The following is a 115,343-nucleotide window of genomic DNA, read 5'->3' on the forward strand; positions in this document are numbered from 1 at the left end:
AATAGCATCGCCCAGCAGCGCCGCCAGTTCCGGCAGCGCGCCGACCGTGCTCCACTTGTCCAGCCTCGGGTTCCAGGCCATGTTCCAGGCGCGCGTCGCGCCGTCGATCTCGCCGCGCGCCGCCTGGCGCGCGATCTCGTCGATGGTAAAGGGGCCGCGCTGGGCGCTCTGCACGAACAGCTTGTAGCGCGGCCCGTCCGCCAGCGTGCCGCCATGCACCGCCGGCGCGGCCTTGGCCAGCGCCACCGGCGCCGCGGCGCGCCCCTGCAGCACCGCGCTGGCATGCGCGTCGCTGTGCAGGTACTGCGGCAGGATCACGCGCTTGTCCACCGGCCGCTCGACTTCCCAGCTGTAGGCGTCGCTGGCGGAATCCGGCACCGCCTCGGTCCACCCCTGGATGCCGGCGAGCGCGGTCTCGATCTGGCTGGGCGACAGCGTCGGGTCGAGCGCGGCGGCGCGCCGGATCCACCCGTCGTACAGGCGCCGCGCCGTGATGTTCGGCAGCGAGGGCGACGGCAGCTGGGCGCCGGTCTCGTCCACCTCCAGGCGCGGCTCGTAGACGCGCAGCTGGTAGTAGCGCATCAGGGCCGCCAGCAGCACCAGTTGATGCGGCCCCACGTTGGCCAGGCGCTGGCGCACGGCGCCAATCACCCCGTCGCGGTAGTACGGCGGCAGCCCATTGGAACGGACCGCGAACTCGTTGCCGATCTGGAGCCACTCGCCTGAACCCGGTTCGACCTCGAACAGGTACTGGCCGCGCGGCTGGAAGCTGGCCTCGCGGTCGCCCAGGTCGGCCTTGCGGCGGATGACGCCGAGCGCGATCGCCTGCAGGAACCACTCGTAGTCGTCGGCCAGGCGGTTCAGTTCATCCATCGAAGGCGAGAGCGGATGGCGAAAGCGCGTGGCGTCGAAGTGCAGGTGGGTCGGGATCTTGGGGTTCTCGATCTGGTACGAGGCGCGCCAGGTCGGCAGGCCGCGCAGCACGGTCATCGGGTAGCCCGACAGCTCGATGTAGCACACCGCCTTGCCGGAAATCCCCGTGTTGACGACCGACAGCAGGTCGCCGTGGAAGTAGCCGGTGGGTACGGCGGCGCGCAGCTCGCCCTCCATCTTGCGCCAGGCGCTCACGTCGCCGACGCCGATGAAGCACTTGAACTGGTCGGCATTCGGCGTGAATTCGGCCGAGAAGCGCGCGTTCACCCAGGGCATGGCGCTGCGGATCCACTCGGCGAATACGCGCTGGCGTTCCTGCGGGCTCATGCTGGACAAGCGCTCCAGCAGCGGATCGACCGGCTCCGGCTGCTCCAGCTCCTGGGTCGACAGCTGCAGCTGGGCGCGGCGGAACAGCTTGAGCAGCAGGTCGGCGCGCAGGCGTTCGTCGCCCAGTTGCGGGAACAGGCGCGCCGAGCCGCCGAATTCCAGCAGCACTTCCTCGCTCCAGCTGCTGACGTCGCTGCTGAGCCTTACCGGCGGCGGCAGCGTATCGCTGGCCAGCTTGATGTAGGTGGCGTGCTCCTGGCGCGCATCGGCGCGCAGTTGGCTGATGCGCTGGTCGGCGGCCGCCAGCATGGCCCCGACCATCCGCCGGCCTTCCTGGAATTCGCCGGCGATGCCGGTCCACTGGGCATTGCCGTGCTCGTCGGGCGCCTGCGGCTCGCCCAGCCAGGCCGACATGTTGCGCATCACCTCGATCGACTGGTTGGCGGCGACCGCCAGCAGGTGGAAGCGCAGATAGTCGGCGATGTCGCGCTTGAGGTGGTTCATGACTTCGCGCGCCTGCGGCTCCTTGCCGAACAGGCGGCCGGCGGCCTGCGACAGGTTGTTCAGCGATTCCTCCACCTGGCGCGTGCGCAGCGCGTCGCGGATGTCGCGGTAGCGGCGGCCATTGCGCTCGGCATTGGCGATGTCGCGCTGCGACAGGCGCGCCTTGACCTGCTCCAGCAGCGACAGCACGAATTCCAGGCCGCCCTGCTTGCGGTCGTCCAGCAGGGCATACAGGCGCTCGCGCACGCGGGTCTTCTGGCGCGCCGTGACCTCGCCCGTGTGGCGCTTGATGCGGTCTTCGCTGGTCTCGGCGGTGGCGCCGGCCTCGCGGATGGCGTCGCGCTCCAGCTGCGGCAGGAGTTCGGCCACCTTCTCGCGCCACTGGCGGATGTCGTAGGAGGCCATGATGCGGTCGACTTCCAGCTGCACCTTGCTCTCGACGCGCTCGAGCAGCAGGCGCCCGTCCTTGTCCAGCAGGAGGGTGCCGGTGAGCGCATATTCCGGGAAGGGCGTGACGTCCACGGTGCCCTTGCGGAAATCCGGGAAGATGTCGAAGGGGCGCTCGGCCATGTCCATCTGCTCGCGCATGAAGCTGTCGCGCTCCTGGTCGCCGGCGCGCCGCGCATTGCCGTCGCTCCCGGCGAGACCAAAGAAGGCCTTCACCATCAGCCCGGCTAGCTCGTAGGCGCGGATGTCGTCGCGCAGGCTCTGCTGGGTGTCGAGCACGGCCTGGCCGAAGGCCGAGTACACCTTCGAGTAGGACAGGCGCATGTCGCCGAAGCGCTGCTCGGGCACGCGCGGGTTGTAGGGGCCCAGCTTGTGCTGCTGCTGGTTGACCGCCACCGAGCGCTTGCGGTTGGCGAAATCGGCCGACGCGAAATCTTCGAACAGGGTGTCGGCCACCATCTGGTACACGTCCTTCACGTCCAGCGTGGCCTTGTTGGCGAGGTTGGCGGTGTCGACGAAGTACACGTCGTCGTAGGGCGCGCCGCGGCCCGTGATGCTGTCCGGGTCCATCCAGTGGACCTGCGCGTTCATGTCGCGCATCGCGGTCTCCAGCTCCATCAGGGTGGCGTAGGCATTGGCCTCGGTGCGCTCCTTGTTGGCCTTGGCGAAGCCGCCCGGCATCAGGAGCACCAGGTCGACCTGGCTGTCCGATACTTCCTGACGCGCGATGGCTTTCGACAGCCAGCCCAGGTCCAGCACGCTGCCGGCGCCGGTGCCGCCGGCGCAGGAGGCAATGACGACGATGCGGAACTTCGAGGTGTCGACCTGCAGGCCGAGGCGCTGGTAGTTCTCCTTGCGCTCGATGCCGGCATTGCTGCCCAGGGAATTCAGTGCGCCCTTGATGCGTCCCCTCAGCTTGGGGTACTTGTCGAACAGGTAGAGCCGCGCCAGGGCGCGGATCTGGCCCGCCCCTTTCGAGGGGTCGATGCCGAGCGAACGCAGCTTTTTCGGGCGCAGCGGCATCCAGCTTTCGATCAAGGGGAAGCGCGCCAGGCTGTCGTCGGACTCGTGGTACTGCGGCAGGTCGAGCGGTTCGACCAGACGCTCTTCGTCGGTCAGCTTGACCAGTTCGTACCAGGGATCGGTGCGCTGCGACTTGCCTTCGTCGATGATCGCGTTATTGTCCAGGTCGAAGTGCAGGAAGCGCGCCACCGGGAAGTCGGCGATCGACTCCACGCGCGTGGGGTTGTGCCGGTTCCAGACCGCCGACAGGATGCGGCGGCGGATGCGCATCATGACTTCCATGCCGGTGCCGCCGGCGCCGATGAACAGCGTCGGGCGCAGGTCGACTTTTAACTCTGCCTTGGCGTTCAGGGCTGCTGGGTTGGGAAAATCTGCCATGTCGTTCTCTTTGCTCAGTGTGATGCTGTTACCTGCGGCCGATGAACAGGGCCGCGACCAGCGCCACCAGGCCCACCGCCACCAGGGGGCCGGTGACGGCGAAGGTCAGGAATTTGCTGGCATTGATGATGGCCAGGACCGCCGCGGCCGACAGGAAACCCAGGCCGACGAACAGCAGCCAGCCGGCGCTGCCCGCCGAGGAAGGCGCGACGCGCCGCACCACCAGGTGGTGCACGTAGGCGTTGCGCACGAAGAAGTACACCACCAGCAGGATCACGAACACCACCGCGCCGATCGCCAGGTCGCGCGTCGAGGTGTCGGTGGCTGCTACCGGCGCGCTGGTGGTCCCGGGCACCACCTCGATCGGACGGTTGGCAGTGTCCGGCTGGGTCTGGGGCAGCGTGTCCTGGGGCGCAGCCGAATCCTCGGGCAGCTTGAAGCCGGGATCAGCGGGCGTCGGGGCGCTGGGTGCGTGGGTGCCTTGCATGGTGAATCCTTTCTTCTTGTTTATTGTTAAAAACTAGATCAACGTCCGAGCCGGACCTGCGCTCCCTCACGCAGGTCGAGCAACTGGTGGCCGAACAAGGTCGTCTTGAGCATCGCCACCTGGGCGCCGGCCTTGTCGTAGATCGGTTGCGTGGTGCCGGGGCGGGCGCGCATGGTGCGCAGCTCGTCCTCGACCGTGACCTGGGCCACGCGCGGCCGGCCGTAGGCCCAGGCGGCGGCGCCGGCCGCGGCCAGCAAGGCTGCGGCCAGGCCGCCGAGGGCCGCCAGCGGCCCCATGCCGTAGTGGACCCGCACTTCGAGCGGCAGCACCGCGGTCGATGCCCGCACGGTCGCGGGCGGCGTGAAGATGTCGGGCAGCGGGTCGCCCGGGAACAGCGCCGCCATGCGCTCGCGGAAGTCCTGCGACAAGGCGAGGCGCTGGTTCGCCAGGTGCAGCTCGATGCGGCCCGGCAGCACGTAGGCCGATCCGGCCGACTTGAGCGCCGCCATCGACCATTTGTCGGGCAGCTGCGCCACCGGCAGCTGCATCGTCGAGCCGAGCGGCAGCGGCTTGCCCGGCGCCAGGTTCTCCACCCGGCTGCTGGCCAGCCGGATGGGGCGGTCCTCGCCGCCGAGCATCGAGCGCGCGCCCAGCGTGGCCGAGACGATGGTGTACGGGTACATCGCATTCTCGAGATTCCAACGCACGCTGGCCCTGGGGGTGCGCGCATCCGGGTCGACGTCGGCGCGCAGGGCGCCGCCCGGCGCCTGCGAGAACGATACGCCCGGCGCATCTTCCACCTGGGCCGGGCTGAGTCGCACGGTGTCGCGGTCGAGGGGTTTCAGGCGCGCCGGCTGCTCGGTGATCACGCGGGCGATGCGGCCGGAGACCAGCAGGCCGTCGAGCGCGCGGCTGCCCTCCTTGCCGACCGCGAAGGCATACACCATCAGGCCGTTGGCCTGGTAGTGCTTGCCCTGGACCGGCATGCGCAGCGGGAAAGCCACCACCTTGTCGATCGCCTCTCCCTTGTGGATCAGCGCATAGAATTCGCGGTTGCGCGCGGCCGTGGCCTGGTCGTTGTTCGGGCTGTTGCGGTTATTGGTCACCAGCCAGACGATGCCCGGCTTGCCGTTCAATGCCATCGTGATGGCCGCCCGCACGGCTTCGCCGAGGTCGGTGTCGGCCAACGCGTTGCTGTTCGGCTTGCGCGCGGTATCCAGGTCCGCCAGCGCGCCGTTCACCCGGCTGCGTACCGGCTTGTCGTCGGCCTTGAGCGACAGCAGCGCTTTCGGTGAGGGCGCGCCGGGCCGCGACTGGTTGAAAGCGGCCAGCACCAGCGCGTCGCCGGGCTGCACGACGGCGCCCGCCAGCGCGCCGACGAGCGGCTTGAACTGGCTCTTCGGATCGCTGTAGAAGGGCTCCATCCAGCCCGAGTTCTGCACCAGGAGAATGTGCGACGTCGCATGCGGCGTCGCCCATGCGCCCGCCATGACGAACAGCGCCGCCAGCGCGGCAAGACCATGCTTGATCAGCGCCCTCATGCCGGCTCTTCCAGGCGCCAGCCGCGCATCGCATTCCAGTCCGGATGGTGCAGCCACAGGCAGCCGTCGTAGACAAACGGCACGCACTCGAGTGGACGCGACAGGCGCACCACTTCGTCGAGGATCACGTTGCGGCGGCCGATCCATTCGACCGTGGTGCGGGCGATCGTGCGCGCTTCCAGCGCATCCTCGGCGCGGCCGGTGTATTTGTGCATGCGCAGCACCAGGCCGCTCGGCTGGCTGCGGTTGTTGTTGAAGGCACGCAGCAGCGGCAGCACCAGGGTCTCGTCCTGGTTCAGGTCTTCCACGTGTTCGCCCGACCAGGGTTCGTCGAGCACCGGGTGGCCGCGCCGGAACAGGAAGTTGGCGAAGCCCAGGCGCGCACCGTCGATCGGCGCCGTCTCGGGCCGCTCGCTGCCGAGTTCGAGGAAGGAATAGCCATGGCCGTCATGGCCGATGTGCCACAGGCGGCCGTCGCGGCTCTGGGTCGGCCCGCCGAAGGCCAGGCGCGGCTGCCAGCCCGGCGGCCAGGGCGTGAACAGCGGCGGCTCGCCCGGACGCCAGGCCAGTTGTCCCTGCTCGTGCAGCCAGAACAGGCGGCCGTCATAGCCGATCGGGCGCGACCAGCCGCTGGCGGGAACGTCGGGACAGGCGAACTCCTCGACCGCATCAAGATCGATGCGCGCGCTCCAAAGACGTACCAGTCGGCCGAACTGCGCCTCCGGCGCCACCAGGCAGGCGACGTGGCGGCGCATGGCGCCGGGGGCCGCGACGACCGGCGCCTGCAGCACCGGTTCGAGCCGGTAGCTTTCGCTGACGGGATTGATCCACAGGCGTTGCAGGCCCGCATTGGTCGGCACGATGGCGACCTCGCCGCGGCGCGGCTCCAGCACCGGCAGCCATGCGTAGCTGGACGCCGTGAAGGCCAGGCTGGCCGCGCCGTCGTCCGGCGCCATCACGTGCCACAGGCCGGCCACCGGATCCCAGTACTGCAGCACGCCGCGGGTGTGCGCCAGCGCCAGCAGGCGCTGCTCGGGAAAGCCGTAATGGGCGGCGGCGAACACGCAGTAGGCGTTGGGCGGCGCCGGCATGCTCAGGTCGCAGCGGCCCGAATGCGGCGCGGCCGGACGCTCTTCCAGGCTGTCGCCGAGCGGCAGCGACGTGACCGGCAGGCCATGCGGCACGTGGCGCGGCAGCATGGCGTCGGCGCCCGGGCCCCACCAGCCGGGCTGGCGCGAGGGCGTGCCGGGCAGGCGCTGCAAGGGCTTGCCGCAGTTGGGGCAGAACACGAAACCTTCGGGATAGATGGGCGCGCAGCCGCAGCTGGCCGGCAGCGAGGCGCCGAGCAGGCGGGCAACGTCGGGCATGCGGCCGGGCGCATGGGCCTGCCAGTCGATGCGGCCCAGCCCTTCGCTGGCCAGCAAGGCAAACTGCCCGCGCTCGTCCTCCTGCCAGACACTGGCAGGCGTTTCCCATCGGTATGTCATTCTCGCCTTTTCGCCAAAATAATTGATCAACATCTAGCTTGGAGAAGCTGTTGTTGTTGCTCAAATCATAGCGCCGGCCACTGCCGCGCGGCGCGCCGTACACGGGGTAGCACGCCCTGCTACCGGAAGGATCAATAGGCGGGCCTAAAACGGGCTGAAGTACGGAACTTTTGGCCAACGTACGTATAATGGCGCCGATTTCGCATTCATTTCCCTCGAACATGCATACCACAGCCCCGTCCGACGTCCTCCTGCAGGACGCACTCCCCGCACACGCCGTCGACACCGCCAGCGCGCACCTGCGCGACATCCTCGCGGTCGCGCTCGAACACGGCCCCGGGCAGCGTGCGCTGGTCGTGCATGACGGGCGCACGCCCCTGTCGCGCGCCCTGACCGAGGGCTACCGCCGCAACCTGCCCGAGGCGCGCTTCATCGACTTCGACGGCGCCACGCCCGAGGCCGTGCTGGCCGCCTTCCGCGCGATGGCGCCGAAGGACCTGGTGGTGCTGGTGCAGTCGACCAACTTCCGCCTGGACGGCTTCCGCATCCGGGTCGAGCTGTTCAAGCTGGGGCTGAAAGTGATCGAGCATGTGCACCTGTCGCGCATGCCGGGCCCGCAGTCGGAGCACTACATCGAAGCGCTGGCCTACGATCCGGCCTACTTCCGCGGCACCGGGCGCGCCTTGAAAGCGCGGATCGACGCAGCGCCGCACGGGCGGGTCGAGGGCGGCGGCGAGACCCTGCATTTTAGTTCGGCTTTCGAGCCGGCCAAGCTGAACGTGGGCGACTACAGCGAGATGCATAACGTCGGCGGCCAGTTCCCGATCGGCGAGGTGTTCACCGAGGCGCTCGACCTGGAGGCGGTGCACGGCCGGGTGCAGGTGCACGTCTTCGGCGACACCAGTTACCGCTCCAACCGTCCGGAGTTGCCGGTGACCCTGATCGTCGAGCGCGGGCGCGTGGTCGGCACGGAAAACGCGACCCCCGCCTTCCAGGAAGTGCTGGATAAAATCACCGCCGACGAAGGCGAAGTCTGGGTGCGCGAGCTGGGCTTCGGGCTGAACCGCGCTTTCACGCGCACGCGCCGCGTGGACGACATCGGCACCTACGAGCGCATGTGCGGCATCCACCTGTCGCTCGGCGCCAAGCATGGCGTGTATCCGAAGCCCGGTTTCAAGCGCAAGGATGCGCGCTACCACATCGACGTCTTCGCGGTGACGGATGCGGTCTACCTGGGCGAGGAACGTGTTTACGCAGAAGAGCAGTGGATTTGTAACAACTAGTTTTTCTTCGTACCACAAGTGCTACCATGGCTCGTTTGCAACCGTTTCGTAGGGCGTTCCATGGCAGCACATGCACCAAGCTGCGTCGACGAGATCCAGGCCATCGGCGCGGTGCCGAAGATCCTGGAAACCGTCGCCGCGATGACCGGCCTGCGCTTCGTGTGCATCGCCCACGTCACCCCGGATTCCTGGACCGCCTGCGCGGTGCTCGACAAGCTCGAATTCGGCCTCAAGCCGGGCGACCCGCTCGACGTCACCACCACCCTGTGCGAGGAAGTGCGCGATAGCGGCGCCGCCGTGATCATCGACCACGTCCGCGAGAGCGACCAGTACCGCGACCACCACACCCCGCGTATCTACGGCTTCCAGAGCTACTTCTCGATTCCCGTCTTCCGTCCCGACGGCCAGTATTTCGGCACCCTGTGCGGACTCGACCCGGAACCGGCGCGCCTGACCGATGCCGTCACCGTCTCGACCCTGCACCTGTTCACCGAACTGATCGCCAAGCAGCTGGAAAGCGAGCGCTCGCTGGGCGAAGCGCGCGCCGCCCTGCTGGACGAGCGCGAGACGGCCGAGCTGCGCGAACAGTTCATCGCCGTGCTCGGACACGACCTGCGCACGCCGCTCGGGTCCGTGCTGTCGGCCAGCGAGATCCTGCTATTGAAGCACCAGGACCCGTCGACCCGCCAGGTGGTCGAACGCATCCGCCGCAGCACCCGCCGCATGGCGGCCCTGGTCGAGGACGTGGTCGACTTCACGCGCGGGCGCATGGGCAGCGGCATCGCGCTCGACCTGCGTCCCGTGAAAGGCGCCGACCTGCGCCTGTACGACGTGGTGGACGAACTGTCCGGCCTCTACCCGGAGCGCACCATCGACACCGCGATCCAGCCCGGCATGTCGCTGCACTGCGACCCGGAGCGCCTGGCGCAACTGCTGTCCAACCTGCTCAAGAACGCCCTGGTGCACGGCAGCGAACGCCATCCCGTATTCGTGGTCGCGCACGTGCGCGAAGGCCGGTTCACGCTGCGCGTCACCAACGGCGGGCCGGACCTGAGCCCGGCCGTCATCGCCCAGCTCCTGAAACCCTACTGGCGCGCGGCCTCGCGCGCCGGCAGCGAAGGCCTGGGGCTCGGCCTGTACATCGTCGACCAGATCGCGCGCGGCCATGGCGGCACGGTCGAAGTCAGCTCGAGCGCCGGATCGACCTCGTTCACCTTCACGATGGCGGCGGAAGCGCCGGCTTGAGGCGGGCGGGCGCCGGCCTGGCATCTGCTCAGGCATAGGATTGTCTGCTGAACTCGTGGCGATTCAACGACGTTGGCCGCTACCGACAGGACACACCGTGGTGCTACCAGCCTTGGACCTATTTCGACAGGAAATTGTCTGATAGGAGAAGCCAGATTATTCAGTCAAAGTCCTGACGCGTAACAGTCCCCAAGTAGAGCCTAGAAAAGGCTGTTTAAGGCAGAGTTGGCACTTTCCCTTGTCAGGCCTGAAAAGAGCGCTCCTACGATATTTTTTTGGACAGGTTTGGCCCCGTTGAGGCCCTATCCCTCAACCGCTAAGCCAAACTCTTGCCCTTGATACTTTTCTGCCTCGACCGGCCAGTTAAAGTGAAGGGCCATCTCCCCAAATTCTTGGCGGAAATTTTCAGCCTTGAAACACTGCCGGTTGATCTACGTCCCTCCCGTTCCTGACTGTTGCCAACGTTGCTTTTGTTCAGTCGGGCAAGATCGCGCTTCAACCTACAAGGGAGGAAAGAATGGCAATCGATGCGTACCTGCAGATCGACGGCATCAAGGGCGAAAGCACCGACGACAAACACAAAAACTGGATCGAAGTTTCGAAGGTACTCGGTAGCGTCCACCAGCCGAGGGCTTCCACCGTGTCCACAGCAGGGGGGATGACGGCAGGCAAAGCGACGCTTTCGGACATCATGCTTGAAAAGCTGGCTGACTTGTCATCCCCGCTGCTCTGGCAGCACTGTGCGATGGGGAAGACAATTCCAAAGGCGGTGTTCGAATTTATGCGCTCGGACGGGGATGGGAAGCCGATCTGTTACGAAAGAATCACTTTAGCAAACGTGATGATTTCCAACGTGACATACGACAGCGGTGGGGGCGGCATTATGAAGGAAGTCGTGCAACTATCTTACTCACGAATCAACTGGGAACACGTAAAGCAATCCATCCGGGGAGGGACTGACGGAAGCACCCTGGGGGGCTGGGACTGCGCGAAGAACACTGTTTGCTAATAGGAGGCGCTTATGTCCAGCCCTTACATTGGCGAAGTAATGAATCACTGCCCCATAAAACCATTTGATTTTAAGATGACCCGCGCTGTAATTGTGTCGGGTGTTCCTGGTAATTTCTGCGGCCATACACTGCTCGCCACTGGCGGTGGCTGGTATTTCCATGTGGACGGCTTGAAAAACCGTCCTTGGTTCATGCGCGAGGAAGGCTACATGAGGTACTTACGCGAGAACGGCAAGAGAGAGATTCGGCGCTGGATCGTCCAGATTCCTGATCCTATTGGTGCGCATGCCAAACTCGTGGAATTACTAGCGAAGCCTTGGCATTGGCGCGTTTTGCCGAACAACTGCGTGTCCTTCGTAGAAGAAGTGGTCAAGGCTGGCGGTAGTGACGCCGGAATGTATTTCAACTGTCCCGCAGCTGAGCCCTTCGCATGAGTGCGCTTATATCGCTTGGGATAGCATTCTTTGTGATCGTGCTTCTCTGGCTAACGGGAGTCGTGTTCACACCTGACATGAGTTCCGATAGGGCGAGCGGCATAATCTTTATGTCATTCGTTGGAACGGGCTGCATCGCATGGGTCGTTCTAAAATACCTGCGAGGCCCAAGGGCAATATTTCGACGAATCCTATTCCCACTAGGGGCTGGGATTGTCAATTTCGCGTTTGTGTACGGCGTTTGCTTTCTTCCCGCCCCCCAGACGTTCGTAAGGGATGCTGCCATAATCGTTGGCGTTTCCGCATTTCTCTCATCGCTAGTGACATTCGTTATTCTCTCTTTGCCGACCCCACTCCCAGACAAATGGCGAAGGGGGCTCATTTCGCTTAGCGTCGGCTTCTTCGTGGCTGTATTTATGACTGTGCAAATAACCAGCTTCCTTCAAGATGTGAACAATCTCACGTCGATCTTTGGTGGATTGTTCATCGGTACGGCGCTCCTCGCAGCACTCGTGTTGAGGCTACGGAGCCGTTCTCGCTAGTACGAGTTACACGAAGAGCACCGACTAGTAGGGAGACCAAGGGACACGCAGCGCTACAATGGCGTTTTGTCCGGATCTCCCATCATGCTGACACCAGAACAGGGCGCCCAGTACGAACGCGACGGCTTCCTCGTCATCCCCGAGTTTAAGAGCATCGAAGAAATCGCCGCCCTGCGCCGCCGCGCCGAAGAAATCGTCGACGCCTTCGACCCCACCGAATCGCGCGCCATCTTCACGACGAAAGACCAGGCCCGCGCCAGCGATGACTGGTTCCTGGGCTCGGACAACACGGTGCGCTGCTTCTTCGAGGAAGAGGCCTTCGGCCCCGACGGTCAGCTGCGCCAGGCCAAGGCGCTCTCGATCAACAAGATCGGCCACGCCATGCACGACCTCGACCCGGTCTTCCACGCCTTCACGCGCGACCCGAAGCTGGCCGCCGTGGCGCGCGGCCTGGGCCTGGAGCAAGCGCAGGTGTGGCAGTCGATGTACATCTTCAAGCAGCCCGGCATCGGCGGCGAGGTGCGCTGGCACCAGGACGCCACCTTCTTCGACAGCGACCCGATCACCGTGACCACCTTCTGGTTCGCGCTGGAAGACGCGACCGTGGACAACGGCTGCCTGTGGGCCGAGCCGGGCGGCCACCGCGGTCCGCTGCGCGAGCGCTTCCTGCGCGTTGGCGACACGATCACGATGGAAAAGCTGGACAGCACGCCCTGGCCGGACAACAGCACCGCCGTCCCGCTGGAAGCCAGGGCCGGCACCCTGGTCTGCTTCCACGGCCTGCTGCCGCACTACAGCGCCCCGAACAGATCAAAGGTGTCGCGCCACGCATTCACCCTGCATGCCACCGATGCCCGCTCCATCTATTCGCCGCGCAACTGGATCCAGCGCGGGGACGATTTCCCCGTGCGTGGCTTCGAGCCGGGCGAATAAGACACAATTCCGGCCGGGGCGGGGACACATATGCATCATGTATCAGCTTTTTTACAAATCCTCTGAGCAATTGATAATTGGTAAAGCTAGAATAGTTTTTCCTATACCAATGATAATTCCAGGGGAAATATGATACGTCTGCCCATCGGACTAGCCGCGCTGTGCCTCAGTGCCACGGTTTTCGCAGCGCCGCCTTTCGACGACAAATTCCGCCAGCTTGACGAACTGCTGCCGACGCCGGGCGCCGTGCGCACCGCCTCGGGCGCGCCGGGCCATGCTTACTGGCAGCAGCGCGCCGACTACACGATGCGCGCCACGCTCGACGAGAACAAGCGTTCGCTCACCGGTTCGGGCACCATCACGTACCACAACAATTCCCCTGACACGCTGAAGTACCTCTGGCTGCAGCTGGACGAGAACATCTACAAGCCGGATTCGGCGGCCCGCAGCACCGCCACCCTGCCCTCGCGCGATGCCTGGCAGGCGCGCGGCAACGACGGCGTGAAGTTCGACGCCCTGCGCACCCTGTTCACGGCGCGCGATTTCGACGGCGGCTTCAAGGTCGCCAACGTGCGCGACAGCGGCGGCCGTCCGCTGAAGTACACCATCAACGGCACCATGATGCGCATCGACCTGCCGCAGGCCCTGAAACCGGGTTCGCGCGTGTCGTTCAGCCTCGACTGGAACTACAACATCAACGAGCAGAAGGTGCTCGGCGGCCGTTCCGGCTACGAGAAGTTCGACGACGGCAACGACCTGTACGAGATCGCCCTGTGGTTCCCGCGCATGGCGGCCTACTATGACGTCTACGGCTGGCAGCACAAGCAGTTCCTGGGTTCGGGCGAGTTCACGCTGGAATTCGGCGACTACGACGTGCGCATCACCGTCCCGGCCGACCACATCGTGGCGTCCACCGGCGAACTGCAGAACCCGAACGAGGTGCTCACCGCCACCCAGCGCCAGCGCCTGCAGCAGGCCAAGACCGCCAAGAAGCCGGTCATCATCGTGACCCAGGCCGAAGCGGAAGCCGCCGAAAAAGGCCGCGCCACTAACACGAAAACCTGGCACTTCAAGGCCAAGAACGTGCGCGACTTCGCCTTTGCGTCGAGCCGCAAGTTCATCTGGGATGCGCAGGGCATCAAGTCGGGCAACACCGACGTGATGGCGATGTCCTACTATCCGAAGGAAGGCAACCCGCTGTGGGAGCGCTACTCGACCCACGCGATCATCCACACCATCGAGCAGTACAACAAGTACTCGTTCGACTATCCCTACCCGGTGTCGATTTCCGTGAACGGCCCGGTGGGCGGCATGGAATACCCGATGATCACCTTCAACGGCCCGCGTCCGGTCAAGGACAAGAAGACCGGCGAGCTGACCTACTCGAAGCGCACCAAGTACGGCCTGATCGGCGTGATCATCCACGAGGTGGGCCACAACTACTTCCCGATGATCGTCAACTCGGACGAGCGCCAGTGGACCTGGATGGACGAGGGCATCAACTCCTTCGTGCAGTCGCTGGCCCAGGAAGCCTGGGAAGAGGACTGGGATGAAATGCGCGGCCATCCGCGCACGATCGTGCCCTACATGCGCTCCCAGAACCAGGTGCCGATCATGACCAACTCGGAGTCCCTGCTCCAGTTCGGCAACAACGCGTACGCCAAGCCGGCCGCCGCGCTGAACATCCTGCGCGAGACCATCCTCGGCCGCGAACTGTTCGACTTCGCCTTCAAGGAATACGCCGAGCGCTGGAAGTTCAAGCGTCCGACTCCGGCCGACTTCTTCCGCACCATGGAAGATGCCTCCGGCACCGACCTCGACTGGTTCTGGCGCGGCTGGTTCTACACCACCGACGCGGTCGACATCAGCGTGGACGGCGTGACCGAGTACACCATCAGCAGCAAGGATCCGGAAATCGAGAAGGCCTGGGCACGCGCCCGCAAGCAGGCCGAGCCGATCTCGATCACCGACCAGCGCAACAAGGGCATGGAGCGCCGCGTCGACCGCTTCCCGGAGCTGAAGGACTTCTACAACGAGAACGACGACTTCACGGTCACCAACAAGGACCGCAACAAGTTCAAGGAGACCATGGCTGGCCTGGAGGACTGGGAAAAGGCCCTGCTCAAGGAAGGCAAGCACCTGTACCTGGTGGACTTCTCGAACAAGGGTGGCCTGGTGATGCCGCTGATCGTGGAGATCACGACCCAGAGCGGAAAAAAATACATCGAACGCATCCCGGCCGAAGTATGGCGCTACTCGCCGAAGAAGATCACCAAGCTGTTCGTCACCGACGAGCCGATCGTGAGCCTGGTGCAGGACCCGTACTGGGAGACCGCCGACATCGACGTGAGCAACAACGCCTGGCCGGCCAAGGCGGTGCCGTCGCGCCTGGAACTGTTCAAGTCCGAGCGTGAGCCGGCGAACAACCTGATGCGCGACTTCAACACCAAGCTGGCCCCGCCGAAGGCGGCAGGCCAGGAGGCGCCGAAGGCCGAGTAATACGCTGTCGACCCGTCATCACCGGCAGGGCTGCGCGCCCTGCCGTTTCTTTATTGAGCAAGCAAATAGCATGAAAATCAAGCAACTGCAGGCAAGCATCGCCGCCCTGTTCCTGGCCAGCGCCGCCCACGCCGCCCCGGCCTTCGACGACAAGTTCCGCCAGCTCGACGAGTTGCTGCCGACCGCCACCGACACCCGCACCGCCTCGGGCGCCCCGGGCCACCGCTACTGGCAGCAGCGCGCCGACTACCGCCTGCGCGCCACCCTCGACGAGGACAAGCGCGCCGTCACCGGTTCCGGCACCGTCACCTATTACAACAATTCGCCGGATACGCTGTCCTACCTGTGGGTGCAGCTGGACCAGAACATGTTCCGCGCCGATTCGGACAACCGCCGCATCTCCACCCTGCCCTCGCGCGACGCCTGGCAAGCACGCGGCAACGATGGCGTCAAGTTCGACACCCTGAAGGCCACGCTCGCACAGCGCAGCTTCGAAGGCGGCATCCAGGTCACCAGCCTGACAGGCGTTGACGGCCGCGCCCTGCGCCACACGGTCAACAAGACCATGATGCGCATCGACCTGCCGCAGCCGCTCAAGCCGGGCGCGCGCGTGTCCTTCAACATGGCCTGGACCTTCAACATCCCCGAAGCGAACGTCGTCGGCCGCCGCACCGGCTTCGAGAAGTTCGACGACGGCAACGACATCTACCTGACCGCCCAGTGGTTCCCGCGCATGGCGGCTTATTACGACGTCAAGGGCTGGCAGAACAAGCAGTACATGGGCGACGGCGAATTCACGCTGGAATTCGGCGACTACGACGTGCAGCTGACCGTCCCGGCCGACCACATCGTCGCGTCCACCGGCGAGCTGCAGAACGCGAACGCAGTGCTCACCGCCGCCCAGCGCGAGCGCCTGAACCAGGCACGCAAGGCGAGCAAGCCGGTCGTCATCGTCACCCAGCTTGAGGCCGAAGCCGCCGAAAAAGGCCGCTCGAAGGCGACCAAAACCTGGCACTTCAAGGCGAAGGACGTGCGCGACTTCGCCTTTGCCTCGAGCCGCAAGTTCATCTGGGATGCCCAGGGCATCAAGAGCGGCAAGCAGGACGTGCTGGCCATGTCCTATTACCCGAAGGAAGGCAACCCGCTGTGGGAGCGCTACTCGACGGCCGCCGTGATCCACACCATCGAGCAGTACAACAAGTACTCCTTCGACTATCCCTACCCGACCGCGATCTCGGTGAACGGCTCGATCGGCGGCATGGAATACCCGATGATCTCGTTCAACGGCGGCCGCCCGGTGAAGGACAAGAAGACCGGTGAACTCACCTATGCGAAGAGCACCAAGTACGGCCTGATCAGCGTGATCATCCACGAGGTGGGCCACAACTACTTCCCGATGATCGTCAACTCGGACGAGCGCCAGTGGACCTGGATGGACGAGGGCATGAACAGCTTCCTGCAGTTCCTGGCCGAGGAAGCCTGGGAAGACAATTACCCGTCGCGCCGCGGCGAAGCGCGCAACATCGTCGATTACATGCGCAGCACCAACCAGGTGCCGATCATGACCAACGCCGAATCGACTATCCAGCGCGGCAACAACGCCTATGCCAAGCCGGCCGCCGCGCTGAACATCCTGCGCGAGACCATCCTCGGCCGCGAACTGTTCGACTTCGCCTTCAAGGAGTTCTCCGAGCGCTGGAAGTTCAAGCGCCCGACCCCGGCCGACTTCTTCCGCACGATGGAAGATGCCTCCGGCACGGACTTGGACTGGTTCTGGCGCGGCTGGTTCTACACCACCGACGCGGTCGACATCAGCGTGGACGGCGTGACCGAGTACACCATCAGCAGCAAGGATCCGGAAATCGAGAAGGCCTGGGCACGCGCCCGCAAGCAGGCCGAGCCGATCTCGATCACCGACCAGCGCAACAAGGGCATGGAGCGCCGCGTCGACCGCTTCCCGGAGCTGAAGGACTTCTACAACGAGAACGACGACTTCACGGTCACCAACAAGGACCGCAACAAGTTCAAGGAGACCATGGCTGGCCTGGAGGACTGGGAAAAGGCCCTGCTCAAGGAAGGCAAGCACCTGTACCTGGTGGACTTCTCGAACAAGGGTGGCCTGGTGATGCCGCTGATCGTGGAGATCACGACCCAGAGCGGAAAAAAATACATCGAACGCATCCCGGCCGAAGTATGGCGCTACTCGCCGAAGAAGATCACCAAGCTGTTCGTCACCGACGAGCCGATCGTGAGCCTGGTGCAGGACCCGTACTGGGAGACCGCCGACATCGACGTGAGCAACAACGCCTGGCCGGCCAAGGCGGTGCCGTCGCGCCTGGAACTGTTCAAGTCCGAGCGTGAGCCGGCAAACAACCTGATGCGCGATGCGAACACCAGGCTGGCGCCGGCCAGGACGCCTGACGCGGCGAAGAAAGCCCAGTAATGATGTTTCGCCTGAAGCACGCCTATAAGGCGCTGTTCGCCGCCGCCCTGCTGTCTCTCAGCGCGGCGGCGGGCGCGCACCGCTTCCACATGGGAATCACCGAGGTCGCGTTCAATCCGCGCACCGGCAGCACGGAGATCGTCCATACCTACATGGCGCACGACGTCGAGGCGCTCCTGATGAACCTGTACGGCCGCCAGTTCGACCTGGGCGACCCGGAAGACCAGGTGGTGCTGCGCAAGTACGTCGAGGAGCGCTTTTTCCTGAAGGGCGAGGACAAGGCGCGCCTGCCGGTGCGCTGGATCGGCATGACCGCCGATTCGCAGAGCGTGGTCATCTACCAGGAACTGGAACATGCCCCGCTGTCGAAGACCGCCGCGATCCACCAGGGCGTCCTGATGGACTTCCTGCCGGACCAGGTCAATACCGTCAACCTCAACAACGCGGGCGCGATCCGCTCGCTGACTTTCACCCAGGCCGCCGTCGAGCAGCCAACGCAAGAGAAACAACCCTGATGCTTCGTTTCAACCGTACTGCGCTTGCCGGCGCCATCGCCGCACTGTTCCTCCACGTCCCGGCGCTGGCCGACGACTTCGTCCTGCAGCGTGTCCTCGTCGAAGGTTCGCGCACCAGCCAGATCGGCATGACCGACTCGGCCAGCTCCGGCACCGTCGGCGCCAAGGACCTGGCCAACCGCACCGTCTACCGCCCCGGCGAGCTGCTGGAAGCAACCCCGGGCCTGATCGCCAGCCAGCACAGCGGCGAAGGCAAGGCCAACCAGTTCTACCTGCGCGGCTTCAACCTGGACCACGGCACCGACCTCGCCACCTGGGTGGACGGCATGCCGGTCAACCAGCGCAGCCATGCGCACGGCCAGGGCTGGACCGACCTGAACTTCCTGATCCCGGAAATCGTCACCCGCCTCGACTACCGCAAGGGTCCCTACTCGGCCACGGACGGCGACTTCGCCTCGGCCGGCAAGGCCTCGATCGCCTACGCCAACCGGCTGGTCTCGCCGCTGGCCGCCGTCACGGTCGGCCAGGACGCGTATGCGCGCACGGTGCTGGCCGCCTCGCCCGAGCTGGCCGGCGGCAACCTGCTGTACGCGCTGGAACTGATGAAGAACGACGGTCCCTGGGCGCGGCCGGACGGCTACCGCAAGATCAACGCGGTGCTGCGCTACAGCCGCGGCTATGCCAACAACGGCTGGACCGTCACCGCGATGCACTACCGCGGCCACTGGAACGCCTCCGACCAGATCCCGCTGCGCGCGGTGGCCAGCGGCCAGCTGAAACGTTTCGACACCATCGACCTGAGCGACGGCGGCAAGGCCGAGCGCAGCAGCCTGTCCGGAAGCTGGCGCCGCACCACCCAGGACACCGCCAGCAGCCTGAGCGCCTATGCGATCCGCAACAAGGGCGAGCTGTATTCGAACTTCACTTATTTCCTGAACGACCCGGTGAACGGCGACCAGTTCGCCCAGCCGGACCGCCGCGTGACCACCGGCCTGGACGGCAGCCATACCTGGCACGCCTACAAGGGAGGTGACGTCGCCTCGGACATGACCGTCGGCTTCCAGCTCCAGAACGACAACATCTTCAACGGCCTGCACGACACCCGCGCGCGCCAGCACATCGCGACCACGCGCGAAGACCACATCGTCGAAGGCAGCGCCGCCGTCTACCTGGAAAACGCGACGATGTGGAGCCAGGCGCTGCGCACCGTGATGGGTCTGCGCGCCAATGCCTACGCTTTTCGCGTCGACGGCGACCGTCCCGAGAATGCCGGCCGCGCCCGCGACAAGCTGGTCACGCCGACACTGAGCGTCGCTTACGGCCCGTGGCAGCATACCGAGCTGTATTTCAACTATGGCCACGGCTTCCACAGCAACGACGCGCGTGGCACCGTTGCCACGGTCGATCCGAAGAGCCTCGATCCGGTCGACCGTACCCCGGGCCTGGTGCGCTCGCGCGGCGTGGAGCTGGGCCTGCGCACGGTGGCGATCCCGAAGACGGAAACCACGGTGTCGGTGTACCGCCTGGACTTCGATTCCGAGCTGACCTACATCGGCGACGCCGGCAATACCGAGGCGGGCGACCCGAGCCGCCGCTACGGCGTCGAGCTGTCGAACAGCGTGCGCGCCAACAAGTGGCTGACGCTGAACTTCGACGCGGCCTATGCGCGGGCACGCTCGCGCGGCGGCAACCCGGACGGCGACCGGGACGCCAGCCGTCGTATTCCTGGCGCCGTCGAAGGCGTGGCCCAGGCGGGCCTGACCGTCGACCGTCTCGGTCCGTGGTCGGGCGCCCTGCGCCTGCGCTACTTCGGCCCGCGTCCGCTGATCGAGGACGACAGCGTCCGCTCGCGCCCCAGCCTGACGCTCAACGGCCGCGTGGGCTACCGACTCGGCAAGGACATGCGCATCGAGCTGGAAGGCTTCAATCTTACCAACCGGCGCGATTCGGCAATCGACTACTACTATGCGTCGCGCCTGTCGAACGAAGCGGATGCCGTGGACGACATCCATTTCCACCCGATCGAACCGCGCTCCTTCCGACTGAGCTTCACGAAGAACTGGTAATTGCTGGCGAGTTGTCCGGTAGCATGCCGGGAGCGGGGAAACCTGCTACGCTATCCGGATGACCACATCTGAACTACCCTACAACGCTCCGTCGCAGCTGGCGGAAGCCATTCGCAGCGAGGGCTATGCCCTGCTGCGTCCGCAAGACGTCGCGCGCCTGGCCGGCTGCTCGCTCGAGGAGCTGCAGTCGCTGGTGCCGAGCTGGGACCGGCTCGAGCTCGACAACTACCTCAAGGACGGCGGCCGCTACCGGCGCCGCCGCCATTCCTGCTTCATCGACGAGAGCGACGACAGCGGCCACGCCCTGGTGCAGGTGCCGCACCGGCCGCATTGGCAGCCGGTCGAGTACAACGCCCTGCACGGCGGCATGCACCGTCTGTTCGCGCCGATCGAGACCGCCACCATCGCGAACCCGGCCTGGAGCCGCCTGCTGCGGGCGCTGGGCGACGTCTGCTCCAGCGTGCGCGGGCACCAGACCTGGTATGTGGAGGCGCACCAGTTCCGCATCGACACCGCCGACGGCATCGGCCGTCCGACACCGGAAGGCGCGCACCGCGACGGCGTCGATTTCGTCGCCGTCATCCTGATCAGCCGTACCGGCATCAAGGGCGGGGAAACCCGGGTATTCGAGGCGGACGGCCCGGCGGGCAAGCGTTTCACGATGCTGGAACCATGGACCCTGCTGCTGCTCGACGATGCCGCCGTCATCCATGAGTCGACGCCGATCCAGCCGCTGGGCGAGCATGGGCACCGCGATACCCTGGTGCTGACCTGGCGCGCGGGCGCTTTCCAGGGCGCTGATGTCGCCCAAACGGATTGAATGCACCAAGAGCGTCCAACAAAACCCTCAGGGCAAGGCGCATCGTCGAAGACAGTACTCTAGTACGGCGAGACGATGCAACGCCGCCATGAGGGGAATTGTTGGACGCTCTAAAAAAAAAGCGCCCGCGAACCTTGCGGCTGGCGGGCGATAATCCAATTTTCGGAGAAAACTGGAGGAGACAGTTCCAATATACTCCGCTTTATTGTGCAGTGCAATACCGTAGAACTACGTAATCAAAATTCGACGGGAAGCGTTTCCAGAAACAGACACGTTCACGGCGTTTTGTTGCACTGCGCAATAATCGCTTCCTGGCATCAATACCGTAGAAAATCGCGGCTCTGCAGCAGTTCCCGCAAACCCTGGGCGTGCGCCGGGTGGCTGCGCGCCGCCGCCATCGCGGCAGCGGAAGGCGTCGGCGCCGCCATCAGCACCGGCCCCGGCTGGGCTAGCGTTCCCAGCGGCGCCTCGCCTGCGGCGCCGGCACGCAGCGGCGGCGCCGACGAGGCGTATTCGTACGGCTCCACGGACGCCGTCAGCGCCAGCCTTCCGGCGGCCAGGCGCTCCACGAATTCGGCGCGCTGCGCATCCGGCAGCGGACCGTCAGCAAAGGCCACCAGCGGCGCAAGCTTGTCCACCGCCAGGCCGGATGCCCGGACTGCCGAGACCACGAAGCGGAACCCATCTTTTTCCTTGCTGCGCCACTGCGAGGGCGCCAGGAATTCCGGGCTGGTCAAGAGCTGGCGCAGCACGGCGCGCTGCTCGCCTCCCGTGGCCTCCCACACCCGCCACACCGACGCTTGCAGACTGGCGGAGGGCGCGGAGACGAAATGCCGCACCAGCGCCCCCATCGCGGAGCGTTCGCCATGCCGGCCGCGCGCATGCTGGTCGAGCGCCGCGCGCAGATCGGCATAGCGGCCCAGCACGTGCGGACGGAGCAGCGCCTCTGCGGCCTCTTCTTTCTTGAAGTAGTCGAGCCAGAAACGCACCAGCACTTGTTCCAGCTGGCGCGGGCTGGCGATGGCGCGCAGCAAGGCCGCTTCCGGCCCCGGCAGCGTGCGCAGGCGCGCTTCCAGGCGCGGCGGCATCGGCGGCGGCGCCAGCTGGCTGTCCACCCAGCCCTGCGCACCGAGTGCGCGCACCCGCGCCACCTCGCCCGGCGCCGGGCCGTAGCCCAGGCGGTTCAGCAGGTGCTGCGCGAGCCCGGCCTCGATCGGGGCGAGCGGCTGCGCATGGGCCGGTCCACCCACGGACAAGAGCAGACAACACAGGATGGCGAGGAAGCGCATTCCGACTTTATATACCAACAGGGGGCTCCTTGCTGCGCCGTTTGGTAAATGTTTGTAAGCTTGGCGGCATACGAATCAGCCCGCACCGCATTGCAATTTTGCTACACTTAACAGCTTGAACCAAAGCCGATTGAAGAAGATGCCAACCCTCCGCCGCCTGCCCCAGACCATCCCCGTTCCACTGCTGGCCATCGCCGCCGCAACGCTCTGTTTTGCCCTCGCGCTGGCCGTGCCGAAGCGCGCCACCGCCAAGGACGACAAGCCGGCCGCGCCGACGCCGGCGCTCACGGTGACCACTGGCCAGCCGTCCACCACCACCCTGCCGGTGGGATTGACCGCCAACGGCAGCGTCGCCGCCTGGCAGGAAGCCGTGATCGGCAGCGAATCGAATGGCCTGCGCCTGAGTGAAGTGCGGGTGAACGTCGGCGACGTCGTCAAGAAGGGCGAGACCCTGGCGGTATTCGCCAGCGAGACCGTGCGCGCCGACGTCGACCAGGCGCGCGCCGCGCTGCAGGAAGCCCAGGCCAACGCCAGCGCCGCCAAGGCGGACGCGGACCGGGCGCGCGCCCTGCGCAGCTCGGGCGCGCTGAGCGAACAGCAAGTCACCCAGCTCCTGACCGCCGAGCGCACCGCCGCCGCGCGCGTGAGCGCCGCCCGGGCCACGCTGGCCCAGCAGGAGCTGCGCCTGCGCCAGGCCACCGTGGTCGCGCCGGACAGCGGCATCATCTCGGCGCGCAGCGCCACCGTCGGCGCCGTCACGGGCCCGGGCACGGAGCTGTTCCGCATGATCCGCCAAGGCCGCCTCGAATGGCGCGCCGAAGTCACCTCGAACGACCTGGGCCGCATCAAGCCGGGCATGCGCGCCGCGGTGCGCGCCGCCAGCGGCAGCGAGATCGTCGGCAAGGTGCGCACCGTGGCGCCGACCGTCGACCCGCAGACCCGGCTGGCGCTGGTCTACGTCGACCTGCCGCCTTCGCTCTCCGCCAATGCGCCGCTCAAGGCCGGCATGTTCGCCAGCGGCCGCTTCGAACTGGGCGCCACCAGCGCCCTCACCGTGCCGCAGCAGGCCCTCGCAGTGCGCGACGGATTCAGCTACGTGTTCCGCCTCAACCAGGACAGCCGCGTGAGCCAGCTGAAGGTCAGCACCGGCCGCCGCCTGGGCGACCGCATCGAGATCGTGGGCGGGCTGGCGGCCGGGACCCCGATCGTCATCAGCGGCGCCGGTTTCCTGAATGACGGCGATCTGGTGCGCAATGTGCCGCCACCGGCCGCGCCGGCCAAGGCTGCGCCGGCCCCGGCGCCGCGCCAGACCGCGGCACGCTGAACGGAGCATCCTCATGAACTTTTCCGCTCTATCGATCCGCAATCCGATCCCGGCGATCATGCTGTTCGTCCTGCTCACGGTGGCAGGGCTGCTGGCCTTCAAGGCCAGCAAGATCCAGGACTTCCCGGACATCGAACTGCCGATCGTGACCGTCGCCGCCACGCTGGACGGCGCGGCGCCGGCCCAGCTCGAGACCGAGGTGGCGCGCAAGATCGAGGATTCGGTCGCCACCCTGCAGGGCGTCAAGAACATCTATACCAAGGTGCTGGACGGCGTGGCCACCGTCACCATCGAGTTCATTCTCGAAAAGGACCTGTCCGACGCGGTCAATGACGTGCGCGATGCGGTGGCGCGGGTGCGCGCCGACCTGCCGGCCGAGATGCGCGAGCCGAGCGTGACCAAGGCGGCCACCGCCGGGCGCGTGGTCGCCACCTACAGCGTCGAGCGCAGCAAGAGCGCCGGCAGCGCCATGGACGACCAGGAACTGAGCTGGTTCGTCGACAACGACGTGGCCAAGCGCCTGCTGAGCGTGCCGGGCCTGGGCGCGGTCAAGCGGGTGGGCGGCGTTACCCGCGAAGTGCGCGTCGAACTCGACGACCAGCGCATGGCGGCGCTGCGGGTGTCGGCCTTGGACGTGTCGCGCCAGCTGCGCAACGTCCAGAGGGAAAGCCCGGGCGGCCGCGGCGACGTCAACGGCGCCGAACAGTCGGTGCGCACCATCGCCACCGTGCACTCGGCCCAGGAACTGGCGCAGATGGACATCCCGCTGCCGGACGGCCGCCACGTGAAGCTCGCGCAGGTCGCCACCGTCACCGACACGGTGGCCGAGCCGCGTGCGATCGCCCTGCAGGACGGCCGCAAGGTGGTCGGCTTCGAGGTGTTCCGCACCCGCGGCGCGGGCGAAGTGGACGTGGCCGAAGGCGCGCGCGCCGCGGTGGCCCAGCTGCAGAAGGAAAACCCGAGCGTGGTGCTGCGCGAGGTGATCGACAACTCGGGACCGGTGCAGGAAAACTTCGACGCCTCGATGGAGATGCTGTACGAGGGCGCGGTGCTGGCGGTGCTGGTGGTGTGGTGGTTCCTGCGCGACTGGCGCGCCACCCTGGTGGCCGCGGCTGCGCTGCCGCTGTCGGTCATCCCGGCCTTCCTCGGCCAGTACCTGTTCGGCTACACCCTCAACATGGTGACCCTGCTGTCGCTGGCGCTCGTGATCGGCGTGCTGGTGGACGATGCGATCGTCGAGATCGAGAACATCTCGCGCCACCTGCGCATGGGGAAGACCCCGATGCAGGCGGCGCTGGAAGCGGCCGACGAGATCGGGATGGCGGTGATCGCCACCACCTTCGCCCTGGTCGCGGTGTTCCTGCCGACCGCCTTCATGGGCGGCATTCCCGGTAAATTCTTCAAGCAGTTCGGCTGGACCGCGGTGATCGCGATCCTGGCCTCGCTGGTCGTGGCGCGCCTGCTCACGCCGATGATGGCCGCCTATATCCTCAAGCCGTCCAAGCAGCACGGCGAAGAAAAGGACGGCCCGCTGATGCGGCGCTACATGGCCGCCATGCAGTGGTGCCTGCGCCACCGCATGACGACCGCGATTGCCGCCGCCGTGTTCTTCCTGTGCTCGATCGCGCTGGTGCCGCTGCTGCCGACCGGCTTCGTGCCGCCGGCCGACCGCTCGCAGACCATGGTGACGGTCGAACTGCCGCCCGGCTCGACCCTGGCCGAAACCTATGCCGTGGCCGAACAGGCGCGCCTGGCGGCGATGCAGGTCGAGGGCGTCAAGGGCGTCTTCAGCTCGATCGGCGGCGGCTCCAGCGGCGACGCCTTCGCCCCGGGCGCGGCGGCGGAAGCGCGGCGCGCGGTATTGACGGTGACCACCGTCGACCGCCACGACCGCGACGTCGGACTGTCCGAGCTCGAGCGCGCACTGCGCGTCAGGATGGCGCAGATCCCGGGCGCGCGTTTCAACGTCGGCGCCCCCGACACCGGCACCAAGCTGCAGCTGGTGCTGCGCAGCGAAGACCCGGAGCTCCTGACCACGGCCGCGCGCCAGGCCGAGCGCGAACTGCGCACCCTGAAGGGCATCGGCAACGTCAGTTCCAGCGCCTCGCTGGTGCGGCCCGAGATCATCGTGCGCCCGGACTTCGCGCGCGCCGCCGACCTGGGCGTGACCGCCGCCGCCATCGGCGAGACGGTGCGTGTGGCCACCGCCGGCGACTACGACATCTCGCTGTCCAAGATGAACCTGGACGAGCGCCAGGTGCCGATCCGCGTCAAGCTGCCCGACGCGGTACGCGCCGACCTCGACGCGCTGGGCCGCCTGACCGTGCCCGGCGCGCGCGGACCGGTGCTGCTGGCCAACGTGGCCACCATCACGGTGGAAAGCGGCCCGGCCGAGATCAACCGCCTGAACCGCACCCGCAACGTCACGCTCGACGTCGAGCTGCAGGGCCGCTCGCTGGGCGAGGTCAATGCCGAGGCGCGTGCTCTGCCGGTGTTCCAGAAGCTGCCGCCGGGCGTGCAGATCGCGGAACTGGGCGACGCCCAGGAAATGCAGGCGCTGTTCGCCAGCTTTGGCGTGGCGATGCTGATCGGGGTGCTGTGCATCTATGGCGTGCTGGTGCTGCTGTTTAACGACTTCATGCAGCCGGTGACGATCCTGGCGGCGCTGCCGCTGTCGATCGGCGGCGCCTTCGTGGCCCTGCTGCTCACCCAGAACGCGCTGTCGATGCCGACCATGATCGGCCTGATCATGCTGATGGGGATCGTGACCAAGAACTCGATCCTGCTGGTGGACTATGCGATCCTGGCGCGCGAAGCGGGCATGAACCGCTTCGATGCCCTGGTCGACGCCTGCCACAAGCGTTCGCGCCCGATCGTGATGACCACCATCGCCATGGGCGCCGGCATGATGCCGCTGGCCCTGGGCCTGTCGGGCGACCCGAGCTTCCGCTCGCCGATGGCGATCGCGGTGATCGGCGGCCTGATCACCTCGACCCTGCTGAGCCTGCTGGTGGTGCCGGCGGTGTTCACCTATGTGGACGACTTCGAGCACTTCATGAAGCGCCAGGCGGGACGGATGCGGCGCAAGCAGGTGGCGCCGCCCGTGAAAGCGCCGGCATCGGATCCGGTGAAGTAGGCGTTATCTATACCGCAGGGTGGGCGTCATAACCGCTCACCCTGTGAAGCCCAAACAAAAACCCCGGCCGGGATCGCGCCCGCCGGGGTTTTTCATTGACGGCTTGCGCCGATCAATCGCGATAGTAGCGGTATTCGCGACGCTCGGTGGTGTCGCTGCTGCTCAGCAGCTTGGCCAGCAGGAAGCCGACGCCAGCCGCGACCAGCAGGGCGGTGCCCGGGTTGGTCTTGACGTACTCGGTGCTCTTGGTCGAGTAGTTCTGGTAGGTCTCGCCCAGCTGGCCCTTGCGCTGGCCCAGGCTTTCCGAAGCGCCGCTCAGCATGCCGCTCAGGCGATCGACGCCGGCGTGTGCGGTGCTGACCAGGCGGTCGACCAGGGGCTGCGCGCCTTGTGCGAGCTGGTCGATTTTCTCGTGCGCCTTGTCCGGGGTGATGTTGGACATTGCAGCCTTGATGCCGCCCTGCGACTGGTCGCCGCCCGAGGTCGAACCCGACGATTGTGCGCTGGCGCCGCCCATGCTGCCGCTGCTGCCAGCGGTGGTGCCGGCGCTGCTGCCGGTGGTGCTGCCGCTCGAGCCCAGGGCGCTGTTGCCGCCGGTCGAGCTGCCCAGGCTGCCGCTGCTGCCGGCTGCGCTCGAACCCTGCGAGCCGCTCTGCTGGCTGTTGGAGCTGGAGCTGGAGCTGGAGCTGGAGCTGCCCAGGTTGCCCGAGCTCTGCGAGCCGCTCTGCATGCTGCTCGCGTTGCTGGTGCCGCCGATGGCGCCGCTGCTGCTGCCGGTGGCCGGCTTGGCGCTGCTTGGCGAGGCGTTGGTGCTGCCGAGGCTGCCCGACGAACCGTTCTGGCTGCTGCCCGAAGCGCTGCTACCCTGGTTCAGGCCGGAAGTCTGGCTTTTACCAATGCTCGAACCTGCACCCTCGCGGCTTGCGTCGCTGCCTTTTCCCTCGGTAGGTTTCTGATTATCCATGATGTATCCCTCGTAAAAATGTAGACCAACGCGATTAGACCGATACCCGACTATCACCACATTCTTCCTCGATTCCGCCTCCAACGGCGCGAGGGACGACGATTGACTGCGCTATCTCAAGACAGAACTTTGTTTCTTGCTCCAGCCCCATTCTCACGAATCGAGACCCGAAGCCAACGCAAAAGTTCCGCTGTCAGTGCAGACGTCCTCGTCGCTGCGTGAGCGGTCGCCTGTGGCGGTCCGAAAACGCGCGCAGTATCGGACACTGCGTCGCGATACAAAAAATACAACAGCCGTGCTTCCCGGACCGTGCGCTGACTAACAGAGCCGTGCCATCCACCCGGACGATGCCCTGCCTTAGCAGATGCTTTCTATCCACCTCACCTACCACACAATGTAATACGCGTAATAATTTTCATTTGTTCGAGAGCACGTATGCGAAATAAATACATGTTTGCTGTTGTCGGAAAAACCATGGACGGAAGGCCATGAATGGCTGACAGCGCTGACAGACTTGGACGGAAACCGAGCGCTGCGGGTAAGGTCGCAGTGCATTGGCACCCGATCTGCTGAGCCCTACTGCCGCACCAGCGACCTCGCGAAAATTGTATTTACCTTTTTACAATTGATCTGATTCAATCAAAACTGTTAAGTTATCGATTCGGCAGAAATGTAATCGTGCACAGAAATTTATGGCAACGCAGAAAATTGTTTTTGAGCGTATCGCACTGTTGCGGTACCTTATGATCGTAGGCATCGTAGTTTTACATACTCCTCCATACGTTCCCGTCTCCGAGATCGGTTCCGGTGCCTTCGACTTCGTCAAGGCCTTGTTCCAGAACGCTGCGTTCCGCGCTACCGTGCCGGTACTGACCCTCATTTCCGGCTACCTGCTGTTTCGGTCCGGACTCGATCGGCACTGGGGGCAGTTGATGAAGAAAAAGACACGAACCATTCTCGTGCCTTTTCTTGCTTTTAATCTGATTGTGCTCGCTGGCGCCTTCGGAGCTCAACACTACTTCGGGTTGAGCATGGCTTATCAGTTAGTGCCCTTCGATTTATCGACCTGGATGAATGCTGCTTTCAGCATCGAGCGATCGCCAATCAACTATCCGCTTCATTTTCTTCGCGACCTGTTCGTTCTCATGGCGCTGTCACCCTTGTTTGGATTCGTTTTGCGCAGCACCCGGCCATGGATTGGACTCGTTGCTATTACCATTATTTCTATGAACAACCTGGATGGCATCCTGGTCTTGCGCACTACGATGCCAATCATGTTTTACCTCGGCGGCATGGCAGCGACGCGTCAATGGAATCTGTTGGCGCTGGACCGGTATGCCCTCCCTTGTCTTGGCCTCTTCCTCGCATTATGCGTGTGCCTGGTTTATTTCCAAATAGCCAACACCTTGTATTTCCGTTATCTGGCGCCTTTCCTCATCTGGCCTGCGGCTTCGCTGCTCCAGCATACGGAGATGGGCCGCTGGCTACAGTCTCAAAGCAAAACCAGCTTCTTCATTTTTCTGGCCCATGCGCCCCTCCTGCTAATGGTGTCGATGGCATTCGACAAGCTCGGCAGCAACATCCCTTATCCGCTCAAGTGGATTACGATACCGGTTGTCACCGTCACCATACTGGCCCTGCTTTACCACGCGCTTATGCGTCTGTGCCCGCGCTTGTTCTCACCCCTGATCGGAGGCAAGCCACCAGAGCGTGAGACGCCTCCGGTGAGCGTTCCTGCGCGCATTTCGTACTAGTCTGCAATGGGTACCATTGCGCTTTCGCCTCCATTCAGCCGCATGCTTGGCTTGGAGTGATGAGACAAGGGCAGCAAAAAGCAAAAGGGCCACCCTGACGGGTGGCCCTTTTGCTTTTTTGGTGCCGCTGACCGGAATCGAACTGGTGACCTTCGCATTACGAATGCGCTGCTCTACCGACTGAGCTACAGCGGCGAAACCTGGCTCTCACCTGATGCCATCCGGCGGAAAGCCGGACTGGTGAAAGAACCATATTTTAGCAAACAATGCGGCAAACTTGCTAGTGTGTATCGAAAGCCGCCGCATTTTTTACCGGATGGTCAAACTCTGCGCCTTACTCCGCGTGATAGCGGGTGACCAGTTCGACCTCGCTCTTCGAACCCAGGAACACCGGCACGCGCTGGTGCAGCTTGGTCGGCTGGATCTCCATGATGCGTCCCTTGCCGTCGGTGGCCATGCCGCCGGCCTGTTCGACGATCATGGCCATCGGGTTGGCTTCGTACATCAGGCGCAGCTTGCCCGGCGAAGACGGATCGCGCATGTCGGCCGGGTACATGAAGATGCCGCCGCGGTTCAGGATGCGGTGCACGTCGGCCACCATCGAGGCGATCCAGCGCATGTTGAAGTCCTTGCCGCGCGGGCCGGTGGAGCCGGCCAGCATCTCGTCCACGTAGCGCTGCACCGGCGGGTGCCAGTGGCGCTTGTTGGACATGTTGATCGCGAATTCCTTGGTGGTTTCCGGAATCTGCATGTCGCTCTGGGTCAGCACCCAGGAGCCCATTTCGCGGTCGAGGGTGAAGCACTGCACGCCGTTGCCGGTGGTGAGCACCAGCATGGTTTGCGGACCGTAGACGGCATAGCCGGCCGCGACCTGCTGGGTGCCCGGCTGCAGGAAGTCCTGCTCGGTCGGATCCTTCATGCCTTCCGGGGCCTTGAGCACCGAGAAGATGGTGCCGATCGAGACGTTGACGTCGATGTTGGACGAGCCGTCGAGCGGGTCGTACATCAGCAGGAACTCGCCCTTCGGGTAGCGGCTCGGAATCTGGCGGATGGTTTCCATCTCTTCCGACGCCATTGCCGCCAGGTGGCCACCCCACTCGTTCGCCTCGAGCAGGATCTCGTTCGAGATCACGTCGAGCTTCTTCTGCACCTCGCCCTGGATGTTCTCGGTTTCGGCGCTGCCCAGCACTTCGCCGAGCGCACCCTTGCTGACCGAATAGCTGATGCGCTTGCAGGCACGCGCCACGACCTCGATCAGGAGGCGCAGTTCGGCATTGATGGTCTGGTGGAGGCGCTGTTCCTCGACCAGGTACTGCGTCAGACTTACGCGTTTCATGGACTTCCTTTGGTTTGGTTTGGATTTCGTTGTTGTAGGGTGGACGGGGGAGAAGAGTCCAGTGGACTGTTCTCCCGTCCGCGCGTTCAGCTCACGCTTGCACTGCGGCTGCGCATGGACCGGTTGAACGCGCGGTCGGCGGAGCCGACCACCCTACGTTTAATTGGCGAGCGCCTTGGTGACGATCTCGCGCACGTCGTTCGACAGCCGCTGCTGCCCCGCCACCTGCTGCAGCGCCGTCTTCATGTGCTGCTGCAGTGCCGGGGTGTAGCGGCGCCAGCGGTCCATGGCGCGCGCCAGGCGCGCCGCGACCTGCGGGTTGAGCGCGTCGAGCAGGGTCACGTGCTCGGCCCAGAACAGGTAGCCGCTGCCGTTCGGCGCGTGGAACTCGACCGGGTTGCTCATGCAATAAGTCGCGACCAGGCTGCGCGCGCGGTTCGGGTTGCGCAGGTTGAAGGCCGGGTGGCGCATCAGCTCGCGTATCTTGGCGATGTCGGTGGTCGGCGCTGCGGCCTGCATGGCGAACCACTTGTCGACCACCAGCGCTTCGCCCTGGAACTCCTCGTAGAAGCGTTCCAGCTCGGCTTGCGCCTGGGGCGCCCGGGCATGGATCAGGGCGCTGAGGCTCGCCGCGCGGTCGGTCATGTTGTCGGCGTTCTGGCACTGGCGCAGCGCCAGCGCGATGGTCTCTTCGTCGGGCGCCGCGTTCAGGTAGGACAGCGCCAGGTTCTTGAGGGCGCGCTTGCCGGCGGACTGCGCATCCGGGCTGTAGGGACCGGGGGTCTGGTTGGCCTCGTACTGGGCCAGCAGTTCGCTGCGCAAGCGTGCGCCGATGTTGGCGCGCATGAACTGGCGCGCCATGTGCACGGCCAGCGGATCGACGGTGTCGAGCTGCTCGGCGATCATGGTTTCGGTCGGCAGCAGCAGCGCCTGCTCGCGGAAGGCCGGGTCGAGCGACTCGTCGGTCAGCATCCTGCGCATCGCCTCGATGAAGGTATCGTCCAGGCTCAGGCGGCTGGATACCGGCGCCTCGCCGGTGAGCTTGAGCAGGCGGCCCATCGCCAGGCGCTGCCCCGCCTCCCAGCGGTTGACCGGGTCGGCATCAAAGCTGAACAGGTGCAGCAGGTCGCTGTCGCTGTAGCCGTGCTGCAGGATCACCGGCGCCGAGAAGTCGCGCAGGACCGAGGGCACCGGCTGCTCCTTCACGTTCGAGAAGACGAAGGTCTGCTCGGCTTGCGTCAACTCGAGCACGGCGGTGGTGCCGCATTCCTCGCCATCGATCACCAGCGGCATGTCATTGCCCTCGCGGTCCAGCAGGCCGATCGCCACCGGGATGTGGAAAGGCTTTTTCTCCGGCTGGCCCGGGGTCGGCGGGCAGGACTGGTAGAAGGTGATGCCATAGGTTTGCGCCCCTTCGTCGTAGCACGCCTCGAAGCGCAGCTGCGGCGTGCCGGCCTGGTCGTACCAGCGCTCGAACTGGGTCAGGTCGCGGCCGTTGGCGTCGGCCATCGCCTGGCGGAAGTCGTCGCAGGTAACGGCCTGGCCGTCGTGGCGCTCGAAATACAGGTCCATGCCCTTGCGGAAGCCTTCCACGCCCAGCAGGGTCTGGTACATGCGCACCACTTCCGCCCCCTTCTCGTACACGGTGACGGTATAGAAATTGTTAATCTCTACAAACGAGTCGGGACGTACCGGGTGGGCCATCGGTCCGGCGTCCTCGGGGAACTGGGCCTGGCGCAGGGTATGCACCTGGTCGATGCGGGTGACCGCGCGGCCGGTGCTGGTTCCGATCATGTCGGCGGTGAATTCCTGGTCGCGGAATACCGTCAGGCCTTCCTTGAGCGAGAGCTGGAACCAGTCGCGGCAGGTGACGCGGTTGCCGGTCCAGTTGTGGAAGTACTCGTGCGCCACCACCGCCTCGATGCCCTGGAAATCGATGTCGGTGGCCACGCGCGGATTGGCCAGCACGAACTTGATGTTGAAGATGTTCAGGCCCTTGTTTTCCATCGCGCCCATGTTGAAGTCGCTGGTAGCGACGATCATGAAGCGGTCCAGGTCGAGTTCCAGCCCGTAGCGCTCCTCGTCCCAGCGGATGCTGTTCTTGAGCGACTGCATCGCGTAGTCGGTCTTGTCGAGGTTGCCCTCTTCGACCCACACCTGCAGCAGGGCGTCGCGGCCGTCGGCCAGGCGGAAGGTCTCTTCCTGGCAGACCAGGCGGGCGGCGACCAGCGCGAACAGGTAGGACGGCTTCTTGAATGGGTCTTCCCACTTGGCATAGTGGCGGCCGTCGCCCAGTTCGCCTTCTTCGAGCAGATTGCCGTTGGAGAGCAGCACCGGATAGCGTTCCTTGTCGGCGCGCAGCATGACCGTGTACTTGGCCATCACGTCCGGACGGTCCGGGAAATAGGTGATGCGGCGGAAGCCTTCCGCCTCGCACTGGGTGAAGAAGTTGCCGTTCGAGGTGTACAGGCCGCTCAGCGTGGTGTTCTGCTCCGGCACGCACACGGTCTCGATCTCGAGGGTGGCTTCTTCCGGCGCGTTCGGGATCGTGAGCAGGTTGCCGTTGATCGCGTAGTCGCGCTCTTCCAGCAGGCGGCCGTTCAGGCGCAGCGCCACCAGTTCGATGTCTTCTCCGTAGAGTTCGATCTCGCGCTGGGCGCTGTCGGGATTGCGGCGCACCGTCATCCGGTTGGCGACGACAGTACGGGCAGGGTCGAGGTCGAAGCCAAGCTCAACAGTTTCCACGAGGTAGCTCGGCGGGGTATAGTCACTCCGGTAAATCGTCAGGGGCGTATCGGTGCGCATAGGAAGTCCGCAAAAGGCAAGGGTTGTGGATCGTACTGAAGTGCTTATTCTACCAACAAGATTTCGGGGCACCCGCACCATACCCCGTGTATCGGAATGTGCACGCGGTAACTGCGTGTAAATAAATTGTCCGAGCTGCTGAACAGAAGATAATCTACAGGATAGGAAAAGTCCGAATTGATGAGGGAGATAGCAATGAAACGCCTGATGATCGCCGCCGGAGCCGCGCTCGCGCTGCTGCTGACCGGGTGCGCCACCACGATCCGCAGCGACGTCACCACCTTTCACCAGTGGCCGGCGCAGATCGAGGACAAGAGTTACGTGTTCGAGGCGCCGCCGGCCGCCGACGACACGCTGGAATACCGCGCCTACCAGGATCTGGTGCGCGGCCAGCTGGCGCGCCTGGGGTTCCGCGACGCTGTCGACAGCAAACCGGCGCTGACGGTGTCGATGCGCTTCTCCACCACCGAAGTGCCGGTGCGCGTGGTCGAGCCGATCACGCCTTTCGCCCACCCGTTCGCTTCGCCGTTCTACCGCCCCTACTACCACCCGGCGCGGCGTTTCGGCTACCGCGGCCTGCACCGGCCCTACTGGGGCGGCTTCTACACCAGCCCGTTCTACGATCCGTTCTGGAGCCCGGCCTACCAGGTCTCGATCGAGCACCGCTACCGCCGCGAACTGCAGGTCGGGATCAAGTCGGCCAGCGACGGCAAGCGCCTGTTCGACGTCACCGTGCACAACACCAGCCGCGAGCTGTCGACCCCGGCGCTGATGCCGGCGCTGGTGCAGAGCGCCTTCGAAGGCTTCCCGGGGCCGTCGGGCGTGGCGCGCAGGGTGGAGCTGAAGCAGCAGAACGGCTAGCAGACTGTGGACGGCTTCGCCGTCCACCCTACGAGAAGTAGGCCTCCGAGCCGACCGTGATCGCCACGATCAGCACCAGCGCGAACGCCAGCACGACCAGCAGCCGCCCAAATTTCGGCGACCCATTGTCTTCCTTGCCGGTGTCGCTCATGGCAGCAGCACCGTCGAGCCGGTCGTGCGGCGCCCCTCCAGCGCCCGGTGCGCCTCGGCCGCCTCGCGCAGCGGGAAACGCTGCTTGACCTCGATTCTCACCTTGCCACTTTCCACCATCTCGAACAGGTCCGCCGCCATCGCCTCCAGTTCCGGACGGGTGCCGGCATAGGCGAACAGGGTCGGGCGCGTGATGTACAGCGAGCCGCGCGAGGCCAGTTCGCTCAAGGCGAAGGGCGGCACCGCGCCCGACGCATTGCCGAAGCTGACCATCAGGCCGCGCGGCTGCAGGCAGTCGAGCGAACGGATGAAGGTGTCCTTGCCGACCGAGTCGTAAACCACCGGCACCCTGGCGCCATCGGTAATCTCCAGCACACGCTGCACTACGTCTTCGGTGTTGTAGTTGATGACGTGGGCCGCTCCGTGGGCGCGCGCCAGTTCCGCCTTTTCCTCGGAGCCGACGGTGCCGATCAGGTTCACGCCGAGCGCCTTGGCCCACTGGCAGGCGATCAGCCCGACGCCGCCCGCCGCCGCGTGGAACAGGATGGTCTGGCCCGGCTCCAGGCGGTAGGTCTGGCGGAACAGGTACTGCACCGTCAGACCCTGCAGCATCATGGCCGCCCCCTGCTCGAAGGAAATCGCATCCGGCAGGCGCACCAGCATATTGGCCGGCATGACGCGCGCCTCGCTGTAGGCGCCCGCCGGGCCGCCGGCATAGGCGACGCGGTCGCCCGGCGCCACGTGGGTGACGCCCTCGCCCACCGCCTCGACCACGCCGGCGCCTTCCTGGCCCAGGCCGGACGGCAGCGCCATCTTGTACAGGCCGGTGCGGTAATAGGTGTCGATGTAGTTCAGGCCGATCGCGTGGTGGCGCACGCGCGCTTCGCCCGGGCCCGGTTCGCCGACCTCGACGTCCACGTACTCGAGCACTTCGGGGCCGCCGGTGGCGGCGATGCGGATGGCTTTGACCAGCATGGGGTTCTCCACATGCGTCTCCTCAGGCGCGCGCGCGCATCAGTTGCGACAGCACCAGGCGCGCGGTCGAGACGTTGGTGGCGCAGGCGATGTCGTGCACGTCGCAGGCGCGTACCAGGGCGTTGATGTCGGGTTCGTGCGGCTGCGGCGTCATCGGGTCGCGCAGGAAGATCACGCAGTCGATCTCGCCCTGCACCAGCTGGGCGCCGATCTGCAGGTCGCCGCCGACCGGGCCGGAATGCTTGCGCTCGACCGTGAGCCCGAGCTCGTTGGCCAGGCGGCCGCCGGTGGTGCCGGTGGCCGAGAGCGTGCAGCCCTTGAGGAAGTCGAGGTACTCGCCTGCGAGGGTGATCATGTCGTCCTTCTTCCTGTCGTGCGCGATCAGTGCAATCCGGGGCTTCAACTGCGGTGGCTTGGTCATTGTCGTCATTTTTTTAGCGAGAGAGAATAGATCCCCACAAGCACGAGACCGGTGCCGGCCAGCTGGACGCCCGTTACCGGCTCGCCGAGGATCAGCGCGCCGAGGAACAGCGTCGATACCGGTCCGATCATCCCGGCCTGCGAGGCGGTCGCGGCGCCGATGCGCTGGACCGCGGCCATGGTCATGAACACGGGGAAGATCGTACAGAATACCCCATTCACCAGCGACAGCCAGTATACCTCCGCCGGCTGCACCAGCATGCTCGCCGGGCGCAGCAGGAAGAACTGGGCGATGCAGGCCGCGCTCGACACGCACATCGCGTAGGCCACCAGGCGCAGCGAGCCGATGCGGCTGACCATCTCGCCGGTGCCGAGCAGGTAGACGGCATACGAGATGGCCGAGCCCAGCACCAGCAGCGAGCCCAGGATGGCACTGCCCGAACCGCCCGCCAGGTCGTGCACGAACACCAGCAGGATGCCGCAATAGGCCAGACCCAGGGCCGCCCACTGCGCCCCGCTGACGCGCCGCTTGAAGATCATCACGTTCGCCAGCAACACGAAGGTCGGGGTCAGGAACAGGATCAGCCGCTCGAGCCCCACCGAGATGTGCTGCAGGCCGAGAAAGTCGAGGTAGCTCGACAGGTAGTAGCCGAGCAGGCCCAGCACGACGATGCGCCAGCGGTCCTGCTTCGACAGCGGCGGCTGGGTCCGCATCTTCCAGAGCGCGACAGCGGCGAACACCGGAAGCGAGAACAGCATTCTGAACGCGATCAAAGTGACTGCATCGATGTGGTAGCGATACAGCAGTTTCGCGACGATGGCCTTAGTGGAAAACAGGACGGCGCCTGCGACGGCGATCGACAGGCCGGCGACGAGGGCGGCACGTGGTAAAGGAGCAGCAGGATTGACGGGGACGCTTTCGTTCATCCGACGATTGTACGGGGCTTCGCCCGGGCTCGCTGGAGGCGGACCGGACGGCGACTAGGAACGCCGCCGGCGCGGCGCTGTCGAACAGCGCACATCAACCATATCGAGGAGAGACCGAATGACGAACTCGTCAAATCATCGCAGGGTCCGCCACCGGGCGGACGCAAGCTTCGTGCACGCAGCCGCCCTGCCTGCCCGGCGCGGGAGCCGCCAATGAGCCTGTCCGGCATCGATGAACGTCTCGGGAGTCCGGTCGCGCTCGGCCTGGCCTGGATGGCCCTGCTCGCCTGCGCCTGCTTTGCCCCCTTCGTTTTCCAGGGTGGGGGGATGCCCCTGCCCCTGTCCGGGGTGTCCTCCCTGCCTCCGCCGGCGCCGCTGCGCGCCACCGAATTGATGCTGCTGTTCGCGATGTGGACCGGCCTGTGCGTGGCCGTGATGCTGCCCGCCGCGGCCGGCGCCCTGTTCGTCTACCTGCGGGTCGCGCGCCGCCGTGCGGGCGTGCGCTGGCCGCGCCTGTCGACCGCCCTGTTCGCGCTCGGCTGCCTGCTGGCCTGGACCGGATTCGCGGCGCTGCTCACCCTGCTGCACTGGGCCCTGCACGACGCCGGCTGGCTCGACGCCAGCCTGGGGGCGAACCAGCCGGCCCTGGGCCTGGCGCTGGTGGCTGCCGGGGCCTGGCAATGGACGCCGGCCAAGCACGCCTGCCTGCAGCACTGCCGGGTGCCGCTGGCCGGCGTACTGGTCGACTGGCGCGGCGGCGCGCTGGGCGCGCTGTGGCAGGGGGCGGAACACGGGCGCACCTGCCTCGGCTGCTGCTGGCTGCTGGTCCTGCTTCTGCTGGGCGGGGGGCCGGGCAGCCCGGCCCTGGTCGCGCTGGCGGGACTGCTGGTGCTGGCCGAACTGCGGCTCGACGAGGGCCCGCTGGCCGGCTGCGTGGCCGGGGCGGCGATGGTGGCCGGCGGCACCTGGCTGTTGTTTCCATGACGATTTGCTCACCATTCCGGGCGATTTTGCAAGGGGGGCCTATGCTAGAATGTCGGCCACTCTTGCATACAGGAACCCCGCAGGTTCCATACCGTCTAAGGAACTTTAGAAATGGCTGGACACAGCAAATGGGCCAACATCAAGCATAAGAAAGCCGCCACCGATGCCAAGCGCGGCAAGATCTGGACGCGCCTCATCAAGGAAATCACCGTGGCTGCGCGCATGGGCGGCAGCGACGTCAACTCGAACCCGCGCCTGCGCCTGGCGGTCGAGAAGGCGGCCGACGCCAACATGCCGAAGGATAACGTCACCCGCGCGATCCAGCGCGGCGCTGGCGAACTCGAAGGCGTCAACTACGAAGAGATCCGCTACGAAGGCTACGGCATCGGCGGCGCGGCGATCATCGTCGACTGCCTGACCGACAACCGCGTGCGTACCGTGGCCGAAGTGCGCCACGCCTTCAACAAATACGGCGGCAACATGGGCACCGAGGGTTCGGTGGCCTTCATGTTCAAGCACGTCGGCCAGTTCCAGTTCGCGCCCGGCGTGGACGAGGACAAGCTCATGGAAGCCGCGCTGGAATCCGGCGCCGACGACGTGGTGCAGGACGAGGAAGGCGGCTTCGAAGTGCTGTGCGACCCATTCGCCTATGCAGGCGTGAAGGAAGCGCTGGAAAAGGCCGGTTTCAAGGCCGAAGTCTCGGAAGTCATCATGAAGCCGGACAACGAAACCGTGCTGACCGGCGAAGACGCCGTCAAGATGCAGAAGATCCTCGACGCGCTGGAAAACCTGGACGACGTCCAGGATGTCTACACCAACGCTGTCATCGACGAGTAAGCCGCAGCGATCAAGCTGTTGAAAACCGGCTGGCATGCCAGCCGCCCCCCGTAGCAACCAAGTAGGAACGCGCCCGTATGAAAATCCTCGTAGTCGGCTCTGGCGGCCGTGAACACGCCCTGTCCTGGAAACTGGCCCAATCGGAGCGTGTCCAGACTGTCTTCGTCGCCCCGGGCAACGGCGGCACCGCCCTCGACGCACGCCTGGTGACCGTCGAGATCACCGATCCCGCGCTTCTCGCCGACTTCGTCGTGGCCGAAGGCGTCGCCCTGACCCTGGTCGGCCCGGAAGCGCCGCTGGCCGCCGGCATCGTCAACCTGTTCCGCTCGCGCGGCCTGAAGATCTTCGGGCCGACCAGGGAAGCGGCGCAACTGGAAAGCTCGAAGGACTTCGCCAAGGCCTTCATGCAGCGCCACGGCATCCCCACCGCGAAGTACCAGAGCTTCTCGGATGCGGCCCTGGCGCACGCCTACATCGACGCCAACGGCGCCCCGATCGTCATCAAGGCCGACGGCCTGGCGGCCGGCAAGGGCGTGGTGGTGGCGATGACACTTGCTGAAGCTCATTCTGCGGTCGACCACATGCTGTCCGATAACGCCTTCGGCGACGCCGGCGCCCGCATCGTGATCGAGGAATTCCTGACCGGCGAGGAAGCCAGCTTCATCGTCATGTGCGACGGCAAGAACGTGCTGCCGCTGGCGACCAGCCAGGACCACAAGCGCCTGAAGGACGCCGACGAAGGCCCGAACACCGGCGGCATGGGCGCCTATTCCCCTGCCCCGATCGTGACCCCGTCGATGCACGCGCGCGTGATGCGCGAGATCATCAACCCGACCATCCAGGGCATGGCCAAGGACGGCATCGTCTTCACCGGCTTCCTGTACGCCGGCCTGATGATCGACAGCGAAGGCAACCCGCGCACGCTGGAATTCAACTGCCGCATGGGCGACCCGGAAACGCAGCCGATCATGGCGCGCCTGAAAAGCGATTTCGCCACCGTGCTGGACCACGCCTGCAACGGCACCCTGGATGCGGTCGAGCTGGAATGGGACCGCCGCACCGCGGTGGGCGTCGTGATGGCCGCTGCCGGCTATCCGGACAGCCCGCGCAAGGGCGACGTCATCAACGGCATCCCGGCCGAGACCCCGGAATGCGTCACCTTCCACGCCGGCACGCAACTGGTGGGCGGCAGCCTGCAGACCAGCGGTGGGCGCGTGCTGTGCGTGGTCGGCCTGGGCGACAGCGTCAAGATGGCGCAGAAGCAGGCCTACGAGACGGTCGAGAAGATCCATTTCAACGGCGCGCAGTACCGCCGCGACATCGGCTGGCGCGGCCTGAAATAAGACCACCGCCGGCGGCGGGTGTACAATCTGCGCATTTTTCGCCGCCGGCCCTGAACGCATGACCATTCCCGATCCATCCGCCATCAAGACCTGGCTGCTCGACCTCCAGTCCCGCATCGTCGGGGCACTCGAAGCGGTCGACGGCAAACCCTTCCTGGTCGACACCTGGGAGCGCCCGGAAGGCGGCGGCGGCATCTCGCGCCTGATCGAAGAAGGCAATGTGTTCGAGCGCGGCGGCTGCAACTTCTCGCACGTCACCGGCGCCAGCCTGCCGCCATCGGCCATGGCCGCGCGTCCGGAACTGGCGGGGCGGGCCTGGGAAGCCATGGGCGTGTCGTTGGTGCTGCATCCGCGCAACCCCTATGCACCGACCGTGCACATGAACGTGCGCTTTTTCGAAGCCACGGCCGAAGGCAAAGACCCGGTCTGGTGGTTCGGCGGCGGCATGGACCTGACGCCCTATTACGGCAACCAGGACGATGCGCGCCACTTCCACCAGGTCTGCCACGACGCATTGGCGCCCTACGGCGACGACCTGCACCCGCGCTTCAAGAAGTGGTGCGACGAGTACTTCTACCTGAAGCACCGCAAGGAACCGCGCGGCGTGGGCGGCATCTTCTTCGACGACTTCAACGAGACCGGTTTCGACGATGCCTTCGCGATGGTGCGCAAGGTCGGCGACGGCTTCCTCGATGCCTACCTGCCGATCCTGCGGGCGCGCAAGGACACGCCCTACGGCGAGCGCGAACGCGACTTCCAGGCCTACCGCCGCGGACGCTACGTCGAGTTCAACCTGGTGTGGGACCGCGGCACCCTGTTCGGCCTGCAGTCGGGCGGCCGCACCGAGGCGATCCTGATGTCGATGCCGCCGATCGTGAAGTGGCGCTACGACTGGCACCCGGAACCGGGCAGCCCGGAAGCGGCGCTGTATACCGACTTCCTCGTTCACCGGAACTGGCTGGAAGCGAGAAGCGATTCGTGAGCCGGTGCATTGCCCTGCTGGGTGGCAGTTTCGACCCGGTGCACCACGGCCACGTCGCGCTGGCCGCGCTGTTTGCCGAACTCCTGCAGCCCGACCAGCTGCGCATCCTGCCTGCGCGGCCGTGGCAGAAGAGCGCCCTGCAGGCCAGCGATTCCCAGCGCGTGAAAATGCTCGAGCTGGCTTTCGGCGATCAGCCGTTCGCGGTGACGATCGACCTGCAGGAAATCGAACGCGGCAGCGCCACCTACACGGTCGAGACCCTGCGCGGCTTGCGCGCCGAACTCGGCGAGGGCGCTTCGATCGTCTTCGTCATGGGCGCCGACCAGTTGCAGAAGCTCGATACCTGGCGCGACTGGAAAGCCTTGTTCACGCTCGCCAACCTGGGCGTGGCGGCGCGTCCGGGCTACGAACTGGACCAGGACAAGCTGCCGCCGGCGGTGGCCGATGAACTCGCAGGACGGCTGGCGACGCCTGCGGAAGTGCGTGCCACGCCCTACGGCAAGGTATGCCTTGCCCACACTTTGGCGGTAGATATTTCCGCCACACAAGTCCGACATCTGCTGCGCGCGGACGCGAACCATGACGCCGACCTAGGCGCGCTCGTTCCGCCGCAAGTGCTAGACTATATTCAACAACACAACTTATATAAAACCTAATGGATATCAAGAAACTGCAAACGCTCGTCGTCGACGCCCTCGAGGACGTCAAGGGCCAGGAGATCGTCCTGTTCGACACGACGCACCTGACCAGCCTGTTCGACCGCATCGCGGTCGTGTCGGGCACCTCGAACCGCCAGACCAAGGCACTGGCTGCCTCGGTACGCGACAAGGTCAAGGAAGCAGGCGGCGACGTGATCGGCATGGAAGGCGAGGACACCGGTGAATGGGTGCTGGTCGACCTGGGCGACATGATCGTCCACATCATGCAGCCGGCCATCCGCCAGTACTACCGCCTGGAAGAAATCTGGGGCGAAAAGCCGGTCAAGCTGGGCGCCGCCAAGCGCAAGTCGACGCCGGAAGCGGCGGAAGCAGCCGAATCCAAAACCAAGTCGAAGCACCTGGCCGCCAACAAGGACGAGCCGGAAGCCAAGCCGGTCAACGAGCGCAAGCCGGCCGCCAAACGCGCCACCAAGACCGCCACCGCCACCACCGCCGCCAAGAAGCCGGCCGCCAAGAAGGTCCCGACCGGCAAGACCGTGAAGGTCGCGCCGAGCAAGACCGAGGTCGCCGCCGTCGAAGCCACCAAGGCCAAGCCGCCGAAGCGTACCCCAAAGGCCGCTGCTGCCGACGCCGAACCGGTGAAAAAAGTGATCCGCCGCGTGAAGAAGGCCGCCGAGTAAGCTTTCCATGCAGCTGATCATTGCCGCGGTCGGGCACAAGATGCCGGCCTGGATCGAATCCGGGTTCGGCGAATACACCAAGCGCATGCCGCCCGAACTGCGCATCGTGCTCAAGGAAATCAAGCCGGTCGAGCGCTCGGGCAGCAAGACCGCCGCCACCGCGATGGCGCTCGAGCGCGAACGCATCGAGGCCGTGCTGCCGAAAGGCGTGCGCATCATCGCGCTGGACGAGCGCGGCAAGGACCTGACCAGCGTCGGCCTGTCGCAGATGCTGGAATCCTGGCAGCAGGACGGCCGCGACACCGCCTTCCTGATCGGTGGCGCCGACGGACTCGACCCCGGATTGAAGGCGCGCGCCGAAGGCATGATCCGCATCTCCAGCATGACGCTCCCGCACGGAATCGTGCGTGTCATGCTGGCGGAACAGTTGTACCGTGCCTGGTCGATCACCCAGAACCACCCGTACCATCGCGTGTGATTGCCCGCCACCCATGAAACCCACTGACAAGAAAATCTACCTCGCCTCGAAGAGCCCGCGCAGGCGCGAACTGCTGCGCCAGGTCGGCGTGGAATTCGAACTGCTGATGCTGCGCAGCGACCCGGCCCGCGGCGTGGACGTCAGCGAAGACGTGCTGCCGGGCGAAGACCCGCACGCCTACGTGGCGCGGGTGGCCAGGGAGAAAGGCGCGTTCGCCTGGAACATCCTGCAGCAGCGCCGCCAGCCGCTGCGTCCCGTCCTCACCGCCGACACCACGGTCACCATTGACGGCGAGATCCTCGGCAAGCCGGCCGACAACAAGGAAGCCATCGCCATGCTCGAGCGCCTGTCCGGCCGCACCCACCAGGTGCTGACCGCGGTGGCTGTGCATTCCGAGCGGGTGGCGGAACAGCTCACCCAGGTGTCGAACGTGCGCTTCGCTACGCTCAGCCCGGCGCAGATCCGCGCCTACTGCGCCACGACCGAACCCTACGACAAGGCGGGCGGCTATGGCATCCAGGGCCTGGCCGCGCTGTTCGTCGAGCATATCGAGGGCAGCCATTCGGGAATCATGGGCCTGCCGATCTTCGAGACGGCCAATCTGCTGCGCAAAGCCAGCTACCCCATCTGAACGTTCCGGTTTCCGTGGGGCCGGCGGCGCACCGCCCGCCTGCGAACGACGCCGCCCGTGTATGATGTCGCTCTGAACAATACTGCACGGCCGGCCATGAACGAAGACATCCTCATCAACATCACCCCGCAGGAAACGCGCGTGGCGCTGATCCTGCAGGGCGCTGTGCAGGAACTGCACATCGAGCGCACCCTCACGCGCGGGTTGGCGGGGAACGTCTATCTCGGCAAGGTCGTGCGCGTGCTGCCGGGCATGCAGTCGGCCTTCATCGACATCGGCCTGGAGCGCGCCGCTTTTCTCCACGTCGCCGATATCTGGGAAGCGCGTAATCACGAAGGCCCCAACGGCGCCCTGGCCGCGCCCACCCCTATCGAAAAGCTGCTGTTCGACGGCCAGGTGCTGACCGTGCAGGTCATCAAGGACCCGATCGGCACCAAGGGCGCGCGCCTGTCGACCCAGATTTCGATCGCCGGCCGCATGCTGGTCTACCTGCCGCAAGACCACCACATCGGCATCTCGCAAAAGATCGAGAAGGAAGCCGACCGCGAACACCTGCGCACCCGTCTGACGAGCCTGCTGCCGAAGGAAGAAAAGGGCGGCTACATCGTGCGCACCCAGGCCGAGGAAGCCTCGGATGCCGACCTGGCGGCCGACGTCGACTACCTGCGCAAGACCTGGGCCGCCATCGTACAGGGTGCGCGCACCCGGCCGCCGACTTCCCTGCTCTACCAGGACCTGAACCTGGCCCAGCGCGTGCTGCGCGACTTCGTGCACGACGAGACCGCGACCATCCAGGTGGACTCGCGCGAGAACCACGCCATGCTGGTCGAGTTCGCGCAGGTCTACACCCCGAGCGTGCTGTCGCGCCTGACCCACTACACCGGCGAGCGCCCGCTGTTCGACCTGTATGGCGTCGAGGAGGAAATCCTGCGTGCGCTGGGCCGCCGCGTCGACCTCAAGAGCGGCGGCTACCTGATCGTCGACCAGACCGAGGCGATGACCACCATCGACGTCAACACCGGCGGCTACGTCGGCGGGCGCAACTTTGCCGACACCATCTTCAAGACCAACCTGGAAGCGGCGCACGCCATCGCGCGCCAGCTGCGCCTGCGCAACCTGGGCGGCATCATCATCCTCGACTTCATCGACATGGAGAACAACGAGCACCGCAACGCCGTGCTCGCGGAACTCAAGAAGACCCTGGCGCGCGACCGCACCAAGGTCTCGGTGAGCGGCTTCTCCGCACTCGGCCTGGTCGAGATGACGAGGAAGCGCACGCGCGAGTCGCTGGCCCACATCCTGTGCGAACCCTGCCCGGCCTGCGCCGGCAAGGGACAGGTGAAAACCTCGCGCACCATCTGCTACGAGATCCTGCGCGAACTGCTGCGCGAAGCCAAGCAGTTCAACCCGCGCGAGTTCCGCATCGTCGCCTCGCAGGAAGTCATCGACCTGTTCCTGGAAGAGGAATCGCAGCACCTGGCCATGCTGGGAGACTTCATCGGCAAACGTATTTCCTTGCAGGTGGAGAAGGGTTACCACCAGGAACAGTACGACGTGATCCTGATGTAGCAATCGGGCGGCTGCCAGGCGCGAGGCGGGTATGATGTGCTCCACATGAGCACATCAGGGACAGTCCGATGGAAGCCGAACCGACAGTGAAGCTGAGCAAGGCCGATGCACCGGCGCCGGTCAAGGCCGCACGGGTGCGCCTGAAGCGCAAGATGCGCATGGAAGACGCGCTGCAGCGCATCGGGCTGAACTGCATGGCGCAGATCGAATCCAATGTGCCCGGCGTGCTGGTGCAAAACGTCGAGAGCCTGCACCAGATGCGCGTCGGCCTGCGCCGCCTGCGCGCCCTGCTCGCCATGTTCCGCGACCTGGCGCCGCTGCCGCCCGGGCTCCAGGAAGAACTCGACTGGCTGGCGGCCGAACTGGGCGCCACGCGCGACTGGGACGTGCTGGCCGGCACCATCCTGCCCAGCATCACCGGCATCCAGACCGGGGCCCTGCAGGCGGCGGCACAGGAACAGGCCCGCGCCCTGCACAAGAACCTGCTGCCCGCCCTGCGCTCGCCGCGCTATGGCCAGCTGGTGCAGCAGATGAACGGCTGGCTGCACGGCCGCCAGTGGCGTCCCGCGGCCGGCCTGGGGCCGGACGACCCGCTGGCTAAGTGCGCCCTGGATGGCCTGGTGCCGCTCGTGCGCAAGGCGCAACGACGCCTGCGCAAGCGCGTCGCGGCGCTCGACGAGAACGATGCGCCGTCCCGGCACCGGGTGCGCATCGCGGCCAAGAAGGCGCGCTATGCGGCCGAATTCTTCCGCGATCTGCTGCCCAAAAAAGAGGTCAAGGCCTATATCAAGTGCCTGTCCGGCGTGCAGGACCGGCTCGGCCACCTGAACGACCTGGCGGTGGCGGACAGGCTGCTGCCGGAGCTCGCACACCACGGCCACGCGCACGACGGCGCGTATGCGCGCGGCTGGGTTGGCGGGAGCGCGTGCGCCGCCGCCCACGGCCTGCGCGACGCGCTCGGGAAGGTGGCGCGCATGAAACTGGCGTAAGCCTGCCGCGCGCGGCGCCGCCCGGCCAGGGTGTAGCATGGCGCCATGAACCCGCCTGTCCCCATCCGCATCGACGTCTGGAGCGACTACGTCTGCCCCTTCTGCTACCTCGAGCTGCCGCCGATCCGGCGCCTGCAGGAGCAGTACGCCGGGCAAGTCGACGTGGTCTGGCGCGCCTTCGAACTGCGTCCCGCACCGAAGCCGACGCTCGACCCTGACGGCGAGTACCTGCACACGACCTGGAACCGTTCCGTGTATCCGATGGCGGCCGAGCGCGGCATGCGCCTGAAGCTGCCGCCGGTGCAGCCGCGTAGCCGCCTGGCCTTCGAAGCCGTCGCCCACGCCCGCGAGCAGGGCCATTTCGACGCCATGCACGAGGCGCTGTTTCGCGCCTTCTTTGAAGATGGCCGCGACATCGGCAACCCCGGCGTGCTGGCCGACATCGCGCAAGAAACCGGCCTCGACCGCCAGGGCGTGAGCGAGGCGCTGGAAAGTGGCCGCCATACCGCCGCGGTACACGCGGACCAGCAGCTGGCGCAGTCGCTCGGCGTGGCCGGCGTGCCGATCATGGTGTTCCGGCCCGCGGGCGCCGGCTGGGAACAGGCTGTCGGGGTACGCGGCGCCGTGCCCTACGAGACCATGGAAGCGGCGCTCAGGCAGGTGCGGGACGAAGCGGCCGGCTAGCTGCCGCGCGCGGACCAGGGGCCCGTGTCAGCGGTATTCGAGGCGCCCGTCGCGCAGCTTCAGGCGCTGGATGCCCGGCAGCCCGATCAGGTCGCGGTCGTGGCAGGCCATCACCACGCTGCTGCCCTGCTCGAGCAAGGTGGGAATCAGGTCGATCACCTGCTCGCGCGCCGGACCGTCGAGGTTGGCCGTGGGTTCGTCGAGCAGCAGCAGGCGCGGCTGCAACACGCGGGCCCGGGCCAGGGCCACGCGCTGCTTCTCGCCGCCGGACAGGCGGCTCGGGTCGGTGTCGCGCAGGTGGGCCACGCCGGCCCAGGCCATCGCTTCCTCCACCAAGGGGGCCGCACTACGCCGGTTTTCGCCGCGCGCCAGCAGGCCGTAGGCGATGTTGTGGGCGACGCTGGTCGAGAACATGATCGGATGCTGGTGCACGAACACGATGGCGCGCCGCAGCGCTGGCGGATACGGGTGCAGCGGCATGCTGCGGCCGTCGAACTCCACCGTGCAGGCGTCAACGCGTTCCAGGCCGGCGAGCGTGCGTAGCAGCGTCGACTTGCCGGCCCCGTTCACGCCGGTCAGGACATAGGCCGTCCCTGTCTCGATGGCCAGCCGCTCGATCTCGAACAGCGTACGTTCGCCGTGGCGCTTGCGCAGGCCGTGCACGGTGAGGAGCGGATTCACCAGCGTCCTCCCGCCGTGTGGGCTTCGCCCTGCAGCAGCACCAGCGCGCCATTCATCAGGAGCGCCAGCGAGACCAGCACGATGCCCAGCGCAATCCCCTGCGCGAACTCGCCCTTGCTGGTTTCCAGCGCGATGGCGGTGGTGATGGTGCGGGTCTGCCCTTCGATGTTCCCGCCCACCATCAGGGCGCAGCCGACTTCCGAGATCACGCGGCCGAAGCCGCTGATGACGGCGGCCATCACGCCGTAGCGCGCCTCGTGCAGCACGGTGAGCATCACGCGCCAGCGCGAGGCACCATGGGCGATCGCGGTTTCGGCGTAGCGCGGGTCGGCCGCCTGCACCGCCGCCAGCGTGAAGGCCAGCAGCACCGGCATCCCGATCACCATCTGGCCGAGGATCACGCCTTCCTGGGTGAACAGCCATGCCAGGCCGCCCATCGGGCCGCGCCGCGACAGCAGCAGGTAGAGCAGCAGGCCGATCAGGACGGTGGGCAGCGACAGCGCGGCCTGGGCCAGCCAGACGGCGATGCGCCGCCCCGGGAAGCGGTGCATCGCAATCACGTAGCCGAGGAAGACCGCCGGCGGGGCCGCCAGCAGCAGCCCGAGGATGCTGGTCTTGAGCGAGACCCAGACGATGCGCCATAGCGCCTCGTCGCCGCTGAACAGCAGCGCAAACGCGTGCATCGTTGCGTCCAGCAGGGACATCAGGCCGGCCGCGCGCTATGGTAGGGAGCGTTCAGGGGTTCCAGCAGCTCGGGCTCGAACACCAGGCGCTCGTGCCCGGCCAGCAGCAGGAAGTGCTTGCCCGAGCAGCGCGCCAGCAGCGACATGCCGACCCGCTGCGCCACCATGTGCCCCATCTGGGTGGTGCCGGAACGCGAGAGCAGGAAGGGAATGCCCATCTGGGCGCCCTTGATGACCATCTCGGAGGTCAGGCGCCCGGTGGTGTAGAACACCTTGTCCCCGCCCTCCATGCCGTCGAGCCACATCAGGCCGGCGATGGCGTCCACCGCATTGTGGCGGCCGACGTCCTCCACAAAATACAGCAGCTCGCCCTCGCGCGAGAACAGCGCGCAGCCGTGCACCGAGCCGGCCTGCTTGTAGACCGACTGCTGGGTGCGAATCAGCTCGACGATGCGGTAGACGACCGACTGCGGCAAGCGCGCATCCTGGGGCAGCGTGATTCTTTCGACCTCGTCCATCAGCCCGCCGAACACCGAGCCCTGCCCGCAGCCGGTGGTCACCACTTTCTTCGCGGTGCGCTCCTCGACATCCGCAATGCCGTTGCGGGTGACGACCGCCACCGCATCGACCGACCAGTCGACCTGGATCGAGACGATGTCCTCGAGCGTGCGCACCAGGCGCTGGTTGCGCAGGTAGCCGAGCGTGAGCGCCTCGGGTGCGCCGCCCAAGGTCATCAGGGTGACGATCTCGCGCTTGTCCACGTACACGGTCAGCGGGCGCTCGGCGGGAATGTGGATGCTTGAAACACGGCCGCGCTCGTCCATGGCCGTGACTTCCTGCGTCAGGCTGGCGCGCGCGTCGGACAGCTGGGGTCGGTAGCGCGCGGTGGCCTGAAATGGTTCGGGGCAGTTCATGTTGCCAATTGTGCCATGCCTTCGAGGATTTGGCCGCCACCGTAGCTTCCCTGCGGCGCGACCTCACCGCCGGGCGTCACCTTGATGGCGCAATACTTGAACTCCGGAATCTTTCCAAAAGGATCGAGCGCGGCGTTGGTCAGGCGGTTAATCGCCGCCTCGTAATAACAGAAGGGCACGAAGATCGCCCCCACCGGCGAACTGTCGTCGGCCCGTGCGTACAGCACCACTTCGCCGCGGCGCGAGGCGATCGTGACGGGCTGGCCCGGCTTGAGCCCCAAGCGTTCCAGGTCGAGCGGATGCACCAGCGCCACCGGATCGGGCTCGATCGCGTCTAACACCGTGGCGCGCCGCGTCATGCTGCCGGTATGCCAGTGCTCGAGCTGGCGGCCGGTGATCAGGACCATCGGGTAGTCGGCGTCGGGCCGCTCGTCGGCCGGGATGATGTCGGCCGGGACGAAACGCGCCCTGCCGCCCTCGCGCGGGAACAGCTCGGTGAACACCACCGGCTGGCCCATGTCGCCCTCGTTCATGCACGGATACACCACCGCGCCGTTGCGCTCCAGGCGTTCCCAGGTGATGCCGCCGATGCTGGCCATGGTGTGGCGCATCTCATCGAACACTTCCGATACGTGGCCATAGTTCCAGCGCAAGCCGAGGCGCTTCGCCATCTGCTGGATGATCCACAGGTCCTGCTTCGCCTCGCCCGGCGGGTCGATCGCCTGGCGGCCCAGCTGAACCAGGCGGTCGGTATTGGTGAAGGTGCCGGTCTTTTCCGGGAAGGCGGACGCCGGCAGGATCACGTCGGCTAGGTAGGCCGTCTCGGTCAGGAAGATGTCCTGCACCACCAGGTGCTCCAGGGCCGCCAGCGCGGCGCGCGCATGGTTGGCGTCGGGATCGGACATGGCCGGGTTCTCGCCCATGATGTACATGCCGCGGATCTGGCCGCTTTGAATAGCGTCCATGATCTCGACCACGGTCAGGCCCGGCCTGGGGTCGAGGGTGGCGCCCCAGGCCTGCTCGAAACGGGCGCGCGCGGCCGGGTTGTCCACGCGCTGGTAGTCCGGCAGCATCATCGGAATCAGGCCGGCGTCGGAGGCGCCCTGCACGTTGTTCTGGCCGCGCAGCGGATGCAGGCCGGTGCCCGGGCGGCCGATCTGGCCCGTCATCAGGCTGAGCGCGATCAGGCAGCGCGCGTTATCCGTGCCGTGCACGTGCTGGGACACGCCCATGCCCCACAGGATCATCGAGCCCTTCGAGGTGGCGTACAGGCGCGCCACGTAGCGGATGGTGTCGGCATCGATGCCGCAGATCGACGCCATCGCTTCCGGGCTGTACTCGGCCACGTTCTTTTCCAGGTCTTCATAACCGACCGTGCGGCTGGCGATGAAGTCGGCATCGACCAGGCGCTCGCTGACGATCACGTGCATCATCGCATTGAGCAGCGCGACGTCGGTGTCGGGCTTGAACTGCAGGTAACGGTGCGCGTGGCGCGCCAGCTCGGAACGGCGCGGGTCCATCACGACGAGCTTGGCGCCGTCCCTGACCGCATTCTTGATCCAGGTCGCGGCGACCGGGTGGTTGACGGTCGGGTTGGCGCCGATCACGACGATCACCTCGGCGCGCGTCACGTCCATCACCGGGTTCGACACCGCGCCCGAGCCGATCCCTTCCAGCAGTGCCGAGACCGAGGAGGCGTGGCACAGGCGGGTGCAGTGGTCGACGTTGTTGGTCCCGAAGCCGGTACGCACCAGCTTCTGGAACAGGTAGGCTTCCTCGTTGCTGCCCTTGGCCGAACCGAAACCGGCCAGGGCCGCACCGCCGTGGGCGTCGCGGATGGCGGCCAGCTTGCCGCCGGCAAGCGCCAGGGCCTCGTCCCAGCTCGCTTCGCGGAACACGTCCAGCACGCGCTCCGGGTCCATCGTGAAGTCGCCGCTCTTGGGCACGCCGGCGCGGCGGATCAGCGGTTTGGTCAGGCGGTGCGGGTGATGGGCGTAGTCGAAGCCGTAGCGGCCCTTGACGCACAGGCGGCCCAGGTTGGCCGGACCGTTGCGTCCCTCCACGTACAGGATCTTGTTGTCCTTCACGTTATAGGTCAGCTGGCAGCCGACGCCGCAGTAGGGGCAGACCGAATCGACCTGCTTGTCGGGAATGTTGAGGGCTACCTCGCGCGCCGGCATCAGGGCGCCGGTCGGGCAGGCCTGCACGCACTCGCCGCAGGCCACACAGGTGGAGGCACCCATCGGGTCGTCCTGGTCGAACACGATCTTGGTGTCTTGCCCGCGGAAGGCCAGGCCGATCACGTCGTTGACCTGCTCGTCGCGGCAGGCGCGCACGCAGCGCGTGCACTGGATGCAGGCATCCAGGTTGACGCTGATGGCGGCGTGGCTCCGGTCGGCCTGTGGCTGGCGGCGGGTCGGCGCGAAGCGCGGCTTGCCGACGCCGAGCTTTTCGGCCCAGATGTCGACTTCGTTCTTGCGGGTGTACTCGGCCTCGGGCATGTCGGCCTGCAACAGCTCGAGCACCATCTTCTGGGCGGCCAGCGCGCGCGGGCTGTCGGTCGTGACCTTCATGCCCGGCGCCGGGTTGCGGCAGCACGAGGGTGCGAGCACGCGCTCGCCGGCGATCTCCACCATGCAGGAGCGGCAGTTGCCGACGGACGCCAAGCCCTCCTTGTAGCACAGGCGCGGCACTTCGATGCCCTCGCGCGCGGCGACCTCGATCAGGGTCTCGTGCGGCAGCGCGTCCACGGCGCGGCCATTGAGTTCGAAGGAAACGGTAGGGATGGGAGCGTTCATGGCGGTGTACCTTTTTACTTGGCCAGCTCGTGAGGAAAATACTTGATGACGCAGTCGACCGGGTTCGGCGCCGCCTGGCCCAGGCCGCAGATCGAGGCGTCGCGCATCACCTGCGACAGCTCGCCCAGCAGCGCGGTATCCCATTGCGGCTGCCTGATCAGGTCGAGTGCCTTGGCGGTGCCGTTGCGGCAGGGCGTGCACTGGCCGCAGGACTCGTCCTTGAAGAAGGCCAGCGTGTTGCGGGCGGCGGCGACCGCGCTTTCCTGGTTCGACAGCACCACCACCGCGGCCGAACCGATGAAGCAGCCGTAGGGCTGCAGGGTATCGAAGTCGAGCGGAATGTCGCCCATCGATGCCGGCAGGATGCCGCCCGAGGCGCCGCCCGGCAGGTAGGCATAGAAGCTGTGGCCCTCCTGCATGCCGCCGCAGTACTCATCGATGAGTTCCGTGATCGTGATGCCGCTAGGTGCCAGCTTGACGCCAGGTAGACGCACCCGGCCCGAGACCGAGAACGAGCGCAGGCCGCGCCGTCCGTGGCGTCCGTGGCTGGCGAACCAGTCGGCGCCGCGCTCGAGGATGTCGCGCACCCAGTGCAGCGACTCGAAATTGTGTTCCAGCGTCGGACGCCCGAACAGGCCGATCTGGGCCACGTAGGGCGGACGCAGGCGCGGCATGCCGCGCTTGCCTTCGATCGATTCGATCATCGCCGACTCTTCGCCGCAGATATAGGCGCCGGCGCCGCGCCGCAGGTAAATCGGCGGCATGTCCGGCACCGGCGGATCAAGACGCAGCTTGTCCAGTTCGGCTTCCAGCATAGCGCGGCAGCCGTGGTATTCGTCGCGCAGGTAGATGTAGATGGCCTCGATGCCGACCGCCCAGGCGGCGATCAGCGCGCCTTCCAGGAAACGGTGCGGATCGCGTTCGAGGTAGACGCGGTCCTTGAAGGTGCCGGGCTCGCCTTCGTCGATGTTGATGGCCATCAGGCGCGGGCCGGGCTCGGCACGCACGATGCGCCACTTGCGGCCCAGCGGGAAGCCGGCGCCCCCCAGACCGCGCAGGCCCGAGTTTTCCAGCGTCTGGATGACCTGTTCCACATCGTGTCGGCCGGCGACGCAACTGCGCAGCAGCGCGTAACCGCCGGCTTCGCGGTAGGCTGCGTCATCGATGTAGTTGCCCACCGCGTCGGCCGTTTCACCGGCACCGACCTTGGCCAGCACGGCTTCAAGGCTGGCATGCGGCACCGCGCGCTGCCCCACCACCGCCACCGGCGCCTGCTCGCAGCGGCCGACGCAGGGCGCCTCCAGCACCCGCACTTCCCGCCCCAGCAGCGCCGGCAGCCTGTCCAGCAGTTCGCGCGCTCCCGCCATCTCGCAGGACAGGCCGGCGCAGACGCGTACCGTCAGCGCGGCGGGCGCCTGTTCTCCCTCTTTCACCACGTCGAAATGGTGATAGAAGCTGGCGACCTCGTAGACCTCGGCCTGGGCCAGGCGCATCTCCTGCGCCAGTGCGGCCAGGTGGTGGCTGCCCAGGCAGCCGAAACGGTCCTGGATCTTGTGCAGGTGCTCGATGAGCAGGTCGCGCCGGCGCGATTCGCTGCCCAGCAGTGCCTGGACCTCGCTGAGTGCCTGCGGGTCGACGCGGCGTCCCTTGGGCGCTTCGCGCTTGCGCTGGCGGCTGGCGCCGCTCATGTCGTCAATGCGGGCGATCGGGATGACAGGATGGTTCATGATGGGTCCCGGTGATTCGTTGGGGGATTAGTCAATGGTACTGCAAGGCGTGGACGGCATGGCCGCCCACGCCTTGCCGGCTTACTGGAACAGCACCACCGCCTTTTGCAGCGTGATCCACACGCCGACCAGGAGCGGAATGCCGACCGCCGCCCAGGCGAAGGTGGCCAGCGCCGGGTTGGCCGCGCCGACGGCGACCGCGCCGCCGCGCACGCCGTTTGATGCGCTCAGGTCGCGCTCCTGCGCCAGCTTCTTCTCCGCCGCCAGCTCGGCATCGGTCATGAAGTGCTTGTCGGCCAGCGGGCGGATCATCGCGTTCAGCACGATGCCGACGACCACCAGGCCGGCCAGCACATACATGGTCACGTCGTAGGCCTGGGCCTTGGGCACGCCATGGGCGATCTGGTACTCGCGGATGTAGTTGATCAGGATCGGGCCGAGCACGCCCGCAGCAGCCCAGGCCGTGAGCAGGCGGCCGTGGATGGCGCCGACCATCTGGGTGCCGAACAGGTCGGCCAGGTAGGCCGGCACGGTTGCGAACCCGCCGCCGTACATCGACAGGATGATGCAGATGAAGCCGACGAACAAGGCCAGCTGGCCGTTGTGCGCCATCGAAGGAATCGAGGCGTACAGGACGAAGCCGAGGATCAGGAACACGAAATAGGTCGCCTTGCGCCCGATGTAGTCGGAGCACGAGGCCCAGGCGAAGCGGCCGCCGATGTTAAACAGGGACAGCAGGCCGGTGAAACCGGCGGCGATGGCCGCGATCTGGCCTTTCTGCGTCACGTCGAGCTCGTTGAAGCCGGCGTCGATGCCGATCAGGCGCCCACCGAACACTTCCTGCAGCAGTGGCGAGGCCATGCCCAGGATCCCGATGCCCGCCGAGACGTTCAGGAACAGCACGCCCCAGATCAGCCAGAACTGCGGGATGCCCCAGACGCGGCTGGCGTGCACGTGGCGCGCCGTGATCATCGTGGTGGCGGCCTTCGCCGGCGCGGTCCAGCCCTCAGGCTTCCAGCCGTTGGCGGGCACGCGGTAGGTCAGCGCGCCGGCGACCATGAACACGAAATAGATCGCGGCCAGGGCCAGGAAGGTCTCCCACACGCCGACCGAGGTCGGGGTGGCGAAGTACTTCATCAGCTTGTCGGCCAGCGGCGCGCCGATCATGGCGCCGCCGCCGAAGCCCATGATCGCCATGCCGGTCGCCATGCCGCGCCGGTCCGGGAACCACTTGATGAGGGTCGAGACCGGCGAGATGTAGCCCAGCCCCAGCCCGATGCCGCCGATGACGCCGGAGCCGATCCACATCAGCCAGATCTGGTGCGTGTAGACGCCGATGCTCGATATCACCAGGCCGCCGCACCAGCACAGCGCCGACACCAGGCCCGCCTTGCGTGGCCCCGCATGCTCGAGCCAGCCGCCGAACAGCCAGGCCGACAGGCCGAGGAATACGAAGAACAGCGTGTACATCCAGCCCAGCATCGAAATCGGCCAGTCGCAGGTCGTGGCGAAGATCTGCTGCATGAAGCTCATCTCGGCCGGGCAGCTCACCGATTCGGTGATGCCGATCGCTTTCGACAGCGGTAGCCAGAACACCGAGAAACCGTAGGCCATGCCGATGCACAGGTGAATCGCGAGCGCCGCCGGCGGTACCAGCCAGCGATTGAAACCGGGTCCTGCGATGGTGTGTTCCTTGTCAAGAAAACCGAATCCAGCCATGTCCCCTCCAATTTTTTGAGTGTTGGAATATGCTTTTAGAAGCATATTTATTTGTCATTTTTTATTGTTTTGCGGAGCGTATCATGATGTTTTTAGGCAAGAAATAGGCTATTTTTAGCATATGCTTACCGTTCACATCCGCCCGCACTGGGAGATCAGCGTCAAGGGCGAACCGCCGCTGGACACCGCCGCCCTGCTCGGCCTGCTGCTCTCGATCCAGGACACCGGTTCGATCGCCCAGGCCGCCAAATCGGTGAAGCTGTCCTACCGCTACGCCTGGGGTCTGCTGCGCACGGCCGAGGCCCTGTTCGGCCAGCAGCTGCTGCAGACCGGGCGCGGGCGCGGCACCCAGCTCACGCCGCTGGCGCAGAAGCTGGTGTGGGCCGACCGCCGCATCGCCGCGCGCCTGTCGCCCACGCTGCAAAGCCTCGCTTCCGAACTGGAGGCGGAACTGGTGCGCATCACCGCCAGCCGCGCCCGCGCGCTGCGCATGGACGCGAGCCACGGCTTCGCGGTGGCGGCGCTGCTGGGCTGCATCGACCGCGATGTCCTGCCGCTCGACTCGCGCTACCGCACCAGCACCGACGCGGTGGTGGCACTGGCGCGGCGCGAGTGCGACCTGGCCGGCTTCCACGTGCCGCTCGGGCGCTTCCAGGCGCCGACGGCAAGCTGGTACCTGCGCTGGCTCGACCCGGAACAGCATTGCCTGGTGCGGGTCGCGGGCCGCGAGCAGGGCCTGATCACGGCCCGCGGCAATCCGCTCGCACTGCGTGGACTGGCCGACCTGGCGCGCCCCGGCGTGCGCTTCGTGAACCGCCAGGCCGGCTCCGGCACCCGCATGCTGCTCGAGATGATGCTGGACGCCGACGGTCCGTCCCCCGATGCCATCCAGGGTTTCAACAACGCCGAGTTCACCCATTCCGCGGTGGCGGCCTATATCGCCAGCGGCATGGCCGACGCCGGGATCGGCATGCGCGCGGCCAGCGCCCAGTTCAAGCTCGACTTCATGCCGCTGGTGAAGGAGGTGTATTACTTCGCCGTGCGCCGCGACGCGCTCGAGGAACCCGCCATGCGCCAGCTGCTGGACCTGATGCGTGGGCCGGCCTACCACAGGCTGGTGGCCGCCCTGCCCGGCTACGATGCGCGCGGCGCCGGGGAACTGGTGGAGATCACCGAGGCTTTTTCGGCAACGTGAGGTGTTGTAGGGCGGACGGCATAGCCGTCTACCCTACGGCTTGCCTCAATCTGAGCCAGCGGGTATAAAGCAGGCCCCATGATCGATCCGTCTTCCCTCCCCGCCCGCATCAGCGACATCCTGCTGCGTCATCCCGCCGACGCACCGGCCCTGGTCGAGGACGGCCGTGCCTGGACCTACGGCGAGCTGCGCCGTGACATCGAAGGCCACGCCCGCGGGCTGCGCCAACTGGGCGTGCGCGGCGGCGACCGCGTCATGCTGGTCAGCGAGAACTGCGTGGCGCAGGTGGCGCTGCTCCTGGCGATCGCCAGCATCGACGCCTGGAGCGTGACGGTCAATGCCCGCCTCAGCGAAGGCGAACTGGCGGCGATCCGGGCGCATTGCCGCCCACGCTGCGTGCTGACCGCCACCAGTGCAGGCGTGACGACGGGCGAGCCGGATGCGGCGGCCGTGCCCGAGCCGGTCAAGCCCGACGGCACGCAGGTGGCGGCGCTGGTGTACACCACCGGCACCACCGGCCAGCCCAAGGGCGTCATGCTGACCCATGCCAACCTGCTGTTCGTCGCCGCCACCTCCAGCGCCCTGCGTGGCCTGGTTCCGAGCGACCACGCCAGCGGCGTGCTGCCGATTTCGCACGTGTATGGTCTCACCTCGGTCATGCTGGGCACCCTGTACGCGGGCGCCTGCCTGCACCTGATGCCGCGTTTTTCAGCCGCGGCGCTGCTGGCGCAGATCCGCGAAGGAGAGCTCAGCATCGTGCAGGGCGTCCCGGCCATGTACGCACGCCTGCTGGCGCTCACGCGCGGCGAACCGGCCGCATTTCCTCTGCATTCGCGCCTGCGCTTCTGCTACGCCGGCGGCTCGCCGCTCGACCCGGCCCTCAAGCGCGAGGTCGAACGCGTGTTCGGGCTGCCGCTGCACAACGGCTACGGCCTCACCGAGAGCGGCCCGACCGTGTCCCAGACCCGCCTGGACGCCCCGCGCGGCGACACCTCGGTGGGCCATCCGATCCCCGGGGTCGAGGTGCGCATCGATGCGGCGACCGGCGAGCTGTGGGTGCGCGGCCCGAACGTGATGGCGGGCTACTACCGCGATCCGGCGCTAACCAGCGCCACCCTGCGCCCCGGCGGCTGGCTGGCCACCGGCGACGTCGCCACCCAGGACGGGGATGGCGCCCTGTTCATTGCCGGGCGCCTGAAGGAACTGATCATCCGCTCAGGTTTCAATGTCTATCCGCTGGAAGTGGAAACGGCGCTCAACAGCCATCCGGCCGTGCTGCAGTCGGCGGTGGTGGGCCGGCCGGTTGCCGGCGGCGAGGAAGAGGTGGTGGCGTTTGTCGAAGCCTCCGGCGTGGTCGACGCGGCCGCGCTGCAGGAGTGGCTGCAAAGCCGCCTGGCGCCTTACAAGCGGCCCTCGCGCATCGTGTTCATGGATGCGCTGCCGGCAGCGCCGAGCGGCAAGATACTCAAGAGCAGGCTGCCGTAGGAAGGTCAGCGGCGCCGCTTCTTCCAGTTGTAGTCCGGCCCCGTCACGTCCACGCCCGGATGGCCGACCAGATCGGGATGCTCGGACGACATCGTGATGAAGCGCACCCCTTCTCCCTCGCGCTGGCGCTTGCGCAGGGTTTCCATGTGCTGCATCGCTTCGACCATGTCGGTGGTCTCGAACAGCTTCTGGTGCGGCGTGCATTTCTCTGCTTCGACGATTGTCCAGTACACCATGTACATCATGCCCTCCTTGTATGACGGTATTGTCGCCGGTCCCGAGGCCGCACGGCGCACCCGTCACGACGGTTCGATATTTATGGAAATTTCCAGTTAGCAGAAGTTAGAGGCTAAAACGATGATTATGCGCACAAATGTAGGACTGGTCCGAAATGTCCTTTATATGTGGGTTATTTCACACAACTCGTCGCAGGTGGCCTTTAGGCTTTAAGCTGTCTTCACAAACAGCGGGTCAGAACATGAACACACCGATGGTTTCCCAGCCGGTCCATACCCCCGAGCTCGAGCTCTGGGGTGGACTCGAATGCACGGTCAACCGTGTGCGCGACAACTACTTCAGCCAGATGGAGCGTAACGGCCACGCGGAACGCCTGCAGGACATCGACCGCTTCGCCTCCCTCGGCATCAAGGCCGTCCGCTACCCGGTGCTGTGGGAACGCACCGCGCCGGATGGCATCGAGTCCGCCGACTGGTCATGGTCTGACGAACGCCTGCCGGCCCTGCAACAGCTGGGCATCACGCCCATCGTCGGTCTCCTTCACCACGGCAGCGGACCACGCGACACCAGCCTGGTCGATCCCGCCTTCCCCGAAAAGCTCGCCGAGTACGCCGGCGCGGTAGCCCGTCGCTACCCCTGGGCCGAGTACTACACCCCGGTCAACGAACCCTTGACCACGGCGCGCTTTTCCGGTCTGGCAGGTGTCTGGTACCCCCACGGCAGCGACGAATCCACCTTCATCCGCGCCCTGATCAACGAGTGCCGCGCCACCGTGCTGGCGATGCACGCGATCCGCGCGGTCAACCCGGGCGCCAAGCTGGTCGCCACCGACGACCTGTCCAAGACCTACGGCACGCCCGAGATGCAGGAAGTGGTCAGCTTCTTCAACGAACGCCGCTGGCTCGGCTGGGACCTGCTGTGCGGGAAGGTCGACCACAACCACACGCTGTGGAACTACCTGCTCGCGTCGAACGCCAGCGAAGAAGAGCTGCTCTGGTTCCGCGACAACCTCTGCCCGCCCGACATCATCGGCGTCAACTACTACGCCACCAGCGAACGCTGGCTCGACCATCGTCCGGAGCGCTACCCGGAAAACCGGCGCCACGTCTACCGCGGCATCCCGCACGCCGACATCGAGACCCCGCGCGCGCTGGCCACGCCGACGCCCGGCATCGGACCGCTGCTCATGGAAACCTGGGAGCGCTACGGCCTGCCGATCGCCATCACCGAAGCGCACATCGACGCCAACCGCGAAGACCAGATGCGCTGGCTGCTCGAGATCTGGAACGCCGCGCGCAGCGCACGCCAGCAGGGCGCGGACGTGCGCGCGGTGACGGTCTGGGCCCTGCTCGGGTCGTACGACTGGAACTGCCTGGTCACCGAGTGCCGCGGCTACTACGAGCCGGGCCCGTTCGACGTGCGCGGCGGCGAGCCGCGCCCCACGGCGCTGGCCACCCTGATGCGCGAGCTGTCCAGCGGACGTCCGCTCTCCAACCCGGTGCTGCAGGGCGAAGGCTGGTGGCGCCGCCCGGGCCGCTTCTTCTGCAAGCCGGTGGCAACCCGCACCGCGGTGGCCGACATCGCCATCCGCAGCCAGTTCAAGTCGAGCGTGGTGCAGCCGATCCTGATCACCGGCGCCACCGGCACCCTGGGCTCGGCCTATGCGCGCATCTGCAAGAACCGCAACCTGGCCTTCCACGTGCTGACGCGCCAGGAGATGGACATCACCGATCCGGCCTCGGTGGAAGCGGCGATCCGGCGCTACAAGCCGTGGGCGATCATCAATGCGGGCGGCTACGTGCGGGTGGACGAGGCCGAGGGCGATCTTGAACGCTGCATGCGCGAGAACACGCTGGGCCCGACGATCCTGGCGCTGGCCTGCATTCGCCACCAGCTGCGCTTCATAACCTTCTCCACCGACCTGGTGTTCGACGGCACCAAGGGCGCGCCCTACGTCGAGTCCGACGCCCTCAATCCGCTCGGCGTGTACGGCCGCAGCAAGATGGAGGCCGAGCAGCGCGTGCTGGACGCCGACCCGCAGGCCCTGGTGATCCGCACCAGCGCCTTCTTCGGCCCCTGGGACCGGCACAACTTCGTCACCCAGGCCCTGAACGCGCTCGAAGCCGGCCAGACCTTCCAGGCCGCGGGCGACATGGTGGTCTCGCCGACCTACGTGCCGGACCTGGTCAACGTGTCGCTCGACCTCTTGATCGACCGCGAGCGCGGCGTCTGGCACCTGACCAATGCCGAAGCGCTCACCTGGGCCGAGCTGGCCAAGCGCGCCTGCGAGGCGGTGGGGGTCGATCACGGCAGGCTGGAAGTGGTGTCGAGCGAGCGCTGCGGCCACTTGGCGCGCCGGCCCGAATACAGCGCGCTGTCGAGCGAGCGGGCCCTGATGCTGCCGTCGCTGGACGATGCGCTGCGCCGCTATGTGGAAGCGGTGCAGGACCGGGCCCATGGCCGCGATGCGGAAGTGCCGGGGGAAGCGGCGCATTACGCGAGCTGAACGCGGGTGGCGGGCACGGCCTGCCTGCCCCCGACCTCGAAGCGCACCGTATTCGGTGCGCTTTTTTTCGCGGCTGAGATTGCATGTGTGAGATATCCCAATATCAACATCCTCGCGCCGGTAGTTAATTGACGAGAGCGGCAACAGGGCATGCAGCGCGCCGTGCCGCGTCCAGCAACCAGCCAGCGCAAGGTAAGCCATGCACCCCTATTACATCGATCTCGGTTTCAAGGACGTCCGCATCGGCATGTATGAGCGCCTGGATTTCGACCAGGACGGCATTCCCCGCTACCGCTATCCGGCCGGCCTCTACTACAACATCACCTTCATCCGCCATGTCGCGCTCTACCACCATTCGCGCTACCTGAAGTTCGGGCGGCCCGAAGACCTGCGGCTGTTCCTGCGGATGAGCGAGTGGATCGTCCTGCATGGCCAGGAAAGCGAGGACAGCTTCCTTTTCCCCTGTGCCTTCCCTTATGCCTGCCCGCATGCGCAGTTCACGCCGCCATGGATTTCGGCGCTGGGACAGGAGCGGATGCTGTCGGTGCTGTCGCGGGCCTGGGCGGCCACGGGAAAGGAGGAATTCCTGCGCATGGCCTGCAAGGCGATGCAGCCCTTCGAACTGCCGGCCAGCGAGGGCGGCGTGCAGGCGCGCTTTCCCGACGGCGGGATCGGCTTCGAGGAGTATCCCCGCCAGGAACCGAACCTGGTCCTGAACGGCCTGATCACGGCGCTGATCGGCCTCTACGACCTGGGCGAAACGGGTCAGGCGCCGCGGGCGCGCGAACTGTGCCGCCAGGGTATCTCGAGCCTGGAGGCCAACCTGCACCGCTACGACCTGGCCTACTGGAGCGCCTACGACCTGACGGGCTACGTGGCGAGCGCCAACTATCACTTCTACCACATCATGCAGCTCTGGGCCCTGTACGAGATGACCGGCCGCGAGGCGTTCAAGCGCACCACCCTGAAGTGGCAGGGCTACCGCAAGGGACCGCGCTTCCATGCCACTTACCTGGTGTCACGCGGGCGCACCTGGCTACGCCAGCAGCTGCAGTGAACCCGACGCCTACCTGATCACTCCTGGTCGGCGGCGACGAACTGCAGGCGGTAGAGGTTGGCGTACATCCCGTTCGCATCGAGCAGCTCCGCATGCGTGCCCTGCTCCACGATGCGCCCGTGCTCCATCACCACGATCCGGTCGGCGCGCTCGATGGTCGACAGCCGGTGCGCGATCACGATGGTGGTGCGTCCCGCCATCAGGGTCTCCAGCGCCGCCTGCACCGCGCGCTCGGACTCGTTGTCGAGCGCCGAAGTGGCTTCGTCCAGGATCAGGATCGGCGCATCCTTGTAGATGGCGCGGGCGATCGCCACGCGCTGGCGCTGGCCGCCCGACAGGCGCATGCCGTTCTCGCCGATGCGCGTCTCCACGCCGTCTTCGAGCTTGGCCACCACGTCCGTGAGGTGGGCGGCCTTGACCGCCGCCGCCAGGCGCTCGTAGTCGATTTTCTCCGCGCCGTAGGCGATGTTGGCGGCCAGCGTGTCGTCGAACAGCACCACGTTCTGGCTCACCATCGCCAGCTGCGCGCGCAGGCTGGCCAGCTTGAGGTCCGGGTAAGGCACGCCGTCGAGCAGCAGGCGGCCGCCTTCCGGATCGTAGAAGCGCGTCACCAGGTTGACGAAGGTCGACTTGCCGCCGCCCGACACGCCCACCAGCGCCACCGTCTGGCCCGGCTGCACGTCCAGCGTGACCTCGGACAGCGCCGGGCTGGCCGCGTTCGGATAGCGGAACGAGACGTTCTCGAAACGCAGGTGGCCTCTAGCCCGGCCCAGCTCCTGCGTGCCGGTATCGCGCTCGGCCGGGGAGTCGATCAGGCCGAACACCGTCTCGGCCGCCGCGATCCCGCGCTGCATCGGGCCGTTCACCTCGGCCAGCGACTTCAGCGGTGTCAAGAGCATCAGCATCATGGTCACGAACTGGGTGAACTCGCCGACCGTCATGTCGGCCTGGATCGCCAGCACCACCACCAGCGACAAGGCCATCGCGGTGGCGATCTGGGTTACCGGCGTGGTGGCGGCAAACGCCACCGTCATGCGCTGCGAGAAGCCGCGCAACGCTTCGCTGCGGGCGTGAAAGCGCGTACGCTCGTAGCGCTCGCCCGAGAACACGCGGATCACCTGGTGGCCGCGCGTGGCTTCTTCCACCACCTGGGTCAGCTCGGCCGTCACGCGCAGGTTCTCGCGGTTCAGGCGGCGCAGGCGGCCGGTGGTGGTGCGCACGATCACGGCGGTCAGCGGGATCACGACGATGGCCACCAGGGTCAGCTTCCAGTTCAGGTAGAGCAGCGTGCCGAGCAGGCCGATCACGACCAGGGTGTCGCGCACGCAGGCCACGAATACCGACTGCAGCATGTCCACCACCTGGCGCACCTCGTTCACCACGACGTTGATGATCTTGCCGGTCGACTCTTCATGGAAACGCGCCACCGGCAGCCTGAGCACGCGCTCGAACACCATCGCGCGCAAGTCGTTCAGCACCCTGCTGGTGACCCAGTTGTTGAGATACGCGGTCGAGAAGGTGCCGATGCCGCGCAGGATGAAGATCGAGACCAGCACGCCGGGAATCCACCACAGGCTGAACGGCACCTTCTCCTTGAAGCCGAGATCGAGCAGCAGCTGCAGGGCCTTGCCCAGCAGCGGCTGGGTGGCGGCGGTGAGCGCCATCGACAGCAGCGCCAGCCAGGCGCGTGTCTGGTAGGGCTTGACTACCGCCAGCAGGCGTTTGACGACAAGCTTATTTTCCACAATTATTGTCCACTTTTCGTTTCGATACGGGGCTCCGCGTCCGCTTTCGCGGTCAGGCAGAAGCCCATCAGGAGGGCCACCATGAGCACGTAGAACATGGCGCCCTTCAAGGACCAGAAGATGACTTCGGTAAGGCCGAAGCCGAAATAGCCGAGCACCACCAGCATGCCGGCCAGGGCCGGGGCGAACTGGGGCATGCCGCGGCGCCGTCCTTCGCCCGCCTCGCGTCCGACCACGCGCGCGAAGAAGGCGAAGGGCGCCGCCAGGATGCCGATGTAGGCGAGCAGCCCGAACACCCCGCCGGCCGCCTGCGCCTGCAGGAGATCGTTGTGCAGGTGGTGGCCGAACTCGAGGATCACGTCCTGGACCTTGCCCTGCTGCGCCAGCTCGCGCAGCCCGGCGCGCACCCCTTCGGCGCCGCGCCCGAACCAGGGTTCCTCCGCGATCAGGTAGCGGGCTCCCTTCCACAGCTCCAGGCGGATGCCGACATTCGAAAAGGCGCTGCCGCCATCCAGCCAGGTCTGCACGTCGTGCATGCCCTGCCCCACCCGCTCCTGCACGCCGAAGGCGGGAATGAAGAAGGTCGAGGCGAACAGCGCGAAGCTGCCGACCAGCAGCAGGCGCACCCGGCGGCTCTGCAGCAGGCGCGCGTAGGTCAGGAACAGGATGGCCGCCAGCACCAGCGCGATCCAGCCGCCGCGCGTGCCGCTGATGACCGTCGCGCCCAGGCCCGCCAGCGCGCCGAGCGCCGGGAAGATTGCCTTGCGGGTGCTGTGACGGTAGTCGACGGCCGCCGCCAGGGCCACCAGCGCCAGGCACAGCGCGATGTCGCCGAAGGTGATCGAATTGAGCCAGCCGCCGGGACGGTAGATATCGAGCGCGAAGCGCTGCCAGGCGATGAAGGGCAGCGCGCCCAGGGCACCGAGGATCACGCCCCACCACAGCGTGCTGCGCGGGGGACGCGCCAGCACCACCAGCACCAGGGCGCTGAATCCGAGCAGCATGCGCGAGGGCTTGTCCAGGTCGCTCCAGTCGGCTCCGGGACGCGCCAGCACGAAGGCCAGCGCCAGCAGGAAGTAATAGCCGAAGGCCGCCAGCACCCAGCGGATCTCGTGCCAGTGCGGCGCCATCGCCGTCCACGCCTTGCGCGGCACGCACAGCAGCACGAGCACGAAGATGAGGCTGGAAAAGCCGATGCCGGACGGCGTGATGAGGCTGAGGAAAGGGAACAGGAAAACCAGGAAGCCGACCCCGTGCTGCATCGGCGCCCCGATTTTCGTCGGATTATTGTTCATTCATGTTCTTGTGGGATACTCTTGCCAAGCTTGAACGCGTGTTAATTGGACTTTATGCAGCACACCCCAACCATCTCTGTCGTGATCACCACATACAACCGCCCGGATGCGCTCGCAGCGGTCGTGGAAGCCTGTTTCATGCAGGATGACAAGAATTTTGAAATCATTATCGCTGATGACGGCTCGACTGCCAACACGCGGGACACCGTCGCGGCCCTGGCGGCGCGCTCGCCCGTGCCCTTGAAACACGTGTGGCAGCCGGATGAAGGCTTCCGCGCCGCGATGGCGCGCAACCGCGGCACGCTGGCGGCAGCCGGCAACTATATCATTTTCCTGGACGGCGACTGCGTGCCGCAGCGCGACTTCATCCGGCGCCACCGGCAGCTGGCACGGCCGGGCTTCCTGGTCGCCGGCAGCCGTATCCTCCTGAGCCAGGCGCTGACCGAGCGCGTCCTGCGCGACCACATCGACGTCGCCGGCATGACGCCGGCCGAGCGCCTGCGCTGCCGCCTGCGCGGCGACATGAACAAGCTGCTGCAGACGATGCTGCGCTGGCCCGACCTCGGCCGCGTGCGGCGCAAGTTCAGCTGGCGCCGCATCAAGAGCTGCAACCTGGCCGTCTGGCGCGCGGACCTGGAGAAGGTGAACGGCTTCGACGAGAGTTTCGTGGGCTGGGGCCACGAGGACGCCGACCTGGTGCTGCGCCTGTTCCATGCCGGCGTGCTGCGCAAGGACGGCGCCCTGGCCACCGAGGTGCTGCACCTGTGGCACCGGGAAGCGAAGCGCGACGAGGAATCGAGCAACCGCAAGGTGGTGCTGGAGCGGGCCGCCAGCAAGACCGTCCAGGCGACCCGCGGGCTGCGCGAGCACCGGGGCGAGGCGCCCTTCCCCGCCCCCGGCTGAAGCGCCGGACCTTCCCTTCATGCAGGGCGGTTTGACCCTGCCGGCCTGGCGTGCAAGTATCGATTCTTGTGCCAACAGCCCGGAAAGGAAACCAAGGTGCGTCAACTATATGCATTTCTCGCCGCATGCCTGTGCTCGGGCGCAGCCGCCGCGCAGGCTTACCAGCCCGATTTCGATCCCAGCCGCCTGAAAGGCCCGGCCGCGGGACCGGCCAACGAGGTGATGGTGCTTGGTACCTCCCACCTGGGGCAGCTGCCGAAGCACTTCGATCCCGTCAAGCTGCGTCCCGTCGAAGACAGGCTGGCGGACTGGCGTCCGGACGGTATCGCGGTCGAGGCCTTGTCGGGCATGCAGTGCGACCATATGCGCCGCTACCCGGCGCGTTATGCGGAATCGATCGAGACCTATTGCTGGGACCCGGCGCCTGCGCAGGCCACGACCGGCCTGGACGTGCCGGCGGCCACCGCGCAGGCCGAACAGATGCTGGGTGCATGGCCCGCGAACCCGTCAGCCAGCCAGCGGCGGCGCCTGGCCGCCCTGTTCCTCGCGGGCGGTGAACGGACCTCGGCGCTGGTGCAGTGGCTGCGCCTGCCGCAGGCGGAACGCCGTGCCGGCGATGGTCTCGACGCCACGCTGGCCGCATTCCTGGACAAGCTGAGGGTCCAGCAGAACGAACGCTACCTGCTCGCCGCGCGCCTGGCCGCGCGCCTCGGACATGAACAGGTGTTTCCGATGGACGACCACACGGCAGACCGCCCGAGCACGGACAGGAAAGCTGCCGGCGACGCCATGGCGAAAGCCTGGGACACCCCGGCGCTCAAGCGGCGCCTGGATGCGATCAAGGCATTGGAAGAACAAGTCGGCAGCGCGGAAGGCGTACTGGCCCTGTACCGTGCCGACAATGCGCCGGGCGTGACCAAACTCGCCTTCGACACCGACTTCGGGGCGGCGCTCGAGGAGCCGTCGCCACGACGTTTCGGCCGCCGATACGTGGGCTACTGGGAAACGCGCAACCTGCGCATGGCCGGCAACATCCGCGACGTGCTGGCCGGGCGGCCCGGCATGCGCATGCTGGTGATCGTCGGGGCCTCGCACAAAGGCTACCTGGAAGCCTACCTGCATCAGATGCACGACGTGCGCATCGTCGACGCCGCCACCTTGCTGCGCTGAGGAGCGTCGGCCCGGCGGCCGGGCGCGGAAGGACTGCCGTCAGGCGCCCATGGAATCCACTGCGGCGGCCGGAATGGCGAGCGCACTGCGGCGCATGCGCATTTCGGCGATCGTGAGCGCATACGCCGCGACGACGACCACCGCCGATGCGCTGACCGGGTGGGCGGGAAATGCGAACCAGACCGCGACCAGACCGGCGGAGCGCAGGATCGCATGGCGATAGCCGAGCGGATGTCCGATGATCCAGGAATAGACCATCCAGTGCAGCCCGAGTGCGATGCCGAGGCTGAGCGGGACGAACTCGGGCGCCCGCATCAGCAACGGGATGTGTACGGCCCACAGCAGGTTGACCATCAGCACGCAGACGCCCATCAGCCTGGCCAGCGGATTGGCATTTTCCAGCAACTGTTCACCGCGCAGCCTGGCAATCGCCATCGCCAGCGGAAAGATCGCACCGGTCGCGAACACCAGCGCCAGGATGGCGGCCTTGGGTGACAGGAATATTCCCAGGACGCCGACGACGCACCAGACCAGCATGCCGGCGATCGGCAAGGACATGGAGCCCTTGGCGCGCTCGTCGAAATCCGCGCGAAGTTGAGTCAGTGTCTGCATGGCCAGGGTCCCCTTTATATTGTTGTACGTACATAAAAATGTAGCACGACTGATGCCGGTGCGGAAGATCTATTGCGAAACGCGCAAGCTGCGGTAGAACGCAGTCTTAGGGTGGACGGCACGAAAGCCGCGAATGACATCACATCGTCGGGTGGAGCGCCCACCCGACGATGACATATGGATCAGTACTCGACCGCCACGTCCTTCGCCCCCAGCGTCAGCTCCAGCTGCTGCTTGAGCGTATCCGAAGGCGCCACCCGCCAGTCGTCCCCGAGCTGCAGGATCGCTTCCACGCCCTGCGGCTTGATTCGAAGGCTGACCGGCATGCCGTCCTGCATGCGGTGCGGCTGCAGGACCTCGGCCAGCTTGGCGGGATTCAGGTCGCAGGGCACGTCCATCTCCAGCTTGAAGCCGTACTGGATGCGCGCCGCGGCGATGTCGAACACCTTCTCGGCCGTGATGCGCAGGCCGCCGTTGAAGCGGTCTTCCGAGACCTTGCCGACCACCAGCAGGAATTCGTCTTCCTTGAAGATGTTCTTGTTCTGCTCCAGCAGCTCGCTGTAGATGGTCACTTCGACCACGCCGGTCTTGTCGTCCAGCGCCACGATCAGGATCTTGCCGCGCTGGGTCATCTGGGTGCGCACGCCGGTGATCACGCCGCACAGCATGCGCGGGTCGCGCGAGGGCTCCAGGTCCTTCAGCTTGGTCTTGGCGAAGCGCCGTACTTCCGCCGCGTAGGAGTCGAACATGTGGCCCGACAGGTAGTAGCCGAGCGCGATCTTCTCTTCGGCCAGCTTCTGGCGGTCGGTCCACGGGGTCGCCTTGACGTATTCCGGCGGGGCCACCAGGTCGGAATCGTCGCCGCCGAACAGGCTGACCTGGTTGGCGCTAGCGGCGGCCTGGCCGGCCGCTTCCATGGCGAAGCCCACCGACGCCAGCAGCACGGCGCGGTCGACGCCGAAGCAATCCATGGCGCCGGCACGGATCAGGCTCTCGATGGTGCGGCGGTTGATCTGCTTGCGGTCCACCCGCATGCAGAAGTCGAACAGGTCCTTGAACTTGCCTCCTTCGGTGCGCGCGGCAATGATCGCCTCGATCGCGCCCTGCCCCGCGCCCTTGACGCCGCCCAGGCCGTAGCGGATGTTCGAGACCTGCTTGCCGGTCACGGAACGCGGCTGGCCTTCCGGGGTGAAGCGGAAGTGGGATTCGTTGACGTCCGGCGGCAGGATGGTGAGCTTGCAGACGTCGATCGCGTCCTCGACCAGGATCTTGATCTTCTCGGTGTCTTCCATCGCCAGCGACATGTTGGCTGCCATGAACGCGGCGGTGTGGTGCACCTTCAGATACGCCGTGTGGTAGGACAGCAGCGCATAGGCGGCCGCGTGCGACTTGTTGAAGCCGTAGCCCGCGAACTTCTCCATCAGGTCGAAGATCTCGTCGGCCTTTTCCTGGCTCAATCCGTCCTTGGCGGCGCCGGCGCGGAAGATCGCACGGTGCTCGGCCATCTCCTCGGCCTTCTTTTTACCCATCGCGCGGCGCAGCATGTCCGCGCCGCCCAGCGAGTAGCCGCCGACGATCTGCGCCATCTGCATGACCTGCTCCTGGTAGACCATGATGCCGTAGGTCTCGGACAGGATGGACTCGGTGCGCGGGTCCGGGTAGTCGAACTTCTCGCCGTGTTTTCGTTTGCAGAAGTCGGGAATCAGGTCCATCGGGCCCGGACGGTACAAGGCGACCAGCGCGATGATGTCCTCGAAGCGGTCGGGACGCGCGTCCTTCAGCATGCCCTGCATGCCGCGCGATTCAAGCTGGAAGATCGCGACGGTCTTGGCTTCGGACAGCAGCTTGTAGGACGGCCGGTCGGTCAGCGGCAGGGTTTCGAGGTTGAAGTCGGCGTCGGCCGGGTCGAGCGCGCGGATGTAGTTCACCGCGCGGTCCAGGATGGTCAGCGTGGTCAGGCCCAGGAAGTCGAACTTGACCAGGCCGACGGCTTCGACGTCGTCCTTGTCGTACTGCGACACCACGCCGGCGTCGCCGCCCTGGGTGTACAGCGGGCAGAAGTCGGTGAGTTTACCCGGCGCGATCAGCACGCCCCCGGCGTGCATGCCGATGCCGCGGGTGATGCCCTCGACCTGCTGGGCGAGGTCGAGCAGCTGCTTGACCTCTTCCTCGTTCTCGAGGCGCTCCTTGAGCAGCGGTTCCTCTTCGATGGCCTCGGCGATCGAGACCGGCTTGCCCGGCTTGAACGGGATCAGCTTGGAGATGCCGTCGCAGAAGTTGTAGCCGAAGTCGAGCACGCGGCCGACGTCGCGGATCGCGCCCTTGGCCGCCATGGTGCCGAAGGTGGCGATCTGCGATACTGCATCACGTCCGTACAGGTCCTTCACGTGCTGAATCACCAGTTCGCGCTTTTCCTGGCAGAAGTCGATGTCGAAGTCGGGCATCGAGACGCGTTCCGGGTTCAGGAAGCGCTCGAACAGCAGGTTGTACTTCAGCGGATCGAGGTCGGTGATCTTGAGCGCGTAGGCCACCAGCGAGCCGGCGCCCGAGCCGCGGCCCGGGCCGATCGGCACGCCGTTGTTCTTGCCCCACTGGATGAATTCCGCCACGATCAGGAAGTAGCCCGGGAACTTCATCTTGATGATGGTCTGGTTCTCGAATTCCAGCCGCGCCTCGTAGCGCGGACGTTCCTTTTCACGCTGCTCTTCGTTCGGGTACAGCTGCACCAGGCGCTCTTCCAGGCCCTTTTTCGTCTCGGACACGAGGAAGTCGTCGATGCTCATGCCGTCCGGGGTCGGGAAGTCCGGCAGCTGCGGTTTACCCAGCGTGAGGGTGACGTTGCAGCGCTTGGCGATCTCCACCGAGTTGGCGAGCGCGCCCGGCAGGTCGGCGAACAGTTCCGCCATCTCGGCCTGCGTCTTGAAGCACATCTCTTCGTTGAAGCGGCGCACGCGCTTGGCGTTGGCCAGCATCTCGCCTTCGGCGATGCAGACGCGCGCTTCGTGGGCGATGAATTCGTCCTTGTTCAGGAACTGCACCGGATGGGTCGCCACCACCGGCAGGCCCAGGCGCCCGGCCAGGGCCACCGAGTGGCGCACGCCCTGCTCCTGGTTTGCTTGGCCCGCGCGCTGGATCTCGATGTAGAAGTGGCCCGGGAAGATGCGCGCCCAGCGCTCGGCCGCACGTTCGGCGCGCTCGATGTCGCCATTGTCGATGGCCTGGCCGACGTCCCCAAAAGCCGCGCCCGAGAGCACGATCAGGGCATTGGCCTGGTCGACGTCCGGCTCCAGCGTGGAGGTTGACGTCGCCAGCGCTTCCAGCCACTCGACGCGGATCTCGGCGCGGCCCTTGTATTGATTGGTGAGCCAGGCCTTCGAGAGCAGGTCACACAGCTGCAGGTAGCCGGTTCGGTTTTTCGCCAGGATCAGGAGGCGCGACGGCTTGTCGCGGTTCTCGTCGTTGGTGATCCAGGCGTCGACGCCGACGATCGGCTTGATTCCCTTCCCGCGCGCCGCTTTATAGAAGCGCACCAGGCAGAACATATTGGCCAGGTCGGTCACGGCCAGCGCCGGCTGCTGGTCCTTCGCGCACGCCCCCACGATGTCGTCGATGCGCACGAGGCCATCGACGATCGAGTATTCGGAGTGGACGCGGAGGTGGGTGAAGATCGGGGCAGTCATCGTGCCATTTTACCTCGTCGGGAAGATCCGATGAAGGCGACGGTGCCGATGTTGCGCTTTAGCATAATCAGCGCGGCCTGCCGGCAAAAAAAAAACCGCGGCCATTGCCGGCCGCGGTTTGTTCACAGTGAAGCCGGCAGCGCCATCACGGCTGCATCTGCCCCAGGACCGCCATGGTGCCGGAAACGTCCAGGCCCGTCATCGGGCTGGAGCCGATGATTTCGATCACCAGGTCGCGCTCGGTAATGAGGGCGTCCCCGTTCAGGTCGGCGACGAAGAACTGCCTGTTGTCGCTGAAGGTGAACAGCATCGCCCCGATGTCGCCCTCGCCCACCGCCATCCCGGGCCCGAAAACGCCATGCTCGAAGGCCGTGCTCAGCTGCCCCAGCAGACCGGCGCCCGTCGCTGCGACCGCAGCGGAGATCGTCAGCGCCTGGCTCCATACGGTGAACGCATGGCCGTCGAGCGCGATCCTGTCCATGCTGCCGGCGCTGACATGCACCTTGTCGTGGTTCGCCGGCGCGCCGCCGTCGGCCTGGACGAACGAATCACGCGTGGACCCGTCCGGGTTCATGGCGTAGCGGTAGGTGTTCATGCCCGTGCCGCCCGAGATGATGTCCGCACCGAGGCCGCCGGTGATCGTGTCGTCGCCGGCGCCGCCGGACAGGAAATCATTGGCACTGGTGCCCGTCAGGGTATCGTTGCCGCCGAAGCCCCATACGTACTGGCCCACCAGGGTCTGGTTGCTTGAGCTGCCGAGCACGTAAGTACGGCCGCTGCTGTCGAAGATCGGCGCCCCCACCGACCCGATGGCCACCATGCCGCGGCCGTCGGTGAAGATGGTGTCATTCCATTTCTCGCCCAAGAAGAGCTTGCCGTTCGCATCCGTGTTCCCCATGCCGTGGAACGCACTCGGAACATGCCCGAACATCACGCTTCCCGGCGTTGCGAGCTGAACATGGACGCCGTTGAAGTCATAGGTCGTCGTCACCGGAGGCTTCACTGGCGGGCCTTCGACGCGCTGGCTGACGAAGTTCTCGTTCCCGGCCAGGTCGACCTGGCGCAGTTCGACCACCTGGGCGCCATTGCCCAGGTTGACCGGGCCGACAGTCACGGTGCCGGTAGCGCCGTCGATCGCATCCGCGCCGACCGTGGCCCAGGTGCCGTTCGCCAGGCGCCACTGCAGCGTGGCGTTGGCATCCAGGGCGCCTGTGTACGTGAAATACACCTTCGCCTGCGCCAGTCCGCTCACGCTGCCGCTGCCGTTGGGCTGCTCGACCGTGCTGAACGACAGCGCGTTCGCCGGCTTGCTGGTATCGAGCGTGAACTGCAGCGCAGTCGAGATGGCGCTCGCGTTCCCCACCGCGTCGACCTGGCGCACCACCACGTTCTTGACGCCGTCGCCGGACAGGAGCAGGTCGGCGCTGCCGCCCGTGTTTCCGCCGCCGCCATGGTTCCAGTTCACACCGCCATTCAGGCTGTATTGCCAGAAGGTCGCGCCGTCCGTGTCCAGTCCGGTCACGCGCACCGTGCCCTTGCTGGTGACGCCGTCGTCATTGAACATGCCGGTGTCGCTGAGCAGGGCGAGGCTCGGCTTCGCCGGCGCGGTATTGTCGTACGTGACCTTGCGCGACACCGGCTGGGTGCTGTTGCCGGCCGCGTCGATCAGGCGCAGCGACAGGGTCGGGCTGCCGGTGGTGTCGATGCCCGCGATGCTCACCACGGTGCCGTTCATCTGCTCGGCCTTCACCGTGGTCCAGGTTGCGCCGTCGGTCGAATACTGCAGGCGCTCGCCAGCGGCCAGCGCACTGCTCAACTGCGCACCCAGGGTGGCATTGGCGACGTTGGTGACGAAATCCGGCGTCAGGTCGTCCTCGCCCTGCGAGATCGAGAGGAGCGAGACCGTCGTTGCCGGCGCCGTTCCGTCGTACACGATGTCCTGCGTGAGCACGGTAGACGGATTGCCGGCGACGTCGACCGCGCGGATCTGCAGGGTCGGGGTGCTGGGGGCGTGGACGTCGTAGACGGTCAGGGTCAGGCCATCGAGCGTGGCGCGCGGGCCGGCCGGTGCGCCGATTGCGAACAGCTGCGCATGCGCGTCATCCGCCTTGATCCAGTTCTGTCCGCCGTCGACGGAGACCTGCACGTAGGCGTGGTCCTCGAGCGCCGTCAACAGGGTGACGGCGACGGTCGCGTATTCCTGGTTGGTGGTGAAGGCCGGAGCGATATCGCCCTCGCCTTTGCTGAGCGAATCGAAGCGCGCGCCGAAGACCGGGGCCACATTGTCATAGGTGATTGCCTGGGCGGCGGGCGCACCGGGATTGCCGGCGGCGTCGACCACGCGGATGCGCAGCTCCGGGCTGCCGGTCACATCGACACCTTCGATGCGCACGGCGGTGCCGGTGATGTTCGCGGCGGGCAGCTTGATCCAGCTTGCGCCCTGGTCCAGCGAGTACTGCACATAGTCGCCCGCGGCCAGTCCGGCCGACAGGCTCGCCTTGACGGTGGCGGAAGCGATGTTGGTGGTGAAGTCGTCCCGGTTGTCGGCGCTGCCGTCGATGCCCTGGTCCTGGCTGATCGACAGGATGGTGACGGTCTGGGTTGCGGCTTCGTTGTCATAGGTGATGCGCTGGGCCGCTGCCGTACCCGGGTTACCGGCGGCATCGACCACGCGGAGCGAGACGGTCGGGCTGGCGGTCGCGTCGAGGCCGGCAATGCTCACGCTGGTGCCCGCGATGGCCCCGCCGGGCACCATGGTCCAGGTGAGGCCGCCGTCGAGCGAGACTTGCACGTACTCGCCCAGGCCCAGTTGGGCCGACAGTGTCGCCTCGAGCGTCACGTTCGGCTGGTTGGTGATGAAGTCGGTCGGTGCATGGCCGGTGAGGGAGACGAAGCTGACGGTCTGCCCGGCCTTCACGTTGTCGTAGGTGATCTTCTGGGTAGTAGCGTCGCCCGGGTTGCCGGCGGCGTCGACCACGCGGATCGAGACCGTCGGGCTGGTGGTGGCATCGATGCCTTCGATGCTGACCGACTGGCCGGCGACGGCCGCGGCGCCCAGGGTGATCCAGGCGCCGCCGACCGAGTACTGCACGTACTCGCCTGCGGCCAGCACGGCCGACAGGTTTGCCTTGACGGTGATCTGGCCCTGGTTGGTGACGTAGTCAGCCATGTTGTCCGGGCTGTCCTGGCCGGTGTCTTCGCTGATCGACACGAAGCTGACGGTCTGCCCGGCCTTCACGTTGTCATAGCTGATCTTCTGCTCCGCGGCGTTGCCCGGGTTGCCGGCGGCGTCGACCACGCGGATGCGCAGCGTCGGGCTGCCGGTCACATCGACACCTTCGATGCGCACGGCGGTGCCGGCGATGTTCGCGGCGGGCAGCTTGATCCAGCTTGCGGCCTGGTCCAGCGAGTACTGCACGTAGTCGCCCGCAGCCAGCGCGGCCGACAGGGTCGCCTGGACGGTGGCGAAAGCGACATTGGTGGTGAAGTCGGGGGTCAGGTCGGGGCTGTCGCCGTCGTCCTGGCTGATCGACACGATGGTGACGGTCTGGGTTGCGGCCGTGCCGTCGTAGGTGATTTGCTGGGCGGCCGAGGCCACGCCCGGGTTGCCGGCGGCATCGACCACGCGCACCTGGACGACCGGATTCGCGGTCGCGTCGACAGCGACCCGCACCGAGGTGCCGTCGATCTTGTCTGCCGCCACGGTCGACCAGGTCTGGCCGCCGTCAACGGAATACTGCACGTAGTCGCCCTTGTCCAGTGCGCCCGACAGGGTGAAGCGGACGGTGGCATCGGCCACGTTCGTGACGAAGTCCGCGGCATTGTCGCCGGCGCCCTGGCTCACGCTGTGGATGCTAGCGCTCAGGCTCGGCGGCAGCCTGTCGACATCGGCGGCCAGTTGGGACAGGTCGAAGCCGGCCAGGCTCTCGAGCAGCTGGTATTCCTTGATCGACAGCGCGTCGGCGATCGTCACCGACTTCGCCTCCGCGATCAGCTTGCGCACGGCGACGCTCGCGAAGCTGGGCGCGTCCGGCGTGCCGCCGAAGATGGCGCCCTTGACGTCCACGATCTGGTACGCGTCGACGCCGCTCGGCGCAGCCATCGCGACCGCCAGCTTCTCGACGCTGCCCTTGATGATGACGGTGCCGGCGTAATCGGTGGCGCTCACGTCGTTCAGGGCGGCGGCATCGAGGGCAAGCTTCTTGCCGGCGCGGGTCACGGTGTGGGTGTCCAGATCGATCTCGAGCGTATCGGTCGAGGTGCCGATGAAGGTCAGCACGCCGTTCTGGAGGCTCATCGACAATTCCGGGGGCTGCGGAGTCGGATACACGACTTCGACCGCGGCCGGCATGCCGCCCGTGGCCAGCGCATCGGCGACATCGTCGAGCGTGGCCTCGGCGGGCATCACTTCCAGCACCTTCTGCATGCCGCCGCCGCGCAGCAGCGAATCGAGGGTCGAGGGCTTGCCGGCGGCGGCTTCGGCGACGTCGGCCAGGGCGCGCAGGGAGCGCAACCGGATCGGCCGCACCGCGCCCGGTGTCGAGCAGCTTCACCAGCGTGGTACCGGTCGCCAGCGCGTCGATCACGGCCGGGGTCCTGGTGGCGCTGTCCGCCAGCTTCAGGGCAGACCGGGTGACGGCCTCGATCTCGGTCTTGCTCATGTCGAGCGTAATGGCTTTCACCAGCACGCGCGCCGCTTCGATCGCAGCGTAACCGTCGTAGCTGGCAGTACCGGCGCCGACCTGGGCGGAGAAACTTTCCGCGACCTGCTGGCGCAAGGCCGACAGATCACGGTCGGTGCCCCGGGCGCCTTTCTGGATCTCGATGGCGGCATCGGCAACCGACATCCTGCCCTGGCTGATGGCGTCGACCCAGAAATCCAGGCCGCCCTGGTCCGGCTCGCGATTGAACAACTGTTGGTAAATCTGGCTGATGCGCCCGGCCGTGTCCTGCGACGAGAAGCGCACCGTGGCTTCCTCGGAAGTGGCAAAAGCATCGACGAGGAGACTGAAATCACCATTGGTGCGAGCCAGTTGGGCCGACCAGAAGGCAAGACCGGCTGCATCGGCTGGGCGACCGTAGTATGCCAAATAGAATGAATTAACCGTGGAAGCGCAGGTATTAAGCATGAAAGTTCTGAAGGGAAATGTTACCAAGAATGAAGCGATTGCCGTGCGGAAGGAAATTTAACACACGGAATTCAACATCCATTCCCTTACAGAAACAATAATTGACATTATGTGGGATTCATCCTACAGATTTGAAAGAAATCACGTAAAAATGTTAAATAAAATATATTTTATTATCGAACAACAAATATTCTTCTAGCACTATAAGTCGTTCATCCATGCGTTGAATGCCAGTTCCATAGAAACTGGCTAGGCGAATAGTTATTCTCTGGGAAGGAGTCGCAGCCTGCCTGGCCCTGCAGCTTCTCAATGCACCTCGGCCTGGGCCGCCTGCACACGGTGGCCTCCGTAATTGCGGCGCATGCGCAGGAACGGCTCCTCGACGATGTGGTAGCACAGCGTCGACAGCGCCCAGGTGGCGCCGTAGGCGACCGCCAGCATGATGGCCGCATCGAGCCAGACCACGCCGGTGGGCGCGACCAGGCCAATGCGGGACGCGAACACGTGCAGCAGGCCCATATGCAGCAGATAGAAGGAAAAGCTGATCTTGCCGCCCTGGCTCAGCGCACGTTCGAGCGCTGTGGGCAGGCGCGGGGCGAACGAGACCCAGGCCAGGATCAGCGCCGCCCAGCCGACGCTTTCCAGGGTCGGCCAGACAATCCAGAAGGCCGAGCGTGGCGTCGCGCCGAAGGGGGCGATGCGGTGCATCAGGGCGGTATCCCACAGCACCAGGACCACGCTCGCCACCAGCAGCAGCGGCGCCCAGCGCGGCAGTGCGTTGCGCCAGCGGGCGTACAGCATGGCCGCCGCCATCCCGATCAGGAACTGGTCGAAGCGGCCGACCCAGGTGCTGAAATACATCAGGGTGCTGTTCTCGTTGACCGTATAAGCCGCCACCTTGAAGAAGGCCATCAGCACCAGCCAGCCGCCCAGGTAGGCCAGGCCGCGCTCGATCGTGAAGCGCGCCAGGAAGGGGAAGACCATGTAGAACAGGAATTCCAGCGAGATGGTCCAGGCCGCGCCGGTGATCACCGTGCCCGAGGTCGGCGCCAGGCCGAGGTTCGAGACGAACAGGTAGAGCAGGTCCTGGGGCGCGAACTTGTCGCGGCCGATCGAGGTGGCGACCAGGAAGATGACGAGGTAGAGCGGCACGATGCGCAGCACGCGGTTGCGCAGAAAATCGCGGTAAACGATCTCGCGCCCTGCCCCGTGCTGGTGCAGGGCGATCTGCATGAACAGGAAGCCCGACAGCGTGAAGAACAGGCCGACGCCGGTGTGCCCTTCGGTGATCAGGGCCGTCCACGGCCCGCCGAGGCGCGCGCCGCCGGCGCCGGCGTATTCGAGGTAGAAATGGAACAGGAATACCAGGGTGGCGGCGAGCCAGCGCAACTGGTCGATGCGCGGGTTGTACTGGATGTTCAGGGAATGCATGGCGAGGCCGGCTGGCGCGTGGCTTGTTGTTCTAATTCATCTATTCTAATGCGAAAACCCGAGCCATTCCCTCTGGAATTGCCGCTTCGCGCAGCAGCTGCCTTATAATAGCCGGCTGTCTTCACCAGCCTCCGCGCGTCCGCAGCCATGTACGTCAATATCGCCGCCTACAAATTCGTCACCCTCGACAATCTCGAAGAACTGCGCCCGCAATACCAGGCGCTGTGCAACGAACTCGGCCTCAAGGGCACTGTCCTCTTGACCCCGGAAGGCATCAACATGTTCCTGTCGGGTACGCGCGAGCACATCGACCAGTACCTCGCCTGGGTCCGCAGCGACGCGCGCCTGGCCGATCTGGAGTGGAAGGAAAGCCTGTCGAACGAGCAGTCGCACAAGCGCATGCTGGTGAAGATCAAGAAGGAAATCATCACGATGCGCATGCCGCTCATCAAGCCGGAACTCGGCCGCGCGCCGTCGGTCGATCCGAAGACGCTCAAGCGCTGGCTCGACCAGGGCCACGACGACGAGGGCGTGCCGGTGGTGATGATGGAAACCCGCAATGCCTTCGAGGTGGACGTCGGCACCTTCCAGAACACGCTGGACTACCGCATCGACAAGTTCACGGAATTTCCCGAGGTGGCCGCGCAGCACAAGGATGAGCTGGCCGGCAAGACGGTGGTGACTTTCTGCACCGGCGGCATCCGCTGCGAGAAGGCCGCGATCCACATGAAGAACATCGGCTACGACCGCGTCTACCAGCTCGACGGCGGCATCCTCAAGTACTTCGAGGAAGTCGGCGGCGAGCACTACCAGGGCGACTGCTTCGTGTTCGATTACCGCACCGCGCTCAACCCGAAGCTGGAACCGACCGAAACCACCCAGTGCTTCGCCTGCCGCGCCGTGGTGACGCCGCGCCAGCAGCTGTCACCAGACTACGTGCCGGGCGTGTCCTGCCCGCAGTGCGCCCCGGGGGCACGCGCCCAGGGTGCCGAGGGGATGGGCGCCGCGCAGGGCGCGGCCTACCCGATCTGAAATTTTCTTTCAACGCGACCCTGCGTTTGAAATAATATTTCAGTGTGCGCGGACGCCAGGTCCGCGCGTGTTCTCACATATACACACCACCCATATCCTCGAAGCCAGACGTGCCGGAGCCGACGATGCGCGCGATCACCGTATCGATGACGCCCGGGTCCATCGCGCTCGCAGCCGACTGCAGGTCCTTGATCCCGGTAATCCAGTCCACCGCGATCTTGTTGGCGGCCGTACCCGAGTAGGCGGTCCGTTCGTTCGGCAGGTCCAGGCGCTCGGTGAACGAGCTCGCTGCCGCGACTTTCGCGTTGTAGGCGAACTGGTCGGTGCCCTGGGCGCCGGCGGCGATCTGGGTCACCATGTTGTCGAGGGTGATCTGATTGTTGTTGAGCAGATTGGCCCAGTAGTCGATGCCGGCCGCTTCCGCCTGACGGCCGAACAGGTTGTCGTACACTTCGGCGACCTTGCCGCGGGTATCCAGGCCGGCATAGGTGTCGAGGTATTCCTTGGAGACGGAGAATTGGCGCGACAGTTCCTGTAGCGCATTCGGATTGCTGGCCAGTTGGCCCTTCCAGTATTCCAGGCCCGCGTAATCAGCCGGACGGCTGAAATAAGAAATATAGAGTTTCTGTATCGCGGTGGTGTTTGCATCTGCCATGACGACCTCCATTTAGATTGGTAAATCGATATTAGCCCAATCGAAAAAAACAGGTCGCAAAATACTGAAGAGTGCGCTAGTTGGTTACATTTAGCATCAATTTCCTGCAAGATAGAACATCTTAACAGACGATGATAAAAAGAAAGTTCCGCCGAAGCGGAACTTTTCTGTAGTCATCGGAAGTAAGCAGCGATCTCGCGTATCGAGTCCGACTGCAGGGTGCCGGCCGCGGCCCGCAGGCGCATCAGGCCCACGAGGTAGGTATAGCGCGCCTGGGCCAGGTCGCGCTGGCTGGTGAACAGCTGCTGCTGGGCGTTCAGGAGGTCGAGGTTGATGCGGACGCCGCCTTTGATAGATTGCTCGGTGGCAGTCATCAGGAGCTTTCCGGACTCGACGGCTTTCATCAAGGCGTCGATTTTCTTTCCGCTACTCGTGACCAGGCTGTGGGCTTTTCGCAACTCGACCAGGATCTGGTTGGTGCGCGCATCCAGTTCGGCCTGGGCGCGCCCATACAGGGCCGCCGCCTGGCGCGTGCTGGCATTGATCGCTCCGCCCTGGTAGATCGGGATATTCACCTGCACGCCGAGCTGGCGATTGGTCTGCTGCTGCCCGCGGTTGGTCAGGTTTTCGCTGTCGCTCTTGCTGTACGCCCCGACAAAATCCACGCGCGGATAATGCCCGGCGCGGTTGCGGTTGATGTCCAGGCGCGCGTTTTCCACCGCCAGGCGGCTTGCCGCCAGCGTATTGTTGCGGGCCAGCGCCAGCTCGCGCCACTCCTCGAAGGACACCGGATCGATCGGCGCGGGACGGAAGTTGTCGCCCAGACGGTCCAGCTGGCCCGGGTCCATGCCGATCACGCCTTCCAGCGTATTGCGGGCGGCCACCAGGTTGTCCTGCGATTCGATCAGCTGCGCCTCCGCCATGTCGAGGCGCGCCTGGGTCTCCAGCATGTCGGTCTTGGTCCCCTCGCCCTTCTCGAACAGGCGCTGGTTGACCTTCTGGCTCTCGAGGTGCGCATCGCGCTGGACCTTGGCCAGCTCCAGCTGGTCCTGGGCAAACAGCACGTCCAGGTAGGCGCTGACGACGCGCACCGAGACTTCGTCGATGCCCGCCTCGTAGGCTTCCTCGCTCTGCGCCGCCTGCACCTTGCCCTGGCGGTAGCGTGCGATGCCTTCCATGTTGAACAGCGGCTGGCGCAGCTGGACGACGCTCGAGCGGCTGGTGTAGCGCGGATGCTCCTTGGTCGGCAGCACATTGAACTGCAGATATTCCAAGTCGGCCACGTTCTTGCCGTAGGAATAGCTCCCCGACACCTGGGGCAGCAGACTGGCGCGCCCGAGGATCCGGTTTTCCTTGCCCGACTCGTTCTCGTAGTAACGCATGCGGAAGGTCGGGTCATTCTTGATGGCCGCCTCGTAGGCCTGCGTCAGCGATACCGCGCCGGCGCCGCCGGCGGCCAGCGCCAGCAGGACGCCCAGCGCGCCGGCGCGCAGGACCGCGCCGCCCTTGCGGTTTTTCTTGCTTGCCGGCATATCAGTCCTCGCTCATCGACGACTGCGCACGGTCCATGAGCGGCTTGAGCAGGTAGTTCATCATGGTGCGCTCGCCAGTTTTGACGAACAATTCCACCGGCATGCCGGGGCGGATGTCCATCTTGTGGTGGGCAATCATCCTGGCTCCCGCTGGCGTCACCTTCACGTGCACGATGTAGTACGGCATGCCGGTGCGCTCGTCGACGTTGCGGTCGGCGGCCACGTTGGTGACTTCGCCCTCGATGTGCGGCGTGCGGTTGGTATTGAATGCCGAGAACATCAGCTCGACCTTCAGGCCCGCATGTACCTTGTCGACCAGGTTGGTCGGCAGGTGGCCTTCGACGATGAGCGGATCGTCGGTCGGCACGATGTCCATCATCTTGAAGCCGGGCGGCACCACCCCGCCATTGGTGAAGACGGCGAGATTGACCACGGCGCCGTCGGCCGGCGACTTGACTTCGACGTTCGACAGCTCGAAGCGCTGTGCGTCCAGGCGCGCACCCTGGCTTTGCGCTTCGCGCTGCACTTCCGACAGCTGGGTGCGCACTTCCTTCTGGTAGTCCTGCATGCGCTGCGCTTTACGCAAGCTGAGCTCGGTCACCTGGCGCTGGGCGCGTCCGATGCTGCCGATGTCTTCGGAAATCGATCCGCCCAGCTGGGCATAAGTACGCTCCAGATCGAGCAGGCGGTTGCGCGCAACGTAACCTTCCTTGGCCAGGTCACGCATGCCGGCAAGCTGCTCCTTCAGGAAGGCGACCTGCTCCTTCTTGCTGTCGCGCGACTCCTCCAGGCCGCGGATCTGCAGCTTCAGGCCGGCGATGTTTTCATCGAGCGCGCCCAGTTCGCTCTGCAGCGAGGCCTGGCGCGATGCCAGCAGCGCGTTCTGCAGGCTGATCAGCTCGGCCACGCGCGGGTCGCCGCGGCGCCCCTCGAGCTCGGCCGGGAACGCGATCTTCTTCAAGCCGTCGCGTTCGGCAGCCAGGCGCGCCTCGGTCGCCACGGCCGACAGGTACTGGCTTTCGGTAGCCTGTACGCCCGCCTGCGCCATCACCGCGTTCATGCGCACCAGCACCTGGCCGGCCTTCACCACGTCGCCGTTGCGCACCAGGATTTGCTGGACCGTGCCGCCGGACTGGTGCTGCACCGCCTGGCGGTTCGATTCCTTGGCCACGGTGCCGCTCAGGGGCACGCCCTTGTCCAGCGGCGCCAGCAGGGCCCACAGCAGGAAGCCGCCGACGCCGAGCAGGACGATGATCCAGCCGAGGCGACTGAAGGCGCGGGCATCGGTATTGACCTCGACCGGCGGCACATCCTGCCCGACGACGTCGGTCAGTGCTTGCGATTTCGTTTGAATCAGTTTCATTATTTTCCTTCTTCAGTCGTTGCGTCGGCAGGCGCGGAGGTGCCGGACGCGCGCGCCGCCGCTGCCCGGGCCGCTGCCGCCTGGGCTGCCGCTTCCTGGGCCGCCGCCTGCGCCGCCGCCGCCTGGGCCACTGCCTGCTGCTGCGCAGCCTGCGCCGCCTCGAGGGCCTTCTTGTTGGCCTCCTGGAGTGCGGCCAGCACCTGCGGAGTCGGGCCGAACATGTGCACCGCGCCGTCACGCATCAGGAGCAGCTTGGTGGTCAGGTTGATCGCAGCCGGGCGGTGCGTGATCAGGATGATGGTCTTGCCACGCTGGCGCAGGTCCATTACGGCATTGACCAGGGCGGTTTCACCGGCATCGTCGAGGTTGGAATTCGGCTCATCCAGCACGATCAGCGCCGGGTCGCCATACATGGCGCGGGCCAGTGCGATGCGCTGTTTCTGGCCGCCGGACAGGCCGGCGCCGCCGTCGCCCAGCTTGGTGTCGTAGCCTTCCGGGAAGTGCAGGATCATGTCGTGCACGCCGGCGCGCTTGGCCGCCTGCACCACTTTTTCCGGATCGACTTCGCCAAAGCGGGCGATGTTCTCGCTGACGCTGCCGCCAAACAGCTCGATGTCCTGCGGCAGGTAGCCGATGTGCGGACCGAGTTCGGCCTTGTTCCATTGGTAGATATCGGCGCCGTCGAGGCGCACGTTGCCCACCATGGCGGGCCAGACCCCGACCAGCAGGCGCGCCAGGGTCGACTTGCCGGATCCGCTCGGGCCCAGCACGCCGAGCACGTCGCCCGGCACGATGCCGAACGAGACGTTCTTGACGATCGGCGTCTTCACGCCCGGCGGCGCCGCGGTGACCGCTTCCAGCGTCAGCGTGCCCTGCGGTTTCGGCAGGGCCATGCCGGCCGCACGGTTGGGATTCGCTTCGAGCAGGGCTGTGAGGCGCTCGTAGGAGCTGCGGGTGCTGCTCCAGCTCTTCCAGACCGAGATCACCTGCTGCACCGGCGCCAGCGCACGGCCGACCAGGATCGAAGCGGCGATCATCATACCCGGCGTCATTTTGTTCTCGAGAACCAGGAGCGCGCCGAAACCGAGCACCAGCGACTGCAGCGACGTCTGCACGAACTTGGTGGCGGCGCCGATGGTGCCTGCCTTCTGGCTGGCGTCCGCCTGAAGGCCCAGGAACTTGCCATGCAGCTTGAACCACCGGCTCATCAGATGCGGCAGCATGCCCATCGATTCGATGACTTCGGCATTGCGCAGGTTGTTGGTAGCCAGCGTGCTGGCCGAGATCGCCATGCTGTTGGCTTCGGCCAGCGGCGCGCGCGTCACGCGCTCGTTCACGTAGGCCAGGATCACCAGGACCAGGGTGCCGACCACCGCGAACACGCCCAGCGACGGCTCGAAGAAGAAGATGACGATCAGGTAGACCGGGAACCAGGGCGCGTCGAAGAACGCGAACAGGGCGTTACCGGTCAGGAACTGGCGCAGCGTGGTCAGGTCGTTGAGCGCCTGGCCGGCGTTGCCGCCCGCCTGCTTCAGGTTCTGCTCGAACGCCGCCGTGTAGACGCGCTTGTTCAACACCATGTCGAAGCGCGCCCCGACACGGACCAGGACGAAGGAGCGGATCACTTCCAGGCCGCCCATGAAGAGATAGGCGCCCAGCATCAGCACGGTCAGCATCAGCAGCGTGATCTCGTTACGGCTTGCCAGCACGCGGTCGTACACCTGCAGCATGTACAGCGAAGGCACCAGCATCAACAGGTTGATGATCGCGCTGAACACACCCACCGTATAAAACGTGCTCTTGAAGGCCGCGAGGGCCTGTTCGATCTCGTTCTTTTTATCCAGAAGTTTTTTCATAGGGCTTGGTTGACAACGACAAAGGCGAGCGAGGATTCGCAGCACCCTACCGGCTCTCACGATATGAGAAAGAAATTGATCGGCAACACATTATCCAATAAAACCCTCGAAAAATGTGATGTGCATCACAAAATTCACACCGACTTGCAACAAAAAGCAGCAACCATGCATGTAAGTAGCGCGCCCTGAATGCACAAAGCCCCGCCACCTTGCGGTGGCGGGGCTCCTAGAGCCTAGAAACTAGGTCTGCTACCGGTGATTAGCCGGTGATGATGCCGTTCGACAGGGTGACTTCGGTCGAGGTCACGCCGGTCAGGGTGATGGTGATGACTTCCGGAGCAGCAGCGCTCGAACCGAAGACCGACTTCTCCAGGACAACCTTGGTGTTGACGCCGTCTTGGAAGATGAACGCTTCCAGGGCGCCGTCGTTGCCGCCGGTGATCTTGCCGGTAGCGGCATCGTACTTGGCGGTGGTGTTCAGGGTGTACTTCGAACCGATGAACAGCGAGTCGGTGCCTTGCAGGCCGAACAGGGCGATCGACTGGGCGTTGGCGGTGCCGACCTGGTAGATGTCGTTGCCATCGGTAGCGATCTTCATGGTCGCATCCAGGGTGACCGGTGCCAGCATGCCGTTGTCGACGAATGCCTGCTGTGCGCCAGTGATCGCAGCATTGACTGCGGTCAGCTGGGCTGCCACGTCGATTGCCTTGTTCATGTCGGCGACGGCCTTGGTGAAGTCTTCGATCGACTTGGCGGTGTCGGTGACGGTCTTCTGGTCGGCGGCCAGGGTGCTGACCAGCTTGTTGTCGGCGTAGACAGCCTTGTATGCGTCGACTTTCAGCTTGAATGCATCAGCGGCAGGCTTGACGGTCGCGTCAGCGGCAGCCTTGGCGTCCAGGATCTGCTGTTCTGCAGCGATCTGCTCCAGGGTCGGCATCGAACCGGTTGCGACGGTAACATTAGTCATCGCTGCCTTGACATCGGCCAGGGCGATCGCTTCGGCGCTGCCGGCGGTCACGTCCAGGTAGTTCACGGTCGCGGTGGTTGCGGCTTCGGCCTTGACAGCGGCGTCCAGGGCCTTGATGGCAGCCTGGTTGGCGGTCACGGCTGCCAGCAGGGCGGTCACGCCCGGCTTGGCGGTTTCGGTGACAGCCGAGCTATCCAGGACCAGCTTGCCAGCCGAATCCAGCTTGATCAGGCCAGCGACGGTGCCGTTGGCGTTGATGGTGATGTTGGTGCCGCCGTTCAGCGATTCGAAAGCGGCTTCCTTGGCAGCCTGGTCAGCGGTAGCCAGCTTCAGCGCGTTCTGGGCTGCGGTCAGGGCAGCTTCGGCAGCGGCGTCGGCAGCGATGGCGTTGGTCAGGCCAGCGACCTTGGCGATAGCGACCTGGTCTTCAGCCACTTTCATTTGAGCAGCAGCCAGGGTGCTGGTGTTAGCAGCGACCTTATCAGCCAGCAGGGCAGCTTTCACGGCAGCCGACGAGGTGGCCGAGTAGCCAGCGATGTAGGTGTCGATGGCGGCGGTGGTGGTGGTGACCTTGTCGGTGATCGAGGCTTCGGTCACCAGTTTCTGGTCCACTTTGCCGTCGGCGGCGTCCAGGAACGCGGTCTTGGCTTCGTTTGCAGCTTGCAGAGCTTGCAGGCCCGACTGCAGGGTGAACGGGGTGCCGGCGATGACGACTTTCGCCACGGTGGCGTTCAGGGTTGCCGGTGCGGTAGCGACGGTCAGCGATGCATCGGTGGTGATGCTGGTGATGAAGGCCTTGGCCAGCTTGTTGGCTTCTGCGCCGCGGTAGCCGTCTTGCTCAGCCTTGGTGTCCAGGGCAGCGCTGAAAGCGGTTGCGCCAGCGACTTTGTTTTCGTAGGCAGTCTTGTCGGTGGTCTGTGCGCCCTTCGAGATTTCAGCGACGACCTTGTCGATGGTGATGACTTTACGGTCCAGCAGGTCGGCCCAGTAGTTCTGGCCAGCGGCTTCTGCAGGACGGCCGAACAGGTTCTGGTACACCTGGTTCACGACCTGAGCATTGGTCATGTTGGCGTAGGCGGTCTTGTACTCGGCTTCAGCAGCGAAAGCAGCCGACACAGCAGCGGTCGAGCCCTTCTGAGCTGCAACAACGTTGGTCCAGTAGTCCAGGCCAGCATAGTCAGCAGGACGGTTGAAGTATGCGACGTACAGTTGCTGAACAGCATTGACGTGTGCGGTGACGATTGCCATGTATTGCTCCAAAAAAGATAGATCGATCAATTCGAATGATGATTCACAGTTGCACAGGGTTGTTGCATCCCTGTAAGCCAACGGACCGGATGATGACAGAAAGCGAGCACGTCCTTATGTGATGGCCATCACATCGGGGACAAAGTTTTTCGAAATTTCGACACATTCATACAATTTCTCTTTTTCAAGGCTGCGTACTGGATAGAATTGGATAGTTTTCGCGGATTATTAGCACTTTCTTCCTTGAGCAGCGGTTATATGCATAAAAGATGCTGGCACTTGCTCATCCGTCATATAAAAAGAAAAACCCGGACTAGCCGGGTTTCTCAAAAGAGATGTATTTCAGCGCCAGGTCGCAGCGCCATTCACCGTGCGCCTGTCATCCAGGCGGCCTTCGAAAATGGTTGCCGCGCTCCCACCACGGTCATTACTCAAGACACCCTGTAAATTGAGTATCCCATGGCGCCCACCCGGATCATTGCTGTAGAGACGACCGTCGCCCGTCACCGTGCCATCGGCACGCAGGTGCACCAGGTCCGTGGTCGTTGCCACATTCATCGCGGCATTAAACGTCCGCGCACCGAAATCGAGATTCAGGGAGCCATTCGACAAGCTTGCCGGCGCCACGACCGTATTACCAAAACCATATTCCGTCGTGACATAGGCTTCACTGCCGCGCAGCGAGAAACCGACGGTCCCGTTATTCGGCGCGACATACTCCTTGCCCGGCGAGCGGAACAAGGCGAAATAACCTGAAAAGCCGAGCAACTCGTTGTCCTTGCGTTCTTGCGCCAGGTCGATGGCCGCGTGACGGTCGAGCACCCCTTGCCAGCGGCCCCAGATTGCCGTGCGGTCCGGCAGATTGGTCGGCACTTCGATCACCGGCGGCGGCATGGTGACCGGCGGCCCCGGGGTGCCGCGGTCGGGAGGCGTCGTGCCGGGGTTGGGCGGCGGGGCGGTGTTGGCAAGCTTCTCGATCACCGTATTCAATCCGGCGTTCTTCATGGCCTCGACACTGGCGGACTGGGCCGGCACCGTGCTCGTGGCGCTCTTGGCCAGCGGCTCGTCGGCGCGGGGCGGCGACACCTGGTCCGGCGACAGCGGGCTGCTCTGCAATACCTGGGCGGCCTGGCCGCGCCGCACCTGCACCAGCTGGCCGCGCTGGGCCGCGCTCAGCTCGCGGCTGGTCTCGCCTTCGCAGGGGCCGGCGCCATCGGGACGGCAGGCGCCGCCGAAGCCGCTCACCACGACGCCGCCGGAAATGACGGCGACGCGCGAGGTTTCGTCGTCGGTGAACACGGTAAAGTCGGTGCCGCGCACGCCGATCGCCGCCACCGGCGTGTTGAAACGGAAGTTCTGGCGCGCCAGCTTGACCGCCTCGCCCGACTTGCTGCGCGCAACGCCGCTGAGCAGTTCGAGCTTGATGCGGGTGTTGGCCGGATTCTTCTGGTCGATATGGTAGGTGACGATGCGCGCCCGGGTGTTCGGACGCAGGATGAACAGGCCGTTGTCGACGGTCTTCACGTAGATGAAACCATCGCTGCCGGTGCTCAGCAGCTGCCCTTCCGCAACCGCCGCGCCTTCACGGGCGGCCTGCTCGCCGGCCTTGGCGTTGCCGGCGACGAAGATGATCTTGCCTGCATCGGCGTGGGCAGCGTGCGCGGCGCATGCAAGCAGTGCAGCCACTAATAATTTTCGCAAGACGTTCTCCTTTTCCTTCCAATGTACCGTGCCGGCGCCAGACCATTCCGTGACAGCCGTCACATTCTATCCAAAAGGATGGGCTCGCTTCTATGAATTACATTTTGTAGTGTTTCAATAAAAACAATGCGCACAAGCAACTCACCACGCTATACTGCGCCTTTGTTTAACTGAGAGTACATCCGTACACTGCTGTGCGTGGCTGAAACGACATCACAAGCCCGACCCGGGGCACGCTGGGTCATCGCTGCGCTGGCCTTCCTGGTGACCGTGTGGTCGCAATACGGGCATCTGGCGCCGTTGTCGTTTATACGAAGCACATCCGACAGCCTGTTGTTTTTGTCCAACGAACGCCTGCGCGACAGTTTCATCCGCATGCAAGCCACGGATGCACCCGACCCGCGCATCCTCGTGGTCGACATCGACGAAGCCTCGTTGACCGAGCTCGGCCCCTGGCCCTGGCCGCGCGAGCGCCTCGCACACCTGGTCGAGATCCTGTTGAGCACGTATGAGGCACGCGGCGTCGCGCTCGACATCGTGCTGCCCTCCCCCAGCGGCTCGCCAGGCGACAGCCGCCTGGCGCTGCTGGCCCGCCACGGGCCGGTCGTGCCGGCGCAGGCATTCAGCTTCGCCCCGCCCGGCCCCGAGCCCCTGCGTACCGGCCACATCGGAGGCGCCACCAGCCTGTACCAGGCAGGCATCGCCGCCACCGGCTACGTCGGCAACTACACGGAACTGGCCGAGGCGCCGCACATCGGTGCGATCGGCTTCATCCCCGATCGCGACGGCGCCTTGCGGCGCGTGCCGCTGGTGACCGGGTTCGAAGGACGGCATTATCCGGCGCTGGCCCTGGCCCTGGTCAACTGCTGTTCCGGCCAGGGGCCGCTGCGCCTGGACGGCGACGTAGCGATGCGCCTGCCGTTCCGGCGCGACTGGTCCGCCTTCACCGTGGTGAACGCCGCCGATATCCTGGCCCAGCGGATCGTGGCCTCCAGCGCCAGCGGGCGCCTGGTGGTGATCGGCTCGTCCTCGCTCGGCCTGGCCGACCGGGTGGAAACCCCGTTTGCCGCCAGCCGTCCCGGCCTGGGCGTGCAGGCCAGCGTGCTGTCGGCCCTGCTCGACCGCCAGGAAGGCAGGACGCCGGCGCCCTGGCCCGGCCGCCTGATCGCCTGCCTGTACGCGCTGGCGTCGGCGCTCGGGTGCATGCTGCTGTTCCCGCGCCTGTCGGCCGGCGCCGGGATCGCCCTGCTCGCCGCCAGTTCCGGCCTCTGGCTGGCGCTGGCCTATATGGCGAGCCCGCACGATCCGGATTTCGCTCCCGCCGGCCCGCTCGCGAGCAACCTGTTCATGCTGGCCGTCGGCGTGCCCTACCAGTGGCAGGCGGCCCAGCGCCGCTCGCGCCATCTGCTGCAGACGCTGCGCCAGTATGTCGCCCCGGCCGTCGTCGAGGAACTGTTGCGCAGCCAGGAAGAGGATCCGCTGCGGCCGCGCCAGCGCGACGTGACGACCCTGGTGGCCGACATGGAAGGCTATACCGGGCAGGTGGAGTCGCTGCCGGTGGCGGAAGCGGCGCAGCTGACGCGCGATTTCCTCGACTGCCTGACCGGCCCGGTGATCGCGCACCAGGGCACCCTCGACAAGTACACCGGCGACGGCATGATGGCCTTCTGGGGCGCGCCCTTGCCGCTCGATCAGCACGCCGACCTGGCGCTCGACGCCGCCCGCGACATGACGCGCCGCGTCGCCGCGCTCAGCGCGAGGCGCGAACGCAACGGTTTCCCACCGCTGCGCGTGCGCATCGGGGTCGAAAGCGGCGTCGCCATGGCGGGAGACTTTGGCACGTCGTTCCGCAGCATTTATACTGCGGTCGGAGACAGCGTCAACACGGCAGCCCGCCTCGAGCAGGTCGCACGTGATTTCAGCCATCACATCATCATCGGCCCCGGCACGGTCGAACGGGCGCGGCGCCATCGCTTCCTCGCCCTGGGCGAGCGCCTGCTGCGCGGTAAAGAAAAAACAACCCCCTTGTACACACTCGATACCAGCACGGGCCAGGCGGCCTTCCAGCCAGCGTCGGCCGAACAAGCGGCCTCATCCGTTATCGGCGTCACGGGATCATCCTCATGAGCACGCGCCTCTTGCCGGTCGCAGTTGCCGTCCTGCTGGCCTGGGCGTCGCCCCGGGCCGCCGCCCAGGATGTCGAGGCCGCCCCCGCGGGCGCTTCCGGCCCGCCCCAGGAAGCGCTCTACCAGGAGGCGCTGCAATCGCTGTCCGAAGGACGGAAGAACGACGCTTCCGCTACGCTTGCGCGCCTGATCGAACAGGTGCCCCAGCACGCCGGGGCCGTGATCGACCTGGCCCTGATCCAGTGCAGCCTCGGCAACGCCGAGCAGGCCGAACGCCTGTTCGCCATCGTCGAAACCCGTTTCGATCCGTCGCGCGAGATCCTCGAGCTGATTGCCGAAGCGCGCGACAGCGGCTGCAAGCGGGCGGCGCCGGCCAGCATGGCCAGCATGAGCATCGGCCGCGGGTTCGACGACAACGTCAACCAGGGCGCCAGCAATTCGACCTTCGTCGTCAGCGGCCCGGATGGCCAGGTCGAACTGCCCCTGCTGGAAGACTTCCTGCCCCAGCGCGACGGCTATACGTCGGTCAACGCGGACTATGTGCGCGGCATCGGCAGCAACGGCAGCCTGGGCTTCATGCAGTTCCAGGCGCGCCGCTACGACCAGATGCGGGCCTACAACACGAGCGCGATGTACGGCGGCATCGAATCGCCCTGGCGCTTCGGCGCCTGGGTCCTGCGCAGCACCGGTTCGCTCGGCGTGACGACCATGGCCGGCCGGCTCTACCAGAAGCAGGCCCAGGCCCAGCTCCGGGTGACTGTGCCGCTGCCGCTGCCGGCGCATACCCAGCTGTACCTGACCGGCAGCGCCACGCAGACCAACTACGCATCGCTGCGCAACTTCGATTCTGCCGTGGTCGAGGGGCGTGCGCTGCTGGCGCACCGGAGCGCAAGCCTCGCCGTCAACCTGGCACTGGGCGTGCTGAGCGACCGCGCGCGCGCCAATCGCCCGGGCGGTAACCGCCACGGCAATGTCCTGACGCTATCGATGCGCAAGGCGCTGGGCTGGGACACCCATGGCGAAATCGCCTGGACCCGCCAGCGCTGGGACAGCGCGGCTCCCTACTCCCCGGAACTGCTGCTCGACGAGGTGCGCGCCCAGCGCACCCAGGTCGTGCGGGCGGCCCTGTCGCACCAGGTCGCGAAGAACCAGACTGTTGCGCTTGAAGCAAGAATGGTACGCAACCGGGAGAACATTAGTATCTTCCAGTACACGAATCGGCAGCTACAGCTGAGCTGGCAATGGCAATTCCCTTGAGTCTGGCGGTACAATCGCCGCGTTCAATATAAAAATCGCTGCCGATGCCGTCTGAAGTACTGTTGTTTGTCTGCGCAGCGACTGTGCTCGTCGTTGCCTGCCTGGTGCCGAATCGCTGGCTGCCGCCTTTGCCCAACGACAAACTCCTGCATTTCGGCGCCTTCGCCGTGTTGACCGTGCTGGCCTTGCGCATCGCGCAGGGCAGGCTTGAAGCAGGCTGGTGGCTGCTCGGGCTGCTGGTCGGCGGCTGGCTGATCGAGTGCCTGCAATCGCTGGTGCCCGACCGCCGCTTCTGCTGGCGCGACCTGGCGGCCAATGCCGCGGGCATCGCCGCCGTGGCGCTTCCCGCCTTTGCCATTGGAAACTTTTAACGCACTGACCCATCGATGAGTTCTTCCGCCAAGCTTTCGCAACACCCCGAGCAGCCCAGCCAAGCCGCCGTTCCCGAGGTGCAGGAGCGACAGCTTCAGGTTCACCTGCGCAAGATTCCGCTGCTGTCCGACCTGACCGATGAAGAACTGCTGCAAGTCAGGAGCGAACTGCGCTTCCGCCATTACCCGAAGCGCTCGGTCGTGCTGCACAAGGGCGGCAGCGGCGATGGCCTGCTGTTTCTGCTGTCGGGCCACCTGCAGGTGGTCGACGTGACCGAGGACGGCCGCTCGGTCGGCCTGCGGATGCTGTCGGCGGGCGACTTCTTCGGCGAGATCGCCTTGATCAACGATTCGACGCGCTCGGCCTCGGTGGTCGCCACCACCGAAGTGCTGGTCGCTTTCCTGCCGGCGGGCCTGGCCTTGCACCTGTTCTCGCATTCGCCCTCGGTGGCGCGCAAGATGCTCGGCCACCTGGCGCAGAAGATCCAGCGCGACTCCGAGTTCCGTGCCCTGCTCAGCATCAACAACACGACGCGCCGCATCTTCACCTATATCGCGCTGATGCAACAGACCGCCAATCCCGACGGCAGCCGCGTGATCGAAAACCTGCCGACCCACCAGGACATCGCCAACATGATCAACACCAGCCGCGAGACCGTCACCCGCGCGCTGCTGACCCTGGTGCAGCAAGGCGTCGCGCAAAAGGACGCGCACCGGCTGATCATCCTCGACCCCGAGGGCTTGCAACGCCTGGCGCAGGGCAACTGAGACGCCGATGCCGGCCTGCCGCGGTAGCGGCGGCGGCGCCAGCGTGATACATTTCTGGCATGCCCGGCACCTGCCGGCGCGACCCACCTACGCCAGGAGAACGATCCATGAGCACGCTGACCGGCAAGCATCCCGTCCAACCCGGCCTGGGCCGCAGCCTGCTGGCCGTGGCCCTGGTCACGGCAGCCATCCTGACGATCCCGCTGGTCGCCATGCAGTTCACCGACGAGGTAAACTGGACCGGTTCCGACTTCGTCGCCGCCGGCATCCTGCTGGCGCTGGCCGGCCTGGTCCTTACCTTTGCACTACGCAAGGTCCGCACAGCAAAAAGCCGCCTGCTCGCCATCGTCCTGGTCGGCCTGGGCTTCCTGTATTGCTGGGCAGAGATGGCGGTTGGAATCTTTACCAACCTGGGTAGTTGAACACGCGACACTTCATTACAGACTAAGTTGATTTTAGACAAGGTGTTACATCTGTAACAATGGATTGGTGCATGGATGAAGTATAATTTTCGGCTCATCCGGCTCAGCCAATCCTTATGCAACTCACATTGACGTACCCGAGTGGGGCGCTGCCAACGCGGGCTGCTCCATGATTTCTCCACTGATGCTGCGCGGCCTGTGGGCCTACCGCGGTTTCGTGCTGGGCAGCGTCAAGCGCGAATTCCAGTCGAAATACGTGAACGCGATGCTGGGCGCCGTCTGGTCGGTGCTCAGCCCGCTCGCCATGATCCTCGTGTACACGGTGATCTTTTCCGAGGTCATGCGTGCCAAGCTGCCGGGCAACGCCTCCGGCGCCGCCTACTCCATCTACCTGTGCGCCGGCATCCTGACCTGGGGCTTGTTCGCCGAGATCGTCGCACGGGGACAGAACATGTTCCTCGAGCAGGCTAACCTGATCAAGAAAATCAGCTTCCCGCGCATCTGCCTGCCGATCATCGTCGTGCTCAACGCCCTGGTGAACTTCGGCGTCATCTTCGGCCTGTTCCTGGTCTACCTGCTCGCCTCGGGCAATTTCCCGGGACCGGTGTTCTTCGCCATCATCCCGGTGCTGCTGCTGCAGATCCTGCTGGCCATCGGCCTGGGGATGGTGAGCGGCATCCTGAACGTGTTCTTCCGCGACGTCGGCCAGTTCGTCACGATCGCGATGCAGTTCTGGTTCTGGCTCACGCCGATCGTCTACCCGGCCTCGATCCTGCCGGAAGCGGCGCGGCCGATCCTGGTCTACAACCCGATGGCGGCCGTGGTGGGGGCGCACCAGGCGATCCTGGTCGAAGGCCGCCTGCCCGACTGGAACGCGCTGATCCCGGCCGCCTTGCTGGCCCTGCTGCTGTGCATCCTGGGCATGCGCCTGTTCCGCAAGCGCTCCGGCGAAATGGTGGATGAACTCTGATGGGCAGCATCGTCGTTCAAAATCTGGGCAAGGCCTACAAGCAGTACCCGACGCGCTGGTCGCGCCTGGGCGAATGGCTGCTGCCGCTGCGCGGTCCGCGCCACAAGCTCAAGTGGGTGCTCACCGACATCAACTTTCGGGTCTCGCCGGGCGAAGCCGTGGGCCTGATCGGCATCAACGGCGCGGGCAAAAGCACCCTGCTCAAGCTGATCACCGGCACCACCCAGCCCACCACCGGCAGCGTCTGGATGGAAGGCCGCGTGGCCGCCCTGCTGGAACTGGGCATGGGCTTCCACCCCGACTTCACCGGACGCCAGAACGTCTACATGGCCGGCCAGCTGCTGGGCATGACGGTGGACGAGATCACGGCGCTGATGCCGCAGATCGAGGCCTTCGCCGACATCGGCGACTACATGGACCAGCCGGTGCGCGTCTACTCGAGCGGCATGCAGATGCGCGTGGCCTTCTCGGTCGCCACCGCGCGCCGTCCCGACATCCTGATCGTCGACGAGGCGCTGTCGGTGGGCGACGCCTACTTCCAGCACAAGTCCTTCGATCGCATCCGCCAGTTCCGCCAGCAGGGCACCACGCTGCTGCTGGTGTCGCACGACAAGCAGGCGATCCAGTCGGTGTGCGACCGCGCCATCCTGCTCGATGGCGGCCGCCTGGCGAAGCAGGGCAGGCCGGAAGAGATCATGGACTACTACAACGCCATGATCGCGGAGCGCGAGAACGAGACCGTGCGCCTGAACGAGGCCGGCGGCAAGGTCCAGACCATTTCCGGCACCGGCGAAGCCACGGTCGGCGACATCGCCCTGCTCGACGAGAACGGCGAGCGGGTCGAGGTGGTCGACGTCGGCGCGGCCGTCACGCTGGAAGTCAAGGTGAAGGTCAATGCCCCCATCCCGCGCATGGTGCTCGGCTACATGATCAAGGACCGCCTCGGCCAGCCGATGTACGGCACCAACACCCACCTGAAACAGTTGCCCCTCGAGGACGTGGCGGCTGGCGAGGAAGTGGTGTACCGCTTTGCCTTCCCGATGAACCTCGGCCCCGGCACCTATTCGGTGGCGACCGCGATCGTCAGCACCGAGACCCACCTGGTGAACAACTACGAATGGCGCGACCTGGCGCTGGTGTTCACCGTGATGAACATGCGTCGTCCCCACTTCGAGGGCTCGGCCTGGCTCGACCCGGCCGTCGACATCCAACGTTCCCCATTGAGCACATGAGTTTCATTTCCTACTCCCAGAACGCCGAGGACGTGCTGCTGTGGCGCGCGCTCGGACACGTCCAGGACGGCTTCTACATCGACGTCGGCGCCAACGATCCCGAAGAGCATTCGGTCACCAAGGCCTTCTACGACGCCGGCTGGCGCGGCATCAGCATCGAGCCGCTGCCCTCCTTCCACCAGGCCTTCCTCGAGCAGCGCCCGCGCGACGTCAACCTGGCGATCGCCGCCGGCAGCGCGAACGGCGAACTGACCCTGTACGACACCCCGCAGGTGCGCGGCTGGGCCTCGCCGGAACAGTCGGTGGCCGAACTGCACCGCTCGGAAGGCCACGAAGTCGTCGAACTGACCGTGCCGGTGCGCACCCTGGCCTCGGTCTGCGAAGAACACGTGCAGGGCCGCCAGATCCACTTCCTGAAGATCGACGTCGAAGGCTTCGAGGGCGAAGTGCTCAAGGGGATGGATTTCGCGCGCTGGCGTCCCTGGGTGCTGGTGATCGAAGCCACGCTGCCGAACAGCCGCGAAACCAACCATGCGTCCTGGGAGCACCTGGTGACGAGCCAGCGCTACCGCTTCGTGTGGTTCGATGGCCTAAACCGCTACTACGTGGCAGAAGAGCACAGCGAACTGGCGCAGCACTTCGGCATCCAGCCGAACGTGTTCGACGACTACATCTCGCACCACCTCGACAAGTCCTGGGGCGCCGCCAAGCGGCTGTCGGCATCGCTCAAGGCGACCGAGCAGGCGGCGCGCGACAACGCCGAACGCGCGGCACGCTCGATCGAACAGGCCCACCAGGCCACGATGCTGGCGCAGCAGGCGCTCCAGCAGGCCGAGCAGCAAAAGCGCGAAGCCGACGAGCAGATCCTGGCGCTGCAGGACGCGCTGGCCACGGCGCAGCTGAGCAGCCACCACCTGACCGTGTGGGCGCAGGACATGGAAGCGCGCCTGATGGCCACCTATGCCAGCACCTCGTGGAAGGTCACCAGGCCGCTGCGCGCTTTGGGGCGCGTGCTGCGCGCGCTGCGCCGTCCCGGCCTGGCGCGCCGCCTCGTCACCCGGATCACGGACAACGAGCGCATGCGCCGCCTCCTGATCCCGGTGCTGCTGCGCTATCCCGCACTGGGCAAGCGGGTCAGCAGCTCGCTGGCCGCCATCAAGGCCGCACCGGAACCGGCCGCGCCCGGCGCGGCGGCGGTCCCCGAAGAACTCAAGGGCCTGCCGGTCTCGGTGCGGGCGGTGCTGGGCGACCTGCAGCGCGCCCGCGGCCAGGCTGGAAACAGGGCAGGACAATAGAGATCAGCTATGCGTATCGTCATCGACTTCCTTCACGCGCAAGACCGCCTCGAGCCGGCTGCGTTGAACATGGCACAAGCCCTTGCCGCTAGCGCCGGCACGCGCGAACTGTGGATCGCCGCGCCCCTGGGCGAGCCGGCCCTGCTCGAAGAGCTGCGCCTGGCCTTCCCCGGCCGCGTGCGCGCGATTGACCTGGGCGGCCATGCATTGGGCGGCAACGAACGCCTGCGGCCGGCCCTGCGCGAACATGCGCTGGCCAGCCTGTGCCCCGACGTGGTGCTGGTGCCGCGCGCGGCCGACAGGAGCGCCGCCGCCCTGCCCTTCCCGGTGCTGCATCGTGCGCCGCAAGGGCTGGACGCCGCCGCCCTGCTGGTCGAACTGGACGCCACCGCCGCCGAGCGCAGCAGCCGCGCGCCGGCGGCCCGCCCGAAGCTCGCCTACGTCTCGCCACTGCCGCCGGTCAAATCCGGCATCGCCGACTACAGCGCCGAGCTGGTGCCGGAGCTGGCGAAGTACTACGACATCGTGCTGGTGGTCGACCAGGACTCGGTGGTCGACGCGCGCCTGGAAGGCTTCCCGCTGCACGGCCCCGACTGGCTGCGCGCCCATGCGCATGGGTTCGAGCGCGTGGTCTACCACGTCGGCAACTCGCACGCGCACCAGCACATGTTCGAGCTGATCCGCGAGGTGCCGGGCATCGTGGTGCTGCACGACTTCTTCCTGTCGGGCGTGCTCGACAACCTGGAGCGCGAAGCCTACCTGCCGCAGGGGTTCATCAAGGCACTGTACGAATCGCACGGCTACACCGGCCTGCTCGGCCACCATAGGTCAGGCCGCAATCCCGCGATCTGGAAGTACCCGCTCAACAAGGGCGTGCTCGACAACGCCACTGGCGTGATCGTCCATTCCGACTTCTCGAAACAACTGGCAAACGAATGGTATGGCCCGGACGCGGCACGCGGCTGGCACACGATTCCGCTGCTGCGCGGCCGCCCCGAGGGCTCGGCCACGCCGGCGGCGCGCGTCGCCGCCCGTGCGCGCCTGGGCATCCAGGACGGCGACTATCTCGTCACCACCTTCGGCATGCTGGGCCGCACCAAGCTCAACGAAGAGCTGCTCGACGCCTACCTGGCCTCGCCCCTGGCGCAGGACCCGCGCTGCCGCCTGGTCTTCGTCGGCGAGAACGACCCCGGCCTGTACGGCGCCAACCTGGCGCGCAAGATCGCCGCCAGCGAAGCCGCCGGCCGCATCCGGATCGCCGGCTTCGTCGACGCCGCCACCTATGCCGACTACCTCGCCGCCAGCGACTGCGCGGTGCAGCTGCGCGCCTCGACCCGCGGCGAAACCTCGGCCTCGGTGCTCGATTGCCTGCTGTACGGCATCCCGACCATCGTCAACGCCCACGGCTCGACCGCCTCGATCGACGACGCGCTGCTGCTGAAGCTGCAGGATGGCTTCAAGACATCGGAGCTGGCCGATGCGCTGGCGCGCCTGCACGGCGATGCCGCGCTGCGTGCCGGCCTCGCCCAGCGGGCGCTGGCCCACATGGAACGCGAGCATGCGCCCGCCCATGTCGGCAAGCTGTATGCCGAGGCCATCGAAGCGGTCGCGCAGCGCAGTCCCTGGGCCGCCTACCGCAAGCTGGTACGGGCCAGCGCGCCGCACTGCCCGGACGCCGAGCTGCCGGCCCTGGCGTCGGCGATCGCCTTCAACCATGCGCCCACGGCGCCGCGCCAGCTGCTGGTGGACATTTCCGCCATGGTGCAGTCCGACCTCAAGACCGGCATCCAGCGCGTGGTGCGCAGCATTCTCCTGTCGATGATCGCGGATCCGCCGCCGGGCTTCCGGGTCGAGCCGGTGTATTCGCACGGCGGCAACCGCAGCTACCAGTACGCGCGCCAGTTCGGCCTGGGCATGGTCGGCGAAACCGGCCTGCTGCTGGAAGACGCGCCGGTCGACCTGCGTCCCGGCGACATCTTCTTCGGCCTCGACCTGTTCACCAACGGCACCTCGCAGAACGAGAACCTGCTGCAGTCGATGCGCGCGCGCGGCGTCGGCATCTATTTCGTGGTGTTCGACATCCTGCCGATGCTGCGTCCGGACGTCTTCCCCTTCGGCACCGAGCAGTACTTCGGCGACTTCCTGCGCACCGTGCACAAGGTGTCGGACGGCGTGCTGTGCATCTCGCGCGCCGTGGCGGACGAACTGGCCGGCTGGATCGAGGTCCAAGGCTTGAAGCGACGCGCGCCGTTGCGGCTCGGCCACTTCCACCTGGGCGCCGACATCGACGCCAGCGCGCCGAGCTTCGGCCTGCCGCCGGACGCAGGGCACGTGCTGGCCGCGCTGGCGCAGCGTCCCAGCTTCATCATGGTCGGCACCGTCGAGCCGCGCAAGGGCCACACCCAGGCGCTGGACGCCTTCGAGCTGTTGTGGGAGCGCGGCGAGGACGTCAACCTCGTGGTCGTCGGCAAGCAGGGCTGGATGATGGAGAAGCTGTGCGAGCGCATGGCCGCGCATCCGGAAAAATCGAAGCGCCTGTTCTGGATGAACGGCATCTCGGACGAGATGCTGCTCAAGCTCTACGCCGCCTCCTCGGCGCTGCTGTCGCCGTCCGAAGGCGAAGGCTTCGGCCTGCCGCTGATCGAAGCGGCCCAGCACGGCATCCCGATCATCGCGCGCAGCCTGCCGGTGTTCCGCGAAGTGGCGGGCGAACACGCCTATTACTTCGACGGCCTGGCCCCCTCAGCCCTGGCCGACGCGATCCAGGCATGGCTGGCGCTCCAGCGCGAAGGCAAGGCGCCGCAGTCGACCGGCATGCCCTGGCTGACCTGGGACCAGAGCGCCCGCCAGGTGCTCGACGGCCTGGTGCGCCAGCAGTGGTACCGCGTGCTTCCCGGCCTTGATACCGGCCATGCTTGAGCGCTGGCGCTTCCCGCTGCTGGTCGCACTCAGCTTGTGCGGCCTGCTCGCCATGTACAAGCCCTACTACGGCGGCGACGTGGTCGAGTATGCGGTCGCCACCGTGGCGATCGCCGACCATGGCTCGCCCGACATCCGTCCTGGCGACATCGCCCGCGTACGCGCCCTGCTGCCGGGCATGTTCGTCGAACCCTACGACCTGCTCGAACGCGGCATGCGCGCGGGCGAGCAGCAGCTGTACGCGGCCTTCGTGCGCGGGCGCGACGGCGACGTCTTCCCGGTGCATTACTTCGGCTATTCGCTGCTGGCGGCCGGGCCGTTCAAGCTGTTCGAGGCGCTCGGCGTCCCGCCGTTCAAGGCCTTCCAGGCGGTCAACCTGGCGGCGGTGTTCATGCTCGCGCTGGCGCTGCGCCGCTTCTTTGGTTCCGAAGCCAAGGCCTGGCTCGGCCTGGGCCTGTTCATGCTGTGCGGCGGCGCCCTCTACCTGCACTGGACCAGCCCGGAATGCGTGAGCGCGGCCCTGCTGCTGGCCGGCCTGCTGTTCTACACCAGCGGGGCGCCGCTGGCCGGCAGCGTGCTGGCCGGGCTGGCCGGGCAGCAGAACCCCACCATCCTGTTCTTCTTCGTGTTCGCGCCCCTGTTCAAGCTGTGGCTCGACTACGACCGCACGCAAGGCGGGTTGACAGGACTGCGGGCCAACCTGCGCGCCCAGCTCACCCGCCGCAACATCCTCGGCCTGGCCGGCGGCATGGCGGTGTTCGCGCTGCCGCCGCTGTTCAACCTGTGGCAGTTCGGCGTGCCCAACATCATCGCCAAGCTGTTCTCCGACCCCAGCCTGGTCGGCGCGGCGCGCCTGCTGTCCTTCTACTTCGACCTGAACCAGGGCATGATCATCGGCATTCCCGGCCTGCTGCTGGTGCTGCTCCTGAGCCTGCGCCGCATGGACGGACGCGTGCGCGGCGTGCTGCTGCTCGCCGCCCTGATGACGCTGGCGCTGGCGCTGCCCGCGCTGGCCGTGCTGAACTGGAACTCGGGCGCGGCCGGCGTCATGCGCTACGCCTTCTGGGCCGCAATGCCCTTCCTGTTCGCGCTGCTGGTGCTGCTGCGCCGCCTGCCGCGCTGGCCGCAGTTGGCAGTGGTCGGCCTGGCGGCCAGCCAGGCGGCGGCCATGGTCCATGCCGGCAGCTATGAGTACGTCCATTTCAGCCCCGTCGCCTCGCTCCTGCTGGAACACGCCCCGCAGCGCTACCATCCGGAGCCCGAGATCTTCGCCGAGCGCGCCGGCCACCACGACAACTACATCCGGCCCGACCAGGTCTACACCCTCCAGCGCGGCGGCGCGGCGCTCAAGACCCTGGTCAACGCGGCCAACCCGCACCTGGACGAGCAGCTGTGCGGCCGCGGCGCCAGCCTGGCGCCCGACCTGCCGACCGTGGCCAGCACGCGCGGCTGGCGCTACATCGACGGGCCGCTGCGCTGCGTGGCGGGCGCCTACGTCCAGCGCAGCTTCGGCTTCGAGGCGCTGCGCGCCGGCGAAGCCGTGGCGCTGGTGTCGGGCTGGAGCCATCTGGAAGCGAACGGTCCCGGCTGGGACGGCGCCTGGTCGCTCGGCGCGCGCTCGCGCCTGCGCGTGGAGGTCGACGGCGGCGCGGTCCAGGCCCTGCTCATCAACGGCAACTACCTGGCGCCGAACCGCCGGACCCGCGTCATCGTGAACGGCCAGGATCTCGGCTGGCATGCGCTCGACCAGGCCGGTCCGCTTGCCTTGCCGGCGCAGTTGTCACAAAGCGCCCGCGCCGCCACCCTCGACATCGAACTCGAACATGCCTCGCCCACCTCACCCGGTCCGGGCGACCCGCGCCTCCTCGCCTTCTTCCTGCGCGAGGTCAGCGTACGCCAACACCCCAGCAAGCCATGAACGCTCCTGATGCCAGCACCATGAATCCTCCCCTTGCCAGCGCGCTGCCGGTCACGCCGATCGGCGTGCCCGACGCGGTCGCGGTCGTGATCCCCAGCTACAAGGTCACCCGCCACATCCCGGGCGTGATCGCGGGCATCGGCCCCGAAGTCAGCCGCATCTATGTGGTGGACGACAAGTGCCCGGACGGCAGCGGCGCCTTTGTCCGCGAACACTGCCGCGACCCGCGCGTGGTTGTGCTGGAGCACGCCGAGAACCAGGGCGTGGGCGGCGCCGTCATGACCGGCTACCGCGCCGCCATCGCGGACGGCGCCAGGGTGATGGTCAAGATCGACGGCGACGGCCAGATGGATGGCGCCCTGATCCCCAGCTTCGTCGCGCCGATCCTGGCGGGCGAGGCCGACTACACCAAGGGCAACCGCTTCTTCAACCTGGAACGCCTGGGCGCGATGCCGCCGATGCGCCTGTTCGGCAATGCGATGCTGTCCCTGATCACCAAGCTGTCCTCGGGCTACTGGGACCTGTTCGACCCGACCAACGGCTACACCGCGATCCACGCCGACTGCGCGCGCTACCTGCCCTTCGACAAGATCAGCAAGCGCTATTTCTTCGAATCGGACATGCTGTTCCGCCTGAACATCCTGGGCGCGGTGGTGGCCGACGTGCCGATGGACGCGGTCTATGGCGACGAGGTCAGCAACCTCAAGATCTCGCGGGTCGTGACCGAATTCTTCACCAAGCACGTGCGCAACTTCGGCAAGCGCATCTTCTACAACTACTACCTGCGCAACATGTCGGTGGCCTCGATCGAGCTGCCGCTCGGGATCCTGCTCACGCTGTTCGGCGCCATCTACGGCATCACGCACTGGATCGCCTCGGCCCAGGATGGCGTCGCCACCCCGGCGGGCACCGTGATGCTGGCCGCGCTGCCGGTGATCATGGGCGTGCAGCTGATCCTCGCCTTCATCGCGCACGACGTCGCCTCGGTGCCGCGCCGTCCGCTGCACAAGAAGACCCTGTACCGCAGCAAGCCATGAGCCCGGCCAAGATCGCTTCAAAACTGGCGTCGCGCCAGTTCGCCGTCTACGTCACCGGCGGCGTGCTGTGCGCGCTGGTCGACATCGGCCTGATGCAGCTGCTGCTGGGGACGGGCTTTCACCATAGCGCGGCCGCCAGCGCCGGCTTCGCGGCCGGGCTGCTGGTCAACTTCGCCTTCCACTCGGGCGTCACCTTCAACGCCTCGGCCAATCCCGCGAGCTTCGCGCGCTACCTGTGCCTGGTCGTCCTCAACTACGTGCTGACCCTGGGGTGCGTGGCCCTGGCGCAGGCGCTGGCGGGCAATCCCCTGCTCGGCAAGATCCTGTCGCTGCCGCTGGTGGCGGTGAACGGCTTCCTGCTCGGTAAATACTGGATCTTCAAGCCATGAGGCGGCTCCCCGCCCTGCTCCTCGGCGCCGGCATGGCGCTGGTGGCGTGGTACCTGCTGCAGCGTACCCTCGGCCTGTCGCCCGGCGTGTTCGCCGACGAGTGGTACTACAGCAAGATGGCGCGCCTGATGCCGCTGTCCGAAGCCACGCTGCCGTCCTGGCTCTACCTGCTGGTGTTCGGCGCCAGCAGCAGCTGCGGTCCCGGCTTCCTCGATTGCGCCCGCGTCGGCAACGCTTTGTTCCACGTCGGCGCCGCGCCCTTCCTCTACCTGGTCGCGCGGCGCGTGGTGCCGCCCATGCTGGCCTGCGCCGTGGCCCTGCTGGCCCTGCTGCTGCCGCTGAACCTGTACGCCAGCTTCTTCATGCCGGAATCGATGTACTTCTTCGGCTTCGCGGTGCTGGCCTGGGTGGCCCTCGGCGGGCTGGCATGGCGCGCCCCGCTGCACGCGCTGGCGGCCGGCACCGTGCTGGGGCTGATGAGCCTGGTGAAGGTGCACGCCGTCTTCCTGCTGCCGGCGCTGTGCCTCTACCTCGTGTACGCCAGCCGCGTACGCGCGGCGGGCGGCCCCTGGATCGCGCGCGGGCTGGGCTGCGCCGCACTGGCGCTGGCGACCGCCGCGCTGGTGAAGCTGCTGCTCGGCTGGCTGCTGGCGGGCGAGGCCGGCCTGACCCTGTTCGGCGCCTTCTACGGCGCCGGCGCCGACTCGGCGTCGCAGCGCAGCCTGCTCTCGCGCCTCTACCCGATCTCGGTCAGCGCGCGCGGCCATGCGATGGCGCTGACGGCGCTGCTGGCCATTCCCGTGGCGGCGCTGCTGCATGCGCTGTTCCAGCGCGACACCTGGCGCGCCGACAACCCGCGCGGCCCGCTGCTCGTGTTCACCGTGCTCGCCCTCGGCTCGGCGCTCGGCCTGGCGGTGCTGTACACGGCCTCGATCGCCCACGAAGGCCCGATGGAGGGCCTGCGCCTGCATTCGCGCTACTACAGCTTCGCGCTGCCCCTGCTGCTGATCGCGGGCGCCGCGGCCACCCGCGCAGCGGAAGACCGGGCTGGGGGCCGCGCCATGCTGGTGCCGGCCCTGACCGTCATGGTGCTGGCCGTCCTGCTGGCGGCGGCGTGGATCCGGCTATCCGGTTTCGACCCGCGCATCACCGACAGCCCGGAATACACGGCGCTGCTGAAGCACGAAGGCCCGGTCTTCTGGCTGTTCATCGTCCAGGCCCTGCTGCTGGCGCTGTGGCTGCGCTACCGCCGTGTGGCAGCCTGGGGCGCGCTGCTCGTCGCCCTGCCGCTGGCGCTGTTCGCCACCGACCGCGAGGTCGACACCTACCTGGGCCACCTGCAAGCAGCGTCGCCGGCGGACCGCGCCGGCCTGGCCGCCCGCGACCTGATTCCGCCCGCCGAGCGCAGCGCCGCCATGATCGTCGCCAACGGCGCCGACCTGTTCCGCACCCAGTTCCACATCGACCATCCGGACATGATCCTGCTCGACATGCCCGACGGTGCCCCGATCGAGGCCTACCGCCTGCCCTCGACGGCGCGCTGGCTGGTCGCGGTGGGCCGCCATCCGCTGCCGCAAGGGATGGTCCCGGCCATCGCCGCTGCGGATTTCACGATCGTCAAGCTGCCCCGTTCTGAACGCAGCCTGGTGGGCGAGTACGCTTTCAACGTCGCACCCGGCCCCGGCCAGCTGGTGCTGGGCGCGGACGGCCTGTCGAACGTGGAAGGCTGGGGACGCTGGTCGGAAGGCAAGCGCGTCGAGCTGCGTTTCGCCAGGGCCCTGCCGGCACGCCTGACGGTGGTCCTCACCGCGGGCGCCTTCGGCGCCAACATCGGCGCGCCCTTCGTGCTGCGCGCAGGGGACGCCGCCGTTGAATTCCGCCTGCCCTGGGAAGCGCGCGAAGTCGTGCTCGACCTGGATACCGACGGGCGCCAGCACAGCCTGGTGATCGAGGTGCCGCAGCCGCAGCGGCCGAGCGAGCTGGGAAATTCGACCGATACGCGGCTGCTGGGGATTTCGCTGACGCGCTTGCGGATTGAAGAGAACAAGAACGAGACATGACGCCAAACCAACCCCGAAGCAAACACCTCGCCTGGCCCCTGGCCCTGGCTGTCGCCCTCGCCGGCGTCGCCTGGCTCCTCTACCAGCGCAATGCCGGCCTGCAGCCGAGCGTCTTCGCTGACGAATGGTATTACAGCAAGTTCGCGCGCCTGATGCCGCTGGCCGATTCGCTGCTGCCCTCGTATCTGTACTTGTGGCTGTTCGGCGCCAGTAGCGCCTGCGGCGACGGCTTCCTCGACTGCGCCAGGCTCGGCAACCTGGCCTTCTTCATGGGCGGCGCGCCTTTCATCTACCTGGTCGCGCGCCGCTATACGAGCGCCCCGGCGGCGGCCGGCGTCGCGCTGCTGAGCGTGCTCGCGCCGCTGAACTCCTTCACCGTCTACTTCATGCCGGAATCGATGTACTACTTCGGTTTTTGCGTGCTGAGCTGGGTGGCGCTGACAGGCAGCGACTGGCGCCCAAGCGTGCACGCGCTGGCAAGCGGCGCCGTGCTGGGCCTGATGAGCCAGGTGAAAGTGCATGCGATCTTCCTGCTGCCGGCCCTGGTCCCCTTCCTGCTGGCGGCCAGCTGGCTGCGCGGCGGGCCCTGGTTCTTGCGCGGCATCGCCATGGCGGCGGCCGCGACCCTGTGCACCTTCGCCGTCAAGTTCGGCCTCGGCTGGCTGTTGGCCGGCGATGCCGGCCTCAGTATATTCGGGGCTTTCTACGAGTCGACCAGGCTGGGTACCGACAGATTGACCTTGCTGGGAGCGGCCCTGGTCAGCGCGCGCGGCCACCTGATGACGCTGGCCCTGATCTACGGCCTGCCGCTGGCCATGCTGGCCTACGCCGTGCTCACGCAGGTCGTGCGCCCGCGCGCCGCGGCTGCCGTCCCCGACCGGGCCGACGCCGAGCGGCGCCTGCTGCACCTGTACACCCTGCTCATGCTCGGCGCCGCCGCCGGCCTGACGGTCATGTACACCGCCGGCCTGCACGTCGAGGGCAGCCGCGAAGGCCTGCGCCTGCACTTGCGCTATTACAGCTTCGTGTTTCCGCTGCTGGTCGTCGTGGTCGCGGCGGCGCTGCCCCGCGAAGCACGACTGCCGGAACAGCGCGAGCGTCCCTGGCTGCGCTGGGCACTGGTCGTGGCGCTGGGCTCGACCCTGGTCGCGGCGCTGTTCGTGCTGCAGGGCTACGCGACGAACGTGGTGGACGGACCCGACATCCACCGCATCAACGTGACGCTCACGGTCCTGCGCGTCCTCGTCGGACTGCAGTTGCTGGTGCTGCTCGCATGGGCGATGCGCCTGCGCGCGGCGCCGCTCCTGTTCCTGTGCCTGGTCCTGCCGGCAGCCTACGCGGCCAGCAACCGCGCCATCCACAATCACTTCAAGAACCTGCGCACGCCGAGCCAGACCGATCTGGCGGCCAAGTGGGTGCACGGCAACGTGCCGCCGGCCGAACGCAGCCAGGTGGTGGTCGCGGGCGTCGACCTGAGCATGATGCTGCGCGCGCAATTCCATATCGACCACCCGGACACCACGAGCATGGTGATCGATTTCGGTCCGGTCGCCGAATACCAGCTGCCGCTGGATAAGAAGTGGATGCTGCTGCTGGGCGAATACCAGGTGCCGGAAAACATCGCCACCACCGTCCTGCGCACGCCCTGGTATTCGGTGCTGCGCCTGCCCGAGCCGGAACCGGCGGTCAGCCGCGTGAATCTCGCCAACCCGCCGGATCCGGCTGTCGTCACGCGCATCGAGGGCCTGTCGCACCTCGAACCCTGGGGCCGCTGGTCGGATGCGAAGCGGGTCGTCATCCACTTCGCGCAGCCGCTGCCGCGCCGCGCCGGCGTGGTGCTGGCGGCGCGCGCCTACGACGTGAATGCCAACCTGCCCTTCAAGGTCCACCTGGGCGGCCAGACCAGGGAACTCAAGGTCGGCTGGCACCTGCAGCAAGTCGGCCTGCATTTCGACACCGACGGCACTGCGCGCACCCTGGTCATCGAGGTGCCGCAGCCGGTGTCGCCGGAGGAGCGCGGCCATCCGGGCGATTCGCGCAAGCTCGGGATCGGCATCGGCGAGATCGTCATCACCGACGGCACCAGGCAGGCCCAGGCCTCGCGTTGATCTGGCGCAAACAGGCACGCCCTTGCCGGTGCTGTGTGCGGTCACGTACGGAATCGCGCCCGCCGCCCCGCTAAAGTGAACGCGAGCCAGCCGCCCTCGTGCGGCTGGCTGCGCCGCGGCATGTCGCCGCACACGGGACTCACATGGCAACTGGATCGGACGAGGAAGATCACCTCGCGAAACCCCTGGACATGCAGGGAGATGGGCAGAGCGTGGGCGTGCAGGCCATTGGCGAAGTCGAAGGCAATGCCGTCACGCCGACCGGCGGGCCCGGCGTCAAGCACTGGCAGGCCAGCTACATCGGCCGCGAAGGCCTCGACGAGCGCGGCAACATCTTCTTTGCCGCCGTCGAGATGACGCGCATGCCCATGATCGTCACCGATCCCAACCAGGAAGACAATCCCATCGTGTTCGCCAACGGCGCCTTCTTCGACCTCACCGGCTACGAAGAAAAGGACGTGGTGGGTCGCAACTGCCGCTTCCTGCAGGGGCCCGACACCGACCGCGGCACCGTCGCCGAAGTGCGCCAGGCCTTGTGCGAGCAGCGCGCGGTGGCGGTCGACCTCCTCAACTACAAGGCCGACGGCGAGCCTTTCTGGAACGCCCTGTTCATCGGCCCGATCTTCGACCAGGACGGCAAGCTGCTGTACTTCTTCGCCTCGCAGATGGACATCACCGAGCGCCGCAGCATGCTCGAGTCGAACCTGCAGGCGCAGAAGATGGAAGCCATCGGACAGCTGTCGGCCGGGATGGCGCACGACTTCAACAACCTGCTGCAGGTCATCAACGGCAACCTCGAATTGTCCCTCCTGAGTGCCGGAAAGAACCCTGCGGCGGCCGAACCGATCCGGCGGGCCCAGCGCGCCACCATGCAAGCCGGCAAGCTCACCCAGCAACTGCTGAGCTTTGCGCGCAAGCAGCGCCTCGAGCACAGGCGCGTCAGCCTGAATTCGCTGGTGGTCGATTTTTCCGACATGCTGGTGCGCACGCTCGGCGACAAGGTCGAGCTGCGCCTCGAGCTGCGCCCCGGCCTGCCGTCCTGTTCGATCGACCCGACCTATCTGGAAATGGCGCTGCTCAATGTCGTCATCAATGCGCGCGACGCCATGCCGCAAGGCGGCGTGGTCACGGTGGGCACGGCGGTCGTCGCCGAACAGCGGCGCATCGCCAATCGCCTGCCGCCGGGCGAGTACGTGGCCATCTGCGTCCAGGACCAGGGCGAAGGCATGCCGCCGGACGTGCTCAAACGCGCCACCGAACCCTTCTTCACCACCAAGGGCCTGGGCACCGGCCTGGGCCTGGCGATGGTGCACGGCTTCGTGCAGCAGTCGCATGGCCGGCTCGACATCGACAGCGAACCGGGGCGCGGCACCCAGGTGCGCATGCTCTTCCCGGTGGCGCAGCAGTCGCGCCATGACGAGGGCGACGGCGGCGCGGCGCAGGCGCAGGCGCAGGCAAGCGGCCGCAAATGCCGCATCCTGGTGGTGGAAGACAACCAGGACGTGCGCGAGCTGGCCGAAGCCATGCTGGCGGCGGCCGACTACGAGGTGCTGTCGGCGCCGAGCGGCGAGCGCGCGCTCGAGCTCCTGGCAACGGAAAAGGTGGACCTGCTGTTCACCGACGTGATCATGCCGGGCGGAATGAACGGCTTGCAGCTGATCGAGCAGGTGCAAGCCAGCAAGCCGGGGATGCCGGTGCTGGTGACCACCGGCTACATGGACGAACTGCCGGCGCGCGGGATGCGCGAAAAGTCGCTGGAGGTGCTGGCCAAGCCCTACCAGCACCAGGATCTGCTGGACCGGGTGAACGCGGCGCTGGGTGCGCGCCGCGCGGCCTGAAAGTGGCCGCTGTAGGGCGTACCGGGAACCCGACGTTTATTTGAACGCGCGGACGGCGAAGCCGTCCACCCAACCAAATCAATTAGTGCGCGGTCCGCCGCCCAGCAGGAAGGCCAGCTTCTGCTTGCCTGGCTTGGCTTGCGGCGTCGGCGTCACGACTTCCTTGCGCGCCGCGCTCGACGGCTCGTAGGGTTTGAGGAACCACGGATCGACCTTCTCGCGGCGCGGCGTCGGGCTGTAGCCGCTGCTGCGCGCCGGACGCTCGCCACGCTCGCCGCCGCGCGGAGCCTCGTCGCGGCGTCCGCGGCGTTCGCCGTCGCGGGCGAACTCGCCGCGCCCGCCTTCGCGCGCGCGGCTCGAGGGAGCCACGAAGCCCGGCAGTTCGCCGCGCGGGACGGTCTGCTTGATCAGCTTCTCGATGTCGGCCAGCAGGCGCTCGTCCTTGTCCGAGTACACCGACAGCGCGTCGCCCGAGGCGCCGGCGCGGCCGGTGCGGCCGATGCGGTGCACGTAGTCCTCGGCGTTGTACGGCAGGTCATAGTTGATCACGCAAGGCAGGTCCGAGATGTCGAGGCCGCGCGCGGCCACGTCGGTCGCCACCAGCACTTCGACCGAGCCGGCCTTGAAGGCGTCGAGGGCGGCCATGCGCTCCTGCTGGGTCTTGTCGCCGTGGATCGCCGAGGCCTTGATGCCCTTCTGCTCGAGGTGGCGCGACAGGCGCGACGCGCCGATCTTGGTGTTCGAGAACACGATCACCTGCTTCAGGTTGCGCTCGCGGATGATGTGCTCGACCACGTCGCGCTTGAGCTCCTCGTCGACCTTGTAGACGATCTGCGTGACCCGGTCGGCGGTGGCGTTGCTGCGCGCCACTTCGATCAGCACCGGGCTGTTCAGGAAGCTGTTGGCCAGCTTCTTGATCTCGGGCGAGAAGGTGGCCGAGAACATCAGGTTCTGGCGCTGCTTCGGCAGCAGGTTGATGATGCGCTGCAGGTCGGGCAGGAAGCCCATGTCGAGCATGCGGTCGGCTTCGTCCATGACCAGCATCTGCACCTGGCCCAAGCTGATGTTCTTCTGCTCGATGTGGTCGAGCAGGCGGCCCGGGGTGGCGATGACGATCTCGACGCCGCCTTTCAGGATGGTGGTCTGGCCCTTCATGTCCATGCCGCCGAACACGACGGTGGAACGCAGCGGCGTGTGCTTGGCGTAGGCCTTGACGTTGTCGGCCACCTGCACCGCCAGTTCGCGGGTCGGGGTCAGCACCAGGGCGCGCACCGGGTGGCGCGCCGGCGACATGCTGCTGTTGGCATGCGCCATCAGGAGCTGGATGATGGGCAGCGAGAAGCCGGCGGTCTTGCCGGTGCCGGTCTGGGCGGCGCCCATGACGTCGCGGCCCTGCAGCACCAGCGGGATCGCCTTGGCCTGGATCGGGGTCGGGTACTCGTAGCCCTGGTCGGTCAGCGCGCGCAGGATTTCCGGCGCCAGGCCAAGGTCGGTGAAGCGCACGGTCGGCGCTTCGTCCGCCTTGACCTGCTCGACCGGAGCGGCCAGGGTGATGTCGTCGGAATCGGCGCTCACGGGAGTATTCTGGATATCAGACATATTCTTGTTGGACAGTATTTCGTTAGCTCTACGGCTGCGCCTGCGGGCAAGAATCGGCCCGCGCGGGTAGCTTCCAGAGGGACGGCGGGCCGGCAAACCGGTCCGCATGGGCCGCGAAGCGCCCAGGCAACAAGCCTGGACAGGGCGGACGTAGAGGCACTTTAGCGGGCTACACGATACCTCAAATCCACTCCACTGTATATAAGAGCCTGATTTGTAGGGTGGGCGGGGCAATTTCGGGCAATGCCCGGAATTGCAAAGCCCACGCGGCGATAGCGATCGGTTGATATATCGCGGCGGCTCCGGCGATGGTTGAACGCGTGGGGTACACCGGACCAGTGGCCCGGTGTACGAGCCGCCCCCCTACGAACTCCGTCCACTCAGGGCGTCCAGCCGCGCTGCTGGGCCGCGCGTTCCGCCGCCGGATCGAGGGTGGCGCCGACGATGCGGGCGTCGATGGCGGCCTGTACCGACGGCGGTAGGGTGCTACCGTCGAGCCAGGCGGTGCCCGGCTGCGGCTGGGCCAGCACGGGGATGGTCCAGCGGCCGTTGCCGCGGCAGGCCAGGCCGGCCGTGGTGTCGAGCACGAAGCTGCGGCAATAGCTGCCATCCTTCGACACGAAGGTGACGCCGATGCGCACCCCGGTTTCCGTGGGGCCGGGGCTGGCCAGCTGGCCGCCGAGGGCCTCGACCAGGCGGCCGCGCGCCACCAGGGCGCCATCGCTGGCTTCGAGCATCACCAGCCCGGGATCGGGCCGCAGCTCCTGCCAGCCGAGGGCGCCGCCGACGGCGCCCGCCAGCAGCGCGGCGCCGAGCGCCAGCCAGTGGCGCGGCGTCCATTCGGCGCGGGCCGGCTGGAACGGCGGCGCCAGAGGTGCGCCGCGTCCCGGACGGACGGCGTCGAGGTGGACCACCTTGGCCCCGCCCGGCGCCCGGGCGCGCGACTGGCCGCCGCCGCCGTGGCCGTTCGAGACGCTGAAGATGTGGGAGCGGCCGGCGGAGCGCTCGCCGCTCTCGCGGCGATGCTGGGCGATGCGGGCGGCCAGCACGGGATCGACGTGCATGGCCCGCTCGACCGCCGCGCGCGCCGGCTCGGCGAGCTCACCGTTGATGTACGCGATCAGGAGGTCATCGGAGAATTTCATGCCGCTACGAGGTAATGAGGCCGTGTTCGTCCAGGACGTCGTGCAGCAGCTCCAGGCGGATCACAGGGTTGTCGAGCATGAGCATGTGGTGCTTCTGCTGGTTGGGCAGCGGCAGCAGTTCGCACCACCGGTTCGCCACCCAGCCGCAGTCGTCGAGGCGGAACGGCGGCTGCACCGGCCAGCGGTGGCGTGGAACGTCGTGCAGCGAGGACAGCACGCGGTCGAGCGCATCGGAGGCGCCCTGCAGTTCGGACGGCACCTTGACGTCGTGGTCGTCCTCGACCAGCTCGGCCTCGGCCATCCACAGCCCGTTCAGGCGCTGTTCGGCGGTCACCACCGTGAAACGCGAACCGCCGCGGCAGAGAACCTGCAGCAGCCCGGGCGACGTGCTGGTGGTTTCGGTGACGGAAGCGATGGTGCCGGCGGCGGCGAAACGCTCCGGCTCGCCATCGGGCTGGCGCACCTCATGCCCATGCGTGAGCAAGACCACGCCGAAGGGTGCGTCTTCGGTGAGGCAGCGGCTGATCATGTCGAGGTAGCGGACCTCGAACACTTGCAGCGGCAGCACCCCGTCCGGAAACAGCACCGTACTGAGCGGGAACAAGGGCATGGAAATCGTGGACATGATGTCCATCATGACAGAATCGCAGGCAAAACGGGAGCACGATTGAGGGTGCTAGTCGGGCCCCTGGAGCGGCATGGTGCGGACCGCGTGCCCGAAGTTGGCCAGCCGCCAGCGCAGGCGCTCCAGTCCCGGATCCGGCATCGGCACCACCCGCAGCCGCAGCACCCCGTCCGGCAGCGCCGGACAGGGAATCTCCTGCTCGCCCGCCTCTTCCACCGGCAGCCTGAACTCGCCCCCCGGCGCCAGCTGCACCGGCCCGAACACCAGCGGCGCCCCAGTGCTATTTTTCAGCAGCAACACGTCCTGCACGCCCAGGGTCAGGCGCACCGCCGCGGGCGCCTGCTGGCCGCGCCGCACTTCCAGTGGCAGCTCGTGGCTGTCGCCGCGCAGCGGCCACAGCATGCCCCACAACAGCAGCAGCAGCGCGCCGCCCGCCAGCGCCGCGAGCGGCCAGTGCCGGCGCAGCAGTCCGGCCAGCTCAGGCCATCTCATGAAGGAAGGGTAAAACGAGGATGGTTACACGCCCAGAATGTTGCATAAAGTCAATTTAGGAGATAATACATATTGCTGCACGCGTACAGTGGCGTGCGCCCCAACACAGCAAGGATGCGTATCCTACCTGCTTCCGCGCGTTTCCGATCAACCTGCCCCACGGCGCCCTTCGCGCGTACGACCACATGCCGCAGTCCCAGCCACCCGCCCAGCCCAGCCGCATCCCCCTGCCCGGTTCCGGACAGATGCCGCTGCTGCTGGCCCTGCTGGTGTTGCTGATCACCCTGCTCGTCACCTTCAGCGCCTGGAGCAGCGCCAAGCGCAGCGCCGAGGCGCAGCTGCTCGAGACCTTCGACTACCGCACCCGCGACATGGCCTACAGCATCAGCCGCCGCATGGCGGTGTACGAACAGGTGCTGCGCGGCGCGCGCGGCTACCTGCGCGGCTCGGTCGAGCTCGACCGGCACGACTGGGCCGAGTACTACGCGCTGCTGCGTCTCGACCAGTCCTTCCCCGGCATGGAAGCGCTCGGGATCGCCACCATCATCCCACGCCGGCAGCTGGCGGCGCACGAGGCGGCCATGCGGCGCCAGGGCCATCCCGGCTACGTGGTGCGCCCGGAGGAGCCGCGCGAGAACTATACCGCGATCACCCACATCGAGCCCTTCGGCGGACGCAACCTGCGCGCCTTCGGCTTCGACATGTTCAGCGAGCCGGTGCGCCGCGCCGCCATGGAACGCGCGCGCGACACCGGCCAGGCGGCCCTGAGCGGCAAGGTGGTGCTGGTCCAGGAAGAGGTCGGGCACGAGGGACCGGGCCGCCAGCAGGCCGGCACCCTGATGTACCTGCCGGTGTACCGCGACGGCGAACTGGCCGGCACCGTTGACCAGCGCCGCCACGCCATCGTCGGCTGGGTCTATGCCCCGTTCCGCATGGACGACCTGATGAAGGGGCTGGGCGGCGCCCATTCGACCGACCTCGAAGTCGAGATCCACGACGGCGACCCGGCCGGCGCCGCCAGCCTGCTGTACCGCTCGCCGAATGCGTCCGACCATCCGGCGCGCCTGCGCGCCAGCGCCCAGATCATCCCGGGCGGGCGCACCTGGACCATCACCATGCGCTCCAGCGCCGCCCTCGAAAAGAGCCTCGACAGCACGCGCCCGCGCCTGGTGGCGGTCACCGGGATCGGCCTGAGCGTCCTGATCAGCCTGGTGGTCTGGCTGCTGGCCAGCGAACGGCGCCGCGCGCTGCAGCTGGCGCACGGCATGACGCTGGAGCTGCGCCAGTCGCACGACCGCATCGCCAGCGAACAGAAACGCATCCAGGTCATCCTCGAGAACGCGCCCGACGCCTTCGTCGCCGTCGACGCCGGCGGCCGCATCACCGACTGGAACGTCCAGGCCAGCCGCCTGTTCGGGCGCAGCGCGGCCCAGGCCATCGCCCGTCCGGCGGACGAACTGCTGCCGGACGAACACCGTGCATCCTTCCGGGCCGGCTTCGCGGCCTTCGCGCGCAGCGGGCAGTGCGCGATGCAGGGCGCGCCGACCGAACTGCAGGTGGCCGGGCGCGACGGGCGCCGCATCCCGACCGAAGTGACGGTGGCCTTGATGCCGACCGAGGAAGGCTTCGGCGCCACCGCGTTCGTACGCGACATCACGCAGCGCAAGGAAACCGAGGCGCGCGAGCAGCAGCGCCAGCAGGGCCTGGTCGAAGCGCGCCAGGCCCTGGCCCGGGCCCAGAAAATGGAAGCGGTGGGCAAGCTCACCGGCGGCGTGGCGCACGACTTCAACAACATCCTGCACATCATCAGCGCCAACGTGCAGCTGATCCTGCGCGCCGACGCCAGCCAGCGCAAGCGCCTGCTCAGCATCCTCGACGCGGTCGAGCGCGGCGCCAAGCTGGCCGGCCAGCTGCTCGCCTTCGCGCGGCGCCAGCCGCTGCACCCGCTCGAAGTCCACGTGGGCGGACTGCTGGAGCGCATGGACAGCCTGGTGCTGCGTGCCGCGGGCGACCAGATCACGCTGGAAAAGCGCATCCCGCCCGATCTCTGGCCGGTGCTGGTGGACCCCAACCAGCTCGAGAACGTGCTGCTCAACCTGGTGATCAATGCGCGCGACGCGATGGAGGGCCAGGGCCGCATCGTGCTGGAACTGAGCAACGTGCACGTCGAGAACAATCCGGACCTGGCGCCGGGCGACTACGTGACGGTGGCGGTCGCCGACAGCGGGCACGGCATGCCGCGCGACGTGATGGAACACGCCTTCGAACCCTTCTTCACCACCAAGCCAGAGGGCAAGGGCACCGGCCTGGGCCTGTCGATGGCGCACGGCTTCGCACGCCAGAGCGGCGGCGACATCCGCCTGGCGAGCGAACTGGGCAAGGGCACGACGGTGACGATCTATTTGCCGCGGCATATGGCCACCGCACCAGTCGCCGTGGCCTGAACGCTACGCGAATCGTGCGCGCTTTCAGCGCGTGCTACATTGGGCTGCCTGAACCTGTCCAGGAGGCCCGAGTGTCTTTTTCCGACAATCAGTCCCTTCGACTTCCCGTCGCGCAGGGCGTGCCGCGTACCACCGCCGCCGACAGCAGCCTCGCCTTCCTGCGCGAAGGCTACCCCTTCTTCCAGCGCCGCTGCGCCGAACTCGACACCGACGTCTTCGGCACCCGCCTGATGGGCCGGCGCGTCATCTGCGTGAGCGGCCACGAGGCCGCGCGCATGTTCTGGCAGCCGGGCCGCTTCACGCGGCGCGGCGC

Annotated in this window: 84 protein-coding genes, 1 tRNA gene and 1 pseudogene (2 of these 86 cut by a window edge); 49 read left to right on the forward strand and 37 right to left on the reverse strand. The window is 66.4% G+C overall.

Features of this window, described 5'->3' with window-relative positions; genetic code table 11:
* The 4 genes in view from MasN3_RS21805 to MasN3_RS21820 are tightly spaced (at most 38 nt apart) and all read right to left on the reverse strand, a layout consistent with a single transcriptional unit that may run on beyond the window.
* Positions 1-3,612: the 5' portion of a tubulin-like doman-containing protein gene (locus tag MasN3_RS21805; protein WP_281910188.1), read on the reverse strand. Its footprint begins 54 nt before the window's first position; only the first 3,612 of its 3,666 coding nucleotides appear in the window; the start codon lies at positions 3,610-3,612; the stop codon falls past the left edge of the window.
* 28 nt (positions 3,613-3,640) lie between these two features.
* On the reverse strand, positions 3,641-4,099 hold the full coding sequence (locus MasN3_RS21810; RefSeq protein ID WP_281910189.1) for a hypothetical protein: 459 nt from the start codon (positions 4,097-4,099) through the stop codon (positions 3,641-3,643).
* Between the two features lie 38 nt (positions 4,100-4,137).
* Entirely contained in the window at positions 4,138-5,640 is a 1,503-nt protein-coding gene (locus tag MasN3_RS21815; protein WP_281910190.1) for a hypothetical protein, read from the reverse strand.
* A complete protein-coding gene (locus tag MasN3_RS21820; RefSeq protein ID WP_281910191.1) occupies positions 5,637-7,127 on the reverse strand; it encodes a hypothetical protein in 1,491 nt (496 codons plus the stop codon). The genes MasN3_RS21815 and MasN3_RS21820 overlap by 4 nt, the downstream gene beginning before the upstream one ends.
* 221 nt (positions 7,128-7,348) lie before the next feature.
* On the opposite strand from MasN3_RS21820, the gene MasN3_RS21825 reads away from it, so the two are divergent.
* The 10 genes from MasN3_RS21825 (at position 7,349) to MasN3_RS21870 (ending at position 20,917) form a co-directional block, all read left to right on the forward strand.
* Positions 7,349-8,410, forward strand: coding sequence for a hypothetical protein (locus tag MasN3_RS21825; protein WP_281910192.1), 1,062 nt, complete (start codon positions 7,349-7,351; stop codon positions 8,408-8,410).
* A gap of 60 nt (positions 8,411-8,470) precedes the next feature.
* On the forward strand, positions 8,471-9,655 hold the full coding sequence (locus MasN3_RS21830; protein ID WP_281910193.1) for a GAF domain-containing sensor histidine kinase: 1,185 nt from the start codon (positions 8,471-8,473) through the stop codon (positions 9,653-9,655).
* A gap of 517 nt (positions 9,656-10,172) precedes the next feature.
* On the forward strand, positions 10,173-10,664 hold the full coding sequence (locus tag MasN3_RS21835; RefSeq protein ID WP_281910194.1) for an Hcp family type VI secretion system effector: 492 nt from the start codon (positions 10,173-10,175) through the stop codon (positions 10,662-10,664).
* A gap of 12 nt (positions 10,665-10,676) precedes the next feature.
* The gene (locus MasN3_RS21840; protein WP_281910195.1) at positions 10,677-11,099 is read left to right on the forward strand and encodes a hypothetical protein; all 423 of its coding nucleotides are present in this window, start codon (positions 10,677-10,679) and stop codon (positions 11,097-11,099) included.
* Positions 11,100-11,725: 626 nt separating this feature from the next.
* Positions 11,726-12,574 carry a phytanoyl-CoA dioxygenase family protein gene (locus tag MasN3_RS21845; protein ID WP_281910196.1) on the forward strand — a complete coding sequence of 283 codons (849 nt, stop codon included), beginning with the start codon at positions 11,726-11,728 and terminating at the stop codon, positions 12,572-12,574.
* Between the two features lie 129 nt (positions 12,575-12,703).
* Positions 12,704-15,073: a M1 family metallopeptidase gene (locus MasN3_RS21850; protein ID WP_281910197.1), complete on the forward strand. Its 2,370-nt coding sequence runs from the start codon at positions 12,704-12,706 to the stop codon at positions 15,071-15,073.
* A 70-nt stretch (positions 15,074-15,143) separates the two neighbouring features.
* Positions 15,144-17,516 carry a M1 family metallopeptidase gene (locus tag MasN3_RS21855; RefSeq protein WP_281910198.1) on the forward strand — a complete coding sequence of 791 codons (2,373 nt, stop codon included), beginning with the start codon at positions 15,144-15,146 and terminating at the stop codon, positions 17,514-17,516.
* Entirely contained in the window at positions 17,516-18,031 is a 516-nt protein-coding gene (locus tag MasN3_RS21860) for a DUF6702 family protein (protein WP_281910199.1), read from the forward strand. Before MasN3_RS21855 ends, MasN3_RS21860 begins: the two co-directional genes overlap by 1 nt.
* Positions 18,031-20,097, forward strand: a complete 2,067-nt coding sequence (locus tag MasN3_RS21865) for a TonB-dependent receptor (protein ID WP_281910200.1) — start codon at positions 18,031-18,033, stop codon at positions 20,095-20,097. Before MasN3_RS21860 ends, MasN3_RS21865 begins: the two co-directional genes overlap by 1 nt.
* Before the next feature lie 58 nt (positions 20,098-20,155).
* The gene (locus MasN3_RS21870) at positions 20,156-20,917 is read left to right on the forward strand and encodes a 2OG-Fe dioxygenase family protein (protein ID WP_281910201.1); all 762 of its coding nucleotides are present in this window, start codon (positions 20,156-20,158) and stop codon (positions 20,915-20,917) included.
* A 317-nt stretch (positions 20,918-21,234) separates the two neighbouring features.
* On the opposite strand, the gene MasN3_RS21875 is transcribed toward MasN3_RS21870, so the two are convergent.
* Positions 21,235-22,224, reverse strand: a complete 990-nt coding sequence (locus MasN3_RS21875) for a DUF1800 family protein (RefSeq protein ID WP_281910202.1) — start codon at positions 22,222-22,224, stop codon at positions 21,235-21,237.
* Positions 22,225-22,345: 121 nt separating this feature from the next.
* On the opposite strand from MasN3_RS21875, the gene MasN3_RS21880 reads away from it, so the two are divergent.
* Positions 22,346-23,530 (forward strand): efflux RND transporter periplasmic adaptor subunit, encoded by a 1,185-nt coding sequence (locus MasN3_RS21880; RefSeq protein WP_281910203.1) that lies wholly within the window; start codon positions 22,346-22,348, stop codon positions 23,528-23,530.
* 13 nt (positions 23,531-23,543) lie between these two features.
* Positions 23,544-26,666: an efflux RND transporter permease subunit gene (locus MasN3_RS21885; protein WP_281910204.1), complete on the forward strand. Its 3,123-nt coding sequence runs from the start codon at positions 23,544-23,546 to the stop codon at positions 26,664-26,666.
* A 112-nt stretch (positions 26,667-26,778) separates the two neighbouring features.
* On the opposite strand, the gene MasN3_RS21890 is transcribed toward MasN3_RS21885, so the two are convergent.
* Positions 26,779-27,630 (reverse strand): DUF883 family protein, encoded by an 852-nt coding sequence (locus tag MasN3_RS21890; protein ID WP_281910205.1) that lies wholly within the window; start codon positions 27,628-27,630, stop codon positions 26,779-26,781.
* Between the two features lie 692 nt (positions 27,631-28,322).
* Between MasN3_RS21890 and MasN3_RS21895 the strand changes: the two genes are divergently transcribed.
* Complete coding sequence (locus tag MasN3_RS21895) at positions 28,323-29,384, forward strand: acyltransferase family protein (RefSeq protein ID WP_281910206.1); 1,062 nt, start codon at positions 28,323-28,325, stop codon at positions 29,382-29,384.
* Positions 29,385-29,503: 119 nt separating this feature from the next.
* Here the strand turns inward: MasN3_RS21895 and MasN3_RS21900 are convergent.
* The 3 genes from MasN3_RS21900 to pepN form a co-directional block, all read right to left on the reverse strand.
* Positions 29,504-29,579, reverse strand: a tRNA-Thr gene (locus MasN3_RS21900).
* Between the two features lie 139 nt (positions 29,580-29,718).
* Positions 29,719-30,720, reverse strand: coding sequence for a class 1 fructose-bisphosphatase (locus MasN3_RS21905; protein WP_281910207.1), 1,002 nt, complete (start codon positions 30,718-30,720; stop codon positions 29,719-29,721).
* Positions 30,721-30,879: 159 nt separating this feature from the next.
* A complete protein-coding gene (gene pepN / locus MasN3_RS21910) occupies positions 30,880-33,525 on the reverse strand; it encodes an aminopeptidase N (RefSeq protein ID WP_281910209.1) in 2,646 nt (881 codons plus the stop codon).
* 195 nt (positions 33,526-33,720) lie between these two features.
* Here pepN and MasN3_RS21915 point away from each other — a divergent pair, with 195 nt between their 5' ends.
* Positions 33,721-34,386, forward strand: a complete 666-nt coding sequence (locus MasN3_RS21915) for a DUF4136 domain-containing protein (RefSeq protein ID WP_281910210.1) — start codon at positions 33,721-33,723, stop codon at positions 34,384-34,386.
* 28 nt (positions 34,387-34,414) lie between these two features.
* On the opposite strand, the gene MasN3_RS21920 is transcribed toward MasN3_RS21915, so the two are convergent.
* From MasN3_RS21920 to MasN3_RS21935, 4 genes are read right to left on the reverse strand one after another with little or no spacing between them, the layout of a single operon-like run.
* Positions 34,415-34,537 (reverse strand): hypothetical protein, encoded by a 123-nt coding sequence (locus tag MasN3_RS21920; RefSeq protein ID WP_281910212.1) that lies wholly within the window; start codon positions 34,535-34,537, stop codon positions 34,415-34,417.
* Entirely contained in the window at positions 34,534-35,508 is a 975-nt protein-coding gene (locus MasN3_RS21925; protein WP_281914563.1) for a quinone oxidoreductase family protein, read from the reverse strand. The genes MasN3_RS21920 and MasN3_RS21925 overlap by 4 nt, the downstream gene beginning before the upstream one ends.
* Positions 35,509-35,533: 25 nt before the next feature.
* On the reverse strand, positions 35,534-35,914 hold the full coding sequence (locus MasN3_RS21930; RefSeq protein WP_281914564.1) for a methylglyoxal synthase: 381 nt from the start codon (positions 35,912-35,914) through the stop codon (positions 35,534-35,536).
* A gap of 23 nt (positions 35,915-35,937) precedes the next feature.
* Complete coding sequence (locus tag MasN3_RS21935; protein WP_281910214.1) at positions 35,938-36,858, reverse strand: DMT family transporter; 921 nt, start codon at positions 36,856-36,858, stop codon at positions 35,938-35,940.
* Positions 36,859-37,071: 213 nt separating this feature from the next.
* On the opposite strand from MasN3_RS21935, the gene MasN3_RS21940 reads away from it, so the two are divergent.
* From MasN3_RS21940 to MasN3_RS21990, 11 genes are all read left to right on the forward strand, one after another.
* Positions 37,072-37,842 (forward strand): copper chaperone, encoded by a 771-nt coding sequence (locus MasN3_RS21940; protein WP_281910216.1) that lies wholly within the window; start codon positions 37,072-37,074, stop codon positions 37,840-37,842.
* A gap of 111 nt (positions 37,843-37,953) precedes the next feature.
* Positions 37,954-38,679, forward strand: a complete 726-nt coding sequence (locus MasN3_RS21945; protein ID WP_281910217.1) for a YebC/PmpR family DNA-binding transcriptional regulator — start codon at positions 37,954-37,956, stop codon at positions 38,677-38,679.
* Positions 38,680-38,756: 77 nt separating this feature from the next.
* Positions 38,757-40,022, forward strand: a complete 1,266-nt coding sequence (gene purD / locus MasN3_RS21950) for a phosphoribosylamine--glycine ligase (protein WP_281910218.1) — start codon at positions 38,757-38,759, stop codon at positions 40,020-40,022.
* Between the two features lie 58 nt (positions 40,023-40,080).
* A complete protein-coding gene (gene hemF / locus MasN3_RS21955) occupies positions 40,081-41,004 on the forward strand; it encodes an oxygen-dependent coproporphyrinogen oxidase (protein ID WP_281910220.1) in 924 nt (307 codons plus the stop codon).
* A complete protein-coding gene (gene nadD, locus MasN3_RS21960; RefSeq protein ID WP_281910222.1) occupies positions 41,001-41,660 on the forward strand; it encodes a nicotinate (nicotinamide) nucleotide adenylyltransferase in 660 nt (219 codons plus the stop codon). The genes hemF and nadD overlap by 4 nt, the downstream gene beginning before the upstream one ends.
* Positions 41,660-42,343 (forward strand): ribosome silencing factor, encoded by a 684-nt coding sequence (gene rsfS, locus MasN3_RS21965; RefSeq protein ID WP_281910223.1) that lies wholly within the window; start codon positions 41,660-41,662, stop codon positions 42,341-42,343. Before nadD ends, rsfS begins: the two co-directional genes overlap by 1 nt.
* A 7-nt stretch (positions 42,344-42,350) precedes the next feature.
* Positions 42,351-42,821 carry a 23S rRNA (pseudouridine(1915)-N(3))-methyltransferase RlmH gene (gene rlmH, locus MasN3_RS21970; RefSeq protein ID WP_281910225.1) on the forward strand — a complete coding sequence of 157 codons (471 nt, stop codon included), beginning with the start codon at positions 42,351-42,353 and terminating at the stop codon, positions 42,819-42,821.
* Between the two features lie 13 nt (positions 42,822-42,834).
* Positions 42,835-43,452 carry a Maf family protein gene (locus MasN3_RS21975; RefSeq protein ID WP_281910226.1) on the forward strand — a complete coding sequence of 206 codons (618 nt, stop codon included), beginning with the start codon at positions 42,835-42,837 and terminating at the stop codon, positions 43,450-43,452.
* 96 nt (positions 43,453-43,548) lie between these two features.
* On the forward strand, positions 43,549-45,021 hold the full coding sequence (gene rng / locus MasN3_RS21980) for a ribonuclease G (protein ID WP_281910227.1): 1,473 nt from the start codon (positions 43,549-43,551) through the stop codon (positions 45,019-45,021).
* A gap of 68 nt (positions 45,022-45,089) precedes the next feature.
* A complete protein-coding gene (locus MasN3_RS21985) occupies positions 45,090-46,010 on the forward strand; it encodes a CHAD domain-containing protein (protein ID WP_281910228.1) in 921 nt (306 codons plus the stop codon).
* A gap of 45 nt (positions 46,011-46,055) precedes the next feature.
* Positions 46,056-46,694: a DsbA family oxidoreductase gene (locus MasN3_RS21990; protein ID WP_281910230.1), complete on the forward strand. Its 639-nt coding sequence runs from the start codon at positions 46,056-46,058 to the stop codon at positions 46,692-46,694.
* Positions 46,695-46,721: 27 nt separating this feature from the next.
* Here MasN3_RS21990 and MasN3_RS21995 read toward each other — a convergent pair whose 3' ends face one another.
* The 6 genes from MasN3_RS21995 to MasN3_RS22020 all read right to left on the reverse strand — a co-directional run bounded on the left by MasN3_RS21995 (position 46,722) and on the right by MasN3_RS22020 (position 55,216).
* On the reverse strand, positions 46,722-47,375 hold the full coding sequence (locus MasN3_RS21995) for an ABC transporter ATP-binding protein (RefSeq protein ID WP_281910232.1): 654 nt from the start codon (positions 47,373-47,375) through the stop codon (positions 46,722-46,724).
* Positions 47,372-48,079, reverse strand: coding sequence for an ABC transporter permease (locus tag MasN3_RS22000; RefSeq protein ID WP_281910234.1), 708 nt, complete (start codon positions 48,077-48,079; stop codon positions 47,372-47,374). Before MasN3_RS22000 ends, MasN3_RS21995 begins: the two co-directional genes overlap by 4 nt.
* Positions 48,079-48,972: a formate dehydrogenase accessory sulfurtransferase FdhD gene (locus tag MasN3_RS22005; RefSeq protein ID WP_281910236.1), complete on the reverse strand. Its 894-nt coding sequence runs from the start codon at positions 48,970-48,972 to the stop codon at positions 48,079-48,081. The genes MasN3_RS22000 and MasN3_RS22005 overlap by 1 nt, the downstream gene beginning before the upstream one ends.
* Entirely contained in the window at positions 48,969-51,770 is a 2,802-nt protein-coding gene (gene fdhF / locus MasN3_RS22010) for a formate dehydrogenase subunit alpha (protein WP_281910237.1), read from the reverse strand. Before fdhF ends, MasN3_RS22005 begins: the two co-directional genes overlap by 4 nt.
* 14 nt (positions 51,771-51,784) lie before the next feature.
* Positions 51,785-53,497 (reverse strand): NADH-ubiquinone oxidoreductase-F iron-sulfur binding region domain-containing protein, encoded by a 1,713-nt coding sequence (locus MasN3_RS22015; RefSeq protein ID WP_281910239.1) that lies wholly within the window; start codon positions 53,495-53,497, stop codon positions 51,785-51,787.
* A gap of 81 nt (positions 53,498-53,578) precedes the next feature.
* A complete protein-coding gene (locus MasN3_RS22020; protein ID WP_281910240.1) occupies positions 53,579-55,216 on the reverse strand; it encodes an OFA family MFS transporter in 1,638 nt (545 codons plus the stop codon).
* Positions 55,217-55,337: 121 nt separating this feature from the next.
* On the opposite strand from MasN3_RS22020, the gene MasN3_RS22025 reads away from it, so the two are divergent.
* Entirely contained in the window at positions 55,338-56,411 is a 1,074-nt protein-coding gene (locus tag MasN3_RS22025; RefSeq protein WP_281910243.1) for a substrate-binding domain-containing protein, read from the forward strand.
* A gap of 78 nt (positions 56,412-56,489) precedes the next feature.
* Positions 56,490-57,896 carry a class I adenylate-forming enzyme family protein gene (locus MasN3_RS22030; RefSeq protein ID WP_281910244.1) on the forward strand — a complete coding sequence of 469 codons (1,407 nt, stop codon included), beginning with the start codon at positions 56,490-56,492 and terminating at the stop codon, positions 57,894-57,896.
* 5 nt (positions 57,897-57,901) lie between these two features.
* On the opposite strand, the gene MasN3_RS22035 is transcribed toward MasN3_RS22030, so the two are convergent.
* A complete protein-coding gene (locus MasN3_RS22035; RefSeq protein ID WP_281910245.1) occupies positions 57,902-58,141 on the reverse strand; it encodes a hypothetical protein in 240 nt (79 codons plus the stop codon).
* Between the two features lie 233 nt (positions 58,142-58,374).
* Here MasN3_RS22035 and MasN3_RS22040 point away from each other — a divergent pair, with 233 nt between their 5' ends.
* Both MasN3_RS22040 and MasN3_RS22045 read left to right on the forward strand, forming a co-directional pair.
* Entirely contained in the window at positions 58,375-60,639 is a 2,265-nt protein-coding gene (locus MasN3_RS22040) for a family 1 glycosylhydrolase (RefSeq protein WP_281910246.1), read from the forward strand.
* Between the two features lie 199 nt (positions 60,640-60,838).
* Positions 60,839-61,696 carry a D-glucuronyl C5-epimerase family protein gene (locus MasN3_RS22045; RefSeq protein WP_281910247.1) on the forward strand — a complete coding sequence of 286 codons (858 nt, stop codon included), beginning with the start codon at positions 60,839-60,841 and terminating at the stop codon, positions 61,694-61,696.
* Positions 61,697-61,713: 17 nt separating this feature from the next.
* Here the strand turns inward: MasN3_RS22045 and msbA are convergent, their stop codons facing one another.
* Both msbA and MasN3_RS22055 read right to left on the reverse strand, forming a co-directional pair.
* Positions 61,714-63,441: a lipid A export permease/ATP-binding protein MsbA gene (gene msbA, locus MasN3_RS22050; protein ID WP_281910249.1), complete on the reverse strand. Its 1,728-nt coding sequence runs from the start codon at positions 63,439-63,441 to the stop codon at positions 61,714-61,716.
* Between the two features lie 2 nt (positions 63,442-63,443).
* Complete coding sequence (locus tag MasN3_RS22055; protein WP_281910250.1) at positions 63,444-64,736, reverse strand: O-antigen ligase family protein; 1,293 nt, start codon at positions 64,734-64,736, stop codon at positions 63,444-63,446.
* A 54-nt stretch (positions 64,737-64,790) separates the two neighbouring features.
* Between MasN3_RS22055 and MasN3_RS22060 the strand changes: the two genes are divergently transcribed.
* Positions 64,791-65,639, forward strand: a complete 849-nt coding sequence (locus tag MasN3_RS22060) for a glycosyltransferase family 2 protein (protein WP_281910251.1) — start codon at positions 64,791-64,793, stop codon at positions 65,637-65,639.
* A gap of 96 nt (positions 65,640-65,735) precedes the next feature.
* The gene (locus tag MasN3_RS22065; protein WP_281910253.1) at positions 65,736-66,809 is read left to right on the forward strand and encodes a DUF5694 domain-containing protein; all 1,074 of its coding nucleotides are present in this window, start codon (positions 65,736-65,738) and stop codon (positions 66,807-66,809) included.
* 39 nt (positions 66,810-66,848) lie between these two features.
* On the opposite strand, the gene MasN3_RS22070 is transcribed toward MasN3_RS22065, so the two are convergent.
* From MasN3_RS22070 to MasN3_RS22090, 5 genes and pseudogenes are all read right to left on the reverse strand, one after another.
* Positions 66,849-67,421, reverse strand: coding sequence for a DUF7010 family protein (locus tag MasN3_RS22070; RefSeq protein WP_281910254.1), 573 nt, complete (start codon positions 67,419-67,421; stop codon positions 66,849-66,851).
* 182 nt (positions 67,422-67,603) lie between these two features.
* Entirely contained in the window at positions 67,604-71,101 is a 3,498-nt protein-coding gene (gene dnaE / locus MasN3_RS22075) for a DNA polymerase III subunit alpha (RefSeq protein ID WP_281910256.1), read from the reverse strand.
* A gap of 145 nt (positions 71,102-71,246) precedes the next feature.
* Positions 71,247-75,614: a calcium-binding protein gene (locus tag MasN3_RS22080; RefSeq protein ID WP_281910258.1), complete on the reverse strand. Its 4,368-nt coding sequence runs from the start codon at positions 75,612-75,614 to the stop codon at positions 71,247-71,249.
* Positions 75,615-75,981: 367 nt separating this feature from the next.
* Positions 75,982-76,230, reverse strand: a pseudogene (locus MasN3_RS25335) (DUF4214 domain-containing protein); the annotation flags it as partial.
* A gap of 306 nt (positions 76,231-76,536) precedes the next feature.
* Complete coding sequence (locus MasN3_RS22090; RefSeq protein WP_281910261.1) at positions 76,537-77,661, reverse strand: acyltransferase family protein; 1,125 nt, start codon at positions 77,659-77,661, stop codon at positions 76,537-76,539.
* 147 nt (positions 77,662-77,808) lie between these two features.
* Here MasN3_RS22090 and MasN3_RS22095 point away from each other — a divergent pair, with 147 nt between their 5' ends.
* The gene (locus tag MasN3_RS22095; RefSeq protein WP_281910262.1) at positions 77,809-78,693 is read left to right on the forward strand and encodes a sulfurtransferase; all 885 of its coding nucleotides are present in this window, start codon (positions 77,809-77,811) and stop codon (positions 78,691-78,693) included.
* Between the two features lie 73 nt (positions 78,694-78,766).
* Here the strand turns inward: MasN3_RS22095 and MasN3_RS22100 are convergent, their stop codons facing one another.
* The 6 genes from MasN3_RS22100 to MasN3_RS22125 all read right to left on the reverse strand — a co-directional run bounded on the left by MasN3_RS22100 (position 78,767) and on the right by MasN3_RS22125 (position 88,015).
* Positions 78,767-79,348 (reverse strand): DUF4214 domain-containing protein, encoded by a 582-nt coding sequence (locus MasN3_RS22100; RefSeq protein ID WP_281910264.1) that lies wholly within the window; start codon positions 79,346-79,348, stop codon positions 78,767-78,769.
* A 173-nt stretch (positions 79,349-79,521) separates the two neighbouring features.
* Positions 79,522-80,880, reverse strand: coding sequence for a TolC family outer membrane protein (locus MasN3_RS22105; protein WP_281910267.1), 1,359 nt, complete (start codon positions 80,878-80,880; stop codon positions 79,522-79,524).
* A gap of 1 nt (position 80,881) precedes the next feature.
* On the reverse strand, positions 80,882-82,243 hold the full coding sequence (locus MasN3_RS22110; RefSeq protein WP_281910268.1) for an HlyD family type I secretion periplasmic adaptor subunit: 1,362 nt from the start codon (positions 82,241-82,243) through the stop codon (positions 80,882-80,884).
* Positions 82,243-84,099, reverse strand: a complete 1,857-nt coding sequence (locus MasN3_RS22115) for a type I secretion system permease/ATPase (protein WP_281910269.1) — start codon at positions 84,097-84,099, stop codon at positions 82,243-82,245. Before MasN3_RS22115 ends, MasN3_RS22110 begins: the two co-directional genes overlap by 1 nt.
* Positions 84,100-84,358: 259 nt before the next feature.
* Complete coding sequence (locus tag MasN3_RS22120; RefSeq protein ID WP_281910270.1) at positions 84,359-86,314, reverse strand: DUF4214 domain-containing protein; 1,956 nt, start codon at positions 86,312-86,314, stop codon at positions 84,359-84,361.
* Positions 86,315-86,656: 342 nt separating this feature from the next.
* Positions 86,657-88,015, reverse strand: coding sequence for a FecR family protein (locus tag MasN3_RS22125; RefSeq protein ID WP_281910271.1), 1,359 nt, complete (start codon positions 88,013-88,015; stop codon positions 86,657-86,659).
* 270 nt (positions 88,016-88,285) lie between these two features.
* Between MasN3_RS22125 and MasN3_RS22130 the strand changes: the two genes are divergently transcribed.
* The 15 genes from MasN3_RS22130 to MasN3_RS22200 all read left to right on the forward strand — a co-directional run bounded on the left by MasN3_RS22130 (position 88,286) and on the right by MasN3_RS22200 (position 108,725).
* Positions 88,286-90,142: a CHASE2 domain-containing protein gene (locus tag MasN3_RS22130; protein WP_281914565.1), complete on the forward strand. Its 1,857-nt coding sequence runs from the start codon at positions 88,286-88,288 to the stop codon at positions 90,140-90,142.
* Entirely contained in the window at positions 90,139-91,398 is a 1,260-nt protein-coding gene (locus MasN3_RS22135) for a tetratricopeptide repeat protein (RefSeq protein WP_281910272.1), read from the forward strand. Before MasN3_RS22130 ends, MasN3_RS22135 begins: the two co-directional genes overlap by 4 nt.
* 83 nt (positions 91,399-91,481) lie before the next feature.
* The gene (locus MasN3_RS22140) at positions 91,482-91,769 is read left to right on the forward strand and encodes a hypothetical protein (RefSeq protein WP_281910273.1); all 288 of its coding nucleotides are present in this window, start codon (positions 91,482-91,484) and stop codon (positions 91,767-91,769) included.
* 15 nt (positions 91,770-91,784) lie between these two features.
* On the forward strand, positions 91,785-92,537 hold the full coding sequence (locus MasN3_RS22145; protein ID WP_281910276.1) for a Crp/Fnr family transcriptional regulator: 753 nt from the start codon (positions 91,785-91,787) through the stop codon (positions 92,535-92,537).
* A 107-nt stretch (positions 92,538-92,644) separates the two neighbouring features.
* Positions 92,645-92,959: a hypothetical protein gene (locus tag MasN3_RS22150; RefSeq protein WP_281910277.1), complete on the forward strand. Its 315-nt coding sequence runs from the start codon at positions 92,645-92,647 to the stop codon at positions 92,957-92,959.
* Positions 92,960-93,128: 169 nt separating this feature from the next.
* Complete coding sequence (locus MasN3_RS22155) at positions 93,129-93,929, forward strand: ABC transporter permease (protein WP_281910278.1); 801 nt, start codon at positions 93,129-93,131, stop codon at positions 93,927-93,929.
* The gene (locus MasN3_RS22160) at positions 93,929-95,161 is read left to right on the forward strand and encodes an ABC transporter ATP-binding protein (protein WP_281910280.1); all 1,233 of its coding nucleotides are present in this window, start codon (positions 93,929-93,931) and stop codon (positions 95,159-95,161) included. Before MasN3_RS22155 ends, MasN3_RS22160 begins: the two co-directional genes overlap by 1 nt.
* Entirely contained in the window at positions 95,158-96,456 is a 1,299-nt protein-coding gene (locus tag MasN3_RS22165; protein WP_281910283.1) for an FkbM family methyltransferase, read from the forward strand. Before MasN3_RS22160 ends, MasN3_RS22165 begins: the two co-directional genes overlap by 4 nt.
* Positions 96,457-96,465: 9 nt before the next feature.
* Positions 96,466-99,375, forward strand: a complete 2,910-nt coding sequence (locus tag MasN3_RS22170; protein WP_281910286.1) for a glycosyltransferase — start codon at positions 96,466-96,468, stop codon at positions 99,373-99,375.
* Positions 99,368-101,293 carry a hypothetical protein gene (locus MasN3_RS22175; RefSeq protein WP_281910289.1) on the forward strand — a complete coding sequence of 642 codons (1,926 nt, stop codon included), beginning with the start codon at positions 99,368-99,370 and terminating at the stop codon, positions 101,291-101,293. Before MasN3_RS22170 ends, MasN3_RS22175 begins: the two co-directional genes overlap by 8 nt.
* Positions 101,294-101,313: 20 nt before the next feature.
* On the forward strand, positions 101,314-102,330 hold the full coding sequence (locus MasN3_RS22180; protein ID WP_281914567.1) for a glycosyltransferase family 2 protein: 1,017 nt from the start codon (positions 101,314-101,316) through the stop codon (positions 102,328-102,330).
* The gene (locus tag MasN3_RS22185; protein ID WP_281910291.1) at positions 102,327-102,719 is read left to right on the forward strand and encodes a GtrA family protein; all 393 of its coding nucleotides are present in this window, start codon (positions 102,327-102,329) and stop codon (positions 102,717-102,719) included. Before MasN3_RS22180 ends, MasN3_RS22185 begins: the two co-directional genes overlap by 4 nt.
* Positions 102,716-104,779, forward strand: a complete 2,064-nt coding sequence (locus tag MasN3_RS22190; protein WP_281910293.1) for a DUF7024 domain-containing protein — start codon at positions 102,716-102,718, stop codon at positions 104,777-104,779. The genes MasN3_RS22185 and MasN3_RS22190 overlap by 4 nt, the downstream gene beginning before the upstream one ends.
* The gene (locus MasN3_RS22195; RefSeq protein WP_281910295.1) at positions 104,776-106,887 is read left to right on the forward strand and encodes an ArnT family glycosyltransferase; all 2,112 of its coding nucleotides are present in this window, start codon (positions 104,776-104,778) and stop codon (positions 106,885-106,887) included. Before MasN3_RS22190 ends, MasN3_RS22195 begins: the two co-directional genes overlap by 4 nt.
* A gap of 143 nt (positions 106,888-107,030) precedes the next feature.
* Positions 107,031-108,725 (forward strand): histidine kinase famiy protein, encoded by a 1,695-nt coding sequence (locus MasN3_RS22200; protein ID WP_281910297.1) that lies wholly within the window; start codon positions 107,031-107,033, stop codon positions 108,723-108,725.
* Positions 108,726-108,803: 78 nt separating this feature from the next.
* Here MasN3_RS22200 and MasN3_RS22205 read toward each other — a convergent pair whose 3' ends face one another.
* The 4 genes from MasN3_RS22205 to MasN3_RS22220 form a co-directional block, all read right to left on the reverse strand.
* Positions 108,804-110,324: a DEAD/DEAH box helicase gene (locus MasN3_RS22205; RefSeq protein WP_281910298.1), complete on the reverse strand. Its 1,521-nt coding sequence runs from the start codon at positions 110,322-110,324 to the stop codon at positions 108,804-108,806.
* Between the two features lie 380 nt (positions 110,325-110,704).
* Positions 110,705-111,469: a hypothetical protein gene (locus tag MasN3_RS22210; protein ID WP_281910299.1), complete on the reverse strand. Its 765-nt coding sequence runs from the start codon at positions 111,467-111,469 to the stop codon at positions 110,705-110,707.
* Positions 111,470-111,473: 4 nt separating this feature from the next.
* Positions 111,474-112,094: an LON peptidase substrate-binding domain-containing protein gene (locus MasN3_RS22215; RefSeq protein WP_281910301.1), complete on the reverse strand. Its 621-nt coding sequence runs from the start codon at positions 112,092-112,094 to the stop codon at positions 111,474-111,476.
* Between the two features lie 51 nt (positions 112,095-112,145).
* Positions 112,146-112,586, reverse strand: coding sequence for a hypothetical protein (locus MasN3_RS22220; protein ID WP_281910302.1), 441 nt, complete (start codon positions 112,584-112,586; stop codon positions 112,146-112,148).
* 185 nt (positions 112,587-112,771) lie between these two features.
* On the opposite strand from MasN3_RS22220, the gene MasN3_RS22225 reads away from it, so the two are divergent.
* Positions 112,772-115,030: a CHASE domain-containing protein gene (locus tag MasN3_RS22225; RefSeq protein ID WP_281910304.1), complete on the forward strand. Its 2,259-nt coding sequence runs from the start codon at positions 112,772-112,774 to the stop codon at positions 115,028-115,030.
* Positions 115,031-115,101: 71 nt separating this feature from the next.
* A protein-coding gene (locus MasN3_RS22230) for a cytochrome P450 (RefSeq protein ID WP_281910306.1) crosses the window boundary here: on the forward strand, positions 115,102-115,343 show its start. It continues 1,048 nt past the right edge of the window; the window shows 242 of its 1,290 coding nt (coding positions 1-242); its start codon is at positions 115,102-115,104; its stop codon lies off the right edge, out of view.

Source organism: Massilia varians (genome assembly GCF_027923905.1).
Classification (GTDB): Bacteria; Pseudomonadota; Gammaproteobacteria; order Burkholderiales; family Burkholderiaceae_D; genus Telluria; species Telluria varians_B.

Bases quoted from the DNA above. Each gene is read 5' to 3' on its own strand.
- MasN3_RS21810 (WP_281910189.1), bottom strand. From the start codon at position 4,099: ATGCAAGGCACCCACGCACCCAGCGCCCCGACGCCCGCTGATCCCGGC.
- MasN3_RS21815 (WP_281910190.1), bottom strand. From the start codon at position 5,640: ATGAGGGCGCTGATCAAGCATGGTCTTGCCGCGCTGGCGGCGCTGTTC.
- MasN3_RS21820 (WP_281910191.1), bottom strand. From the start codon at position 7,127: ATGACATACCGATGGGAAACGCCTGCCAGTGTCTGGCAGGAGGACGAG.
- MasN3_RS21825 (WP_281910192.1), top strand. From the start codon at position 7,349: ATGCATACCACAGCCCCGTCCGACGTCCTCCTGCAGGACGCACTCCCC.
- MasN3_RS21830 (WP_281910193.1), top strand. From the start codon at position 8,471: ATGGCAGCACATGCACCAAGCTGCGTCGACGAGATCCAGGCCATCGGC.
- MasN3_RS21835 (WP_281910194.1), top strand. From the start codon at position 10,173: ATGGCAATCGATGCGTACCTGCAGATCGACGGCATCAAGGGCGAAAGC.
- MasN3_RS21840 (WP_281910195.1), top strand. From the start codon at position 10,677: ATGTCCAGCCCTTACATTGGCGAAGTAATGAATCACTGCCCCATAAAA.
- MasN3_RS21845 (WP_281910196.1), top strand. From the start codon at position 11,726: ATGCTGACACCAGAACAGGGCGCCCAGTACGAACGCGACGGCTTCCTC.
- MasN3_RS21850 (WP_281910197.1), top strand. From the start codon at position 12,704: ATGATACGTCTGCCCATCGGACTAGCCGCGCTGTGCCTCAGTGCCACG.
- MasN3_RS21855 (WP_281910198.1), top strand. From the start codon at position 15,144: ATGAAAATCAAGCAACTGCAGGCAAGCATCGCCGCCCTGTTCCTGGCC.
- MasN3_RS21860 (WP_281910199.1), top strand. From the start codon at position 17,516: ATGATGTTTCGCCTGAAGCACGCCTATAAGGCGCTGTTCGCCGCCGCC.
- MasN3_RS21865 (WP_281910200.1), top strand. From the start codon at position 18,031: ATGCTTCGTTTCAACCGTACTGCGCTTGCCGGCGCCATCGCCGCACTG.
- MasN3_RS21870 (WP_281910201.1), top strand. From the start codon at position 20,156: ATGACCACATCTGAACTACCCTACAACGCTCCGTCGCAGCTGGCGGAA.
- MasN3_RS21880 (WP_281910203.1), top strand. From the start codon at position 22,346: ATGCCAACCCTCCGCCGCCTGCCCCAGACCATCCCCGTTCCACTGCTG.
- MasN3_RS21885 (WP_281910204.1), top strand. From the start codon at position 23,544: ATGAACTTTTCCGCTCTATCGATCCGCAATCCGATCCCGGCGATCATG.
- MasN3_RS21890 (WP_281910205.1), bottom strand. From the start codon at position 27,630: ATGGATAATCAGAAACCTACCGAGGGAAAAGGCAGCGACGCAAGCCGC.
- MasN3_RS21895 (WP_281910206.1), top strand. From the start codon at position 28,323: ATGGCAACGCAGAAAATTGTTTTTGAGCGTATCGCACTGTTGCGGTAC.
- MasN3_RS21905 (WP_281910207.1), bottom strand. From the start codon at position 30,720: ATGAAACGCGTAAGTCTGACGCAGTACCTGGTCGAGGAACAGCGCCTC.
- pepN (WP_281910209.1), bottom strand. From the start codon at position 33,525: ATGCGCACCGATACGCCCCTGACGATTTACCGGAGTGACTATACCCCG.
- MasN3_RS21915 (WP_281910210.1), top strand. From the start codon at position 33,721: ATGAAACGCCTGATGATCGCCGCCGGAGCCGCGCTCGCGCTGCTGCTG.
- MasN3_RS21920 (WP_281910212.1), bottom strand. From the start codon at position 34,537: ATGAGCGACACCGGCAAGGAAGACAATGGGTCGCCGAAATTTGGGCGG.
- MasN3_RS21935 (WP_281910214.1), bottom strand. From the start codon at position 36,858: ATGAACGAAAGCGTCCCCGTCAATCCTGCTGCTCCTTTACCACGTGCC.
- MasN3_RS21940 (WP_281910216.1), top strand. From the start codon at position 37,072: ATGAGCCTGTCCGGCATCGATGAACGTCTCGGGAGTCCGGTCGCGCTC.
- MasN3_RS21945 (WP_281910217.1), top strand. From the start codon at position 37,954: ATGGCTGGACACAGCAAATGGGCCAACATCAAGCATAAGAAAGCCGCC.
- purD (WP_281910218.1), top strand. From the start codon at position 38,757: ATGAAAATCCTCGTAGTCGGCTCTGGCGGCCGTGAACACGCCCTGTCC.
- hemF (WP_281910220.1), top strand. From the start codon at position 40,081: ATGACCATTCCCGATCCATCCGCCATCAAGACCTGGCTGCTCGACCTC.
- rsfS (WP_281910223.1), top strand. From the start codon at position 41,660: ATGGATATCAAGAAACTGCAAACGCTCGTCGTCGACGCCCTCGAGGAC.
- rlmH (WP_281910225.1), top strand. From the start codon at position 42,351: ATGCAGCTGATCATTGCCGCGGTCGGGCACAAGATGCCGGCCTGGATC.
- MasN3_RS21975 (WP_281910226.1), top strand. From the start codon at position 42,835: ATGAAACCCACTGACAAGAAAATCTACCTCGCCTCGAAGAGCCCGCGC.
- rng (WP_281910227.1), top strand. From the start codon at position 43,549: ATGAACGAAGACATCCTCATCAACATCACCCCGCAGGAAACGCGCGTG.
- MasN3_RS21985 (WP_281910228.1), top strand. From the start codon at position 45,090: ATGGAAGCCGAACCGACAGTGAAGCTGAGCAAGGCCGATGCACCGGCG.
- MasN3_RS21990 (WP_281910230.1), top strand. From the start codon at position 46,056: ATGAACCCGCCTGTCCCCATCCGCATCGACGTCTGGAGCGACTACGTC.
- MasN3_RS22000 (WP_281910234.1), bottom strand. From the start codon at position 48,079: ATGTCCCTGCTGGACGCAACGATGCACGCGTTTGCGCTGCTGTTCAGC.
- MasN3_RS22005 (WP_281910236.1), bottom strand. From the start codon at position 48,972: ATGAACTGCCCCGAACCATTTCAGGCCACCGCGCGCTACCGACCCCAG.
- fdhF (WP_281910237.1), bottom strand. From the start codon at position 51,770: ATGAACGCTCCCATCCCTACCGTTTCCTTCGAACTCAATGGCCGCGCC.
- MasN3_RS22015 (WP_281910239.1), bottom strand. From the start codon at position 53,497: ATGAACCATCCTGTCATCCCGATCGCCCGCATTGACGACATGAGCGGC.
- MasN3_RS22020 (WP_281910240.1), bottom strand. From the start codon at position 55,216: ATGGCTGGATTCGGTTTTCTTGACAAGGAACACACCATCGCAGGACCC.
- MasN3_RS22025 (WP_281910243.1), top strand. From the start codon at position 55,338: ATGCTTACCGTTCACATCCGCCCGCACTGGGAGATCAGCGTCAAGGGC.
- MasN3_RS22030 (WP_281910244.1), top strand. From the start codon at position 56,490: ATGATCGATCCGTCTTCCCTCCCCGCCCGCATCAGCGACATCCTGCTG.
- MasN3_RS22035 (WP_281910245.1), bottom strand. From the start codon at position 58,141: ATGATGTACATGGTGTACTGGACAATCGTCGAAGCAGAGAAATGCACG.
- MasN3_RS22040 (WP_281910246.1), top strand. From the start codon at position 58,375: ATGAACACACCGATGGTTTCCCAGCCGGTCCATACCCCCGAGCTCGAG.
- MasN3_RS22045 (WP_281910247.1), top strand. From the start codon at position 60,839: ATGCACCCCTATTACATCGATCTCGGTTTCAAGGACGTCCGCATCGGC.
- MasN3_RS22055 (WP_281910250.1), bottom strand. From the start codon at position 64,736: ATGAACAATAATCCGACGAAAATCGGGGCGCCGATGCAGCACGGGGTC.
- MasN3_RS22060 (WP_281910251.1), top strand. From the start codon at position 64,791: ATGCAGCACACCCCAACCATCTCTGTCGTGATCACCACATACAACCGC.
- MasN3_RS22070 (WP_281910254.1), bottom strand. From the start codon at position 67,421: ATGCAGACACTGACTCAACTTCGCGCGGATTTCGACGAGCGCGCCAAG.
- dnaE (WP_281910256.1), bottom strand. From the start codon at position 71,101: ATGACTGCCCCGATCTTCACCCACCTCCGCGTCCACTCCGAATACTCG.
- MasN3_RS22090 (WP_281910261.1), bottom strand. From the start codon at position 77,661: ATGCATTCCCTGAACATCCAGTACAACCCGCGCATCGACCAGTTGCGC.
- MasN3_RS22095 (WP_281910262.1), top strand. From the start codon at position 77,809: ATGTACGTCAATATCGCCGCCTACAAATTCGTCACCCTCGACAATCTC.
- MasN3_RS22100 (WP_281910264.1), bottom strand. From the start codon at position 79,348: ATGGCAGATGCAAACACCACCGCGATACAGAAACTCTATATTTCTTAT.
- MasN3_RS22105 (WP_281910267.1), bottom strand. From the start codon at position 80,880: ATGCCGGCAAGCAAGAAAAACCGCAAGGGCGGCGCGGTCCTGCGCGCC.
- MasN3_RS22110 (WP_281910268.1), bottom strand. From the start codon at position 82,243: ATGAAACTGATTCAAACGAAATCGCAAGCACTGACCGACGTCGTCGGG.
- MasN3_RS22115 (WP_281910269.1), bottom strand. From the start codon at position 84,099: ATGAAAAAACTTCTGGATAAAAAGAACGAGATCGAACAGGCCCTCGCG.
- MasN3_RS22120 (WP_281910270.1), bottom strand. From the start codon at position 86,314: ATGGCAATCGTCACCGCACACGTCAATGCTGTTCAGCAACTGTACGTC.
- MasN3_RS22135 (WP_281910272.1), top strand. From the start codon at position 90,139: ATGAGCACGCGCCTCTTGCCGGTCGCAGTTGCCGTCCTGCTGGCCTGG.
- MasN3_RS22145 (WP_281910276.1), top strand. From the start codon at position 91,785: ATGAGTTCTTCCGCCAAGCTTTCGCAACACCCCGAGCAGCCCAGCCAA.
- MasN3_RS22150 (WP_281910277.1), top strand. From the start codon at position 92,645: ATGAGCACGCTGACCGGCAAGCATCCCGTCCAACCCGGCCTGGGCCGC.
- MasN3_RS22155 (WP_281910278.1), top strand. From the start codon at position 93,129: ATGATTTCTCCACTGATGCTGCGCGGCCTGTGGGCCTACCGCGGTTTC.
- MasN3_RS22160 (WP_281910280.1), top strand. From the start codon at position 93,929: ATGGGCAGCATCGTCGTTCAAAATCTGGGCAAGGCCTACAAGCAGTAC.
- MasN3_RS22165 (WP_281910283.1), top strand. From the start codon at position 95,158: ATGAGTTTCATTTCCTACTCCCAGAACGCCGAGGACGTGCTGCTGTGG.
- MasN3_RS22170 (WP_281910286.1), top strand. From the start codon at position 96,466: ATGCGTATCGTCATCGACTTCCTTCACGCGCAAGACCGCCTCGAGCCG.
- MasN3_RS22175 (WP_281910289.1), top strand. From the start codon at position 99,368: ATGCTTGAGCGCTGGCGCTTCCCGCTGCTGGTCGCACTCAGCTTGTGC.
- MasN3_RS22180 (WP_281914567.1), top strand. From the start codon at position 101,314: ATGAATCCTCCCCTTGCCAGCGCGCTGCCGGTCACGCCGATCGGCGTG.
- MasN3_RS22185 (WP_281910291.1), top strand. From the start codon at position 102,327: ATGAGCCCGGCCAAGATCGCTTCAAAACTGGCGTCGCGCCAGTTCGCC.
- MasN3_RS22190 (WP_281910293.1), top strand. From the start codon at position 102,716: ATGAGGCGGCTCCCCGCCCTGCTCCTCGGCGCCGGCATGGCGCTGGTG.
- MasN3_RS22195 (WP_281910295.1), top strand. From the start codon at position 104,776: ATGACGCCAAACCAACCCCGAAGCAAACACCTCGCCTGGCCCCTGGCC.
- MasN3_RS22200 (WP_281910297.1), top strand. From the start codon at position 107,031: ATGGCAACTGGATCGGACGAGGAAGATCACCTCGCGAAACCCCTGGAC.
- MasN3_RS22205 (WP_281910298.1), bottom strand. From the start codon at position 110,324: ATGTCTGATATCCAGAATACTCCCGTGAGCGCCGATTCCGACGACATC.
- MasN3_RS22210 (WP_281910299.1), bottom strand. From the start codon at position 111,469: ATGAAATTCTCCGATGACCTCCTGATCGCGTACATCAACGGTGAGCTC.
- MasN3_RS22215 (WP_281910301.1), bottom strand. From the start codon at position 112,094: ATGTCCACGATTTCCATGCCCTTGTTCCCGCTCAGTACGGTGCTGTTT.
- MasN3_RS22220 (WP_281910302.1), bottom strand. From the start codon at position 112,586: ATGAGATGGCCTGAGCTGGCCGGACTGCTGCGCCGGCACTGGCCGCTC.
- MasN3_RS22225 (WP_281910304.1), top strand. From the start codon at position 112,772: ATGCCGCAGTCCCAGCCACCCGCCCAGCCCAGCCGCATCCCCCTGCCC.